Annotated in this window: 143 protein-coding genes and 1 tRNA gene (1 of these 144 cut by a window edge); 44 read left to right on the forward strand and 100 right to left on the reverse strand. The window is 37.2% G+C overall.

Annotation, left to right across the window (positions count from 1 at the left end):
- Positions 1-53 precede the first annotated feature (53 nt).
- The 5 genes from LV704_RS00235 to LV704_RS00255 all read left to right on the forward strand — a co-directional run bounded on the left by LV704_RS00235 (position 54) and on the right by LV704_RS00255 (position 4043).
- Positions 54-506 carry a DNA-binding protein gene (locus LV704_RS00235; protein ID WP_163423773.1) on the forward strand — a complete coding sequence of 151 codons (453 nt, stop codon included), beginning with the start codon at positions 54-56 and terminating at the stop codon, positions 504-506.
- Positions 507-523: 17 nt separating this feature from the next.
- Positions 524-1609 (forward strand): efflux RND transporter periplasmic adaptor subunit, encoded by a 1086-nt coding sequence (locus LV704_RS00240; protein WP_163423774.1) that lies wholly within the window; start codon positions 524-526, stop codon positions 1607-1609.
- Complete coding sequence (locus LV704_RS00245; protein WP_163423775.1) at positions 1606-2868, forward strand: FtsX-like permease family protein; 1263 nt, start codon at positions 1606-1608, stop codon at positions 2866-2868. Before LV704_RS00240 ends, LV704_RS00245 begins: the two co-directional genes overlap by 4 nt.
- A 9-nt stretch (positions 2869-2877) precedes the next feature.
- Positions 2878-3555 (forward strand): ABC transporter ATP-binding protein, encoded by a 678-nt coding sequence (locus tag LV704_RS00250; RefSeq protein ID WP_163423776.1) that lies wholly within the window; start codon positions 2878-2880, stop codon positions 3553-3555.
- A 230-nt stretch (positions 3556-3785) separates the two neighbouring features.
- Positions 3786-4043, forward strand: a complete 258-nt coding sequence (locus tag LV704_RS00255; protein WP_163423777.1) for a hypothetical protein — start codon at positions 3786-3788, stop codon at positions 4041-4043.
- Between the two features lie 17 nt (positions 4044-4060).
- Here the strand turns inward: LV704_RS00255 and LV704_RS00260 are convergent, their stop codons facing one another.
- The 13 genes from LV704_RS00260 to LV704_RS00320 form a co-directional block, all read right to left on the reverse strand.
- Positions 4061-4855 (reverse strand): DUF6544 family protein, encoded by a 795-nt coding sequence (locus tag LV704_RS00260; RefSeq protein ID WP_163423778.1) that lies wholly within the window; start codon positions 4853-4855, stop codon positions 4061-4063.
- Positions 4856-5156: 301 nt separating this feature from the next.
- Positions 5157-7814, reverse strand: a complete 2658-nt coding sequence (locus tag LV704_RS00265) for a hypothetical protein (RefSeq protein WP_163423779.1) — start codon at positions 7812-7814, stop codon at positions 5157-5159.
- 65 nt (positions 7815-7879) lie between these two features.
- Positions 7880-8731, reverse strand: a complete 852-nt coding sequence (locus tag LV704_RS00270) for an ROK family protein (protein WP_163423780.1) — start codon at positions 8729-8731, stop codon at positions 7880-7882.
- A gap of 8 nt (positions 8732-8739) precedes the next feature.
- Positions 8740-10005, reverse strand: a complete 1266-nt coding sequence (locus tag LV704_RS00275) for an MFS transporter (protein ID WP_163423781.1) — start codon at positions 10003-10005, stop codon at positions 8740-8742.
- 28 nt (positions 10006-10033) lie between these two features.
- Positions 10034-10918 carry a PIG-L deacetylase family protein gene (locus LV704_RS00280; RefSeq protein ID WP_205597913.1) on the reverse strand — a complete coding sequence of 295 codons (885 nt, stop codon included), beginning with the start codon at positions 10916-10918 and terminating at the stop codon, positions 10034-10036.
- Between the two features lie 160 nt (positions 10919-11078).
- Complete coding sequence (locus LV704_RS00285; RefSeq protein WP_163423782.1) at positions 11079-12476, reverse strand: RagB/SusD family nutrient uptake outer membrane protein; 1398 nt, start codon at positions 12474-12476, stop codon at positions 11079-11081.
- A 16-nt stretch (positions 12477-12492) separates the two neighbouring features.
- Positions 12493-16002 (reverse strand): TonB-dependent receptor, encoded by a 3510-nt coding sequence (locus LV704_RS00290; protein ID WP_163423783.1) that lies wholly within the window; start codon positions 16000-16002, stop codon positions 12493-12495.
- Between the two features lie 62 nt (positions 16003-16064).
- Positions 16065-17213 (reverse strand): FecR family protein, encoded by a 1149-nt coding sequence (locus LV704_RS00295; RefSeq protein WP_163423784.1) that lies wholly within the window; start codon positions 17211-17213, stop codon positions 16065-16067.
- A 128-nt stretch (positions 17214-17341) separates the two neighbouring features.
- Positions 17342-17884 carry an RNA polymerase sigma factor gene (locus LV704_RS00300; protein WP_163423785.1) on the reverse strand — a complete coding sequence of 181 codons (543 nt, stop codon included), beginning with the start codon at positions 17882-17884 and terminating at the stop codon, positions 17342-17344.
- 18 nt (positions 17885-17902) lie between these two features.
- A complete protein-coding gene (locus LV704_RS00305; RefSeq protein WP_163423786.1) occupies positions 17903-18274 on the reverse strand; it encodes a nuclear transport factor 2 family protein in 372 nt (123 codons plus the stop codon).
- Positions 18275-18279: 5 nt separating this feature from the next.
- Positions 18280-19479, reverse strand: a complete 1200-nt coding sequence (locus LV704_RS00310) for an FAD-binding oxidoreductase (protein WP_163423787.1) — start codon at positions 19477-19479, stop codon at positions 18280-18282.
- Entirely contained in the window at positions 19466-20680 is a 1215-nt protein-coding gene (gene argE / locus LV704_RS00315; RefSeq protein WP_233782105.1) for an acetylornithine deacetylase, read from the reverse strand. Before argE ends, LV704_RS00310 begins: the two co-directional genes overlap by 14 nt.
- 5 nt (positions 20681-20685) lie before the next feature.
- A complete protein-coding gene (locus tag LV704_RS00320) occupies positions 20686-22020 on the reverse strand; it encodes a sodium-dependent transporter (RefSeq protein ID WP_163423788.1) in 1335 nt (444 codons plus the stop codon).
- A 234-nt stretch (positions 22021-22254) separates the two neighbouring features.
- On the opposite strand from LV704_RS00320, the gene LV704_RS00325 reads away from it, so the two are divergent.
- On the forward strand, positions 22255-23106 hold the full coding sequence (locus LV704_RS00325; RefSeq protein ID WP_163423789.1) for a MurR/RpiR family transcriptional regulator: 852 nt from the start codon (positions 22255-22257) through the stop codon (positions 23104-23106).
- A gap of 85 nt (positions 23107-23191) precedes the next feature.
- Here the strand turns inward: LV704_RS00325 and LV704_RS00330 are convergent, their stop codons facing one another.
- Positions 23192-24247 carry a DUF2911 domain-containing protein gene (locus LV704_RS00330; RefSeq protein ID WP_163423790.1) on the reverse strand — a complete coding sequence of 352 codons (1056 nt, stop codon included), beginning with the start codon at positions 24245-24247 and terminating at the stop codon, positions 23192-23194.
- A 273-nt stretch (positions 24248-24520) separates the two neighbouring features.
- On the opposite strand from LV704_RS00330, the gene LV704_RS00335 reads away from it, so the two are divergent.
- Both LV704_RS00335 and LV704_RS00340 read left to right on the forward strand, forming a co-directional pair.
- Entirely contained in the window at positions 24521-24730 is a 210-nt protein-coding gene (locus LV704_RS00335) for a hypothetical protein (RefSeq protein WP_163423791.1), read from the forward strand.
- Positions 24731-25038: 308 nt separating this feature from the next.
- A complete protein-coding gene (locus LV704_RS00340; RefSeq protein WP_163423792.1) occupies positions 25039-25398 on the forward strand; it encodes a hypothetical protein in 360 nt (119 codons plus the stop codon).
- A gap of 142 nt (positions 25399-25540) precedes the next feature.
- On the opposite strand, the gene LV704_RS00345 is transcribed toward LV704_RS00340, so the two are convergent.
- On the reverse strand, positions 25541-25795 hold the full coding sequence (locus LV704_RS00345) for a hypothetical protein (RefSeq protein ID WP_163423793.1): 255 nt from the start codon (positions 25793-25795) through the stop codon (positions 25541-25543).
- 75 nt (positions 25796-25870) lie between these two features.
- Here LV704_RS00345 and LV704_RS00350 point away from each other — a divergent pair, with 75 nt between their 5' ends.
- Positions 25871-26146 (forward strand): hypothetical protein, encoded by a 276-nt coding sequence (locus tag LV704_RS00350; protein ID WP_163423794.1) that lies wholly within the window; start codon positions 25871-25873, stop codon positions 26144-26146.
- Here the strand turns inward: LV704_RS00350 and LV704_RS00355 are convergent.
- The 31 genes from LV704_RS00355 to LV704_RS00505 all read right to left on the reverse strand — a co-directional run bounded on the left by LV704_RS00355 (position 26143) and on the right by LV704_RS00505 (position 49922).
- Positions 26143-26634: a hypothetical protein gene (locus tag LV704_RS00355; protein WP_163423795.1), complete on the reverse strand. Its 492-nt coding sequence runs from the start codon at positions 26632-26634 to the stop codon at positions 26143-26145. The genes LV704_RS00350 and LV704_RS00355 overlap by 4 nt on opposite strands.
- 48 nt (positions 26635-26682) lie before the next feature.
- The gene (locus LV704_RS00360; RefSeq protein WP_163423796.1) at positions 26683-27711 is read right to left on the reverse strand and encodes a metallophosphoesterase; all 1029 of its coding nucleotides are present in this window, start codon (positions 27709-27711) and stop codon (positions 26683-26685) included.
- A 12-nt stretch (positions 27712-27723) separates the two neighbouring features.
- Positions 27724-28086: a D-Ala-D-Ala carboxypeptidase family metallohydrolase gene (locus tag LV704_RS00365; protein ID WP_163423797.1), complete on the reverse strand. Its 363-nt coding sequence runs from the start codon at positions 28084-28086 to the stop codon at positions 27724-27726.
- Positions 28083-28316: a hypothetical protein gene (locus LV704_RS00370; protein ID WP_163423798.1), complete on the reverse strand. Its 234-nt coding sequence runs from the start codon at positions 28314-28316 to the stop codon at positions 28083-28085. Before LV704_RS00370 ends, LV704_RS00365 begins: the two co-directional genes overlap by 4 nt.
- Positions 28313-28552 carry a hypothetical protein gene (locus tag LV704_RS00375; RefSeq protein ID WP_163423799.1) on the reverse strand — a complete coding sequence of 80 codons (240 nt, stop codon included), beginning with the start codon at positions 28550-28552 and terminating at the stop codon, positions 28313-28315. The genes LV704_RS00370 and LV704_RS00375 overlap by 4 nt, the downstream gene beginning before the upstream one ends.
- Positions 28553-28554: 2 nt before the next feature.
- Positions 28555-30438: a hypothetical protein gene (locus LV704_RS00380; protein ID WP_163423800.1), complete on the reverse strand. Its 1884-nt coding sequence runs from the start codon at positions 30436-30438 to the stop codon at positions 28555-28557.
- Positions 30435-30995: a hypothetical protein gene (locus tag LV704_RS00385; RefSeq protein WP_163423801.1), complete on the reverse strand. Its 561-nt coding sequence runs from the start codon at positions 30993-30995 to the stop codon at positions 30435-30437. Before LV704_RS00385 ends, LV704_RS00380 begins: the two co-directional genes overlap by 4 nt.
- Positions 30992-32623 (reverse strand): hypothetical protein, encoded by a 1632-nt coding sequence (locus LV704_RS00390; protein ID WP_163423802.1) that lies wholly within the window; start codon positions 32621-32623, stop codon positions 30992-30994. The genes LV704_RS00385 and LV704_RS00390 overlap by 4 nt, the downstream gene beginning before the upstream one ends.
- 87 nt (positions 32624-32710) lie before the next feature.
- The gene (locus tag LV704_RS00395) at positions 32711-33388 is read right to left on the reverse strand and encodes a hypothetical protein (RefSeq protein ID WP_163423803.1); all 678 of its coding nucleotides are present in this window, start codon (positions 33386-33388) and stop codon (positions 32711-32713) included.
- Positions 33388-34032, reverse strand: coding sequence for a hypothetical protein (locus LV704_RS00400; RefSeq protein WP_163423804.1), 645 nt, complete (start codon positions 34030-34032; stop codon positions 33388-33390). The genes LV704_RS00395 and LV704_RS00400 overlap by 1 nt, the downstream gene beginning before the upstream one ends.
- Positions 34033-34088: 56 nt before the next feature.
- Complete coding sequence (locus LV704_RS00405) at positions 34089-34670, reverse strand: hypothetical protein (RefSeq protein ID WP_205597914.1); 582 nt, start codon at positions 34668-34670, stop codon at positions 34089-34091.
- Positions 34670-36382, reverse strand: coding sequence for a hypothetical protein (locus LV704_RS00410; RefSeq protein ID WP_163423805.1), 1713 nt, complete (start codon positions 36380-36382; stop codon positions 34670-34672). The genes LV704_RS00405 and LV704_RS00410 overlap by 1 nt, the downstream gene beginning before the upstream one ends.
- A 20-nt stretch (positions 36383-36402) precedes the next feature.
- The gene (locus LV704_RS00415; protein WP_163423806.1) at positions 36403-36702 is read right to left on the reverse strand and encodes a hypothetical protein; all 300 of its coding nucleotides are present in this window, start codon (positions 36700-36702) and stop codon (positions 36403-36405) included.
- A 30-nt stretch (positions 36703-36732) separates the two neighbouring features.
- Positions 36733-37269 carry a hypothetical protein gene (locus LV704_RS00420; RefSeq protein ID WP_163423807.1) on the reverse strand — a complete coding sequence of 179 codons (537 nt, stop codon included), beginning with the start codon at positions 37267-37269 and terminating at the stop codon, positions 36733-36735.
- A gap of 69 nt (positions 37270-37338) precedes the next feature.
- Positions 37339-38268, reverse strand: a complete 930-nt coding sequence (locus LV704_RS00425) for a hypothetical protein (RefSeq protein ID WP_163423808.1) — start codon at positions 38266-38268, stop codon at positions 37339-37341.
- Between the two features lie 2 nt (positions 38269-38270).
- Positions 38271-39398, reverse strand: a complete 1128-nt coding sequence (locus tag LV704_RS00430) for an XkdF-like putative serine protease domain-containing protein (RefSeq protein ID WP_163423809.1) — start codon at positions 39396-39398, stop codon at positions 38271-38273.
- Between the two features lie 55 nt (positions 39399-39453).
- On the reverse strand, positions 39454-40902 hold the full coding sequence (locus LV704_RS00435) for a hypothetical protein (RefSeq protein WP_163423810.1): 1449 nt from the start codon (positions 40900-40902) through the stop codon (positions 39454-39456).
- On the reverse strand, positions 40884-41039 hold the full coding sequence (locus LV704_RS00440; RefSeq protein WP_163423811.1) for a hypothetical protein: 156 nt from the start codon (positions 41037-41039) through the stop codon (positions 40884-40886). Before LV704_RS00440 ends, LV704_RS00435 begins: the two co-directional genes overlap by 19 nt.
- Positions 41036-43408, reverse strand: coding sequence for a hypothetical protein (locus LV704_RS00445; RefSeq protein WP_163423812.1), 2373 nt, complete (start codon positions 43406-43408; stop codon positions 41036-41038). The genes LV704_RS00440 and LV704_RS00445 overlap by 4 nt, the downstream gene beginning before the upstream one ends.
- Positions 43401-44444, reverse strand: coding sequence for a hypothetical protein (locus LV704_RS00450; RefSeq protein ID WP_163423813.1), 1044 nt, complete (start codon positions 44442-44444; stop codon positions 43401-43403). The genes LV704_RS00445 and LV704_RS00450 overlap by 8 nt, the downstream gene beginning before the upstream one ends.
- Positions 44441-44938, reverse strand: a complete 498-nt coding sequence (locus tag LV704_RS00455; RefSeq protein WP_163423814.1) for a hypothetical protein — start codon at positions 44936-44938, stop codon at positions 44441-44443. The genes LV704_RS00450 and LV704_RS00455 overlap by 4 nt, the downstream gene beginning before the upstream one ends.
- Positions 44932-45381 carry a hypothetical protein gene (locus LV704_RS00460; RefSeq protein ID WP_163423815.1) on the reverse strand — a complete coding sequence of 150 codons (450 nt, stop codon included), beginning with the start codon at positions 45379-45381 and terminating at the stop codon, positions 44932-44934. Before LV704_RS00460 ends, LV704_RS00455 begins: the two co-directional genes overlap by 7 nt.
- 58 nt (positions 45382-45439) lie before the next feature.
- Positions 45440-46114 carry a hypothetical protein gene (locus tag LV704_RS00465; protein ID WP_163423816.1) on the reverse strand — a complete coding sequence of 225 codons (675 nt, stop codon included), beginning with the start codon at positions 46112-46114 and terminating at the stop codon, positions 45440-45442.
- Positions 46115-46144: 30 nt separating this feature from the next.
- Positions 46145-47311, reverse strand: coding sequence for a PBSX family phage terminase large subunit (locus LV704_RS00470; protein WP_163423817.1), 1167 nt, complete (start codon positions 47309-47311; stop codon positions 46145-46147).
- Positions 47304-47711, reverse strand: a complete 408-nt coding sequence (locus LV704_RS00475) for a terminase small subunit (RefSeq protein ID WP_163423818.1) — start codon at positions 47709-47711, stop codon at positions 47304-47306. The genes LV704_RS00470 and LV704_RS00475 overlap by 8 nt, the downstream gene beginning before the upstream one ends.
- 17 nt (positions 47712-47728) lie before the next feature.
- Positions 47729-48082 (reverse strand): hypothetical protein, encoded by a 354-nt coding sequence (locus LV704_RS00480; protein WP_163423819.1) that lies wholly within the window; start codon positions 48080-48082, stop codon positions 47729-47731.
- The gene (locus LV704_RS00485; protein WP_163423820.1) at positions 48066-48371 is read right to left on the reverse strand and encodes a hypothetical protein; all 306 of its coding nucleotides are present in this window, start codon (positions 48369-48371) and stop codon (positions 48066-48068) included. The genes LV704_RS00480 and LV704_RS00485 overlap by 17 nt, the downstream gene beginning before the upstream one ends.
- Before the next feature lie 26 nt (positions 48372-48397).
- Positions 48398-48694, reverse strand: a complete 297-nt coding sequence (locus tag LV704_RS00490) for a hypothetical protein (RefSeq protein ID WP_163423821.1) — start codon at positions 48692-48694, stop codon at positions 48398-48400.
- The gene (locus LV704_RS00495) at positions 48676-49095 is read right to left on the reverse strand and encodes a hypothetical protein (RefSeq protein ID WP_163423822.1); all 420 of its coding nucleotides are present in this window, start codon (positions 49093-49095) and stop codon (positions 48676-48678) included. Before LV704_RS00495 ends, LV704_RS00490 begins: the two co-directional genes overlap by 19 nt.
- Positions 49067-49486 (reverse strand): hypothetical protein, encoded by a 420-nt coding sequence (locus LV704_RS00500; protein WP_163423823.1) that lies wholly within the window; start codon positions 49484-49486, stop codon positions 49067-49069. The genes LV704_RS00495 and LV704_RS00500 overlap by 29 nt, the downstream gene beginning before the upstream one ends.
- Complete coding sequence (locus LV704_RS00505) at positions 49479-49922, reverse strand: sigma-70 family RNA polymerase sigma factor (protein ID WP_163423824.1); 444 nt, start codon at positions 49920-49922, stop codon at positions 49479-49481. Before LV704_RS00505 ends, LV704_RS00500 begins: the two co-directional genes overlap by 8 nt.
- Before the next feature lie 135 nt (positions 49923-50057).
- Between LV704_RS00505 and LV704_RS00510 the strand changes: the two genes are divergently transcribed.
- Positions 50058-50303 carry a helix-turn-helix domain-containing protein gene (locus tag LV704_RS00510; RefSeq protein ID WP_255695571.1) on the forward strand — a complete coding sequence of 82 codons (246 nt, stop codon included), beginning with the start codon at positions 50058-50060 and terminating at the stop codon, positions 50301-50303.
- 5 nt (positions 50304-50308) lie between these two features.
- Positions 50309-50683, forward strand: a complete 375-nt coding sequence (locus LV704_RS00515) for a hypothetical protein (RefSeq protein WP_163423826.1) — start codon at positions 50309-50311, stop codon at positions 50681-50683.
- A 1-nt stretch (position 50684) separates the two neighbouring features.
- On the opposite strand, the gene LV704_RS00520 is transcribed toward LV704_RS00515, so the two are convergent.
- The 6 genes from LV704_RS00520 to LV704_RS00545 all read right to left on the reverse strand — a co-directional run bounded on the left by LV704_RS00520 (position 50685) and on the right by LV704_RS00545 (position 53910).
- Positions 50685-50927: a helix-turn-helix domain-containing protein gene (locus LV704_RS00520; RefSeq protein ID WP_163423827.1), complete on the reverse strand. Its 243-nt coding sequence runs from the start codon at positions 50925-50927 to the stop codon at positions 50685-50687.
- 70 nt (positions 50928-50997) lie between these two features.
- Complete coding sequence (locus tag LV704_RS00525) at positions 50998-51465, reverse strand: hypothetical protein (protein ID WP_163423828.1); 468 nt, start codon at positions 51463-51465, stop codon at positions 50998-51000.
- A 12-nt stretch (positions 51466-51477) separates the two neighbouring features.
- A complete protein-coding gene (locus LV704_RS00530) occupies positions 51478-51738 on the reverse strand; it encodes a hypothetical protein (RefSeq protein ID WP_163423829.1) in 261 nt (86 codons plus the stop codon).
- Between the two features lie 95 nt (positions 51739-51833).
- Entirely contained in the window at positions 51834-53192 is a 1359-nt protein-coding gene (locus LV704_RS00535) for a DUF4942 domain-containing protein (RefSeq protein ID WP_163423830.1), read from the reverse strand.
- Positions 53192-53578, reverse strand: a complete 387-nt coding sequence (locus tag LV704_RS00540; RefSeq protein WP_233782106.1) for a hypothetical protein — start codon at positions 53576-53578, stop codon at positions 53192-53194. The genes LV704_RS00535 and LV704_RS00540 overlap by 1 nt, the downstream gene beginning before the upstream one ends.
- Positions 53545-53910, reverse strand: a complete 366-nt coding sequence (locus LV704_RS00545; protein ID WP_163423832.1) for an LPD29 domain-containing protein — start codon at positions 53908-53910, stop codon at positions 53545-53547. The genes LV704_RS00540 and LV704_RS00545 overlap by 34 nt, the downstream gene beginning before the upstream one ends.
- Positions 53911-54007: 97 nt before the next feature.
- Between LV704_RS00545 and LV704_RS00550 the strand changes: the two genes are divergently transcribed.
- Positions 54008-54205 (forward strand): hypothetical protein, encoded by a 198-nt coding sequence (locus tag LV704_RS00550; protein ID WP_163423833.1) that lies wholly within the window; start codon positions 54008-54010, stop codon positions 54203-54205.
- 17 nt (positions 54206-54222) lie between these two features.
- On the opposite strand, the gene LV704_RS00555 is transcribed toward LV704_RS00550, so the two are convergent.
- From LV704_RS00555 to LV704_RS00675, 25 genes are all read right to left on the reverse strand, one after another.
- On the reverse strand, positions 54223-54858 hold the full coding sequence (locus LV704_RS00555) for a hypothetical protein (protein ID WP_163423834.1): 636 nt from the start codon (positions 54856-54858) through the stop codon (positions 54223-54225).
- An 83-nt stretch (positions 54859-54941) separates the two neighbouring features.
- The gene (locus LV704_RS00560) at positions 54942-55238 is read right to left on the reverse strand and encodes a hypothetical protein (RefSeq protein WP_163423835.1); all 297 of its coding nucleotides are present in this window, start codon (positions 55236-55238) and stop codon (positions 54942-54944) included.
- 6 nt (positions 55239-55244) lie between these two features.
- Positions 55245-55571: a hypothetical protein gene (locus tag LV704_RS00565; protein WP_163423836.1), complete on the reverse strand. Its 327-nt coding sequence runs from the start codon at positions 55569-55571 to the stop codon at positions 55245-55247.
- Between the two features lie 177 nt (positions 55572-55748).
- Positions 55749-56048, reverse strand: coding sequence for a hypothetical protein (locus LV704_RS00570; RefSeq protein WP_163423837.1), 300 nt, complete (start codon positions 56046-56048; stop codon positions 55749-55751).
- A 17-nt stretch (positions 56049-56065) separates the two neighbouring features.
- The gene (locus LV704_RS00575) at positions 56066-56269 is read right to left on the reverse strand and encodes a hypothetical protein (protein WP_163423838.1); all 204 of its coding nucleotides are present in this window, start codon (positions 56267-56269) and stop codon (positions 56066-56068) included.
- A gap of 30 nt (positions 56270-56299) precedes the next feature.
- Positions 56300-56641 (reverse strand): hypothetical protein, encoded by a 342-nt coding sequence (locus LV704_RS00580; protein WP_205597915.1) that lies wholly within the window; start codon positions 56639-56641, stop codon positions 56300-56302.
- A 439-nt stretch (positions 56642-57080) separates the two neighbouring features.
- Complete coding sequence (locus tag LV704_RS00585) at positions 57081-57512, reverse strand: YopX family protein (RefSeq protein ID WP_163423840.1); 432 nt, start codon at positions 57510-57512, stop codon at positions 57081-57083.
- Between the two features lie 32 nt (positions 57513-57544).
- A complete protein-coding gene (locus LV704_RS00590) occupies positions 57545-58021 on the reverse strand; it encodes a methyltransferase domain-containing protein (protein ID WP_163423841.1) in 477 nt (158 codons plus the stop codon).
- Positions 58021-58356: a hypothetical protein gene (locus LV704_RS00595; protein ID WP_163423842.1), complete on the reverse strand. Its 336-nt coding sequence runs from the start codon at positions 58354-58356 to the stop codon at positions 58021-58023. The genes LV704_RS00590 and LV704_RS00595 overlap by 1 nt, the downstream gene beginning before the upstream one ends.
- Positions 58357-58366: 10 nt before the next feature.
- Entirely contained in the window at positions 58367-58669 is a 303-nt protein-coding gene (locus tag LV704_RS00600; protein ID WP_163423843.1) for a dATP/dGTP pyrophosphohydrolase domain-containing protein, read from the reverse strand.
- Between the two features lie 28 nt (positions 58670-58697).
- Positions 58698-59198: a hypothetical protein gene (locus tag LV704_RS00605; protein WP_163423844.1), complete on the reverse strand. Its 501-nt coding sequence runs from the start codon at positions 59196-59198 to the stop codon at positions 58698-58700.
- A gap of 145 nt (positions 59199-59343) precedes the next feature.
- Complete coding sequence (locus LV704_RS00610) at positions 59344-59634, reverse strand: hypothetical protein (RefSeq protein WP_163423845.1); 291 nt, start codon at positions 59632-59634, stop codon at positions 59344-59346.
- Positions 59635-59782: 148 nt separating this feature from the next.
- Positions 59783-60535, reverse strand: a complete 753-nt coding sequence (locus tag LV704_RS00615) for a hypothetical protein (RefSeq protein WP_233782107.1) — start codon at positions 60533-60535, stop codon at positions 59783-59785.
- The gene (locus LV704_RS00620) at positions 60516-60803 is read right to left on the reverse strand and encodes a hypothetical protein (protein ID WP_163423847.1); all 288 of its coding nucleotides are present in this window, start codon (positions 60801-60803) and stop codon (positions 60516-60518) included. Before LV704_RS00620 ends, LV704_RS00615 begins: the two co-directional genes overlap by 20 nt.
- A complete protein-coding gene (locus tag LV704_RS00625; RefSeq protein ID WP_163423848.1) occupies positions 60800-61306 on the reverse strand; it encodes a helix-turn-helix domain-containing protein in 507 nt (168 codons plus the stop codon). Before LV704_RS00625 ends, LV704_RS00620 begins: the two co-directional genes overlap by 4 nt.
- Positions 61303-61578 carry a hypothetical protein gene (locus tag LV704_RS00630; RefSeq protein ID WP_163423849.1) on the reverse strand — a complete coding sequence of 92 codons (276 nt, stop codon included), beginning with the start codon at positions 61576-61578 and terminating at the stop codon, positions 61303-61305. The genes LV704_RS00625 and LV704_RS00630 overlap by 4 nt, the downstream gene beginning before the upstream one ends.
- The gene (locus tag LV704_RS00635) at positions 61578-62714 is read right to left on the reverse strand and encodes a DNA cytosine methyltransferase (RefSeq protein ID WP_163423850.1); all 1137 of its coding nucleotides are present in this window, start codon (positions 62712-62714) and stop codon (positions 61578-61580) included. Before LV704_RS00635 ends, LV704_RS00630 begins: the two co-directional genes overlap by 1 nt.
- A gap of 48 nt (positions 62715-62762) precedes the next feature.
- Positions 62763-63386 (reverse strand): recombination protein NinG, encoded by a 624-nt coding sequence (locus tag LV704_RS00640; protein WP_163423851.1) that lies wholly within the window; start codon positions 63384-63386, stop codon positions 62763-62765.
- A complete protein-coding gene (locus LV704_RS00645; RefSeq protein ID WP_163423852.1) occupies positions 63387-63698 on the reverse strand; it encodes a single-stranded DNA-binding protein in 312 nt (103 codons plus the stop codon). It lies immediately after the preceding gene.
- Positions 63695-64411, reverse strand: a complete 717-nt coding sequence (locus tag LV704_RS00650) for a hypothetical protein (RefSeq protein WP_163423853.1) — start codon at positions 64409-64411, stop codon at positions 63695-63697. Before LV704_RS00650 ends, LV704_RS00645 begins: the two co-directional genes overlap by 4 nt.
- The gene (locus LV704_RS00655; RefSeq protein ID WP_163423854.1) at positions 64404-65129 is read right to left on the reverse strand and encodes a hypothetical protein; all 726 of its coding nucleotides are present in this window, start codon (positions 65127-65129) and stop codon (positions 64404-64406) included. Before LV704_RS00655 ends, LV704_RS00650 begins: the two co-directional genes overlap by 8 nt.
- A 102-nt stretch (positions 65130-65231) precedes the next feature.
- Positions 65232-66911, reverse strand: coding sequence for a PcfJ domain-containing protein (locus LV704_RS00660; RefSeq protein ID WP_233782108.1), 1680 nt, complete (start codon positions 66909-66911; stop codon positions 65232-65234).
- 31 nt (positions 66912-66942) lie between these two features.
- On the reverse strand, positions 66943-67176 hold the full coding sequence (locus LV704_RS00665; RefSeq protein WP_163423855.1) for a hypothetical protein: 234 nt from the start codon (positions 67174-67176) through the stop codon (positions 66943-66945).
- Positions 67173-67430: a hypothetical protein gene (locus LV704_RS00670; protein ID WP_163423856.1), complete on the reverse strand. Its 258-nt coding sequence runs from the start codon at positions 67428-67430 to the stop codon at positions 67173-67175. Before LV704_RS00670 ends, LV704_RS00665 begins: the two co-directional genes overlap by 4 nt.
- Entirely contained in the window at positions 67427-67780 is a 354-nt protein-coding gene (locus LV704_RS00675) for a hypothetical protein (RefSeq protein ID WP_163423857.1), read from the reverse strand. Before LV704_RS00675 ends, LV704_RS00670 begins: the two co-directional genes overlap by 4 nt.
- Before the next feature lie 98 nt (positions 67781-67878).
- Between LV704_RS00675 and LV704_RS00680 the strand changes: the two genes are divergently transcribed.
- On the forward strand, positions 67879-68316 hold the full coding sequence (locus LV704_RS00680) for a hypothetical protein (RefSeq protein WP_163423858.1): 438 nt from the start codon (positions 67879-67881) through the stop codon (positions 68314-68316).
- Here LV704_RS00680 and LV704_RS00685 read toward each other — a convergent pair.
- The 3 genes from LV704_RS00685 to LV704_RS00695 form a co-directional block, all read right to left on the reverse strand.
- Positions 68293-68505 carry a hypothetical protein gene (locus LV704_RS00685; protein ID WP_163423859.1) on the reverse strand — a complete coding sequence of 71 codons (213 nt, stop codon included), beginning with the start codon at positions 68503-68505 and terminating at the stop codon, positions 68293-68295. The two genes, LV704_RS00680 and LV704_RS00685, sit on opposite strands and share 24 nt — an antisense overlap.
- On the reverse strand, positions 68498-69202 hold the full coding sequence (locus LV704_RS00690) for a hypothetical protein (protein ID WP_163423860.1): 705 nt from the start codon (positions 69200-69202) through the stop codon (positions 68498-68500). The genes LV704_RS00685 and LV704_RS00690 overlap by 8 nt, the downstream gene beginning before the upstream one ends.
- Before the next feature lie 463 nt (positions 69203-69665).
- The gene (locus tag LV704_RS00695; protein ID WP_163423861.1) at positions 69666-70013 is read right to left on the reverse strand and encodes a DNA-binding transcriptional regulator; all 348 of its coding nucleotides are present in this window, start codon (positions 70011-70013) and stop codon (positions 69666-69668) included.
- Between the two features lie 304 nt (positions 70014-70317).
- On the opposite strand from LV704_RS00695, the gene LV704_RS00700 reads away from it, so the two are divergent.
- Together LV704_RS00700 and LV704_RS00705 are read left to right on the forward strand one after the other, a co-directional pair.
- Entirely contained in the window at positions 70318-70455 is a 138-nt protein-coding gene (locus LV704_RS00700; RefSeq protein WP_163423862.1) for a hypothetical protein, read from the forward strand.
- 109 nt (positions 70456-70564) lie between these two features.
- Positions 70565-70930, forward strand: a complete 366-nt coding sequence (locus LV704_RS00705) for a DUF6169 family protein (RefSeq protein ID WP_163423863.1) — start codon at positions 70565-70567, stop codon at positions 70928-70930.
- Positions 70931-70965: 35 nt separating this feature from the next.
- On the opposite strand, the gene LV704_RS00710 is transcribed toward LV704_RS00705, so the two are convergent.
- Positions 70966-71802, reverse strand: coding sequence for a ribonuclease H (locus LV704_RS00710; RefSeq protein WP_163423864.1), 837 nt, complete (start codon positions 71800-71802; stop codon positions 70966-70968).
- Between the two features lie 655 nt (positions 71803-72457).
- Between LV704_RS00710 and LV704_RS00715 the strand changes: the two genes are divergently transcribed.
- From LV704_RS00715 to LV704_RS00765, 11 genes are all read left to right on the forward strand, one after another.
- Positions 72458-72790: a hypothetical protein gene (locus LV704_RS00715; protein WP_163423865.1), complete on the forward strand. Its 333-nt coding sequence runs from the start codon at positions 72458-72460 to the stop codon at positions 72788-72790.
- 1 nt (position 72791) lies between these two features.
- Positions 72792-73163 (forward strand): hypothetical protein, encoded by a 372-nt coding sequence (locus tag LV704_RS00720; RefSeq protein WP_163423866.1) that lies wholly within the window; start codon positions 72792-72794, stop codon positions 73161-73163.
- 11 nt (positions 73164-73174) lie between these two features.
- Entirely contained in the window at positions 73175-73369 is a 195-nt protein-coding gene (locus tag LV704_RS00725) for a hypothetical protein (RefSeq protein ID WP_163423867.1), read from the forward strand.
- Between the two features lie 3 nt (positions 73370-73372).
- Positions 73373-73723 (forward strand): hypothetical protein, encoded by a 351-nt coding sequence (locus tag LV704_RS00730; RefSeq protein ID WP_163423868.1) that lies wholly within the window; start codon positions 73373-73375, stop codon positions 73721-73723.
- Positions 73724-73734: 11 nt separating this feature from the next.
- On the forward strand, positions 73735-74244 hold the full coding sequence (locus tag LV704_RS00735; RefSeq protein ID WP_163423869.1) for a hypothetical protein: 510 nt from the start codon (positions 73735-73737) through the stop codon (positions 74242-74244).
- A gap of 238 nt (positions 74245-74482) precedes the next feature.
- Complete coding sequence (locus LV704_RS00740) at positions 74483-74953, forward strand: hypothetical protein (RefSeq protein WP_163423870.1); 471 nt, start codon at positions 74483-74485, stop codon at positions 74951-74953.
- Complete coding sequence (locus LV704_RS00745; protein WP_163423871.1) at positions 74950-75435, forward strand: hypothetical protein; 486 nt, start codon at positions 74950-74952, stop codon at positions 75433-75435. The genes LV704_RS00740 and LV704_RS00745 overlap by 4 nt, the downstream gene beginning before the upstream one ends.
- Before the next feature lies 1 nt (position 75436).
- Complete coding sequence (locus tag LV704_RS00750) at positions 75437-75784, forward strand: hypothetical protein (protein WP_163423872.1); 348 nt, start codon at positions 75437-75439, stop codon at positions 75782-75784.
- A gap of 7 nt (positions 75785-75791) precedes the next feature.
- Positions 75792-75998, forward strand: coding sequence for a hypothetical protein (locus LV704_RS00755; RefSeq protein WP_163423873.1), 207 nt, complete (start codon positions 75792-75794; stop codon positions 75996-75998).
- A gap of 15 nt (positions 75999-76013) precedes the next feature.
- A complete protein-coding gene (locus LV704_RS00760) occupies positions 76014-76559 on the forward strand; it encodes a GIY-YIG nuclease family protein (RefSeq protein WP_163423874.1) in 546 nt (181 codons plus the stop codon).
- Positions 76556-76765 carry a hypothetical protein gene (locus LV704_RS00765; RefSeq protein ID WP_163423875.1) on the forward strand — a complete coding sequence of 70 codons (210 nt, stop codon included), beginning with the start codon at positions 76556-76558 and terminating at the stop codon, positions 76763-76765. Before LV704_RS00760 ends, LV704_RS00765 begins: the two co-directional genes overlap by 4 nt.
- On the opposite strand, the gene LV704_RS00770 is transcribed toward LV704_RS00765, so the two are convergent.
- Complete coding sequence (locus LV704_RS00770; protein ID WP_163423876.1) at positions 76746-77840, reverse strand: tyrosine-type recombinase/integrase; 1095 nt, start codon at positions 77838-77840, stop codon at positions 76746-76748. The two genes, LV704_RS00765 and LV704_RS00770, sit on opposite strands and share 20 nt — an antisense overlap.
- Before the next feature lie 117 nt (positions 77841-77957).
- Positions 77958-78031: transfer RNA gene (locus LV704_RS00775), tRNA-Arg, on the reverse strand.
- 203 nt (positions 78032-78234) lie between these two features.
- Here LV704_RS00775 and LV704_RS00780 point away from each other — a divergent pair.
- On the forward strand, positions 78235-79224 hold the full coding sequence (locus LV704_RS00780; RefSeq protein WP_163423877.1) for an aldose epimerase family protein: 990 nt from the start codon (positions 78235-78237) through the stop codon (positions 79222-79224).
- Positions 79225-79275: 51 nt separating this feature from the next.
- Here LV704_RS00780 and LV704_RS19960 read toward each other — a convergent pair whose 3' ends face one another.
- Positions 79276-79485, reverse strand: a complete 210-nt coding sequence (locus tag LV704_RS19960; protein ID WP_255695573.1) for an SUMF1/EgtB/PvdO family nonheme iron enzyme — start codon at positions 79483-79485, stop codon at positions 79276-79278.
- Between the two features lie 5 nt (positions 79486-79490).
- Positions 79491-80432 carry a formylglycine-generating enzyme family protein gene (locus tag LV704_RS00785; RefSeq protein ID WP_255695574.1) on the reverse strand — a complete coding sequence of 314 codons (942 nt, stop codon included), beginning with the start codon at positions 80430-80432 and terminating at the stop codon, positions 79491-79493.
- A gap of 440 nt (positions 80433-80872) precedes the next feature.
- On the opposite strand from LV704_RS00785, the gene LV704_RS00790 reads away from it, so the two are divergent.
- The 4 genes from LV704_RS00790 (at position 80873) to LV704_RS00805 (ending at position 83659) form a co-directional block, all read left to right on the forward strand.
- A complete protein-coding gene (locus tag LV704_RS00790; protein WP_163423878.1) occupies positions 80873-81454 on the forward strand; it encodes a Crp/Fnr family transcriptional regulator in 582 nt (193 codons plus the stop codon).
- Between the two features lie 97 nt (positions 81455-81551).
- On the forward strand, positions 81552-82238 hold the full coding sequence (locus LV704_RS00795) for a hypothetical protein (protein ID WP_163423879.1): 687 nt from the start codon (positions 81552-81554) through the stop codon (positions 82236-82238).
- Between the two features lie 18 nt (positions 82239-82256).
- The gene (locus LV704_RS00800) at positions 82257-82676 is read left to right on the forward strand and encodes a DUF6326 family protein (protein ID WP_205597918.1); all 420 of its coding nucleotides are present in this window, start codon (positions 82257-82259) and stop codon (positions 82674-82676) included.
- The gene (locus LV704_RS00805; RefSeq protein WP_163423880.1) at positions 82673-83659 is read left to right on the forward strand and encodes an NAD(P)-dependent alcohol dehydrogenase; all 987 of its coding nucleotides are present in this window, start codon (positions 82673-82675) and stop codon (positions 83657-83659) included. Before LV704_RS00800 ends, LV704_RS00805 begins: the two co-directional genes overlap by 4 nt.
- A gap of 1047 nt (positions 83660-84706) precedes the next feature.
- On the opposite strand, the gene LV704_RS00810 is transcribed toward LV704_RS00805, so the two are convergent.
- Both LV704_RS00810 and LV704_RS00815 read right to left on the reverse strand, forming a co-directional pair.
- Positions 84707-85330, reverse strand: coding sequence for a transposase (locus LV704_RS00810; RefSeq protein ID WP_163423881.1), 624 nt, complete (start codon positions 85328-85330; stop codon positions 84707-84709).
- Between the two features lie 61 nt (positions 85331-85391).
- Positions 85392-85994, reverse strand: coding sequence for a transposase (locus tag LV704_RS00815; RefSeq protein WP_317164659.1), 603 nt, complete (start codon positions 85992-85994; stop codon positions 85392-85394).
- A 556-nt stretch (positions 85995-86550) separates the two neighbouring features.
- Here LV704_RS00815 and LV704_RS00820 point away from each other — a divergent pair.
- The gene (locus LV704_RS00820; RefSeq protein WP_163423894.1) at positions 86551-86781 is read left to right on the forward strand and encodes a (d)CMP kinase; all 231 of its coding nucleotides are present in this window, start codon (positions 86551-86553) and stop codon (positions 86779-86781) included.
- On the opposite strand, the gene LV704_RS00825 is transcribed toward LV704_RS00820, so the two are convergent.
- The 10 genes from LV704_RS00825 to LV704_RS00870 all read right to left on the reverse strand — a co-directional run bounded on the left by LV704_RS00825 (position 86699) and on the right by LV704_RS00870 (position 98830).
- Positions 86699-87952 (reverse strand): erythromycin esterase family protein, encoded by a 1254-nt coding sequence (locus tag LV704_RS00825; protein WP_163423883.1) that lies wholly within the window; start codon positions 87950-87952, stop codon positions 86699-86701. The genes LV704_RS00820 and LV704_RS00825 overlap by 83 nt on opposite strands.
- Positions 87953-88057: 105 nt before the next feature.
- The gene (locus tag LV704_RS00830; RefSeq protein WP_163423884.1) at positions 88058-90160 is read right to left on the reverse strand and encodes a serine hydrolase; all 2103 of its coding nucleotides are present in this window, start codon (positions 90158-90160) and stop codon (positions 88058-88060) included.
- A 79-nt stretch (positions 90161-90239) separates the two neighbouring features.
- On the reverse strand, positions 90240-91064 hold the full coding sequence (locus LV704_RS00835) for a DUF4097 domain-containing protein (RefSeq protein ID WP_163423885.1): 825 nt from the start codon (positions 91062-91064) through the stop codon (positions 90240-90242).
- 4 nt (positions 91065-91068) lie between these two features.
- Positions 91069-91929, reverse strand: coding sequence for a hypothetical protein (locus tag LV704_RS00840; RefSeq protein WP_163423886.1), 861 nt, complete (start codon positions 91927-91929; stop codon positions 91069-91071).
- A 35-nt stretch (positions 91930-91964) separates the two neighbouring features.
- Positions 91965-92771 carry a HEAT repeat domain-containing protein gene (locus LV704_RS00845; protein WP_163423887.1) on the reverse strand — a complete coding sequence of 269 codons (807 nt, stop codon included), beginning with the start codon at positions 92769-92771 and terminating at the stop codon, positions 91965-91967.
- A gap of 3 nt (positions 92772-92774) precedes the next feature.
- Entirely contained in the window at positions 92775-93329 is a 555-nt protein-coding gene (locus LV704_RS00850; RefSeq protein ID WP_163423888.1) for an RNA polymerase sigma factor, read from the reverse strand.
- Positions 93330-93666: 337 nt separating this feature from the next.
- Positions 93667-94428, reverse strand: a complete 762-nt coding sequence (locus LV704_RS00855) for a GIN domain-containing protein (RefSeq protein ID WP_163423889.1) — start codon at positions 94426-94428, stop codon at positions 93667-93669.
- Between the two features lie 33 nt (positions 94429-94461).
- Entirely contained in the window at positions 94462-95457 is a 996-nt protein-coding gene (locus tag LV704_RS00860; protein ID WP_163423890.1) for a prolyl oligopeptidase family serine peptidase, read from the reverse strand.
- Between the two features lie 450 nt (positions 95458-95907).
- Complete coding sequence (locus LV704_RS00865; RefSeq protein WP_163424038.1) at positions 95908-96903, reverse strand: IS110 family transposase; 996 nt, start codon at positions 96901-96903, stop codon at positions 95908-95910.
- Between the two features lie 667 nt (positions 96904-97570).
- Positions 97571-98830 carry a site-specific integrase gene (locus tag LV704_RS00870; protein ID WP_233782110.1) on the reverse strand — a complete coding sequence of 420 codons (1260 nt, stop codon included), beginning with the start codon at positions 98828-98830 and terminating at the stop codon, positions 97571-97573.
- 556 nt (positions 98831-99386) lie between these two features.
- Here LV704_RS00870 and LV704_RS00875 point away from each other — a divergent pair.
- From LV704_RS00875 to LV704_RS00890, 4 genes are all read left to right on the forward strand, one after another.
- The gene (locus LV704_RS00875) at positions 99387-100214 is read left to right on the forward strand and encodes an RteC domain-containing protein (RefSeq protein WP_163423485.1); all 828 of its coding nucleotides are present in this window, start codon (positions 99387-99389) and stop codon (positions 100212-100214) included.
- A gap of 160 nt (positions 100215-100374) precedes the next feature.
- Positions 100375-100677: a helix-turn-helix domain-containing protein gene (locus LV704_RS00880; RefSeq protein WP_163423484.1), complete on the forward strand. Its 303-nt coding sequence runs from the start codon at positions 100375-100377 to the stop codon at positions 100675-100677.
- Positions 100658-101773, forward strand: coding sequence for a hypothetical protein (locus LV704_RS00885; protein ID WP_163423483.1), 1116 nt, complete (start codon positions 100658-100660; stop codon positions 101771-101773). Before LV704_RS00880 ends, LV704_RS00885 begins: the two co-directional genes overlap by 20 nt.
- A gap of 1 nt (position 101774) precedes the next feature.
- Positions 101775-102290 (forward strand): ORF6N domain-containing protein, encoded by a 516-nt coding sequence (locus LV704_RS00890; protein ID WP_163423482.1) that lies wholly within the window; start codon positions 101775-101777, stop codon positions 102288-102290.
- Between the two features lie 25 nt (positions 102291-102315).
- Here the strand turns inward: LV704_RS00890 and LV704_RS00895 are convergent, their stop codons facing one another.
- Positions 102316-103452 carry a hypothetical protein gene (locus LV704_RS00895; protein WP_163423481.1) on the reverse strand — a complete coding sequence of 379 codons (1137 nt, stop codon included), beginning with the start codon at positions 103450-103452 and terminating at the stop codon, positions 102316-102318.
- Positions 103453-103591: 139 nt separating this feature from the next.
- Between LV704_RS00895 and LV704_RS00900 the strand changes: the two genes are divergently transcribed.
- Positions 103592-105247 carry a DUF262 domain-containing protein gene (locus LV704_RS00900; protein ID WP_163423480.1) on the forward strand — a complete coding sequence of 552 codons (1656 nt, stop codon included), beginning with the start codon at positions 103592-103594 and terminating at the stop codon, positions 105245-105247.
- A gap of 26 nt (positions 105248-105273) precedes the next feature.
- On the opposite strand, the gene LV704_RS00905 is transcribed toward LV704_RS00900, so the two are convergent.
- Both LV704_RS00905 and LV704_RS00910 read right to left on the reverse strand, forming a co-directional pair.
- On the reverse strand, positions 105274-105714 hold the full coding sequence (locus LV704_RS00905; protein WP_163423479.1) for a hypothetical protein: 441 nt from the start codon (positions 105712-105714) through the stop codon (positions 105274-105276).
- A 137-nt stretch (positions 105715-105851) separates the two neighbouring features.
- On the reverse strand, positions 105852-106508 hold the full coding sequence (locus LV704_RS00910; RefSeq protein ID WP_233782111.1) for an N-acetylmuramoyl-L-alanine amidase: 657 nt from the start codon (positions 106506-106508) through the stop codon (positions 105852-105854).
- A gap of 176 nt (positions 106509-106684) precedes the next feature.
- Between LV704_RS00910 and LV704_RS00915 the strand changes: the two genes are divergently transcribed.
- The 7 genes in view from LV704_RS00915 to traM are tightly spaced (at most 35 nt apart) and all read left to right on the forward strand, a layout consistent with a single transcriptional unit that may run on beyond the window.
- A complete protein-coding gene (locus LV704_RS00915) occupies positions 106685-106972 on the forward strand; it encodes a hypothetical protein (protein ID WP_163423478.1) in 288 nt (95 codons plus the stop codon).
- A gap of 35 nt (positions 106973-107007) precedes the next feature.
- Positions 107008-107292, forward strand: coding sequence for a hypothetical protein (locus LV704_RS00920; protein ID WP_163423477.1), 285 nt, complete (start codon positions 107008-107010; stop codon positions 107290-107292).
- Positions 107279-109696, forward strand: coding sequence for a TraG family conjugative transposon ATPase (locus LV704_RS00925; protein WP_163423476.1), 2418 nt, complete (start codon positions 107279-107281; stop codon positions 109694-109696). The genes LV704_RS00920 and LV704_RS00925 overlap by 14 nt, the downstream gene beginning before the upstream one ends.
- Positions 109693-110262, forward strand: a complete 570-nt coding sequence (locus LV704_RS00930) for a conjugal transfer protein (RefSeq protein WP_163423475.1) — start codon at positions 109693-109695, stop codon at positions 110260-110262. Before LV704_RS00925 ends, LV704_RS00930 begins: the two co-directional genes overlap by 4 nt.
- 3 nt (positions 110263-110265) lie before the next feature.
- Positions 110266-111108: a hypothetical protein gene (locus tag LV704_RS00935; protein WP_163423474.1), complete on the forward strand. Its 843-nt coding sequence runs from the start codon at positions 110266-110268 to the stop codon at positions 111106-111108.
- Positions 111109-111131: 23 nt separating this feature from the next.
- On the forward strand, positions 111132-111749 hold the full coding sequence (locus tag LV704_RS00940; protein ID WP_163423473.1) for a conjugal transfer protein TraK: 618 nt from the start codon (positions 111132-111134) through the stop codon (positions 111747-111749).
- A 10-nt stretch (positions 111750-111759) separates the two neighbouring features.
- Positions 111760-111936 carry the 5' portion of a conjugative transposon protein TraM gene (traM, locus tag LV704_RS00945; protein WP_163423472.1) on the forward strand. Its footprint extends 765 nt past the window's final position, so the window shows 177 of its 942 coding nt (coding positions 1-177); the start codon lies at positions 111760-111762; its stop codon lies off the right edge, out of view.

A 111936-nucleotide genomic window follows, 5' to 3' on the forward strand; every position in this document is an offset into this window, starting at 1 on the left:
TTTTAGTGGTTCACTTTCGTCCGCCCGGTGTGGCTCACTTTAACCCGCCCGGGGTGGTATACTATGCCCGTTTTTTGCATCTAGGAACCATGACGCTTTATGCTCAGAAAGAGAATGGGAGTTCTGATAAAACTTCCAATTTTGGGAAAATGTTCAACCCAAAGACTATAGAAACTTTTGATGCATCCGTAGCATCAATACTGACAATCTACGAAGCGCAAAAATCAACCTATGGCATACATCTAGAGGTGAAAAGTGACAAGGGAGTCATCCCTGTACACCTTGGTCCGTCTTGGTATATAGATAATCAAAATGTTTTGTTTTCTATCGGAGACACTTTATCTATTACAGGCTCAAGAATTATTTATAAAGGAGCACCTGCCATTATAGCCATGGAGGTACAAAAAAAAGAAAATGTCCTGTTGCTTCGCGATAAAAATGGTTTTCCTCATTGGAGAGGGTGGCAAAAAAAGAACAAAAGAAACAAAAAGTCTAAATCACAATAAAAAATTCATAGAATACCATGCTGAAATATTTCCTTTTTTTCGCTCTTTTTTTTGGACTATTTGGGTGCAACAATAAAACGGATAAAACATATCCAGAAAAAACAACCGTGACAGAATCTGTATATGCATCCGCAACGGTGCAACCAGATAGCTCGTACCAGGCATATTCTTCGGTAGTGGGAATCTTAGATAGAAATCTGGTTGAGGAAGGTGATTTGGTGCGCAAGGGTGAGGGTATTGTACAGATCATCAATACCTCTCCAAAATTAGGTGTTGCAAATGCTAAACTATCCTTTGAATTGGCAAGGGAAAATTATAATGGAAATGCTGCTGTGCTAAAAGGTATTATGGATGAAATAGAGGCATCTGAACTACAATTGAAAAATGATTCTATTAATTACGTCCGCCAAAAAAATCTTTGGAAACAAAACATAGGTTCTAAGTTGGAATATGACAATGGAAAATTAGCTTACGAACTTTCACAAAACAAGGTAAGCCTCTTAAAAAGCAAATACGAGCGCACAAAGAAAGAATTGCAAACCCAAGTAAAACAAGCTGAAAACAATTATAAAACTTCGCAAACGCTTTCAGAAGATTTTACCATAGGCAGCAAAATTGATGGTAAGGTTTATGCACTCTACAAAAACCCTGGTGAAATTGTAAATACCTTGGAGCCTATTGCAGCGGTTGGTCTGAGCGATAAATTTATGGTTGAGCTATTAGTAGATGAAGTGGATATTGTAAAACTGAATTTGGGCCAAAGAATATTGGTAACCCTGGATGCTTACCATGCTGAAGTATTTGAAGCCAAACTACACAAAATATATCCCAGAAAAGATGAACGCTCACAAACTTTTAAGGTTGAAGCTGTTTTTGTTTCTCCTCCCGATAAATTGTACCCTGGCCTCTCTGGTGAAGGGAATATCATCATAGCAGAAAAAAACGATGCTCTCACATTACCTAAGGAGTATCTTATTGAAGGAACCAAAGTACTAACCAAAGATGGAGAAGTAGAGGTCATTATAGGAGTTCAGAGCATGGATAAAGTGGAAATTCTAAGTGGGATTGATGAAAGTATCGCCGTTTTAAAACCTAAACAATGATTAATTGGAAGGTCATATTGAATATTGCCAAAACACATTTGGTCACCAAATTAAAATCTACGGTTACTGCTTCTTTGGGTGTCACTTTTGGTATTGGCGCTTACATAACCTTGGTAAGTTTCATGACAGGTGTCAATACCATGTTAGATGATCTGGTACTCAATCAGACACCTCACATACATCTTTACAATGAGATTGAACCTTCTGAAAATCAACCCATAATACTTTATCCTGAATTTAAAGATGGTTTGAATCAAATACATTCCGTAAGACCTAAACTAAGCCAAAAGAAAATTCATAATGCTTTGCCCATATTAAACTACTTAAAAGAGGATGATAATGTAAGAGGCGCCACTCCTCAAGTTAAAGCTCAAATATTCTACCTCTCAGGATCAATTGATTTAGGGGGCAATCTTACAGGAATTGATGTTATGGAAGAGGTTAGGCTATCAAATTTTCACGATTACATAACGGAAGGTACACCTGAAGCTTTAAAAAATAACACTAATGGTATTTTGCTTGGGGCCGGTATAGCCAAAAAAATGTCACTTTCTATTGGTGACCGTGTTCAGATAAGTACGGTTAAAGGAACTCTTTTTCCATTGAAAATAGTGGTCATTTACCAAAGTGGAATTGCGGAAGTGGATAACATTCAAAGTTTTACCAATATAAACACAGTACAAAAGATTCTTGGCGAGGCGGAAAACTATATTACGGATGTCAATGTAAAACTTTATGATATTGTAGATGCCCCCAATATGGCCAATCGTTTAGGAAAACAGTTCAATGTTAAGGCAATGGATATCAAAGAAGCTAATGCCCAGTTTGAAACTGGAACCCAAATACGAAACTTGATAACATATTCGGTATCCGTGACCTTACTTATTGTTGCAGGCTTCGGAATTTATAATATTTTGAATATGCTCATTTATGAGAAAATGAAAGATATCGCCATTTTAAAGGCAACTGGATTTTCCGGCACCGATGTTCAACTCATTTTTATGAGTCAAGCCATAATAATAGGGACTATTGGGGGAGGTGCGGGCCTTCTTATCGGGTTTGGATTCTCTCAATTGATAGATAATCTACCGTGGGAAACCGAGGCGCTTCCAACAATAACCACTTATCCCATAAACCATGACCCAATGTTTTATGCCATTGGGATATCATTCGCTTTAATTTCCACCTTCATTGCCGGGTATTTGCCATCTAACAAAGCAAAAAAAGTAGATCCAGTAGAAATCATCAGAGGAACCTAAACCATGGCTATGCATAAAGTTTTAGAAGTAAAAAACGTAAACAAATACTTTAAAAAACCTGTCTTGTTCCATGTATTAAAAGATATAAGTTTTGATGTAAAAAGGGGAGAGTTTGCATCTATTATGGGTAAATCAGGTTCAGGAAAGTCTACATTGTTGTATATCCTTTCGACCATGGATACTGACTATGAAGGTGATTTATACGTCAATGAAGAATATGTTACAGGAAGATCAAGAAACGAACTTTCTCAACTTAGAAACAAACATATAGGTTTTGTATTCCAATTTCATTATTTGCTTTTAGAGTTCAGTGTTTTGGAAAATGTAATGCTTCCTGCTAAAAAATTGGCCCAATTAAGCCATGAGGAGATTGAGTATAATGCCATAGAAAAATTGAAAATGTTGCATATTGATCATCTAGCTAAAAAAAAAGCAAATAGAATTTCTGGTGGTGAAAAGCAACGCGTAGCAATTGCACGTGCGTTGATCAATAATCCCTCGATTTTAATGGGGGATGAGCCCACGGGAAATCTTGATAGCTACAATGCAAAGAATGTATTCGATATTTTTAAACAACTAAAGGAAGAAGCAGGTCTGTCCCTTTTGGTAGTTACACATGACAAGGATTTTGCTTCTAAAACAGACAGGATCATACAAATGGAGGATGGTTGTATCATTAACGGTTAGCTAAAATATTTTTATCAATATTTATGAGGTCAAGAAAAGGTCCAACAAAAAGTTTCTTATAATAACTTGAGTTCCAAATTCATCCTTTAAGCGTGAATCTAATCACCCAAAACTGGAGTTAAGATGACCTACGTCATTTAAGGTGTCCATTTACTGTGTTAATTTTAGCAATAGTGGCTCTTAAAAGGAAATTAACGAAGACCTCTTTTTTAATTATGTAATTATAAATCATGTTACAGACCTGTTTACTCATACAAAATCTCCAAGATGAAAAAACGGCAAATCTCTTAAAGCAGAAATTGGAGAAACTAGGATTTGTTGCGAATGTTAGCATCAACCTTGCTGAACGCACTATCAATTTTGAGTATGCAACATTTAGATATATGGATTCGGTGAGAAGGGAGTTGTGTAACATGGGCCACGCTCCGGCACTTCCAAAAAAAGCGCTGACAAGAAAGAGAAAACCAGTTCGTGCCCAAACCAGTTGAAACTATCTAACCTCCATTTATTCTATTCGATAATCCACAATATCGCAGTTGAAATATTCAAAATCTCCACTCTTTAAATTCCAAATAGCTTTTATCTTAGTGGGAATATAGAGCCCACATATTATTTGATAGTTTTCTACTTTGCCAGTGAAATTCTCCAAGGTTTCATCTTTGTATCTTTTTGATTCAAAACGGTCTATTAATCCATTCTCATCAAAATGAAAAAAACCCTCTGTTGTAGTATCTCCAACAATGATTGTAGCCTTTACTAGATTTTCATCTATGTCTTTCCAAACTATGGTATTATTCAAAAATCCCACTGGGTAAAAAGCAAGTTCTCCAAGACACCTTCCCAATGCACTTTCATCTGTCTCTGTAGATTGATTGACTGCTATCGATTTTAGTCCTAAGAAACTGATATTGACCTCCCCTACTCCTTCAATACTTTTATCTTTTACAAAGACGGGGAACGCTTTTGCAGCCCAAACAAATCCTACGGGTTTAGCGGTCATGAACTGTTTTGCGGTAAAATCCGTCCATTTTCCATTTTGCTTTTGTTTTATTTGGCCAGATTGTTTTATGATGGCGTGGCAATCTTTACATTTTCCGATCACACCTACCTTTATTAGATAGTTCTTCATGCTATTGGGCAGATGAGCCAAATCTTCTTTGGTCACCAATTTTTCGGAATTTCCAGTAAGATTAAAAAGCTGTTCTTTATCTTTTTCGACCAGTGTATTAAAACGATAATATCCATAGAAAATATACAACACCAACGTAAAGACGAATAAGACTATTATCAAAGCCATCATTTTCCTAATTAATTAAACGGCATGCCGAGAACTTTCATCAAACCATATGTTTGTTATTACATTACGATAACAACTTCCATATTGAGATAGTTAAGTTCTTACATTCAAATCTAGTTTGAAAAAAAAGGAACAGAAATGACTATAATCATTAATCAACCAGGATTTTATTCATGCCAAGACTTTTAAATCAAACTGAACTAATACGAATAAAAAAGTCCCATAGAAAAAGCGTTCTACGGGACTGGTTCAATTAAAATATATAGGGATTTGATTCTTAGAAAATCCTCAGTGCTCAGCTTTTTTATTTCGCCTTTTTTGTGCTTTCATTATCAAGCCAATAAATTAAGTATGGAATGTTATAAGCATGCGTCCAACCAAATACTCTTAGACCCTGGTTAATCTCCCAATTGGTAAAGCGACCGGCACTCCTTGGAAGATTAGACACCTTTAGCAATGCCTCGTTATATGAATCTACCGTATCATATTCATCACTGTTTTTGGGTAATCTTCCCACCTCAAGTAGTTCTGCACGAATCATTGCTTCTTCAAAAAACGCTTTGTGCCCACTAAATTCATAGCCTATCAACAAAGGGTAAATAGTAGCCAAGTAAGATTCCATTTCATGATTCAATGGAGGTACATCCCTTATCCAATAGGCATGGTTCAAAAGCGCTTTCTTTATCTCTTTTTTACCTGTAATTTGATAGTATTTGTACAAGCCTTGTGCAACATATGTTTGGCTATATCCAAATCTATCCAACAGTAAATTGCCTCCCTGTTCTTCTTGTAGCTGAAGCATTAACCCAACTCTTTCATCCAACTCTTTTTTGTATTTATCAAGTTTGGTAGCATCATATAATTCAACGAGATTTAATACAGATAGATATAATCTTCTACCTCTTAAATCATGCTCTCCCCATATTCGTTTTAAATACGTGTCGCCGGTCATTTTAGCAACTTCCAAAGCACGATGATCACCGCTGATATAATATGAAGCAATCCAGCCTTGAATCCAAACATGGGCACTAAGCAAGGCATACCAATGATCATTTGCATGTCTCCTACCAATACCCAAATAAGGTGTTGATTCTGGTTCATCTTTATAATCCCAAAAGTCTATAGCGTCATTTATCTGACCTAAATAGTTTCTTTTTTTGGGCCAATGTATATTATCCACATCCATGGTATGTCTACTCATGGCTTGTGCCATATGGAAGTATTTGGCATCGCCAGTTCTCATGAAATTGGTCCACAACATAAAATCAATGGTAGGCTCATTATTTGTCCATTGAAACCACTTATCATTATAGAAATATGTCTTTCCATCACCATAATCAAACATCCCATACCAAGGTTCATTGTCTTGGTTGAATGACCACCACTCATATTTGTACTGAAGAGCGTTTTCAAATTGAGGGTACTTATCTGAAAATGGTGCCATATTACCATAGACCTTGGAGTTTGAATACCATTCTGGAGCTGCGTGCGCTATTGGGCTATTGAGCACATAGTCCATTCTTTCATTTATGTCGTTCTCCGATTGATCATCATGAAAATAATAAAGGAATTCCGTTGTTTTGGTAATTCCTTGAGCAAAATTGTCTAACATTCCGCCGTCTAACTCTGTATTGTCACGAGCAAAGTCCATAGGTCCATTTTCCAAAGGCCAAATATTTCCCAAAAGCATTTTGGCACTCGGATCAACTTCAATTCCTTTAGGGTATTCCTTTAAAAAATTTTTGATTCCAATGCTAATTCCTTTTTTACCATCAGAAACATCTATCCAACCTTTTGCTCTCTGCGTTTGGTTTACAACTTGTTTGCCTTTTTTAACAACTGCTTTAAATATAGATTCATCATCAGCGAGCATGTTGTCGCTTTCTCCATTTTTAGATTTCCCCGTAAACAAACTTCTAAGGCTCTGCCCATTATTTCTTTCAGGACCTTTCTGCAAAAGACTTATTTTTTTATTCCCCTCAAAGTCAATTTTCTTAACTTCTTCTTCTAAGGATTTAGCATCCCAATTTCCTGTATAAAGCGGTAAGGAAACCTCCGCCTCATCGCCAAGATGGTATTTAAGTTGAAGTCCACAGGCTGCTATCTGGTCATTTGGTTCTGTCCATCCGGGGTCATTGGCAGTGTCTTCCGAAATTATTTTTTTGTTCTGGGTAGCAATGTTTGCATGTTCCCCTTCTTGTATTTTATGTTTGTCTGGAACTCCCGTGTAGGTCATTGTATGCAAAACCTTCACATAGGTCTTTCCTGCATAAGCGTGCAATCTTATGGTAAATGGCGATAAGTTATTATCTTCTCTACCATACATATAGGTTCCTTCTACACGAAAAATCATATGCATAGGGCCAGAGCCCTTTTCCCTAAAAACTTCGTTTATGATTGCTTTTGAAGCATCAATACCCGAATCATCTAAAATATCCAGAAAGGTTCCCCTTTTGTTTTCTGGAGCAGAAGCTATCAGCTCATTTTCTTCAAATTTTCCATTTTGATCATTATCAAGATAAACTTCATCCAAAAACCCATTTCCCAACTTATTTATGGAGAACGATAATGGTCCGGTATTTACTTTAATACCTCCTCTAGGTCTCATGTTATTGGTAGAAACAATCCTTTCTTTAGACCTCATCGGTTCAACACCTTCACCATATTCAAGGGTGTAATCAGAAGCTGCTTCGGAAAAGAAGAACACCCATATCCATTTGATGCTTTCATCCGCAGGTTCCCATGAAGTCACTTCTGTTGTTTGACATGCTATTTCTTTTCCTTTGGAGTTCAACAACCTAACATTATATACCGAGTATAGTTCTCCTTTTGGAAAGGGAATACCAAGGGTGATGGGGGCTCCTTCCACATTGTTTTCAACGGTAATATTGAGCTTTTTGGTTTCAATGGCAAAGGTTTTGAGTCCCATGCAAATCAATAATACCAATAATGTGTTCTTCATTTTAATTATTTTTTTATTTGGTACTGGATTCCCTGATGGAGTCCAGTGCTTCTGAATAGTTATTCTTATGTTGTTACCTCTAATTTTTGAAAGCATAAACTTGCTGCTCCTAAAATGGCCGATTCTGCCAATTCTGATACTTCTATTTTTAAACTTTTTATCTGCTCAGGATAAGCAAATGAGTTTATTTTTTGATTCATAGATTCTTTAAAAAAGGGATACGCTTTACGTATTGATCCCCCAAGGATAATAGCTTCTGGTGCAAATAGGTACAAAATAGTTTTAATAGCCTCCCCTAAGTGTTTTCCAAATTCTGAAAACGCCGTTAAGGCTAAATCATCTCCTTGTTTGGCCTTGTCATGAATTTCTTTAGCGCTTAACCCATAGTTCCTCATAAAAAAAAAGCTACTGGTATACTCTTCCAAAATACCTTCCTTATACCCTATCATTCCAATCTCACCCGCACCGGATAAAATCCCATTATAAATTTCATTATTGATGATTATCCCCATACCTAATCCCGTGCCTATAGAGAGGCCAACAAAATTTTGATGCTTCCTTCCCTTCCCATATAACTTTTCACCCATTGCAAAGCAATTGGCATCATTATTTATGTGAACAGAAATGTTGTATTTTTTCTCGAGTATATCTATTAAATGAACTTCTTTCCATGCAGGAATGTTCTGCACGTCGTATACAATTCCTTTGGAAACATCCACTATGGCTGGGACGCCTATTCCTATTGCCTGGGTATCATGGGTAATCAATTCATCAATACAATTGAACAAACGTTCCAGGGTTTGCGCTTCTGAATCTTCTGCATTTACAGACACGTAAGATTGATTGGTAATCAATCCATCTTTAACAATACCAGCATTGATGTTGGTGCCCCCTATATCTACTCCAAGAACTTCCATAATCCCACTTACTTATTTGGCCTGTTTTTTAACTGAATTGTTTTGTTGTTTACAAGTGGGTTTGCAAGAAAACCAATGGATAGTATAAAAGCTAAAGGGATAAGTAAAAAGAACATTCCAGTCCTAAGACTAGACGCCTCACCTAATGCTCCAACCAGGAATGGGATGACCGCTCCACCTGCAATTCCAGTACATAATATTCCTGAAAGCGACCCATGGTTATCTTTAACGGAGTTAAGTGCCAAAGAAAAAATAATAGACCACATAACTGAGATAAAGAAACCTATAGCTGGAAAGGCGAAAAGAGCAACTTTTGCACTTCCTGTAAGAGCCAGTACCAAAAATACCATGGTAATAGCTGTAGCTCCGATTAGAAGTTTTCTGCTATCCATAATTTTCAATAATAATAGACCTAACAAACAGCCCACCGTTAACATGGCCCAGAAATAGGCAACCGTATCAGCCCCAACTGTTTGAGCATCTAAACCATGATATTGATATAGAAATTGGGAAATCCAATTGCCTACCCCTTGCTCTGTTCCAACATAACAGAAGATTCCCAGAAAAAATAAAATAGTCCATTTATTCTTTAAAAGACTGAAATATGAACTTGAATCACCGGCCATTTCATCTTCATTCTTTTCATATTTTGGGTATCGGGTAAGAAACACAATAGCCAACAATACTAAAGCAATAACTGAAAAAATCATATACAGCCCAACCCATGGCAGGTTTTCAGGAACCAAATCTCTTATATAACCAGCCAGTCCAAATTCATTTGAATTTGTATCAACTACATATTTGTATAAAAAAGGACTCAGGAACGAAGCCAAACCAAACACCAACTGGGCTAGAACAGAATTGAATGCAAAATGTTCCTCTCCTCCGGCAACCCTAAGCATTGGGTTGATAATAACTTGTAAAACTGCCATACATGATCCTAGGGCAAACAATGTAATACTGAATACAACATAACTAGGAAAGAAAGCAAACCCCATGGAAGCCAAAGCCATAAATAAAAATGACCATGACAATAAGGTCTTATCGCTATACTTTTCGGATAAAAACCCTGCGGGAATAGACATTACGCCATACGCAATAAAGAAAGCAAAAGGCAATAATCCGGTCAATGTTAGACTAAGGTCAAAACTATTCTTTACATCAACAATTATTGAGTTCAGTATGTTGGTAATAAAAGATATTACAAAGAATATCAGCATCACCAAACCTATTATATGGTAATATCTTTTTGAGGTTGTTTTTTCGCTAGCCATTGGTTTTGTTGGTTTATTAGGGTTGGAACTATTTTTTACCAAGCATGGGGAAGAGTTGTTTTATCTCCTCATCAGTTGGTTGTTTTCCATATTCGCATATTTCAAAAAACTCCACATGTTTAGCATTGGCTGTATTCATACTCGGATACCACTTCTTAATGGCTTCAGCTTCAGCAGCACCCCAAGTTTTTTCTCTTGCCCATCTTTGTTTTAGCCAATCAATTCGCTCTGCTTCTCCAGAAGGAACCTGACTCATATCCGCACCACTTACCCATGGTAGCCACTCAAACATTTGAGAATCATGTGCAGCTAATGCCCTCACCTTTGTATCTATTACGTCGTCCACTACTACCGCAATATCTTTTGAAAATGGATATGGTTTTTGAAAATTATCTTTCATATAGATAAAGACAGGGTTCTTTTTTAAAGGAGGAGTATCTGGTGTAACATTAGGTACAATAACCAGATATGCGGCGTCTTGAACTGCAATCCCAGCATTTCTATGATCAGGGTGATAATCATTTGGACGAAGACCCAAAACAATATCCGCATCCCATTCACGAATTTTTCTGATTACCTGATGCCTAACATTTAGTGTTGGGATTAACTCTGCATCATGGTTATCCAACACATCATATTCAATTCCTAAAATTTCCGCAGCTTTTTTGGCCTCGGCGCGTCTTCTTTTTCCAAGAACACCTCCGCCCATACTTTGATGTCCGGCATCCCCGTTGGTCAATGCTACAAATTTCACATTATGACCCATTTTGGCAAACAGGGCGGCTGTGCCACCAAACTTGGAATCACAATCATCTGGGTGAGCCCCAATGGCAATGATGTTCAGTACTTTTTTTTCCTGTGCCTGGACCATAAATCCAACGCACATGCAAATAATTAACAAAATATTTTTCATTATGTAGTTCTGTATTAAAAGGTTTAAAGTTTATGATTAACAATAAAATTTATCTATTTGAGCTCATAGTTTCTATACCATTTCGGTGCCTTTTATAAGCATAAGCAGGTAAAATTTGATAATAGGGGTAACGTAACAAACTCAAATAACAAACTTAAAATTAATTATCATTCTGATTGAAATCGGGATTAATGTCCAATTCTCTTTGTGGAATAAAAAACAGATTTCTGATATCGCTTGCTTCAATAACATCTGGTTCGGCTTCCAACAGTTTTTCAGCAACAACCCCAAATCTTTTTAAATCTGGCCAACGATGGTTTTCAAAAGCCAGCTCAACCCGTCTTTCATCTAAAAGTTTATCCTCAAAAGAACCAGGCGTAGTTCCATCTATATCGGGTAAACCTGCTCTTGTTCGTACTTGATTTATCAAGCTATAACTCTCAGTCGATTCTCCCAATGCTTCTGCAAGCATCAACAATACATCTGCATATCTGAAGACAACAAAGTTTACTCCCGAATCATTTTCCGTTGGTGGATCACTTTCATACTTTCTTACATAATTCTGAACTACAACTTCTGCATCTACATTGATCCATTCAGTTCCCATAGAGGGTTCAAATCTCAAGTCTCCTGCTTCATACGCATTTTCTAAAGTTGCTGTGGGTCTGTTTCTTCCAAAACCTTGACCTGTTTGTAAATCTGAACTTGGCGAAAAATCATTGGTAAAAGCACTTCCTTGACCAATACCTCCGCTTATGAACTGCACTTCAAAAATAGATTCAATGTTATTCTCATTTGCTTCACCCCATAAATCTGCATAATTTGCCACCAATGAATAGTTGTAATCATTGATTATTCGGCGCAAAACGGTTTCTGCATCTGAGTCCTGCCCTATGGTTAACAATACTTTTGCCAACAATGTTGCAGCCGCTCCTTTGGTTGCTCTTCCCACATCACTTGCCGGATAAGAAACCGGAAGGTTCGCTTCCGCAATGGCCAAATCTGTGACCAATTGTCCATAAATTGTATTGGCATCTACCTGAACTAGTTCATCGCCAGGCACAAACGGGGTTAGTTGCAGTGGAATGTTGCCAAAGGCAACGGCCAAGTGATAGTACATTAAAGATCTTAGGAAAATTGCTTCTCCAATAATCCTTTCCTTTAAACCAGCATCTATTTCTATCGGGTCAATTCTATCCAAAATAACATTGCAATTGGCAATTACTCTGTAAGAAGCGCTCCACGCGATATCCACTTGTTCATTTAAAGGATCTTCTGTAAATGCATTGATTTCAGTAAACTGCCGTGCTAAACCAGTAGCATCAGGTCCTTGATCTGTGTTATCGGAACGCATTTCAAACATGGTCCAATAAGCTCTTCCGTAAACCCCTGGCTCTTGCAATCCTGCATAACTTGCATTAAGGGATGCAACAAAGTCATTGGCTGTGTTGAAGAAATCAGCTTCGTTTCGATTTGAAATTGGAGCCAGTTCCGTAAAGTCCTCACTACAAGCTGATGTAATACACAGCGTTATTAGTATTATGATTATTTTTTTCATCTTTTACAGTTTTAAATTAAAAGGTCAGATTCACACCCATTGTAATGGATTTGGTCAACGGATAAGCTCCATAATCTTCCCCTGGAGTTAAACTATTGTTAGAAATATTACTGACCTCTGGGTTATACCCTAAGTAATCTGTAATTGTAAACAAATTGGTTCCGGTAACGTAAAACCTTAGTCTGTTAATGCTATTCCCAAAAAGTTTATCTGTAGGCAATGAATATCCCAAGGTAACATTTCGCAATCGAATAAAAGAGCCATCCTCTACTTGAAATGAAGAAGGTCTATTGTTATTACCATGGTTTCCAGTTTGTCTATCAGCTCTTGGAATACTTCCGTTTCCTGGGTCTGAAGCAGAACGCCATCTATTATTGAAAACAGCATATGAATTAAAGTTTGCTTCTCCATTTTTCAGGTGTCTAGAAGTAAGGTTCAAAATTTCATTCCCCTCTACTCCTTGTATCAGGAAGCTGAAATCCAATCCTTTAAACGTAAACCTGTTGTTAATCCCCCACGTAAAATCAGGAAAATAACTACCAGTAACCGTTCTATCATCTGGCGTGATTTCACCATCTCCATTAACATCCTTGAACCTGAAATCTCCAGGCGCAGCATCGGGTGCTTGTGTGTCAACCGGAGCGGCATCAATTTCCGCTTGAGTTTGATAAATACCATCGACCACATAACCAAAATAACTTCCTATAGGATCTCCTACTCTTGTAACATGCCTTACCCCTGCACTACCTGCAGAGAAGATAGGCTCGTTATTTTCATTTAGTGATATTACTTCATTTTTATTAGTGGAAAGGTTAAAATCAGTATCCCATGTAAAATCTCCAACAAAGTTCTTCGTTCTCAAAGCAATCTCAAAACCACTGTTTTCAACTTCACCCAGATTCTGAAGAGTTGTCTGAAAACCGGATACTCCTGAAATACTAACATTCAACAATAAATCTGAAGTTTTGGTATTGTAGTAATCCGCCAAGAGGAAAACCCTGTTATCAAACAAGCCCAATTCCAGTCCAATGTTTGTTTGTTGTGATTTTTCCCATGTCAGTTCAGGATTGGGAATAGTAGACTGTACCAAACCATTTATTTCATTTCCTCCTAAATTGTAGTTGTCGGGAGAAAGTAAACCTATTGCACCATAATTGGGTATTTCAAAATTCCCCGTTTCTCCCCAGCTAAATCTAAGTTTAAGTTCAGAAATGGCTTCTATGGAATTAAAAATATCCTCTTCATTTAAACGCCATCCCGCAGAAAACGATGGAAAATAACCTGTTTGGTTATTAGAACCAAAACGCGAAGACTTATCTGAACGAATCGTACCTGTGAATAAGTATTTGTCCTTATAGCTGTAATTCATTCTGAACAGTGCGGAAGCAAGCGTCCATTGTTCTTGAATTGAATTACCCGCAAATACCTGACCTCCACTAATCGTTGTGACTAAATCGTCTGGGAAATTATCTGCCAACACTTCCTTTATAGTAATGTTATCTCTCTGAGCGGTATATCCCAACACTGCATTAAAGAAGTGATCACCAAACTCCTTTTCCCAGTTCAAGGTGTTTTCCCAAACCCAGTTTGTCTCGGTAGAAGATGTTGCTTGGGCATACGATTCACCTTCACTCGCATTTCTGTACAAAAGTGTATTTCCCCTATAGAAATCTTGATTGAACAAGTTTATATATGTTCCTCCAAAGGTTCTAAATGTAAGCTCGGGTAAAATGTCATACGACAATGCCAATGAAGCTCTAGTTTGAAATTGGAATATTTCATCATCAATGGCATCTAAAATGGCCAACGGATTACTTGCCGTTGTAGTACCACCACCCAAATATGATTGGTTATTCAACTGGTTGACCGTACCATCTGTATTATAAGGAGCTACGGTAGGGGAATGAACAATTGCAGAATAAACAATACCTGGAGGGCGTGCAAAATATGGCGCCGAAGCAGGAACTCTTTGATTCTCGGTTATCGTTGGAGCAACCCTTAAATCTAAGTTCAGTTTATCAGTCAATTGTGAGTTCAAATTCAACATCATGTTATACCTGTCAAATTCGGATTTATCCAAAATCCCTTCTTGACTGAAATAACTCGCAGAAGCAAAAAAGCTTGTTTTGTTCTGAACGGGAGAGGCATAGGAAAAATTATAACTCTGCGTTATTCCCGTTTGAAAAATTACATCTTGCCAATCGGTATCCGTACCGTCCCAATTAATGAATGATTCCGGTAATTCAAAGTTGGTATCGCCTCTATCCCCATCACCAATGGGATCATTAATGGATGCTCCATCAACTGATGAAAGGTAATTGTTGTTTCTAGCATCCGTCGTAAAATCAATAAGCTCTTGGGCATTCATTAAATCAATCTTGTTTGCTACATTTTCCACCCTAAACCAAGAATCGAAGGAAAATCTTCCTTTGTCAGTTGAAGACCCTTTTTTAGTTGTTATTAAAAGAACACCATTTCCACCACGCGAGCCATAAATTGCTGCTGCAGAGGCATCCTTAAGAACTTGTATGGACTCAATATCATTTGGATTTAATGTGGCCAATGGGTTTACCGGTGGTGGTTGAAAAGCGGCCCGTCTTCTTGATACACCTCCTATAGTTGACGTTGTAAGGTTTCTAGATATTGGAATACCATCTATAACAAATAATGGGTCGTTACCCGCTGAAATAGAACCTGCACCCCTAACTCTAATATTTGGCGCAGCTCCTGGTTCTCCTGATACTTCTTGCACTTGCACACCGGCAACTTGACCAATAATAGCGGCCTCAGGTGATAATGTAGGTACTTCAACAATAGATTCGGCATTGATAGATATAACAGATCCCGTAACCCTCTTTTTTGCCAGTGTACCATACCCAACTACTATTACCTCATCCAATTGTGCAGCATCTGGTTCTAGGTTAATTGTAAAAGTGGTATTAGATCCAATTTCAACTTCTTTTGATCTAAAACCTATGTAGGATACCGTTAAAGTGGTACCTCCTTCTGGTACGGAAAGCTCAAATTTTCCATCAAAATCGGTAATGGTTCCAACGTTAGTGCCTTTTACAGCAATTGTGGCACCCAGTAAGGGAACACCATTGTCATCCAAAACAGTACCGGATATTGTTGCTTGTTGCTTTTCAATGGTTTTGTTTGGAGTTTTTTCTTTTTTGATTAAATCCTTTTTAGGTTTAATTACAATCTGTTTTGCTACAATTTGATGATTCAAATCCATCTCAGAAAACAGTTCTTGTAAAAATTCATCAATACAAGTGTTTGTCACATTTATGGAAACTCTTTTATCAATATTGATTTCAGAAGCCTCATAGAAGAAATTATAGCCATTGGTTTGGGCTATTTTTTCGAAGACTTTTTTTAATTCAATATTTTCAAAATTTGCAGTAACCATATCATTTTGTTCACATGTAGCTGCTTCTACATGAGCAAAACAAAGCATGGCTATACAAAGGAAACATGCCTTGATCAGCCAGTTGGTTTTGGGAGTTATTAAATAATTTTTCATCTAAGTTAAATTTTAGTTAGCATTAATTTTGAATGGTTCTTTTTTTATCCATAGGCCTCGGTTTAGTTTGGTTTATCAATTTTAAGAGTGTTTCCTTTCATTGCGTATGAAAAGTTGGTATGCGCTTGCATAGTCTTAAGTATTTCGTCAATATTTTCATTTTTAAATCTTCCACTATACCTCATTTCATCCAGTATTTCGTAGTTGTTCTTAATGTCAATATTGAATCTTCTTTCCAGTTTCTTGATGATGCTTAGCAGGTTTTCATTTTCAAATACCAGAATACCGTTCATCCAAGCAATATGATTTGTAACATCCACATTTTCAATAATCAAATCGGTGTCAGCATTTTTTCCAACCGCTCTTTGGTTGGGGATCATAAGTTTTGATGCTGAAATACCTTCTGCTTCATAGTTTTGAAACACTTGAACCGAACCTTCTACAAGAATTACTTCTTTAAGAATCTCATCTTGGTAAGCGGAAACATTAAATTCGGTCCCCAGCACCTTGGTAGATAGGCCTTCTACATTCACTTGAAAGGGAACATCCGCCTTGGCTACCTTAAAATAGGCCTCACCAATAAGCGATACTTCTCTTAAATCAAATCCGTCAAAGTTTTTAGGGTATGTCAACTTTGAGCCAGAATTTAAATGCACCAGTGAGCCATCTGCAAAATGGACTTTAAACGTTTTTCCATAGGGTACATTAATTGTATGATATTCAATATTGTCCGATTCTCTTTCTTGTTTGTCATCGGATGAATATTCCAGCAGGCCATTTGTCTTAAGTGCTACGGTTTTATCCTTTAAAGTGAATTCAGAATAGTTTTCAAGAGAAAAGTATTTTGAAGACCCATTGTTAATTTCCAGTGAAATGGCATTCTCGTCCACTACTTGAAGACCTGATTGGTCTTTTGAAAAGTATATAAATGCCGCAGAGGCTAAAACCGCAATAAACAAAGTCGCGTACTTTAATATATTTAAGTGCGCCTTTTTTCTTTTTGACCTCGTAACTATGGACAACATGGAAAGATGCTTTTCAACATCCGACGAGTTAAAACTATACTTAAGCCAAATCTCTGTCTTTATAAAATCTTCAAAATAGAGTCTATTGTCAGGAGTCTTTATCCATTCAATTAAAAAAGCTTTTTCCGCCTCTGAGGTTTCATCATCAAGAAATTTAGAAATGATGATATCTACTTTGTTATTCATTGGTTATTTAGCGTTTTCTTAATAGTAGACTTAAAAAAAGAGGCCTACCCTTACTTTTTATTCTATTTTTTTTAGAAAAACTTGAATAAATCGTAAAACAGCAATGAAATGAAAGAAAAGTATTATAATCAGTTAAGTGTATTCTTCAGTCGAAGCATTGCCTTGGACATATGAACTTCTACCGTTTTTACAGAAATATTGAGTCTTTCAGCAATTTCCTTATATGCTAAACCCTCTTTTTTCGCCAATAGAAAAACGGTTTTACACTTTTTCGGAAGTTTATCAATTTCTTGATTTAAAAGAAACATTTTCCGTTCTGTATCTTCTGGGTCTTTCTCAATTATACCAGCTATTGCGGTATATTGTAATTCTTGTATAAGCGCAAGCTCCTTTACATTCTGCTTTTGTAAATCTTTGTAAAGGTTATATGCCATCCTAAACAGGTATCGTTTGATGTTATCCTTAATGATCAAGTTTTTACGCTTGTCCCAAAACTTGACAAAGGTTTGCTGTACAATCTCTTGAGCCAGTACTTGATTGCCACATATTACAGAAATGTAGCTATTCAATTCATTAAAGTAACAGTTAAAAACATGGGTAAAAGCCGGCATAACACCCTCCCTTAGATCTCCTAACAGAATTTCTTTGTTGCAATACTTATCTTTTTCCATATCCCCGTTTTTAATCTGTTATAACACTGAAATATTTTCAGCAACCAGCAATTCTCTTCTCACAAAAGATGCTCGTTTTACCTTGTTATTTTGTAATTCAAAAATTGCAATGGCATGTATGGTTTTACCTTCGTCAAAGCCTTCAATAAATTGAGATTCAACAACGACATTATCATTAACAATTCTGTTCAACGTAGTCACAAAAAGGTCTTTGTTTTCACTAAACCTTTTTCCATATACTTTTCTGGCATCTACAATACCAGAGCACAGACAATGCTGTGATTCAAACAGGTATGATTTAAATTCTGGATGCATAAAGGATACAAACTTTTCCAGATTTTTTTCATTGTAGGCTGCCATGAATTTGTGTATTACTTTACTTGCTTTCATGTATCCTAAAGTTTCCTGTTAATAACATACCTAGCTTCTTCCACCTGCGATGTATCTGTGGATAAGTGCCTCCATCTATATCGTTCTGAAAACATATGGGACTTTCCTTCAACTACGTCCGCGGCCATCGCTCCTAAAAGGGGTGCCATTTTAAGTCCATGACCGCTTCCGCCTGTACTTACAGACAATCCCTTTATTTCGGGGTGGTTATCGATCCAAAAATGCCCATCTAAAGTGTCTATATAGAGGCATTTCCTTGTAAATACCAATGGAGCCTCTGTCAGTTCTGGAAATGTCATTTTAACAAAAGTCCGCATGTCTGCAACTTCGACATCCGTGATTTGTCTATCGTCATTTTCTGGATGAACTGGAGTACCGTTGGAATGTTTGGCAATCTTCACAATGCCCTGTTTCTGCAAAAATGGAAAGCCATACCAGCCAGAATTTGAAATGTCCGCTGTGAATACTGAGAAACTTGGAGGTATAAAATTGGTCGGATTTTTAGGTTTAAGCCAAAATACCGGATGCCCTGTGGATTTCATATAGGGTTGTAATTCTGGCAATAAAATTGGAGTATGTGCTCCTGCAGCAACTAGTGCATGACCACATTGGAAGGTTTCCCCTTCTTTTGTTTTTACAGCGGTTAGCCTACCATTGTTTACTTCAAAACTAGCAGCAGTTTGCCCTTCATGTATTACAACACCTAATGATCGGGCATAGTCTGCTAATTTTTGAACAGTTAATGCTGAATCGGCATAACCAGCTTTGCTATTGAAGTTTGCATCTACGTACTCAGCCGTATTCACAGCTGGAAAACGCTCCTTTATCCCTTTTGCATCTAATCGATCGGGTGAATAACCGGCCTCTAATAAGTTTTGATAACTATGTTTTTCAAAAGTGTGCTTTTCACTTTCAATTTTATCTTTGCAAAGCATTAAGAAGCCGACCTCATGATAGAGCTTTTCATTAAAAAAATCGTTCCAAGAATGCCACCTTCCTATGGCCGTTTCTACCATTTTAAAATATTCTTTGTCTGAGCCATACTCCATTCTGACCGCTTTTGTAACATCCGTTGATGCCGCCATATGGTGGGGAATGGTATCAGGATTGATCAGGCCAACACTGTATTTTCTCTGAGCTAGCTCTACCGCTGCGGTAATACCATAAATCCCTCCTCCAATAACTAGAATATCATATTTTTTCATAATCCCTATTTGCTTCTTTACTTGTTTCGGCCCAATCTGACAATCGCTCCAAAAAAGAAAGACATTTCTTTAATTCGCTTATCTCAATAAATTCATCTGCTCTATGTCCTTGATCCATGCTTCCGGGTCCACATACCACTGTCTCAAAACCTGCATTTGAAAAAAAGCCAGCTTCGGAGGCAAATGATACCGTCTTAGCAGATTTGTTTCCATTAAAAGAATTTACCATTTCTACTATCTCTGAATTTTCTGAAGTATTTAGACTCGGTACAATTGAAAATTGTTTGCTTGTTTTTATTTTGAAATCGGAGCAAGATTCCTGCTTTTGAATGGTTCGTTTTTCACAGAAAGTTTCAAAAGATTCCAGAATTTCTTGAATGGAATCTGACGGAATATTTCTAACGTCCCAGGCAAAATCGCATTGGTCTGCAATTATGTTGACGGCAGACCCTCCTTTAATGACTCCCACATGAATAGTTGTATACGGAGGGTCAAATCGGTTATCAAAATGTTTTTGTTCAATAAAGTCATCCATTTTTCTGAGCAACCACTGAATTAAATAAGTCGCTTCTTCAATGGCACTTATGCTTTTTCTTACCTCGGAGCTATGCGCTGCTGAGCTATAAACTGTTGTTTTAAAAAATGCAGCTCCTTTTTCCCCATTTACCGTTTGCATTAATGAAGGCTCCCCAATAACGGCAAAGCCGGGCCGCTCTTTATATGTTGATTTAATTGATGAAACCAGTTGTTCACTGGCCAAACAGCCAACCTCTTCATCATAGGAGAAGGCCAAATAGATAGGTTTCTTTAGTTTTGCTTTTTGCCAATGTGGAAGCATAGCAAGGCAGCAGGCCAAAAAACCTTTCATATCCGAAGTACCTCTTGCGTAAAGCTTATCATCCTCTTGTGTTAACCTAAAATCTGGTTTAGACCACAGCTGCCCTTTGGTGGGCACAACATCCATATGTCCAGATAAAATGATACCGCCATCTTCTTCTGGTCCAATACGACAATGGATACTTACCTTATCTTCTGATGCATTAAATACTTGATGGTAGTCAATGTTATTACTTTGCAACCAGTTTGAGATGTACTCGGCTATAGATAAATTACTCTGACCACCCAAAACAGAAAACGCAACCAAATCGCCAAGAATTGAAATGGCACTGTCAAGTGTATTTTGAGTGTTCTTTTCCATCATCTTATTTAGGTGTTTAATAGGCCATTAAGTAAAATTATGATGAGCGATAATGGCAATATCCATAGTAAAACTACCTTCCAAAAACTATGTAGTTTTAGGGTTTTTGTTCCTTCCAATAGATGACCTCTTAGCTTTTTGTACCCAATTATATGTCCCGCAAAAAGGACCGTTAGCAATCCTCCCAAAGGCAATAGTATGGTACTGGTTGTATAGTCCAATATCTCAAAGACCGTTTTTCCGAATATTAGTAAAGGATCATCAGTATAAGAAAAGACCGCTGCAATAGAAACTAATAGGATACTACCAATTACAGATAACAAGGCCGCATTGTTTGATAATTTATACCTGTCCTTAAAACTATCTTTTAAACCTTGTACCGCTGAGATAAGGGAGCTAAATCCTGCTAAAAACAACAGTAGAAAAAACACAGCTCCAACCGCCCACCCATATTCCAGTTTATGGAATACTGTAGCCATGGTTACAAAAATTAGATTAGGTCCTGAATCTGGGCTAAGGTTGAAACTAAAAATAGCAGGGAACAACATCAGCCCTGAAAGAAATGCAAAAAAGGTATCTGCCAATACAATCCAGATTGTACTGCTTACAAGATTATCTTTGGTATTGGTATAACTACCAAAAACAAAGGTAACCGCCATTCCTACTCCGACAGAGAAGAAAAGCTGCCCCATAGCACTCATAATTACTTTAAAATTTATTTTGGAGAAATCAGGTGACAGAAGCCAACGATAACCCTCTAACGCCCCATCTAAGGTGGCAGCCCAAATGGACAATCCCAATATTAAAACCACCAAGCCAAACATCATGCCTTTGGCATAACGTTCTAAACCTGATTTTAGACCTTGTCTTATTACAAAAAAAACAGCAATCATAATCGCAAACGTTACGGCAATGACCACAGATAGGTTGGATGCAACTTGGTCAAAATGTCCAGAAATACTTGAAATTGGTAGTTTTGAGATTTCCCCAGATAAGCACTCCCAAAGGTATATGCCTATCCATGCCATGATCATGATATAGAAACCCATAATTAATATACATGCTATGGCACCCAACCAACCTATACTGTTCCAAAAAGGCTTTTTTCCGAGTTTTCCAAAACCAAGCAGTACCGTAGTTTTGGACATACGTCCCAAAGCAATTTCAATAGTTAATATGGGAATGCCCACAAGAAGAATTAAAACAAGATAAACCAACAGAAAAGCCGCACCTCCACCTTCACCTGCAACATAAGGAAACCTCCAAACATTGCCTAAACCAATTGCGAATGCAGAGGTGGTAATGATAAAGGAAAATTTACTGCTCCATCGATTGTTGGACATACATTGATGATTTTTAAAATTTTAACCCTTTTGATATAATCAAGTTAGTTTGAAAGGTTTTCAAAACTTTTAATCTTTAGAAAATATCTTGCGATAGGAATCAATACAATGAATGTATGAAAAATAATTAAAATTGCAATATTAAAAATGTTATTTGTTAAAAAGCAATACTAATAATGCTTATTTTGTTGTTTTAAGCTACAGTTGTTTTAATTATTTCGTTTCTTGTGACTTATGAAAACAATAAATGACATTGACTTATCAAAACTCTCTAAAAAGAGACGGTTAATAATTCAATATGCTTTGGATTATCCTGATAAAGTAGTTTTAATGAGAATGGAGGAACTTGGAGACAAGTTAAACGTTAACCCAGCTACTGTTGTGAAAGCTTGCAAGGCCATTGGCCTTAATGGTTTTTACGAGTTGAAAGAACTTTTAAAGAATGAGGTTCAACTTACTAGGGTGGATTCCATTTTCAATTCAATGATCAAAGAGGTTCGTGCCCACTCTAATCCACAAAAAGTGGCACAAGATGCCATACTTGGTGACATTATGATGCTTCAAAAAACCTATGATACCATTGATTTTGAAGTAATAGAGAAAATTGCAAATGCAATTATCAATTCAAAACAGACCTATATTATTGGATTGGGACATATAGGATTAGTCGCCAATTATATGGAACGAATTTGCAGGTCTGCCGTACCTCAAATACATGCTAGTACAGAATACCATGGAGAACTTTTCTTGAACATGGCCCATTTTTCAGAAGAAGATGTTGTGATTGGTATATGCTTGGACAAATGCCAAAACCAAACTATCAATGCTCTAAGAATCGCTAAAACGGAAAAGAAAGCAACAACCGTATCCATTGTAGATAGCGACCTTTCTCCCTTAATCGAATGTAGTGATCACCATATCTCAATTAACAGTTCCAATAGTTTTTACTTTGGCAGCATGGTTGGAGCTTTTTGTATTGTAAATGCTATTTTTTATAGTATTGCCAATATCCTAAAACCAGAAACGGTTTCACACTTCAAATTTTTTAGAACCATGTCCGAAAAGGAAAATGTTTATAAAATCTAGCTACTCTGGACAGTAAGTCAATACTTGCTCATGATTGCCCACAAAACCTTCAAAAGAAACTATCAAATTTAACTTACTCCATTATCTACTCAACCGTCTCCAAACTGTTCTGTATTTGGGCTTTTTTGTCCTCTGGACTATATTTAAGTGCAAGTTCAAAAGCCTTTCTGGCCTCTTTTTTTCTTTCAAGTAATTTAAGCGCATTTCCTCTGTTGAAATGTGCCCGCCAATATGTGGAATTTTTCTTTATGGACTGTCCAAATACATATTCCGCCTTATTGTAATTCTTTTCTTTTAAAAGTCTTCGGCCATAGCGCTCCAAATACACATCACTTCCAACCTCAATAGCTCTTTCTATTGCTTTTTCAGCTGCAGCGTCATCTCCCAATTGTTTTAACAATTTAGCCTTAACATCCCAATTAGAAAAGTTCTCTTGAAACTGGATGGATTTATTGACCCATTCAAGTGCTTCCTGGGTGTTAATTTTATGTTCTGCACAATAATCTGCCGCCTGGCACCAACTGAACCATTCCCAATACGCATCTGAACGCAATTGCTTTCTAATATTATCCAATGCTAGTTCATTTATATTGAGCGTCATACTTAATTCAGCGCTTTTATCCGCCCAACTTAAAACAATGGAAGCCGTGCCTCGGTCACGTTTCCTAAAGTCAAAACTTAACCATTCTCTCATTTCAGAACCATTTTGAACCGGTACCGTTACGCGCAATGCATCTTCATCTTCTTGATAAAAGTAGCTCCCCCAAGAAGTATAATTTTCTGAAAAAATAAAAGTCCATTGACTCTCTTCTGGAAGTAAGTGAAGCCCATAACTCCCAGCTGCCAATTTTTGTCCTTCAATTTCAATATCGTCCGTAACCGTGAAGATGGTATTTTCATTGGCTCCTGCTCGCCATACTTTACCATACGGAACCATCTTTCCCCAAACCTCTCTACCTCTTGCACCTGGACTATGATAATTAATTGTGATATCTGTATAACCAATACGTTGCGTAATAATGGACTGTTGACTTTTATCCGGCAGAGTAATGGGGTTATGAATATTAAAATGCTGAGCACCTACATCTACTATTAAAAAGGAAAAAACTAAGGCAGCTAAATAAAATTTAGAATTCTTCATTGCAGAATTTTTGGTTGATTTTGAATTGAATTAGTTGAAATCACTTCTCAAAACTAACAAAAAGCCACTTTGAATGATTATTTAATAAATCTTAATGTTCTAATTTGGTTTGAATGGTAACATTTTTCAAAATCTGGTCTCCTACAAAAAACTGATAAAAAGCAAACCAAATCGATGAAAAACAGTCCTAATGTGAACTTTCCACTGTTTCATTGATTCGCAATTGGATATTCCTATATTGGGAAGTCGAAACAAAAATTCAAGCAATTAAAAATGTTGGATAAAGATTTTACATCTAATCGGTACTCGGCCATTCTAGGGAATTTGAAAGACAATAATTACTTGACCCAAAGTGATGTTGATGTTCTGCTAAAAGATTTGGTTGCAAACAATTCTGTAATGCTTACAAATGTTGGCGACGAAAAAGCAGAAATAGTCAGGAGAGCCCTGTTTGCAAACAACAATCGTAAAAATTATAGATAAACCAAGATTGATATTTTTTTACTTGTGTTTATTAGTTCCAAATTGGTTGGAAACAATTCCACATAAACCAGTGTTCAAGAAAATATTCCCATCAAAATCTAGGAAAAGGTATGAAAATGAAAAACCCCTATTTTTCATAGAGGTTTTATCTTTGTGATCGCAGCAGGATTCGAACCTGCGACCGTCTGCTTAGAAGGCAGTTTTATTATATTGATTATTAGTATTTTATAAAGTAATGTTTCGTAAGAATTTCGAAATATGTTTTAAAACTCCTAGTTTATCCTCTTCTTTTTTCGTAAATTAGGGGTGTGGAAGCCAAGAAGATCTCAAGTGAATATCTTGATAAGATAAAAGATTTACCGACTTATACAGAGCATCTTACTTCTGAGATATGCCAATCCATGAATTCTAAAATTGAAGAGTTGGTTTTGGAAGGATTGAAAAGAAAAGGCTTTGAGTTCGATGATAAATTGTCGCTTGAAAAATTTGTCACGACTAGATGTAGAGTAGAAGATAATAAGGAATTTCAAGAAAAAACTTATTTCGTGGACAACACCCCATTTTTTCTGCATAAGTATAGATTAACATCTAACCAAGGTTTAGGTATAGGATTTAAAGGTCATACTATTACTTTAGAAGCCGATTGGGGTACATACATGTTTTTATAACCATTGGATTATGAAAGAAGAGGAAGAATACACAGGATGAAAGACATTATACACTATACGAAAACAGGTATCTAAACCCAAGGAAGTTCAGCTTTTTCATGGGGAACCATATATCTTACAATTTCTGATTCCGTTAAAGCGTTTATTCCCCTTTCTCCCATCTAGGGATCAATCCCCACATAATAGGCGTCAAAAATTTAGGATTCTCCTGGGGCTGTACCAACATTATCGGATGCTCAGCAACCTTCTTGCCGCCGTTCATGTGATGCTTTGCGAAACCGTTTATATGGTGTCGCTGTAAATCGTCATCATCCAAGAACTCAGGAAGCCTCGCAATAGCGTTCATGGCCTTTTCAAGCTCTGATATAGTTTTGTTCTGTGCGGTAGCGTAACACATGGATTTTTGGTTGGAAAAACAAGGTACAAAAAACTTTAACTTTTCAATATTGGAATCTTTACATATTTTTGGACTATGTCCAAAGAAGTATTTCGCAATTACGATAAAAAAGCCATTAAATCCCTAATAAGGGAAATGGGCAAGGAGAGGTTCGACTGCGCGATAAAGGATAGCGGCATGGAATCCAGACCATTAACAATGGAAGGTTTTTTTATAGAGTTCCAACCGGATAAAGAAGACTTCATATTGTACTATATGTATCCTTCAAGAGTTGTTTTTAAGATTATTTCCGTACTTGGTTTTTGGGCTGTTCCCGATAGTGGATGGGTAAAGGAAAGAATAGGCGATTAGTTATTTTTAAACAACTTGCCCCTAAAGAGATAAATAACGAATCCAAGAATCATTATAACAACAATTCCCCAAACCGACCATTTAAAATCACTTCCTGAAACTCCCTCCACTTCTTTATTCGATTCTTTCTTTTTTGATTCTTTTTTGGATTCTGATTTGTCGTCAATTTTGATAATAGACTTATCATTTGTCGTTGAAGTGGAATCAATCTCCAACTTCTCATAGGTTACTTTTTTGACGTTCTGAAGTGTATCGCCATTAACAATGAGTGGATTGTTTGGGTCATTCGGCTCAATGGTCATCTTATTGGCAACTTTGGTAAATTTTGCAACAGTTGTAATATCGTTTTGTCTTTTTATTACGATATCCTTTTTAATCTCTTCGCTTTTCTTTTCGCTACTTGAAACCTTCTTTTTGCTTCCGCACGATGTCAACAATAATAAACATGACACCCAAAAAAAGCCCTTAATGTGTACTTTAATAAACATTATCTGTGTTTTAACCGATATTTCTTGTTATCGGGTAATTATCCGATATTACCTAACCTTACCTTTAACTATTCTTAGGTTGTCCAGTTGAAAGCCTCCGTCCTTCTCGGTCTCTATAAAGGCAAATCCGTGGTTCCATTTATTGTGTGGCATATAATCCGGTCTTAATCCGCATAAACAACCTTGACTAAAAGTTGATATGATATTGCCACGTATATCTTTTTCTGTATGCTCTGAAGTTCTATGGTGGTGTCCTATCAAAGTAGAGCTAATAGCTCTTGTAAAAATCGTTCTAGCAGGATTCACCTGACCACCAAAACCTGCAAACACTTCATGCCCATGTAGTATTGCAAGTTTACCAGCGAATACGAACTGTTTCGATTTAATCAATTGGTATCCTTTTTCGCCAAACCTCAGTAATATTGATAATTGGAACTCATCTATCCCTAACAATTCGGGCGCTTTTGATTTAAGGTAGCTTTCCCATCTGTCTTCGTGGTTGCCTATTTTGTAATATTTTTTTGCTTTGGGAAACTGCTCATTTATGTAATCCAAAAAGTCCCTGGTTATATCAAGCTCACCAGCTAAGTCCCTCAATCTCCTGTCCTTTGTGAATCTACTTGCTTGGTAAACATCCATAATATCACCATTTAAATATATGACGTTGGGATTAAGATGTTTTTTGGCATATTCTATTGTCAGCTCGATTGCCTTCGGGTCATGATATGGTAAGTGGACATCCGATAAAGAAAGTATCCTATTATTGCCTGAAGGGATTTCGTATGGAGCCAGTTCCTCGTAATCCGTTTCTGGGATATCGTGCCAGTCCTTTTGTTGTCTTGCCTGTTGAATCTGTTTAGGGGTTCTGGTTAAATGCTTGGTTTCTGAAATCTCAGGAACACCTCTTTCATTCCTGACCCTTCTTACAAGGGTTCTAACGCTCTCAAGCTTTTCAAAATCAAGTGGATGGTTTTTAAGTATCATCCTAGCCAATGTTTTACTTGGCATATCACGATATTCTTCACAGTAATCCTTTACAATCTCCGTGGTGTACTTGCGTTCTTTAACTTCCTTCATTCAATAAAATCCTTAGTAATAGTTCCAGACAACCTCTTGTGGCTTATTAGGGTCATTATCCACATGAATAAACCCCTTTCCAATACCTATTCTTGTAAATCCTACATCTACCAACGCCCTTAATATCTTGAATCTCGACATTGAATCAGTGCAGCTTATATCCACGGCAAATCCATATAGATGCGAACTGTCGGACTTCCCTCCTACTTTTTTATTGTGCTTTTTAGTCCTAAATCCCGAATTGATACTAAAAGGAACTTTAGCTAAGTGTCTCGCTGTATCCAACATCTTTAAAGTAGAGGATTTCATTTCCTCCCCACTTCCAGGTAAGTCTGGACTGTCGAATTCGTTTATATGGAAATATCTTAGGTTCATTTTCTTAAATGCTTTTTAATGGACCAGAAGTATTTTTTCCAACTTCCGTTATAATGGATTTTAACAATTTTATGATAGAGCATTGAAGCGAAATAGATGATAAAGACCAAACTCCCTATAATGGTCAGCATTCCATTGAAAAAACTGAAACCACTGAACTTTATCTGGTGAGCTATACCCACCATACCAGTAACCAATACCATTGGATCAATAATCTTGTAGGGCATCATTTCTTGAATTTTTCAATTATGGCATCTAGGACAACATTGTAGACCGCTGCTCCTACTGCTAGGAAAAAACCACCCAACATAATGTATGTGTCAGAGCTATCCCATTTTAGTTCATTGCATAGATCAGCTACGTATTTGTGCCCTGTGCCAATGACGAAATAAAGACCAACAATTGCCAGTACTGTTTTTACTCCAAAATTTCTAATCCCTGTCCAATTCTCAATCCACTTTGTCATACCTAATTTATTTTTATCCTATACTTTCCCAATCTTCCTCCCCTTGCCTTGATTACCTTACCTTGTGACACAACATCATTATCCTCATTTATAACACTGACCGTAATATCTGGCAGTGAATCAAAGGCATTGTCACTGTTGGCATCGTCCACGCTCAGAACAATCCCGTAAGAAATATTTCCGTCAACTTCGTCCACGTCATCGACCCCTGATACGGTCACCGTCTGGGCGGTGTCCCAATTAGCATTTGTGAATGTTAACGATGTAGGGTTTGCATTTCCTTCAAAAACATTGTTGGAAGTGACCGTAATTACCACATCTGTTGTAGGCTGTGAGTTCAATACAACAGTAAATGTGGCCTGTCCTCCTGATTCTGTGGTGTTTCCAGAAATCGCACTTGCTGAATATCCTGCTCCAGATGAAGAGATACCCATTAAATCAGCGCCCCATTCCTCGAAGTTCAGATACCCGTCATTATCCTGATCTCCATAAAAACTTTGACTTAAATTCCCATAGGTAGTATTCTCCCAGCTATCATCTAAACCATCACCATCTGAATCAGTCCAGGCCGTCCCTACGGCGGATGTGGTGAATCCCCCCACTTGTTCCTGTGTGTCTATTATCTGACCACTATCTGCGGCAAAATCATCTATTACTTGTTGTTCTATAGAACCTAAGTGTATTCTTGGGCCTACATTTTTTAATACGGAATCAACGACTACTGTGCTGCTCCAAATAGTAGGATTGCTTGTAAATGATTCTGCTGCCGTACCAACTATTATACCTTGATTTGTATAGTCTGTGTCATAAAAAGAGTTGACACTATGGTTTCTTGTATTATCTTCGAAATAAACCGCCCCTCCAAAACCATGTGTCGCATCACTGGATTGTGCAATTGTTTGCCCGTTGTAAACCTCCTGTCCCGTTCTTTTCTGCCAATGGTTACCGATAAGTGAAAACGTTTGACCACTGCTAAATGTACATTGCCCCCTAAAGCCATAAAAAACATTGTTCACCATTTCATATATACTCTTTGCGCTTCTGTAATTTCTACTGTCACAATGTGCGACATAGCACTTTATCAGAGAATATCTTCCTCCCGAGGGGCTTCCGTCATCTGACCTATCCAAAATACCGCCCATAGAATGACTTCCTCCGTCTCCGTGATTTGAATCATGCAATGAAAGAGCCACAATGTTATGTGAAAATGTTACGTTTGTGGAGTTTGAAGCAGTCATACCCTCATCCACACCAAATTTTGCGCTACAGTGGTCAACTATCACATTATCCCCTAAAAACACACTAATGGCATCCTGTTGGTTTGAATCAGCAACACCTGGATTGATTACGTTGCCGTTCGAATCCTTGTAGCCCCAGTCCCCAGATTCAAAATGAATGTTCTGTAGGATCAATTCGTCCACCCTCCAATCAAGGCTCCCATTGGTTATATAAACACCTCCACTGTTGGCGGGAGCGGTTTGACCTAAGATTGTAACATGACTACCGCTTATAGCGACACTTTGAGTTTCAAGATTTACGGTTACCCCTACTTGAAAGACAATTGTTATATTACTGGCACTTGCCGTTCCACTAACACCATCCCATCCAAATGCATTCATAAAAGAACCAGCACCTATTTTATTACTATTAGTTACAACATAAACAGTGGGTGAGGTTCCATATGCCGAACCTCTTGTATACTTTCCAGCTCCTTCCGCACCATACGGGAATGCGAACAATGCACCGCCATTGTAACATGGTACTCCCGTACTTCCGCCGCAATCAATTCCAGTTTCATCACCATTTTGGATGCCATCCAAATCTTGACCTATCTGTGAAGCAGCAATTAATGGAAACAACAACAATATGTAAATCAGTTTTCTCATTGTGGAACTATGCTTATGTATTTAATCTCAACCGCCTGACCCGCCGCTTCGGTCGATGAAAAGAAATCTATGTTTATGGTGACATTCGCAGTTGTCGCAACCGTCATGGTTACGTTCATCGAAGTCCAGTTCAAATTAGTGGTTGTCAAAGGCTGGCTACTCAATGTCGCGTTGGTTGGGTTGATGAGTCTCATCCGGGCATTTGTCCCCTGTCCCCGCATTTCGGTTGTCAAGGTGTATGTTCCTGCTGGTATTTCACCCAGATCCACTTTTGCCCGAGCTGCATCACTTCCGTCTATTTCGCCCCTTATTGCGAATCCGCCAGAACCATCAGAAACAGATGAATAGGTCAATGTTGTTGCATTTGAAAAAACATTCCCCCAAGCTCCGTCAACAGTATTCGTTTCGTTGTTGGAATCGGCGGCATCACCTAGCGTATAATACTCAGAAGAACCTCCAGTATTAGCTTGTTGAACACTCGATAGATATGCCGCTTCAAACTGTTGGGCATTGGCTGCACTAATAATAAAGAATAATATGTAAAGTAATTTTCTCACTGTACTTGCTGATAGAAATAATGAATAGTAGTACCGTCCGCCTGAACCTCAAAATATGCCTTGAAATAGGTATCATCTGCCCAAGCTGTTGTCCCTGTCAATTGAACAAATGTCAATCCTGTTCCAGAATATGTTGGCGCTCCCGATTGGTCTAGATAGATTATCGCTAGATCTCCAGGGTCAGCATTGGAAAAGGTAAAGGCGTTTGAATCCACTGCCCTATCATCCAACATCTGAAAATATTCAAGGTCTATCGCTGTTCCCGTAACTACCTCTGCTGGGGGTGCATCTGGAATGACAACAAAAGTATTTGCCGGAGCCGTTCCACCGTCCGTGTCAAATCCCGCCTGTGTCTGGAAATAGGTATTTTTAAAAGAAGTTCCCCCTGTTACCCCTGTAATGTCCGATTCTATAAGCTCACCTCCTCCATCTTTCATAAAAGAGTTCGCTGTGAATACCCCATCATAGTCCGCGCCTCCAGCATCCGCTAATATCAGCCAATCGTTTACCCCTGCATTTGAATTCTTAAAGCCAAGTCCAGGAATCGCAAGCCCTTTGGAATAGGTGAATTGTGCATTTGAAGAAGCATCGTCGAAAGTCTTGAAATTCAAAATAGCAATTTCATTTGCTGTATTTGTCCCCCTTACTTCCAATTGGCTCTGGAAGTCGTTTTCAGTTCCCGCGAAATAATATGCCGCAGATTGATCTAGCTCATTTGGCCCTACTGCGTCAGCATCAATGTTCCATGTAGCCCCGCTTCCACTTACTGTAATATCTCCTTTGTCTCCATCAGTTACTCCTGAGCCTCCAATACCTGCAATAGCCGCGTCTACATCTACTTTTCTTGCAACGTCATTATCACTATTATAATTTAAGTCAAATAGATAATCAGTTACTCCTACTGTAGACTCCATGCTTAAAGAAGCAGCATTTGCAGTCAAGTTAAGAGTTGTCCTGCTAGAGCCAGCTACACCCCCAAATAAATCAGCACTTCCATTTTGACTATCTATCTGTATGGCAGCCCCTCCATTTGTGCCAAGCACAAAATCAGATGTAATGGTGTTGTTTCCTTGTTGTATAACTCCAGATAATGAAGTTAATATCTCATTACCATTAAATAAAAGATTTGTGTCTGTTGCAGTTAGGGGTCTATCCGCTCCATTTGGTATAAAAATTATACTTGCTTGTCCGGTAGGGTCGCCTCCAGAAGTTATTTCTGTTCGGGAATTAACCCCAGTCAGGTATCCAGGTAAGGTTACACCCCCATTTTGCAGATTAGTTGACCCTGAACTATTTAATATTCCTGTTGTTGTGAGGTTTCCAATATTGCTTATATTAAATCCTTGACCATCCAGATCACTACCTAATTGAGGAGTAACATCTTCTACAATATTTGAGATACCTCCCCCTCCCCCCGCTCCAAGGTCTACCCATATAGTGCCGTTGTAGTAATAAATTGTATTTGTAGTATTATCACCATAAAGAAAACCCTCAGTAGGGCTTGATGGAGCTCCTTGTGGAGTAAATATCACCCTGTCTACAATTGGTTTTTGGGCTGATATGGTTAATGTAAACAAGACTAATAAAAGACTAATCTTGTACTTTGTATATTGTCTCGCCTTTTTCATTTTTAATTTCATTTCCTTTAATTTTTCCACTTCTATATGTTCTTATCAAAGCCCAAATACTAATAACTAAACTTATTCCTCCTAATATCATACTCCAGAATTTATTGCGTAATCCTTAACCCCTGCCACTTGCTTAAAAGCAACGAAAGAGTCGCCCTCCCATCCAAATCCCTTGTCATCGTTTTCAATTGTATTGTTATCTGAATTAGCAGGGTCTTTATCTACAATAAATCCATCAATTTTAAGTACCGTATATGCAGATAGATCAACAGTTAAATCACTTCCTCCAGTTATGCCTAGTGTTAATATCCCTGTATTAGGATCAAATGAAATTGAAGTGACCGTAACCGCGTCAACAGCTATAGTTATGTTTTGAGGGTCTGTTGCATCTATTGTCACACCACCAGCATCACTTATTGTTTGAATAGCTGAATCCGCTGCAGCCCCTTGTGCAGCCGTTGCAAATGCCGTGGATGCTGATTGTGCTGCTGTACCTAGACCTAAATTTGTTCTAGCAACCGAAGCGTCAAGTAAATCGTTAAGATTATTGGATGACAATAAATCACCACCGCCAGGAGCAGATATTAATTCAAACCCAGTACCATCGCCTTTTACTGCGAGTATTTGACCAGCAACCAAAGCATCGAAAACATATTTGCCATATATCTCAGCAAACATGTTCTTGGCCTTATCAAAGCTTTCCCTAACCTTTTCTGAGGAAGGATCAAAATCAAATGTGCCGTTATTAATTATTTCTAATCCCATTACACGCTACTTGTTAAGTATCCCACACTACTAGGCCTGCCAGAGCTACTTAGAAAGCTTGGTGGGACAACCTCATTAATAATTGTTTTACAGGAACTAACCAGATCACCTATAGATGACGGCTTACCACTAGAGGATAAAAGACATCCTGTCAACACTCCCTCGGTAAAGAATCCAGAATCTGGCAGATAATCCACAAATGGCGCTTGGAATTGCTCTTGTCCTTTTAGAGTGATTTCATATCCATTGAAATCAGACTTCCCGCTTCCAGATTTAGCTTGAATTTCTATATCCAACCCATTCTCCAATCCATAAACCTTGTTTTTAGCCTTCCAATCGACAACAACCGCCCTTAACCTACTTTTCATAAGTAATGAAAGATTTGATATAGTGGATGCGTCTTGCTGCGACATTCTAAAACTTACCGTTTGATCGTAAAAATCACCGTTCAAGCTTTCATATGCATCTTTATTATTCCCTTGGTATTCAAACAACAGTGTTGTAGGGAAGGAAGTCAACTTCATTGTTTTCCTACCAACCATAAGCTTATTGGGGTATTGCACATATTCCGTTAGATATATGCGCTTTAAACCTCCGAGATTATTTTTACAAGGCTCCTTTCTTCCTGTTGTTAAGTCGCTCATTCTCTTTTTTTAAGTAAGCTTCAAGTATCTTTCTTGGCTTACGCTTCATTTTTCGTTTACTTTCCTTCATCGTATCTGATGTCCCGATATATTTCTTGTTCTGCGTTTGTTGTTCCATGACTGATGTTTCCCAGAAACCAGCCTCCAAAAGTGTTTACTTCTTTGTCTGGTTTTTGATCGTATGGATTGTCTTGGCTACTCGTATACTCTGGTATGTCAGAATTTTTATCACATAGGTATCTTTGTAACCTCTCGATATATACATCCGCTTTAGAGCGTTGTTTATTAGCAAGAAAATCAACCTCGCTTTTGTTTATTGCAGAGCCATTTTCAGGTTGGTGTTTGAAAACCCCTCCATTTGCAACATTATAACTTGCTATCATGATATATTCAGCAGCAACAGTATGTATAAGGATTGGTTTGATATAGTCTTCGTGAATTGTCAGATAAAGACCGGCTAATGAATCACCCTCAAAATCAGTGAGTATTTTGTTGTATAATTTTGTACCTAATATTGGCTCAATAACAAAGACCTGGGATTCCTTAATGACACTTACATAAGAATCAATGTCAATATTTCCACCTAAAGGACTTCCTTTTACTAAATCAACAGGTTTTATAAGTAGTATTGTAGCCATTATCTATATCCGTTATTAGGCATATCGATAGGCCTTGTTGATACTTGAGGGGCGTTTACCGTCCTATCCCCTCTTCTTCTAGCTTCTGCAGTGCTAATCACCTCCGCTAACGGTGATTTTACATCTACATCATTTTCTCTTCCCCTCTTAACAAAGGTTTTTCTTAGCCATTTATGCTTACAGTTTGGCCCACCTTTATAAAGCCAAATGGAATACGTTGCAGAACCTCCAACTCCAAACCCTGTATTGACCGGAAAAGCTCCCATTCTAATTATATCCTCTTTACGATATAATTTATTTGCTGACATCATCTTTCTGCAAAACTCCCTTTGTGGCGACTTGCTTCCGTCATATTGATATCTTATCTTGAACTTGTTGGAATCCTGTTCGCTCTTGGCATTTGGCCTTGCAGTTCCTGTGGAGGCCAATTCTAAAATTGAATCCATCTGATCATCTAATAGATAATCAACTTCTTGGGTAAGTACACAAACCCAATCTTCGTCATCTTCCTCACCAATTTCAATTAATTCATCAGCTCTTATTGATAACGTCTCTTCATGTTCACTTTGTTGACTTGCCTCGACTACAAGACTTTTATTTTGCGCTACAGAATTCAAATTGTCATCTAAAACCTCGGCTTTTTTATCTTCCTTTTCCTCATCATCCTCTAATGGTATGAATACCAATGGAGAGCCGATGTTATTTACCATCACTATCTCCTGTAGGACTTCAAGAATCTGGTTTTGTTTTGGTCTTGTAACCGTCTCATGTAACAATGCTGTTGATTCTCTTAGTTCATTTGCATTGTTGCCAAGTCCAGAATTGTCCTTTATCCCAAAAAGCATGGGAGAAGTGACCCTATGAGCGACCATAATCTGCTGTCTGGCAATCTCAGCCCATAATTGCCATTCTTCATGAGATGTATTCTGTGGTATGGTCGTAACTGTTGGTGCTGTTTCTGTTGAATTATTGAATGATATTATAATTTTACCAGCATTATTGCTTCCTGAAAGTTTTCTTTTGACTTTTGATTCCAGTAATTCTTTTTGTTCATCATCAGCAGGAGCACCCTCATTGAAATTGATAATATATCCGGCACTTAGACCGTTCATAATATGGTTGACGCTAAAATTTGCTATTTCCTCTTCTAAAACAGCGTATTGTAGTCCTGCTAAATATGGAGGGTCGGCATAATAATCTTTCCCTGCCTTATATGGTCTGATCTCAAATATTTCAATATCCTCTTTTGATGTTCCAAATGTGGGATGTGGTTCGGGTTTTATTATGTTTGATTTTTTCCAATCAGGACAGAACCAATAAATATCAATTTCCCCTTTATCGTTTGTTTTATTAGGAGCAACACATTTTCTTTCTAAATGTTCAATCTTAGCAATAGTTCTTTTTGAGCCTTTTGAATACCTAACTTGGCCTACAGAAGACCCAAACATTGCAAAATCAGAAACAATCTTTCTTATTTCCTTTGGGTTTAGGATTGAAAGTAATTTCAATAACTCAGGGGCATTGCTTTTAGAGTTAATTATACTTAGCCCTTTACCAAGAATCCTATCAGCGTAAGCATCAATAATTGCAGCATTGGTAGGGCTACCGTTGTATCTATCCAATATGTAGTCCCAGAAATAGTTGTTCTTGCCATTCAATACCCAATCCTTGTTCATTTCCTCGGAAATTACAGGCTTGATGTATTTTGACATCTCTATTACTATAGGGCTGCTCATGCGGTCAAAATATCGTTGTTGGACTTGTATTTTTCAGGGGGTTGACTTGTCACAAAAGCTTTGCCCCTCCATATATCCCCATTGTCATCATTAACCTTTACTTCGTATGATTCACCCTCTTCAAATTGGTGGATGACGTTCAAAATCAAAAAACCGTTGCTATAAACACCTGTAAGGGGATATGTAACAACGGAATCCGTTATTTCTTTTCGCAAAACCAAGTCAACATTGTAACTCTTTCTTCTTGGCCTTACTCTTAACTCTTGCGTAGTTGATACTGGCAAAAACACCTTCATACAACTATAACACTAAAACGTATTTTTTGTTTACGGATTAATATTGGTTGCACTTACCAAAGCTTCTAATGCTGTAACTGTCGCAGAATCAAGAATAGGGGCCATTTCACCCTCCAAGGAAGTAAATGTCAGATCATATCCATTGAAGTCTGCTCTCGCTGCACCGGACTGTATATTTGAAGCTGTTAGATCCATACCCTCGCTAAGACCATATACTTTGTATACATTATTTCTATCCTGTACTGCGATTATCGGTCTTGCATAGGCCATCAACTTTATTTCATTTGAGGTGGCTGCATCTTGTTTTTTCAATCGCACATTCACCGTTTGAGTGTTTACTGAAGTCCCCGCATCCTTATTGGATATCATTGATTCAGTCGCATCATTGTTTGTATCGCTCCTAAGCTCATATTTAAAGACTTCGGTAACTCCAACTGCTATACCTGTGCCTTGGGAATCAGAAACGGTAAAAGCATTTTCTAGGTAATCTAGAAAAAAGGCATTCTTCAATCCTCCAATACTGTCCTTGCAAGGTTCAGTTCTTCCTGTTGTTAAATCACAAGCCATATTATTTCATATTAAAAAAGCCCAACCCTAATCAGGGAAGGGCTTAATGTTGTAATTAAATTGTTTTATTTAAGCAGTGGTCAAGAACCAAACAACATCTTCCGAGTTGTAGTAGTTCACACCAGCATTATATACCATCTTTCCTCTAACCTGTCCAGTTAAAAGACCTATCTCATCCTCATCTACAATGGCGACCTGGTTATGATCTCCTAAAAGACCCGTTCCAAACACTAAGTTTTTAGCTTCGTAGATAACAATTGTATTGTCTGGTAATCCATTAACCACATCAACAGTATATCTACCATAAACAAATTGGGTATTTGCGTTTCCACCCAAGCCATTAGTGATTCCTGATTCAACCAATGTTTTTGAATATGCATCGGCTACATCAGGCGAAATGATGAATTTCAATTCTTTTCTTCTCAAAGCTACTGGTATAGCTGCTGTTGCTATATCAAAGTGTGACAATACATTTGCTTTAGTGGTTGCTGCTGCAACGGAAGTAATCCCATTACCAACTTTAACCACTGCTGCGTCTGCTGCAAACTGGGTAAGAAATCCATCCCATTCATCGGTATTTGTGTCATCCCCGTTCCAAATCAAGCCGTCTGTTCTTTGAGCTGTTTCAGCTAGAACTTCAGCCAATATTGCATCTTGAATGTCGCTAGCCATATTAGGGTTAGCTGCACTATCGCCAATTAGGTCACTTGACCAAGTAGCTCTGAAATCTTCTTTACAGACATCAAAATCATTCTTCAATTTTACAGGCTGCAATACCCTTTCATCCAAAACAATCGCACCTGCAGGAGTGTGTCCACATGAATAAGCGGTTGTCCCATCTGTGTAGCGAATTCTGCGCAAGTTCAATTTATGGTTAACGTTTTGGGCAACTGTCACCAATCCTTTAGAGATTGTATCGGCCTCTTTAAAAGAAGCCCCAATGATCGCCCCTGCTTCCTTACCTTCGTAATTACTTGTTACTGTTGTAGTAGTAGGCATAATTAATTTCTATTTCGGGCTTCTAAAGCCACATTTAACAATCTTTGTTTTGCGTTTTTAGGTTCCGCCACCTTTAATACTGTCTTCACTATTTTATCAGCAGCAGGCTCTTTTTCTAACTTAGCCTCCAACTCTTGATTTTTCTTTTTCTCAGCTTCTAATTGAGTTTTAAATCCTTGCTCCATTTTTGAGAACCTATCCTCAAATGACTTTTCCATTTTGGCCATCTCTGACTTGAAGATTTTAGCCATCTCAATAGCACTTTCCTCAACATCATTCTTAGCTTCCTCTTTTACTTCTACCTTCGGTTCCTCGATAGGAGTTTCAGCTACAAGCCCATTGCTATCAACATGTAACATATCACCGCTTTCCAATTCATGTGAACCTTCTGGCATTGGGAATTTTTCTTCCTTGTCCTCGGATAGACCAAAAACAGGTTTACCAACCTCCGGTGCATCCCCTTCAAATTCAACTATGGATTTACCATCACTTAATTTTAATTGACCCATTTTAACTTCTGCCTTTTTGTCCTCTTCTTTAATGAAGAATTCTTTTAAGGCCGTTAAAATGTTGTCCTTTAGATTACTCTTATCTACCATTTCATTTTTATTTAAGTTGACCTCTTTTAGACTGAACAAACCATCTATTGAGAATCCGTTTAACTCACCTTTTTTTGCTGCTTCCCATGCTTCTTCATTTTCAACTTTCATCATGGTAACCCATGTTCCTTTTTCATAAGTTTTACCCAGTGCAGTAGATTTATCTTTTTCAGGATCTTCTACTATCCAGCTTTGCACAACAGAAACACCTTCAAGTTTTACCTCATGGTTAACACTTGAATTGTTCTGGAATCCGTTTTTAAGGAATGAATGCGCGCAGGCTTCTATAGTGGATTCTGGAAAGGTTATGTAGAACTCCTCACCATCAATATTTCGATAAACTTTCTTGTTTGGGATAAGCGCAGCTCCTAGAAGAAGTCTTTTTTCGTCGTCAACTGCTGAAAATTGGATTTCTTTTGGATGTTCCTCTAAAGCAACCCACATATCCTCCATTGCTGGATTCTCAACACATGATAAGGCGTAGACACCCTTATCATTTTTTTCATCAAACACGACTTCGTATGTCCTCATGTAAAATGAACACAGATGAATTGATTGTGTTTAGTTTTAAAGTGTAACTATTTGATTATCCGAAAGATGAAGAACCAGACCTATTTCTTCTTGCTTCTTGCCGAGATGTAACGTTCTTGTCCACTACGAATGCTTCAATTGGTTCATCATTTCGTCTTAGGAGAGATTGGTTTAATTGATTTTCTCGGCTATTATCTATCACGTTGAAAGCTGGAGCGGTTCCTCCTCCATTGGGAGAGTTGAATCCACCAACTGAACCACCACCACCTAATTGTCCAATTGCTTTTGCTGCTGCAACTGCCCCTGTTGCAATTCCAAGACCAGCGGAAGCACTATTGATTGCCACCCAAGGCTGCCCTCCTGTTAATGGTGATGCTGCAACTGCTTTTGCATTTGCAACCCCAGTAGATGAAATAATTCTTGCTGCTGAAGCTATTTGTTCGGTTACAATTCCAGCTATGGCAAATGTTTTATTTTCCTCCCCTATTGTTGATAGGAAACCTGAAAATTGCTGTAATAACCCTGCTTGTGCTTGCAGTATATCGTCCTTTGCTTCTTTTTCGTAAATACTTGCCCTTATTCTAGCATCTGCCTCATCTATTTCATTTTGTGTTCTGGCTGCTTGTGCTTCAGCTAAAATTCTGTTTTCTTCTGAGGCTAGAGCATTTAACTCTTCTAATGAAGAAATCCCAGTAACGGGCAACTCTATTGTATCGACCTTATCAACATTTTCTCTGGACTCTGTTCTTTTGGTTGACCTTGAAGTGCGTGTTGTTGGATTATTGATGTTATCAAGAATACCCTGTAACTTTAAAGCTTTTAGCTCTGCTTCAAGTATTTTCTTCTCGATATCACTTAACGAGCTTTGTTCGTCTGCAGTGATTTGAGCTTTTCGACCTAATATTGTTTCTAAAAAAGTTGCTCTTCTTGCTTCCGAAGCTTCCTGTGCAAATTGTTCTTCTAATGTTAGTTTTTGAAAATTCAGCTCTTCAAGTTGTAGTTTTATTAGTTCTTTTTTCTTATCTAAAAATACCTGGATATCCGTATTTCTCTCTTTGCCAAGCCTTATCTGTTCGTCTAAAATTGAAACCTCAGTCTCTAATAAAGATAGTTTGGTGTCTATTAAATCAACTTGGCTTTCCAAAGAGTTATTAGCTCCAGTAATCAAATCAACTATGTCATCCCAATATGCTACAATCGCAGCCAAGGCAACAACAAACGCTCCCACTCCAGTCGCTATAAGTGCCGTTCTAGTAGCTTTTAGATTGAAATTAAAAACTTTTGAGGCTTCCGCAGCGTCCCTAATCCTAGTGGCAAGTCCTCCGGTAAAAGCGTCTAGTGTAGATATAGCACCGCCATTATCCCCAACCTTTTTAAGGGCGTTATCCGCTTTTTTGGATTCGCCTTCTACTTTATTTATTTGGGTATTGACTCCTTTAAGCTTCCCCTCTAGCTCTTCAACTTCAGCATCCTTGACATCTATTTTTAATACTTTTGTGACCATTTCGCTTTCCGTTTTGCTTGTTGAACACCTTCTTTGATACTAGTTGGTAATTTATTTTTACCCTTAGCTATTTCGATTTCACTGGATACATTGTACCAATCATCCATTGCTAATAAATCAAGTATGATATCTATCATGCGTTACCACCTCCATTTCCTGCGGTACATATAAATAAATCCATAACCACTCCTGAGCTATTTATTCTTACCGATCTATTGTTGTTGACTTTATAGTAATTGTTATTTCCAGAAAAGACAGACGTTTTATTTATATTGTTATAAACGACATCCCCTAAAGTTGGTGTTGATTCATTTCCGCCCCAATATTTTTTTGTATTTACTGTTAATATGCAAGAGCCTAATCCAGTCGAAGAACTAGAAGAGCTTATATCAAAACTTTTTGCTGTTGAAACTATCGGTGGTGGATCATTTGTAGAAGGGTCTTCTGTTGTTTCTTCTTCTACTATTATGGGAGCAATTTCATTGTTTGTTGAATAGATATCGTTTAAAAGTTCAAAATCAATTTCCTGTGTGGTTAGATTTATTTCTTGGGTATTTATTATAAACCTATCAGTACCAATAATTAATTTATCGTTTAACTTTAGATTATGGAGAATTGAAAGAGGGAGCCTTGCTTTTTTATTGATCTTTCTTCTCTTCTCGCTAAATGAATCAGTTATGTAATCCCTATAGTAAAGTTGGAAATATGAATTTTGAATCAACCCTCCATCATGCTCATCTATTTCACTGCCAAAAACAGTTGAATACTCTTTGCTCGAAGAGTTGGCGTGGCTTGGCATAAAAACATTACTGCTTACCTGTTCTTTCCCACCAGTATCATTTATAAATCCAATATTGTTGGAAGAGACACTTTCTTTTCTTATGTATAAAATATGTGCATTGGGCAGCTCATCAGATAAGGAATCATTTAAACTGAGTCCATAAACAATATTCGTCTCGTCTCCTGAATTTATATCAATGAGTTTCTCATAAACCATTTGCTCAAAATCCACATTGATTTCAAATTCTTCACCATCCAATGTATTCCCAGAAGCATCTTTAAGCTTAGTCTCTAAATCACCGTAAGATGTATTATTTATTTTTTTGAACTGGGATGCAAGAATGGTTCTTGGATCTTCATGTAAGAATTTAATTTCCTTATATATTTTAGGCCTATCAATTGGTGATTCTTCTCCAGTATTTATGTAAGGGGTTATATCATATGTAAATCCTTCATTGTACCAATCATCCAATTGCTGGACTTTAAAGTCAATTGGGCTAGTAGGGATGATAGTAAGGTTGTTCAATTTGAAAAGACTGGAAAGGAAATCAATAACTTTTATTGAAGGGATAAAGTTTGATGTAAACGCTGTAACTGTAGAGATTAGAATATCAGTAGTCCTATCAACAAAACAAACCGTGTCGTCACTTAGTTCCTTAACCCTAAAATTTATAGAATCGATAATCTTTCCTGCGGTAGCAACAAATCGGACATATAACTGTGATCCTTTATCAACCCCTCCTGGGAAACTTACGTCTATGTTGACATTGCCACTACCTGATTTTTCACTAACAACATTAGAATTGTTCATTACTTGTACGGTGAATTCTTTGCTATCAGAACTAACAACCCTTACTTCCATTGCCCTCATAAAGCCAGAACCTCTATCCGTTACGGAATAAGCGCCAGTTGTGTTATTGAAGCTCCCTTTATCTAATTGAAATACACTCACGTTATCAAAATCTGTAGCCCTTACATTATTACTCAATGTTTTTTCTGTGTCTTGATTTGCCAACCATAAATAAAGATTGTTAAAAGAAGTGTTTCCAATAAAATCCCTACTGAAAGTTATCCCATATTTGGATTCAATTAACTCGATAATTCTAATGACCTTCAAGGCTGGCCTTAATGATGTCCATGTGACACCATGAACGCTCCCACTTCCATTCCACGCTATGTTTGACAATCGTTCTTGTTCGGTAATATCCGATACGTTGCTATTGTATAAGTATTGTTTATCTGTGCTTAACAATGGAAAAACAAAATCTTCAGAAGAAAACCCAGTTGTTAATCCTGTTAGAACATTAGCTGAAGAATATGTAAAATCATAATCTGTAAAATCTAATGTATTTAAATAGTCATCTCCTAAAGCTTCCTTTAATTCTATAAGAAGCCCAAAAAAAGTTAATTTATAATTTATTGGCTTATTGTTTATTGTAGTTGCAGAATCCAACCTAAAAGAGCCTTCTTTAAATGTAGTGGTTTGAATCTCTATAAGTGCCTTATGTCTAACCCTGGCATCAAAACCATTATCAATTGAAAAATTATACCAATGCTTGAATATTCTATTGTTGTTTGGTGTCGCCGGAACAATAATTGTTTCACTAAAATCATTGAACACCCTAGAAATATCATTAATATTCTGGACAGATGAATTGATTATGATATTTTCATCGTCATATAAATCTAAGAGTTGTTCATTAATATAAATCTGTCTTCTAAACATTATTTATTAAATCAAAGGCATAATCAAATTCTATTGAGTAACTGATCAGTTTATCAACTATCCCTGTCTTGAATTCTAAAGAGTTGGTTTTTACATTGATTGGAACAAGGCTATTATCTTCCCTTATCCAAACATATTCGCTGGCTAATAGCTCTTGCAGTGTGGCGTTATAGTCTTCGTTTAAATATCCCGTTTCAATCTTGAAAGATTTATTAACCGCCTTATTGTATTGTTTTATTTGATGTCGCTCGGTATTATAGGTCAACCCATCAGTATAGGCGTTGTGAAATTCTTTCCCTTCAATTTTTAAACTATCTTTTTTTGTCTTATAAAAATGTATAATCTCAGGAACTCCAAACCTATTTATGAATTGGATCTCTTGCACTGGATATTTACACTCTTCAATTAGCTCAATATTTATGCTCTCACCTTCAAATTCGACTTGTACGTTATCCGTGTATAGATTAAGCGGAATTACTAGATTGACGACATTGTTGTTATGTTGGTCGGCAGCCACGTGAGGGACTACTACAGAGTTAACCGAAATATTCCCCAATCCCTGCTCCATTCGCAATGGCACTATAAAATATCCATCCGCATCAGCTTTATAATTATCATGGGAAAGAAGTATTCTTTTTGTAGGCTCATAGTTTTGACCTTCTTGAAAATAACCATACCCATCAGTGGCAACTTTATTAAAAACCACATCTGTCAAGTCGCTGCCTAGACTATCATTGATATTGGCATTGACATCAACTAGGAAAATAGAATTAGTGAAATACAACGGAACCGAAACTGCAGGATAATCAGGAGTATAGATTGGTGAATATTCAAATACATCACGTACAAAAGGGGATACATCCAGCCATAATGAATCAAAATCATCCGAAGGACGTTGTTTTGTTACAGTATAGCTTTGTTCTGTTGTCTTTACAGTTGGTGTGCCAGTATTAATGTCGATGGTGTATGTAACCGAAGTGACAAAATCATTTGGAAATGGAACTCTTAAATAGTATGGGCTTCTTGTTAGTATCATTTCAATGTTGTTTCCATTAAGTTTTCTGCATCCAATCCGTAAGCTTCTATCAATTCTTCAGGAAGCTCTTTATAATATTGTTCAAAGGGCCTGGTAAAAAACAATGTGGGCTTCTGTCCATGTTTATATTTATGCACAGCCAAAGCAAACTTTAGACTTTCCCTAGAAATAAACCTCCCTTTGTCATCTCTCTCAGCCAAACCACGAATAACACTCCATTTATCAAATGCACTGGTAGGTGGCATTTTATTTGAATAGGCGAATTTGGTATTGTATTTGGTTTCTGTTCCGCTCACCCCTTTATCCAAAAACTCCCCATACTTCTCCATAAAAAAACTGAATGAAAAAGAGTTCTTAAAAACATCAACCTCGAAATCCAGACTGTTAGCTAATTTCTTAGTTGCATTTTTCCCTATTAAATTTGTGCGTGAAGCCACTTGGACATCTCGTCCAAATCTTGTTAGTGTTCTTTTAACTTCGCCCCTATCTAGCATCCCGTAACTTCTTCTATTGGAATTTCTATTTCAAAACTACACTCCCATCCGTCCAATAAGTTTTTAAATTGATAAAGCTTGGGTATTGGGTTAGGGTCATTGACAACCTCAAAATCATCCCCAAACTTTTTTAGCTGGAGATAGAACCGGACAAGCACATATAGCATTGCATTCATGTTGTCATCCTCGTTATCGTTTTTTTTAAACTTATCCAAAGTCGGTTCGTTATAGGTTTCTCTTTGGTTTAAGGTGGTTATGGCGAAAATTAGTGTAATCGTGTTGGTTGTGAACCTGCCAGGCTCAATTGCAACATGTGCTAATGGGAACATTGTTGTTTTGTAACTATCGATCTCATTAGCATTCCCTTTGGTTACAGTGTTTACATCTGGGTCGGCAAGCAACAACTCCTCTATTTTCTCTGTTATCTTGTAATACCCGTTCATATATTTTTAATATTTTTTATCATCTCATCATTGAATTCCTTATCAAAGGCCAAAAAGGTCAAAGCCTCGCCAATGGGAATCTTAACGACATCTCTAATTTTAAGCACATCTCCTGAAGCGAGCTTATGTAAGTGCTGATACCAACCCCATTTTTCTCCAAATCCGATTGCACTTTCTTGTTCTTCGCTACTTTTCTTTCTAAAAACTTCGGGGTAATTTTCAATAATTGAATCCCTATAGTCCAAAAAAAAAGCGTTGCCCCCCTAGCCACATTCATAGGCATATCCTTTAATATTTCAGAATATTTATCACTGCCCTCGTAGTCCTCTATGAGATACTTATCTTTCTTTTTATTCGTAATGGGCCTGAACAGGACGGCCATAGCCTTGTGAATGTTCTCATTGTCCTGGATGTATTTGTCCAAATCAATATATTCACCAGTAGTTAATGCATCTAAATTGGGAATGAACCCATATTCTTTTCCTTTTAATGTGAATGTTGGTGTTAACTTGGGTTTTTGCTGAAGTGCGCTTATCAAGGAATTTGAAACTTCTTTAAAGTCCTTGCGCTGCATATTGTTTACGGCAAGTAGTGGCACGTTGCAAAAAATCTGCACCATCTTTTGACGGATAAAAACATCTTCCTCCTTGCCCTCGGCAATCTTTATAAATCTCTGGTAGTCCGAAAGCTTTATTTCGGATAGGTCTGTAGGTACGTTGAACGTTACTTCCATGTTAATGTAACACGAAAGATTGTTTTTTGTTTATCGGATGTCGTAGCTACCGATATTCTTTTTAAGTTTCATTATTGCGAAATAACGAATGGAATCAATTGCATGGTTCAGAAAGTCCACGGGCTTGTTCAGTTTTTTTCCTGTTTTATCAGTATCCCAAACATACCCCCTTAATTCTTTGATAAGATTTGTGCTGTTCTTGGTTACTTTAAAGTTTTGTTGTTGTAATAAATCTATCCCGTATAATATTGAGTCTTTACCTTTTTGTGCTGGTAATATACTGATTCCGTACCTTCTTAATTCCGCTATTGATTTTGGTTCTGCAGAATCAGCATAGATAAGCCTGTTTTTACCATCTCTTTTAATAAGCGCAGCAATTTCACTATTGAGAAGCCCTTTCCGATAAATGACTTCATCAAATATCCATTGGTTGTTGTATTGATAAACATCAATCAATGTAGTAGGGTCGTTTGAATATCCAAAGTCCATTCCTGAGCCAATGTATTTAGCTTCTTTTGGTATTCTGTCAACTATTTGCCAGTTATTGAATACAACCCCCTCCAAAGAGCCAAGCTCTCCAAGTCCATAAACCTTCCACCAATTATCCCAGTATGTAGATGTTTTTGCTCTTTCTTTCGCTTTTTCTATTTCTTTGATTATAGAAGGAGACAATGCTTCGTTGTCTTTGTAAGTCAGTCTTAATAGGTCAACATCTTCATCATCTAACTCGGTATCTGCCCAGAATTCATGAGTGGGGTTATAATCCAGCCATACAACATCCCTAGTTCTTATAGCTAATTGCATGTAAGCCTCCCATGTGATATTGTTGCACTCATTGACGTATAATCTATGTCGTCTAGCTCCTCTCAACCTGTCTGGTTGGTCGGTACTAAAAAACTCAATATAAGAACCATTTGAAAAAGTATATTTAAGCAGTGACTTGTTGTAATTGGATTGGACCCACCTTCCAGTATCCCACATTATCTTTTGAAAATCCTTTAGCGCTCCTCTCCGTAAATGGGGTACTGATTCAGAAACAATACTGGTCTCTGTCAATGGATTCTTTATGGCGTAATCTATTTCAATGGGAAGTATTCCAAAGGTTTTTCCGGCAGATGTTCCACCTGGTACTTTGCGAATTCTTTTTTTTAGGGTACGGAGCTTTTTAATTGCAGTGGTGTAGACAAAATCACTCATCTCCGAACAATGGTTGCTCTTGTATCACCGTTTGTTGTGACTTTTCTGTTAAGCCATTTAAGCGCTGGGTTATTGAAGGATTATAGATTCCTACCATACCTCCTTCTATCTGATCAGTCCTTATGATCTCCTTTATTGCGCGACAGATATCTAAATATTCATCGTATTTCCCATCAGCATTAGTGAAATAATGCCATACATTTTTAATGATTTGTTTCTCAAACAACCATGAAGAAAAACCTTCTAAGGTTAAAGGCCGTTGATGTGGTTTAAAAACTTTAGTCGCATCCTTACCAACAAAGTCAACAACCATTATAGGGTCTGATTTCTTTTCATCTCTATACTCTGTGAAAAGATTCCATAGCTCTTCTGGTGTCTCTATGTATTTTTTTTTAGGCATTATCGCTTAATGTATTATTAATCGAATTTAGAGTTAAACTCCCTTAATTCTGTGAGCCCAAAGTTAAACTCATTATCAAATGAGTGTAATAAAGTTAAAACTTCATCTGCATCTCCAGTATTATAGAGTCTTTCTTTAATAGCTTTTTCAACTAATTGTGCGTCTTCTAAATGTCCATAACACACAAGAAAATCCCTAATCCTTAATTTTCTTTTAGTTAACTTATCAAGTTTTTTTCTTTTATCTTGATAAATTTCAGTTAACTTTTCTGACCTTCTTTCTAAGATTTCAAGTCTTGACTCATGATACACTTGTTCAACAGCCAAATCGGTTCGTAATCGGCATATTCTATTTTCAAATTTTTCTTCCATTGATAATTGTATCTCGTTCTTGAATAAAATTCTTGGTAAATTTATCATTAGGCTCAATCCATATCTCAATTGAGGTCATAGTAGGAAGACAATTCCTTACTTCGAATTGTATTTCATCCAGCATTAATGCAAGTATTTTTGGCGAATAATCTTTATCCCATTTAGTTTTTTGAATTAAATTCTGGGTAAAAAAACTTTCATTTAGTAAATCCCCTTCTATTAATCTAAATGGAAGTTGTGTCTCTATTTCTTCCCCAAGAGATTCTATTTTTATTAAATGCTTTATCATTTGATATAATTATTAGTTGTATGATTTTATTTAATCCTCCAAACCCTCACGCCATTCTCCATTTGCCTACAAGTAAATTTCCAATAATTGTAATCTTTATTTCTCTCCGCAAAAGTCTTATGTAAATTATATGCATATGCTTGAAGACTTTGTTTTGACCTTCCGTCTATATGCTCATAAAATACACTATCCCCAACCTTCATTTCAGGAACATGGTTTGAAGTGTACCTGTTTCTTCCAAACGGAATTGGTATGTCCTTTTCAATTTCTTTTGGTGTAGATAATTCTTTTATTTTTCTTTTCATCACTCTTTCCAATTCCATGCAGTACTGAATAAATAATTTAAATCCTTATCGTCATAATTCCTTACTAGGGTGATATATGTACTTTCGCCCCATTGTATAACTTCACTTACTTTGGTGAATTCCGCAAGTTCCTGTTCGATAAACTTTTCGTTCCATTTTTTTGGGTCATATTTTTTATCGTCTGGATAAATGATGCCATAATACGTTTCCCTATGGTTAAATACATTGAATGCCAATTCAGCTCTTATCTCCTCTGGCAATAACCAAGTCTCCCCTACTGATGGCTTTCTTTCGGTGTCATACAAAATACAGTGTTCCATAAAAGATTCCGTATTCCTGATACCTACGTGTTGACCTGGCCTTTTAATGCTTAGATGGGATAGATTCCCCTCAATCGACCCTGTTTTGGCTTTTGACATTCTGGTAAACTTTCTCGATCTTATCTGTGTAAACGTTCATTTGGCAGCTAGTGCATCCTTTTAGGTTTGTACGGAAGATTGCATTGTATAGACTTATTATTCCTTCTGCATCTTCCCCTTTAATATTTACCGATGACCTGTTTTGAGAAAGATAATCATTTTTGATCCTTTCATAAAACTCGATTTGCTCTTCGTTCATGCATTTTTCCTCCGTATTGATATAGGGGAATTTCTTATTGAAAAACTCTTTTAATTTGTTGCATCCACAATCCTTTCCTGTTACTTTTGAAACTGTCTCGACGACTGCTTTTATTCCAGTTGCTTCGGTAACTTTTTCTATCGTGTCACCTAATCCTTTAGGCTTGTTTCTTGCTCCTTTTGTCCTAGCCATATACCTCTTTTAATTTTTCCAATGATTCTTGTTTTTGATAATACACCTGTAGGTAATGTATGCCTGTTTCATTTGCTACTTGCCGGATTGATTTTTCACTGCACTTCAGAAGTACTTCCCTATCTAGGAATGTCAACTTTCCTAAAGCTTCGTTCATTTGCATTCTATCCATTAAATTCTCACTGTCATCAATCGCCTCAAAAGTGTAGTTGTCAAAAATGTACTCCTTATTGTCTCTGATTTGGTTTAGAAATATAGATTTGAGCATCATGTAGATATATCCGTCGGTTATTTCTTTACTGGCATCATTCTCTAGAATAGAATGCAGCTTCAGATACATTTCATTCACTAAATCATGTTTGAGTTCATTACAGCCACATATTTTATAGGCATAAGCTCTATACTTTTTGTCATTGATGACGTATTCCTCTAACACACTAATGAATTATAACCATTCACATCAAAGTAAAAATAAACATTTTTGTTTATATTACGTAATTTAATATCTCTTTTTATTCATTTTCATGAAACAAACGGTTCTTTTCGATATATTTGACACCAACCTTCCATATTGATACGTTTTGAAGAAATCTTAAGGGAAAAGGGCATGTCAAAGAAACAAGTTGCTCAAAAAATCGGATGGTCGGAACAAAAATTGTACTCCAGAACCAAAACTGGTAACCCAACTCTAGATACGTTAAAAAACCTAGCATTTGGTCTTAATGTGGAGATACATGAATTGTTTGAGACATCAGAAAAATACGCACACTGGTATGATAAAGGTGAATGGTTGGGAATAAATAAAAAATACAAATAAAAATTATGACTAAATACATTTTACTGTTTTCGGCTCTTAGCCTTTCTTTGATATCACACTCTCAATACAAAAAGATAGATTCTTATACTATTAACGAAGAATTTATTGTGAATGTCGGGGATGAACTGACAATTGGAGAGCCTAGCTCTAATTCTTCTGAATATCTTTATATATATATTAAACCAAGTGCTGTTGTTTCACAGAAAATTCCATTAGGTGTTGGTGTTCAAGGAGGGGTATTTGAAATAAATGAATTGAAAGAATTGAAAAAGCCTGTCGGTGGGCTTAGAGGTGGTGCAGCAATTTTTAAGATAAGAAAGGCCAAATTTATGGTAGATTTGGAGAATGCAATTAAATCTGGCGAAATAATTCTTAATTAGTCTAGAAAGGTAATAGTTCACTTGATTTTATACCCAAGGCTTTGCAAAGTTTTTGAAGCTTGTTAATACTGATGCCACGACTTCCATCTTCCAATTGACCAATGTTATTTGCTGTAACTTCAAGTCTTTTAGCTAAATCAGCCCTTGAAAGTTCCTTTGATTTCCTTATGTATTTTAGCTTATAAGCTATGTAATTTGATAAAGGCATTTGAACACTAAAATTATACTCTTTTTCTTGAATCATTATAAATACAATATTACATTAATTGTTACAAATATAACATTATTTGATTTATACAACGTTTTGTGATTAATTATTTTTCAATTTCAAGCATATACTTTTCAACTTTGTAATATGTTTCATCCCTCAACATTCTTTTTCCTTTTATTATGCCGGACAACTTTTGGAATGGTATTTCCAATCCTTTACTTATATCCGCTATTGATTTGTCCTGGGAAATGTATATGAACCATAGGGGCTTTGTGTTGTTATGGTAATCTGGGTTTGATGTTTTGTTATAGATGGGCTTCCATTTGGCGATGTACTCTGTTTCCATATTATACAGTTGCAAAGCTTTTTCTTTCGTCTCTAGAATGAAATATTTACTAAACCTCTTTACCCTAGTCTGTTTGTGAGCAGCTATTCTTTTATAAACATCATTTCCAGAACCTATGTAGACTATCACCTTTGATGATATAAGAAAGTAAAGTCCATTTATTTTAGGCTTCTTGTAAAGCTCTAATGCATTATTGATTATATGTTCTTGTGTTATTTCTTCCATAATTAAATTTAATCATTCATCTCTTTTGTTCTGCGGTCGGTCGCTTGCATTCTCAAAGTCTAATTTGAGTTCGTTGATGTACTTTTGTTTTTTGGATATTTTTTCCTCTGTTTTTTCTTTGCGAAATTTCAGATGTTCAAGTCTCTTGGGCATTGAATCTATTTCATGTTGGAATTTAGATGCTTTCCGGTTCAGATGGGCTATGCTCTCGGTTACGCTTCCTATCTGTATCAGGATTTCATCACGGTTGGTTCTGTCCAAAGGTTTTTCCATACTCTACCCTTTACTTGTTTTCTCTATTGCTGATCCCTTTTCTTAGTAGTTTTTCGAGTTCTATACCATTTTTTAGGTGTTTACTCGAATTTTTACTATACCATTTCAGGGAGTGGATACCCTTTGATTTCTGCCACCCGTCGATTAAACAGCTCCCAAACCTTATCATCCTTGAACTTACAATGTACCGTACCCTTCTTGAATCCCTTTATTTCAAAAAACATATAATCAAACCATTTGCCCCATTCCAAAGGTTTTTTATGCGACCAGACGTATAAGGATTGGTCATACTTTTCACCTGTTAAATAACAGATTGCTTTTATCATATCATCCAATTGCTCAGCGCCCCAATTATACCTGATTTTCATCTCACCATTCCAGCCCACTTCAGTAGTGGAGTTCAATATGAATTTTTTGTTCACTAGGTAATGGCTATTGGTCTTCCATCCTTCTAAATTGTACCTGTTCTCATGGTAGTGGTGTGTCAACTTATCAAAGATTTCTATGATGGCCCTATCCATTCGCTGCCCGTGTGTCTGGAACACTAGATCGATCATTTTATAAATGTTCTTCATGGTAAAAGGGACATTTTGCTGGGTCTCCACAAAATTGTTCAGTTCCTCTTTAAGGTTCTTGGTCATGAACTTGCCCATGTTCATTTTATGGAAGACCCATTTCCAAGATGATTTTTGCAAACCTTTTATAAACTCTTCTTTTATTAATGGTTTATCTTTTTGGGTGCAAGCAAATGCAATTGAATTGACACCTAGAACACCTGACAACTGGTTCATTTTTACAGCGTTCTCCAAAACATCATCGTAGAGCTTGATTGACCCTACATATCGCTCGACGACATCTCTTACCGCATTATAGGACATCAGTCCCTCACCGTCCTGAAATTCATCCTCCTCCATATCAAAGTAATCACCAAAGCTATGTTTACTACCAACTTTGTAAAGGGTTATCAATCCAATTTCCACTCCTGTCTTTCTTTCGGATTGTGAGAAAACATCTCCAAGGTTTTCTTTTTGACCGCTCTCCTTTATTCTGTGCTTTAAACTTCTTCTGTAAGAACTATAGCTATTACCTATAGTATCCCAATTGCATAATGAAATAATGGTGCATCCCTTTGGGGCAATATCCCAAGCATGTATTATGTGTTTTTCATCTGCTGAAAAAGGAGGGTTCATGATGATGTAATCCAAATGGCTTACTTCTTCTGGCTGAACATTTAAAAAATCATCTTTTAGGAACCTGGCCTTTGAGGCTGATATTTTGGCCAATTCCGGTTCCTTTTCACAACACATTGTATTGGCTCCTTGTTCATTGAGAAAATCCAATATGTTTCCCTTGCCTGCCGATGGTTCCAATATGTGCTTACCCTTCAGGTCATGCCCTAAGACCATTCTTTCAATGACCTCCCTTGGAGTGGGGTAAAAATCTTTATTGAACATTATTCTTCTTTTTGATATCCAGTTCCCATACAGGCCATGCCCAGTATCTGGGTTATTGGGTTGAAATTACATGGCAGCCCCATTCCATTGCACCAAATTTTACTTTCGCTTCTATGGATACAGCCTAAACAAGTCTCATTACTGGTTATTGGGTCGTTCCAATATTTGACCATTTCTGGATTGAACTTCTTTAATTCTTCGCACACCAATGTCCACCTTTCAAATCTTTCTTCATGTGAATAATCACTCCCTTTTGTACCAAAAATCTGTTCCCATGAACTATAATAGGTTAGCTCCCCTTTTTCAAGGGGAAGCTTTAATCTATGTTCTTCAATAATCTCAGTAACTTTCATTACGCTTGAATTTGTTTGAATGGTCTGTTCCATTGCCCTATATTGATGCTTACATAGTAATTTGGGACTGACCCGTAATCACCGTCATACACCAATTCACGTTGTTCGCTACTTGCAATTTGGTATACGGTCTGAAGTACTTTTGCAATTTCCGGTCTATCTGCATAATGGTCTTTAATATAGAATTGATTCACCTGGACATAAGATCTATGCTCAGATCCATCCATTAAATTAATTGGGCCTTCCAATATGCTAATGTCTATTGAAGTTCCATGTTCACGTCTAATAGAGAATTTATACTCTGGCAATGCTTTTTTAATTAAAATTCTTTTTTCTTTTACTTGTTCTGTAGTGATGTAAGGCATGATTGTTTGTTTTTGTATTACAATGTAAATATACTTATGTTATTTTACATATACAAGTATTTTTGTAAATATTCTTATGTTTGTTTACATTTGTAGTATGAATAAGAACATTACATCCTTCTTTGTCGCCAACAAGGACAACGTTACGGTCGCTTTTGAGAGCAATATGGCCGATTTTATCAAAGTCTTTCAGAACGTTGAACCAGAGGCCCGCAACTACCAGTACTACTATAGACAGTTCCAGAAAGGTGATTCCTTTGATTGGAACGGTTACCATTTTCAACAGCTTGTTTAGTCTTTCTTGTAAAGGGTTCATTTTATAAGTTTTAATTCATATCCAGTTAAGCTGTAAAAAAGATTTTGTAGCTGGTGGACATATTTACATTGTCTCAAATAGATGTAGGTATAATCTTTTCCAGGTATTCCTTTATCTGTTCGGCCCTTCGTCAATAAAGCATTCAAAAACACTCCTTCTTTAATACAATCCATATGTAGCTCTACTCCGTCACCAGTTGGCATAACAATCCACATATCCATGTCATTTCCTTGAAATCCAAACATTTTTAATAACTCTTCAGTCAACTCTATAGGCTCTATATTGTCGTACGTTTCATAATTAACATGCCTATCCAATTCCTTTGAATCCAGTTCAAGCTCATTTTTTTTTAAACTCCAAATCTGGAAAATACATCCACTCCTTTTTACTAGATTTCCGATCCTTAGTTCTTTTACCTCCATTCCCTTAGTTTTGTTTAAATGCCCTGTTTTTATTTTCCCAATTTTCTTGGGCAATTTTTTTCTTTTCTGGATTTCTTTCGGCCCAATCTCTTTGATGTTTGTTGACCCTTTCCCTATTCTCAGAATTGTATCTTTTTTTATAAGCTCTGCTACAGTCTTTGCAATAGATGTTTTTCCCATCTTTGGCAGCTCTGTTTTTATAAAATTCATCAAGAGGCTTTTCATCTTCACAAACTTTACATTTTTTAACCTCCACTTTCATCTCTCTTTATTTATGATACTTTGAAGCGTTTTTAGTGTGAATTTTTATTCTTTCTAACTCTGTGATAATAATCCTTGTGGTAGTTAGGGTTCTTTTCAAAATATTTTTTGTTCTTCTCGGATAGTTTTTCAGGGTTGTTCTTATAATACTCCCTCATTCTGTTATTTTCTTTTTCCCTATTATTTTTGGCCCAATCTCTTCTCAACTGGTTCGCACATTTCTTGCAATTATTTTGCCTTCCGTCCTTTGATGCTTTTTGATTATGGAAATCCTCAACCGATTTATCTTGTCTGCAAGTCTTACAATTTTTCGTTTTAGGCTTTTCCATCTTGTATTATTTGGTAGGGGTTAGTTTTCTTTCACAGACATAATCAAGTCTTTCCAAGAAGGTTCTTTTAGTCATATCATCTTCATTGACCAAAATGTAATATTCTTCATTGATATGCTCTTGGAAGTCTTGGTCACCCACTCCGTAATCATAATCGAACATGTCAAGTTCATGAGCAATGGCCATGCATCTTTTGTGGTTCTTCCATACGTAAACATCACCGTCCTTATTAAAGGAATAATCATAATCCTCCTCTTTTTCAATATCCCCACCGCACCAATCACACTTATGGGTTTTCCTAGCTTTTCGGGTATTTTGAAAAATCGTTTCCATCTCTTTATTACTTAGTTAAAAGGTTCTTTAAACCCCTTATTACTACAGAAAATGCGGTGTAAGCTCCTGTTTCCAGATTATTTTCACATTTTAGGTTGCTAAGAATGTCCTCGTATTCATTTATCAGGTTTTCTATTTCGTAATTGGGTATCATTTGGTTATCTCCCTATTGTTGCTTTAAATAGTTATCGTTTTTTCAGATGGTTCATAGAACTTGGTTGAATAGTGCCTACAGCATCCAGACCTTCCGTTTCGAGGGTTGTACTCAACACATTCACTTCCGCATCCCTCGCCTTTCTCACTTATCGATTGGAATTCCTTGCACCAAAATATTCCAGCTATCTTCTCCGGTTTGGCAACGTGTAGTACAAGACTGTCCAAGAAATTCTTCTCCATGTACTGTTTCCAATGAAGAATTGAGTAGCACCTTTCCTCATCATGTTCCAAGGCAAAATATAATTCTGTTTTTCTTCCCATTTCTTATTGTCTTTGGGTTAGCACTCCTTCTTAGGAAAATGGACATTCTCAAATTCCTTAAAATCTTCGATAACCTTTTTATAGGCAGATATCATTCCCTTAATCTCCCAATAGTTGCCCAAGTGGCCCTTACTGAGATAATACTGCATTTGTCTCTCCAATTGTGGAATAGCATCCTTATACTTTTCGATTTTGCATAAAATGTTAAATGGTGTCTCCATCTCTATATTGTTTTTATTGGTTCAATTTTTTTATCTAATTCTCCAGATTCTGATTTTATTTCCGTCCACCTTCCTTGTGGAAAATTTCCAATCCTTGCAATCCTTCGACCCCTTACAAAAATTCCGCCCTGCATTACTAGCCTTGTTCATTTCCATTCTTGTGTAATTCTTGGGCCAAATAAAACTGTCGCCAACTTTCATTCCTCTCCAAGGATATTTGCAAAGGGGTTTTAGTTTTTCCGCAGGTCGAAGTTCAATTCCTTTTTCAATGACCATCTTGCTATTCAATTGCTCTTCCATACTATCCTTTGTTTGATTTTTTACAGCCTCTACCCTCTTTACATTTGAACCCTGCGCCATCGTAAGATTCATAGTGATATACTTGATTGAGGCTTCTTTTTTTGCCACAACAATCCGGTCTTACACTTTGATGTTGCTTTTTCATCTATCCTTTGTTTTGGTGTTCAACTGATTTTGTTTTGTGTTTGATTAACCTTAAATCCACCTTGTAATTTTCATCACCTTGTCTAAACCATTGTACTCCTTCTAATATCTGGTTACGTGTCTGTGGAATTGGCATCATAATTGGACTTTGTGGCATATCTCTTATTTACTTTGGTTATTGAATAGCTCTTTGGCTTTTTCACATTGTTTGGGAAGCACCGTTCCATTCGCTTTCTGTTATTAGGTATTTACACCTTTTACATTCATGAACATAGATCCAAAACGGTACTGTCATAATAACCTCTGCTTGTTGTACTTGTTCACATTCTGGGCAGCTAATAGTTTCCTCAAACTTCCTTTCCATTGTTCAATAATTCTGGGGTTCAAATAATTCTGGAGAATCATAAATATTACCAATCAATTCCATTGTTTGAGTGTCCAAATCATCTATTATAGAAGGGCGAGAATCTGGTTTCCATGTATTGTATATCAAGCCATAATAACCCTTGTGAAAAACAACCTTGGCAATACTTGGGTCATCTGGGCCATATCCAACAATATCCCCTTCGTATACATCCTTTCCTTTCTTGTCCTTTAAGCCTGTAAATTGACCTACTGTATCAATATCCACTGGATAACAACTTGTCAAATCTTCTATTGGATTTCCTGATAGCTCTGGATGTTCTTCATAATCTGGTTCAACTATCCAACCCTCAGAATTGTTTCCTGTTTCAAAATAGAATCCATAAACCCACTGGTTATTTGATAAATCTTTTGCTCTAAATTTCGTATTACCCATCTTTATTTGGTTTTTGGTCTGTTCCCTTGTTGTTAAATTCTTTTCATAAAGCAAAGCCAGATTGTTTTTCCTGATTTTGCTGTTCTGTGTCCGAATAATGGTTTGTTGTCGGTTAGCTTTAACAATTCAGTTACTCTAACTTGTGCTTCGTTCCATTTAAATATTAAGATTCCATCTTCTTTTAAAACCCTAAAACATTCAGAAAAACCCTGCCTTATATCAGTTCTCCAATCCAACCCCAACACTCCATATTTCTTGGCCATCCAACTTGATTCTCCTAACTTTTCCATATGTGGTGGGTCAAATACAACTAGTTTGAAAGATTCATTTTCAAATGGAAGGTTTCTAAAATCAGCTACCACGTCTGGACTTACCTTTAATTTTCTGCCATCACATAAAGTATCTTCTAATTCTCTTATATCTGAAAAAAGAACATCAGGATTATCCTTCTCAAACCAGAACATTCTACTACCACAGCACGGATCTAATATTTTCTTTTCAATCTTCATTACTGTTCCTTTGTTGGTTCTAAGTCTTTTAAAAGTTGTTCAGCCTTCTTCAATGATTTATCAATAAATTCAAATGTTATAGGCATATCTTCCTTTAATTGATATGATATAGCAATACCTAACATTTCTTCAATTTTTCGCACTCCTTCTCTCAACCTTTGATTCTGCTCTTTGAGTTGTTTGGTTTCTTGGTTGGCGAAATTATCTTTGTATTCCAAAACCATTGATTTAATGGTCTTTCTTAGATTTGATTTCCCTTCTCTTGTAAGATTAAGAGGTTGATTAGTGGCAAAATTTGCTATTTGATCTGCTGATATTATTTGTTTAGAGTCCATTGCTTTTAACTTAAACGTGTTCTACAACCCCGTCTTTATCAGGTTTTCCCCAATCACGGCTTTTATTTATTTCAAACTTTTCTTGTATGGCCGAACAAATATCTTCGTAGGTCATCCCATCCGCATGTGCTGCCCCAAAAAGAAGAAAAAAGCAATCAGCAAATTCAAGTCTCCTGTCTGTATTATCACTTTTTAAATCATCTTCAAGTTCATCGATTTCTTTTTTTAAGTGTGCTATTTTACTTAAAGGCGTTGCATGGCTGAAAGTCTGTTTTTGCCATTCTGAAATTTCATTAAATTGTCTTTTATCCATTGCTTTTGTTTTGGGTTAATCAATTATTTTACTCTATCCATCCCATTTTGCAAGTAGTGCAACTTGACCTTACATGCCCATTTATTTCTGCCATGGAATATTCCAACCTTCCCTCTCGTTCAGAACATGGGCATTCGATTGAACCTATTTTCTCCCCTGTTTTCGCGATATGCTCCTTTACCATGACCATAGCATTGACAGTTTTTTTTTGATTTTCGATTATTTCATCTACTTCCCTTTTTAAGTCTTCCTTGGTGGGAAACTGCGCATTCGAGCAATCCCCTCCATGATGTCTTTTAAGGCATGGAAACTTATACGGGCGCTGGGTCTCATCCCTGACATCTTTATAACTGATGCCTAACTCGCAGGTATTATTCGCTATACCTGTAAAGTGTATGCACCTACCGGATATTTGCTCGGTCAATTGTTCCTCTACTGTTTTCATATCGTTGTTCTTTTTAAAATCGCCCATCTGTTTTCCTTGCCCTGCAATGTCTATTGCTAGTGGAACTATCCACAACTCTTTCAAGGATTTTGAATCCCATATACAGGTTTCTTACGGCATCTGTTTTCCAAGGCGATTGTTTTAATTATTGTTCTTTAAAAATTCTTCCCCGTTTGCAAAATCTACATTACAGCTCTCAGTATATTCAGGTGGTAACTCTTCTCTCATCCTACTGTTCTTTTAGTTTGTTTTTGAGGTGATTAATGCAATCCCCCCATCCTTGTTGATAAGAGTATCGTTCATCAATTTTCCTTACATGCATCCCTGCCCATTTAAACCCTATCTCGTCGATTGTCTCTTCATCCAGTCCCTCCAACAACTCCCTCTTCTCCTTGGTTGCGAACTCCTCCAATATTTCATTTAAAACCACTGTTCCAAAATCACCTTTTATGATAAATTCATTGAAACCTTCCTTTATCATGTTTTTAGATTTCAAATACTCTTTTGCTCTCTCGCTCATGGGCTTTGTTTTATTTTTTGTTCCTGTAGTCTCTTACCACCATTATCACAATTGCTATGGCACAGATTACAAACAGCGTAATTGCCAAATCCGTAAACCATTCCCCGTTCTTTATTATCATCTTTCTTTACTTTTTGTGTTCTTTGTTTTATATCAGTTCTTTCAAATGTTTTCCATCTTTTTTTAACTTTTTGAAATATCCCTCCAGAACAAGTAATTTGAATAATGGAAGTATTTCAGGATGGGAATAGTTCTTTACCGTTTCGATTTTTTCAATCACCTCTTTGTGACCAGGCACCCCCTTAAGTCCTTCTTTTTCAAACCATCTTTTCTTGTCAATCAATGGGGCTATGATGTAACCACATGCAGCTATTTTTCTTTTGTGATATGCATCAGTAACTTCTTTGCTCTTTTTCTTGTCCGGCAATAATCCAATTTCATACAAATGATCGAATGTTTCTGATACCCCGTTTATTGGTTTCTGCGACTCGTCCCTTAAAGAACCTTTTTCGTTGTAACGTTCGTTTACACTTATTACTATGGCCTTTAAATCCATCTTTGGAGCTTTTGCATTCTTGTAAGCCCTGATTACCTTTTTGAAATGAATAGTGTCTATGAATCCCGAAATAGGTTCTAGATACTTACCGTTCTCGCTAAGTTTTCCATCCACATAAAGCTTAAATGCATCCATTATCTGGGTTATGGAAAGACCCCATGCAGTTTCTTTTATCTGGCCTACCAGAAACTTGATTCTCTTTTCGTTCTCTGGGGTGTCCTTTACCCCTAAAAGTTTTTCAAGCCAAACCAGTAAATAGCCCACCTGAGTGTTTAGAGCTTCTTCCGGTAATGTCCTTGCTGGCATTGATAGCCCTTTTGGTCTTTCAATCGTTACTAAGTCCATTTAATAGCCTTTCTGTTATTGTTGTTGCTCCCCTTACTTGTGTATTCAAGATTTTGGGGGCGTTCCATTTTTTGTCGTTCCTTGCCCAAGTGGACAATCTTCTTCCCATACTGAAGAATTTTTGAGACTCAAACCGCATCTTCTTTTTCCTCCTGTCCGTCTCTGTCCAATATTCTATGAAATCCAATATCATTTCATCCTGATACTTGTTCAATGCGCTGGTATGGACTTCAGCTATGAATTCAAGTTTTTTCTCTTGGAGGTTCATGCTGCACTCATTTTTTGTTGGACTTTTAAAGTTGTTCTGGCTTTGAACATTAACTCTTCTCTTTTCTTCTTGGTCAGCCCTCTGAATATCCTTACAAGATTTTCCTCTTCTGGGCTTTTTGTTGAATTCATTAAGTACCTTATCTTGGATTCTAGATTGAATATCTTTTCATTAAGCTCATCCCTCTGGTACATTAGTTTTTGTACGTCCACTTCTTCTAAGTTCTCCGGCACATATTCCTTGGATCTAAATGCTTCCAGAATATCGAAATATGAAGATTTGAACCTTTGGCTCGGTACAAAGTTGTCGCGGTAATGAATCAAGGTTGCATGGTCAAAACCTATCTTGCTAGCTATCCTGTGAAGTGATGTTTTGGTCAATTTCATAGCTAACATATAATAGATGTACCTCGCATTGGTGAATTGACTTTTACGTGATTTGGTTTGAAGATCCAAACCGAATTCCGCCTCGACACATTCTATTATGGTTTCCAGTTTACTCACGCCAACTTGTATAAAGTTCTTTTGTACTTCCCTACCTCTTGTATTCCCACCGCCTTGATTTGCTTTCTCCTCTCTAGGATCGCCATTCTTTTTTGAACCACATAGTAGTCTAGATCTGATAGGTCAGCTACATGGTATGCCGTAAATTCTTGCTCTGGAAACGCTTGAAAAGTCTCTAACATCTTTTCTGTCTCGCTCTTGATGAGCTGTTGCGTTTTTGGGTCGTGATAACTTAAAACGCTTGTTTGTTTTTGTCCTGTTGTTGCTTCCATTATTGTATATTTTTTAAATGTTCTATTGCTTCAAAAAATTGATATGCTACTTGTGGAACTATTGCATTACCATATCCTTTGATACTTTCGTTTCTCCATTTTGAAAAGGTAATTCCGTCCAGTTCGGCGGGAAGCCCATCATCTCGCCCACAAATCGGGGGTTGAGTTGGGAACTCTTTCCAATTTGACTGAATGCATCTGGCAAACTGTTGGTTTCCGTTCTTCCGGCATCCTTCAAAGATTCCTTTGTCCTTGCACCTTTGTAATCCCTTTTTGTTGGAGTTGGTAGAAGTTTCACAAGTCTCCCTAGTCCTACACTTCCGTCCTTTCCGTTTTGATTCACTTTTCTTGGTAGACCCTTGGTTTCCTTGAAAACATCGTTCTTTCCTATTATCGCGCCCGTGGTGGCATCGCTTGCCACAGGTGTAGGCAATATCCCCATCCATTTCGGGTCGTACATCAACTGGCTCTTCAATCCGTTGTATTTTGTGCCGTTCTGGTAACCGTGCTTCTCCGCTCTTGCCCTCATGTTCTCCGGAGAATCCACTATCTCTACCGTCGATGGCGTTTGCAACAAACCAGACCCTGTCCCTTCTATGGGGAGCGCCGACACCCGCAGCCGGAACAACAAACGTTTGTACTGCATATCCTTCTTTTTCAAGGTCTTCGCAGATGTCGTTGACGAGCAAAGTAGCTTGTCGTGTGTATACAGCTTCGTACTCGTCGTAGTTCTCAAAGCGTACAATGCGTCTACTGTCCACTCTAGCGAACATCTCGTGTTGTTCCATTGAGAGGATACCAGTAACATTTTCACCAATGACGATAGGGGGCTGAGCTTCCCGTATTGCTCGTAAATATTCAGGCCAGAGGTAGCGATTATCGTTTGTTCCCTCCCTTGTTCCTGCTGTACTGAACGGTTGACATGGGAACCCTCCTGTAAGGACGTCGATTTTTCCTCTGTAAACTCTAAAGTCTGTTGTCTTAATGTCTCCATAACTTTTTGCGTTAGGCCAATAATATTTTAGTACCCTTTGTCCGAATTCATTCCATTCACAATGAAATATATTCTCCCATCCCATCCATTCAGCAGCTAAATCAAAACCTCCAAATCCTGAGAACACACTTCCCTGTGTCATATAGTTTCAGGTGTTACTTCCATTCCCTTAACTTTTTTTGGTACTTTTTTATAACTGTTTTATTTCCAGTTCTTTAATCTTAATTTTAAGCTCGTTTCTTATTTCTTCAAGCTCATGTAAAGTCCATTTTTTGATTCTCCGTTTTGACCTTTCACCTCTTTTTAGGAGTTCTGCGAAACGTTCGTCACCTATCCTTAATGGCAGATTGGCAGCGTATCCATGAAAGTTGCCCTCATTGCCCCTGTTATCCATAATGCTCTGTCCGTGGCAATTGTCATAATCAAATCTGAGTTCGTTGTATTGCTTTACCGGAAAGAAATGTCCGGCATCAAAATCCCTTTTCCATAGTATCCCAGATGATATACAGGGCTTAAAAGTGTCCCTTAACCGGATGTACCGATTGAATAGTTTCTGGGTCTTTTCTATAGCTTCTGGGAGTCTCATTCTTTCCTTGTGTTCTTTTTCTGCCTTCTTTAGATCCAATCTTGGTTTTGCTGCTTTCAAGGTTGCTTTCTTAAGTTTCAGTTTACCCGCTTCCGAGTTCAACAACCAATTGGAATAGCACCCGCACATTTTACCTAAACCATAAACCCTGTGTACTGTCATTTTTCCACATCCATAGCCTTTTGTTTCGGGTCTAGTTCCTTTACAGGGTTTAAGGTTCACCTTCATTTATAAAAACTCAAAATTGTTCATCACGATTTTAGTGGAGTATTTCTTTTCCCCGTTCTTTTCGTATGTTTCTGTTTTGATCTCCCCTTCAACCAAATACTTTTTTCCCTTTTCGAAATGCTGTTCCACAACATCCGCAAGTTTCCCCCAGACGACTACATTGTGCCATTCCGTATCCGTTACTTTTTCACCTGAATTGTTCAGATAATTTTTGTTCGTTGCCATTGTGAAATTCACAACCTTCTTTCCTGAAGTGGTATGGTTTGCCTCAGGTATGTTTCCAAGGTTTCCAACTAGTGTTACTCTGTTCATATTGCTAATGGTATTTTTTCTAATAGTTCAATTGAAAGGTCATTCAAATAATCCCTGCACAATTCCACCCTTTCATATATGGAATCAATTACCGCGTCATCTCTCTTTACCTCAAAGACCTTAACCCTCATTTGTTCTGGAATATCCTCGAACCTCATGTTGTTTTCGATCTCCATTGCTAAATCAACTGGCAATTCCAGAAAACCAAGTTTCCAACTGGAACGTCTTTTTTCATCTTCAATGAGTAGGTCTGGAGTGTTCACCAAACAATAGATAAGTTCAGCTTCTTTGATGTCGGTCAAAGCCATATATCCCTGCAATTGGTAGTAATAATCCTTGTTTGGAATGTCGTTTGCATGAAGAGGGAACGTCTCAAACGACCATGAAGATTTAATGTCCCTGATCTTTCCGTCTATGTTGTCAGGCTCTCCAGTGATAAATTCATTGGTATATCTTTCAGTGTTCTTAATGAACAGTTCATTTTTCACCTTACTATAAAGAGTAATTGATTCTTCCTCTACCATGATTCCCTTATCCAGGTACTTTGATTTGATTTCAAATCTTCTATTAAAGACTTCCTCGGTATGTAGTTGCTTTAAATAGGTCTGTGTGGTCTTTGATAACACTTCCGTTTTACTTCTAGAAGTTGTCATAAGCTTTCCTAGGCTCGAACACCTAAACTTGTAATCCGTGAAATCCGTTCTTCTATCCATCTTGGTTTAGTATTAAATTGTTTTCTGCATCTTCAATAATGATTGCATATTCTTCCAAAAGCTCTTTACTTAGTTTCTTCTTTACCTCTTCCAGTTCTTCTAAAGTGGTAGCCCCTTCGATAAATCCCATTATCCTTTTTGCTTCCTCCGAATTGTCAGGTTTAATGGGTTCTGGGATTATGTCCTTGACTTCATCTGATGAATGCATGCCTTTAAGAAGGTCTGGAGCGTAAATTCTGCCAAAGAATGAAGCTGCCCGATATTGAAACATTTGGTCCGGCATGGTTTTCCATTTACTCCCACCCTTACTTAGCCAACCTTCAGCTTTGACCATTCGCATAGTTATTTTGGTTCCTTCCAGTTTGTTGCCTTCAGTATCTTTGGTAACTGCCCTACATCCATAATCTTCTCCTTCGCCATCGAACACAAACCTTATGGGAGCGAACCGCCCGCACGAATTGAGAATAGCAATTATAAATGTGCTGTTCCAACTTGGTTTACCTTGTATAACATCAAGATTCTGCATCACCATAAAAGGGCTTATGCCAATTCTATTTGCCATTTCAAGTGCTATCATTGCATTTGGTATGTTGTTCTTATACGCTGTTGGCACAAGGCTTGATTGAACCAATACCTTTGCCATTCTTTGAGCGTTCTCGAACGACTCTATACTAGAGAAAGCTGAGTCCTCCGTTTTTTTAATTGTCAGTGTATTCATGATTTTTTTTGATTAGTCCCTATTGTTACCACCATAGTATATCTTGAAGAATAGCATCAACACTAAATACATTCCAAGTACTATGATGTAGTTTTCCATGATTTATATTTTTACTTCAGTGAATTCTCCATTTATTAATTGATACCAGACATTTTCTTTTAGTTCTTCACCGTCTATCTGTGCTGACCTTACCAATTTGATTTCATAACTTCCATCATATTCAGCCAAGGTTATCCATGTGCCTTTAGAGGCTTTTATTTTGCTGTTTCTACCGATTGCAACGACTACACATTTTTCACCTTTTACGTCATGTGTGGTGTAGTCTCCTGAGCTTGCGTTCTTGGTGTAGTCTCCTGAGCTTGCGTTCTTGGTGTAGTCTCCTGAGCTTGCGTTCTTGGTGTAGTCTCCTGAGCTTGCGTTCTTGGTGTAGTCTCCTGAGCTTGCGTTCTTGGTGTAGTCTCCTGAGCTTGCGTTCTTGGTGTAGTCTCCTGAGCTTGCGTTCTTGGTGTAGTCTCCTGAGCTTGCGTTCTGGGTGTAGTCTCCTGAGCTTGCGTTCTGGGTGTTGTATCCTGAGCTTGCGTTCTGGGTGTTGTATCCTGAGCTTGCGTTCTTGGTGTTGTATCCTGAGCTTGCGTTCTGGGTGTAGTCTCCTGAGCTTGCGTTCTGGGTGTAGTCTCCTGAGCTTGCGTTCTGGGTGTTGTATCCTGAGCTTGCGTTCTGGGTGTTGTATCCTGAGCTTGCGTTCTGGGTGTAGTCTCCTGAGCTTGCGTTCTTGGTGTAGTCTCCTGAGCTTGCGTTCTGGGTGTAGTCTCCTGAGCTTGCGTTCTGGGTGTAGTCTCCTGAGCTTGCGTTCTGGGTGTTGTATCCTGAGCTTGCGTTCTTGGTGTTGTATCCTGAGCTTGCGTTCTGGGTGTAGTCTCCTGAATCTTTTTTGACCGCCTTAAATATCTTGTTCAATAAGTAAGAACATCCTTTTCCTATTAACTCCAAAGGAATTGCGATATCAAGGTTTAAATCCAATAGTGGAACCTTATCCATTATGTCCAATGACCAGAAATCACTTCCCTCTTTATCCTTGAATTTGAAATCTTTTGGTAAATAGACTTCCTTATAACTTTGTTTGATGCATTCTTCAGAAAGATCTTCCTTGAAGTCGGATATGTTAATGTAGCCTAGGTTCAACATTTCATTGTCGGACACTTCCATTCCCGTCCATTCGAGAAATGAAACTACATAGGAGATATACTTAGGATGGATATTCCCGTTGCCCTTGCCTTTTATCTGTTGGTCTTTTTCAACTGTACAATGGGGTTCGTTCTTTTTGTCCCTAAGAGAATATATATCAACATCTTTTCCATAGTAGGATGATACACAATGTCTCATTAATGCCCCCTCCCTCTTAAAGGCGTTCTCACCTACAAGCTTGACCCATTTAAACCCGTTATCCAGTTCTAGGACAATCTCAATATCTTTTTCACTTTCATTGATCTTAGCGCCTTTTTTGATAAGAGCTTTGTTCCATTTATCGGTATTGGATTTAGCTTGGGCATAACTCATTTTTTTAAGTCTCTTTGGGGCTTTGTCCGAAACCAGGTAATCAATGATGTGTTCTATTTCATTTTGGTTTTCTTCACTTTTCTTCAAGTGGTTGTAAAGGTTTGTGGATACCCAAGTTTGTACCTCTTGGTTTGCGTCCATGCCTTTTGCGTAATTGTTGTATTTTTCGATGGTCATCTCTTTAGTTTTTTCTTGTCCCTCGTTACTTTTATCTGTAGTGTCCATACAATCAGTAATAATATTGTTGAGTACACTATCATGCTTCTTGGTTTTGTAGCTCTGTAGAAGTTTTTAGATAAAAATTCTGGCAGATATTCAAGGTTTCCCGTAGCCGGTACTCAGGGATTATTCCCCTCGATATCCAGTTTGATTCTACTGAATGGGTGGACATGCCGAATGCCTCGGCTATTATTGCCACCAGTTCTTTTTTCTTATCAATCCCGAATTCATCCTGAACCCTGGCGATTATTTTAAGTATGTTCTTAGTCATGCTACCTGTAAATCTGATTTTGTTAATTTCAATCCCCATTTATCTTCAGCTTTGTTCAAAGCTTTTTTAAGGCCTTCACTACTTGATTCGACTTCTGAATTGTACAACCCTATTGCATTGTCAATAAAAACATAGTTCTCATTGAAAGGGGTGTAAACGTACATGTTGAGCGATACAATATTTGGTTTCATTTCTGGACGTATTTGGTACTTGAACACGCCACTTCCTGAAAAGTTCTTTAATATTGGTTTCATAAGAATGATTTTTTGATTTTGTTTCTAAGGACTTGTTTATATGACTCAGGGATATGTATAATATCTTCTTCTCCCCAAAGCTCCAGTTCACCGACCCAAACAATGTTTTTACCGTAATTGATGGAAGAGACTTTCAAGCGACATCTTATAAGGTGTTCTCCCAGATCAATGTCCTCTTCCTTGTTTTCGTAATAAGTAATGGTGTCTCCCGATTCTGTGAAGTCATGTTCCCACTTTAAGTCAAAAGTTGGGATCTCAATGTTCTCAGCATTAAATGCTTCCCCAACCAAAAGGCTTGTTCTTGAGTCAATTTGTTGTGGTTTTGTATGGGTGATTAATACTGATTCCATTATATTTGATTGCTTTTGTATTATTATTACAATACGAATATAGAACTTTTTCTATTATAAATAAAGTTTTTTCTAATTATTTTATATATTTTTCTACCGTGAAAAAAGACACGATACATAGACTGGATGAAATTAGAGAGCATAACAAATTGAAATCCAATGACTTTGAGAGAAAACTTGGATATTCTAATGGAGCTTACGCAAAAGCATTTAAAGCTAATGCCTCAGTAAAAGATGATATTATTAGAAAAACGTTAGAAGTTTTTCCTAAAGTTAGTCTTAGATGGTTGGTGCTTGGTGAAGGGGAAATGGAAGGATCGGATTCTAATATATTAGTGGACCCTAAAAATCTTAGTGAAGAAGAATTAATTGATATAATAAATGTTATTGATCTTAATCTTGATAGGTTTTCTGAAAACAAATATTTTAAGAGAATAGTTACTGAACTGCAATCAAAAGACTTTGAATTAAAAATACAGGAACAGATAAAAGGATTGCAAGAACAGATTAAGCTAATCGGTAAGAAGAGTCTTTAAATGAATCTTTAGTATTTCTCTTTCTAATAGAAGTCCGGTAATTTTATCCTCACCTTCTTTTTTCCTTTCTTCTTGACGTTCTTCTATTTCACGCTCAACCTTATCAATATATATTGATTTAAGCTCAGGACTGAGATACTGAGATTTCTTTAATTTTTTGAGATATTTTTTATCCCCGTTCTTACTCATTTTCTATTGCTTCTTTTACTAGTTCCTGAGTCTTACTATCGTATTGTCTTTCTTTGATTGAGTTAATAAATCCAAGTTTCTTTACATCAAAATGCATGAAATCAAATAACTTAACGATGGTCAACGTTTGTCTTTCCATCTTAAATTTATGCCACATTAAAAAAGTCACTATTGCAATTGATATTAAAGTGGTGGAGAGTAATATACCCCACCAATAAGTCTGAATAGGATAGTCTTGAGCATTCCAGAATACCCACACTATTTCATATAGTGAAATTGAGTAACAAAATATTTGGAACACCACCAATGAATTTTTTAGCAGTCCTTTATCAGGCTTTACTAATAAAACAACTATAATAGAAATCGCAATCGACAAAAAGAGATACACTATCCTTATCCCAAAGGCCACTAAGAACACTCTTAATGTTTTGAACCCAAAAATCCTTGATGCATCAACTTTCTTATCGTAAAGAGCTTCATTGATTTCAAGTTGTTTTTCTCTTGCTAGTAGTATTTCATCACTGCTTGCAATATATTCTTCTGCTTCAATTTCGTAATTATTGTATTGTGTGCGCAGATTCGTTAATTGAGTATTATATTTCTCAATATCCTTATCTAGTTGCTTTGAGTAAGCAACCACTTCTGCATTTTTCTTAGGAAGATAGATATGTATTAAAGGGGCAGCAGCTATTGCCACCCCTAAAAATAAGATGATAATAGAAAAGATTCTATTTGTCCGGCTCTTCGTCCTTGTCGCTTGCGAGTACATCTATTAATTCGTCTTCTTCTGCTGTGTCATTTGTACATGAAACAAATCCTAATGTAAATACTGACATCAATGCAATTAAAAATACCTTTTTCATTCTGAAATAATTTAAAGTTATACGTACTTTAAATTACCTCATATCCAAATACTTATAAGTTCGGGGGGAATAAACTTATCAATGTTTTATCTACATAAAGTGCCGTACAATGTATATGAAAATATTAAAATTGTAATGCACGAAAACCTTAATTTTTTTGTGTTTTTCCCTTGTTAAAACTGGGAATTTTCTACAATTACTTCGATTCTTATTTAATTTATGCCTTTTATCACAAAAAACAGCGCAAACTAACCATTAATAGCTGTCCGTTCTATGATATGTCTCATATTGATAATACTAGTATTTCTGCATAATCCTTTTAACGTCACTTTCAATTATATTGATACACAATCTATAAACAGATGACACTTCATCGGTTATCATTGAATTACTTTCATTTTTCTTTTGCTTAAAAAGCTCTAACAATTCACTTTTTAAACCTTCAATTGGATTGACCATCCGATTATCATTGAACCCATGTTTTTTAGCTAATTCTTTTATTCTTTGAATTGTCTCAATGGTAGGTGACGTTTTGTCCTTTTCATAATTTAATAGTGTCCGTCCAGTAATATTCAACTCTTTAGCGAATTCAGGTTGAGACATATTTAAAAATAATCTTACTTCTTTAATATCGCCTGGTTTCATCAAGTTAGTTTTTTGGTACTTCAATATAGTGTTTGTTCCTGTATTTGTAATTACATTCTTTCATCTTTATAATAGCGTTCTTACGTCTTTTCGTTGTATTGTTCGTTATTGTCGTTTATCGAAATTGTGGGTTAAAATTGTAATATTTTATGGTTTTCTTCGTCTTATTATGTACATATGCGTCTATACATATAGCTACTTTGGTATGTATTTTGTGTTAGTTTGTATGTGTTTATAGTTGTTTATAGCTATTTTTTACTAATTTTGTATTGCAATACAATTGTGTTGCACAATTAAAACTAAAATGAAAAAAGCCACCGAAATAAAAGCCTCTAACAAGGTCGTTCAGTACTTCTACAGAATGATGGAGGAGAAGCGTGAGCAAAACAAAGAAGTCAATCGCAAAATAAAAAGCGGGGAAATCACCGTTGCCGAGCAATAAGATATACCAATATCAATTAGCGGAGGGGGTAGATTACCCTCTTTTTTTATTCATTAGCTCTACTCAAATCACCTATACGGTTCGCTTGAATAGTTTTCCATATAAATTTATGGGGATACCTATTATCAGAAAAATTAGCGTTTCTGTAAACTGCAAACAACTACCTCCTCTTGACCCAAAAGTAGGGCCAACAATTTGTCAAATTCTAGAAGAATACACAGCTAATCATCCGGATGAACTATTGACATATGTTTGCGATGACCTAGATGGCAAAGGGCATCAAAGACGAATTAAATTCTTACGTTGGTACGAACATCATAGCAACGGTTCGCTTTTGGCACTGCCACAAGAGATAAAGAGTGAAGACCAAACCATTTATACTTGCCTGATTTTTGATCCTAAAGTTTACAACGAACAACATATCCAAACAGCCTACGAAGAAGAAATAAGCCTTCTGGAGACTGTGAAAGAATAATTACAATTTCAAAGAACGTTTTCGTTTATAGTATGTTATTTTCCTTTTCCACCTCTTTTTGGGTCACGGATCAATAGATTATATTTTTCCTTATCGATAGGGTTTCCGATTACGCGTTCTTTCCATCCTTTTTCTGGAGGCCAAGACACACCTATAAGTTCCAGACCTTTTTTTGAAAAACCTCCCGCTTGGGTCTTTAATGTCTCTATCAGCCCGTATGTTATTAATACTTCGTTATCTCCAACTAGAGTCGTTTGTGTTTCGGGTACAATCTCTTTTGATTTTTTAATTTCTATAGGCACTGCAACTGATGTAATTGAATATTTAGATTGTATCCGTCTAAGTAGGGAATCCCTGTCTTCGTTCTTATAACCGCCCCGTGTCCATCCTGAAAACTCCTTAAACACCTGTTCCCACAAAGGGTTGATTTTTTCAACCGATCCAATTTCAATATTGGACGGGTCGCCACCTGAAGCAAGTACGTCAACAAACTCGTTCATATCATTACCGGAGTGTCCCTTCACCCACACCAACTCTACATCTTGGTGGTTTTCATAAAGAATCTTCCAGATATCCAAGTTTTTTATCTCACCCCCTTTTTTCGTCCACCCCTTTTTTTTCCATCCGTGCATCCATGAATTGAATCCATTAACAACGTATTGACTGTCACAATGTATTTTAATCGGTAGTGATGGGAATTCGTATTTTGCGTATGCTATAGCCTCTGAAACAGCCGTCATCTCCATTCTGTTGTTTGTGGAATGTTCAACTTGTCCTGCTTTATATTCTTTTTTATTCAGAGCAAATGCCCAACCTCCCTTTCCAGGGTTCGGGTCACAGCTTCCATCTGTCCAAATTTCAATTTCATTCATTTTTAGTTGATTTTTGAAAAGAGCCATCCCCTTTGGTAATACTCCCTTTCCTTCATTTGATTGTAAGACAAATATTAAGAAAAAACAGTAAAAACCATTCAAAACCTATAAAAAGGTTGTTTTAGCGTTCGTGAAGTACCCCATTCTTCAACGGAGCGAGACTTAAGTATTGAACCAATGTCGCTGGTTACAGGCTCGGGCATTGCCAGCATTGCTCATCACGTCAACTGTATTTTATAGGCCTTTCCATACTTTCCTTTTTCAAGAGTGCCTATAAATGTTGTTTGAGTTTGGGTCTAACCATTGTAAACACCCGGGCATTAAAAAACCCCTTGCGAGATGATGGCTCGAAGGGGCTTCAAAAGGTTTCCCGTCTAGGATTTACCTTGATTTTTTCCTATCGCCCCATCATAACGACAATACAAATATATACTTTTTTCTAATTTAAATAGATTTTTATTTCTTTTTGATAGATTTTTTTCTATCTTAGCTTCATGCAATCATGCTAGGGGCATGGAAAGATGAAAAGTTTTTTGGTTGGTTATTTAGTTCAAGCCCCTTTCTCCCCTAGAGTCAGGGGCTAACTTTTTCTCTCCCTGAAGCAATGTGAGAGCCGATGGGAGGGAAAATTTAAAAGGGTAATAAAAAACATTATATGTATCAAACGGATAGAAGTCAAAGAAGTTTTTTAAGAGAACTAGGGAAGAGGCAAAGGGGTCAAGGGAAAATCTCCAGATTCAGTAAAAGACAAATGGTGGTCAATAAAAAGACCGGAGATACCAAAGAGATAAGACATACGGGAATCCCATTTGCAACTTCTGGCTCAGCTTTAAAATTCATGGCTAGGCACGGCATACGTCCTGGAACTATCATTACAAATGGATGGAATCCGCCTAAAGGACTAGCTCTAAAAGTTGAGAAGAACAAAATCAAGACCAAAACAAGTTCCCTTTCCAAAAAGCAGAGGGATATAGTAATGTCACTTTAAAATGAAAAAACTGATCCTAATATTGATCATTATGTCAAGCTGCTCAAAAGAGGAAACCTATACAGCTAATTTCTGTGGTGGATATGCATTGCCCGAATACAAATTTTTGGGAACAATGGTAGAGATAGATGTAAACGGGGAAACAATAAGAAGAGGGGTATATCCGGTAAGGGGTGGCATCTACAGTGAGCCTTTTGAACTTCCCTTGGGAAAGAACGAGGTGACACGTATAGAGATTTTCGATGACGAGGGGCATATCGTGTACCATGTAAAGGATTCGTCACAGCAGAACGCATTGAACGGATTGGTGTTGACAACGGTTCCCTTTACACAATTATCGGGGAATATAGTAGCGCAGATATTTAGAAACTAAAAACCGAAAAGATGAAAATAGATTTTAACCAAGTACAAGATATTGAGATTGATGGAGTAGATACAAAGGACTATCCCGATTTCTGTGATGCTTTTATAGCAAGATGTGACTATAAGGGTAAAGAAGCAACTGAAGAGGAACTGGACGCAATCAACGAACAGTGTGATAACATACATGAACTGGCATACGAAAGCCTAATTGATTAAATCATGGAAACAACTATAAAAGAGTTTAAGGGGACAAAGGGAGAATGGACGAAAGTTATAAAAAAACTTAAGGAGCCTCTTGATTATGCCTCTAAAACAAAAATTTTATCTGGTATAACATTCGATAAAGTTGTTTGTACAATTAATGCAACACACTTAAAAGAAGGGAAAGCAAACGCACAATTAATAGCGTCATCTCCAATAATACTTAAAGAATTAAGTAAAACTAATGATCTTCTTATTGAACTATTAAGCAAACCCAAAATAAGGCAAAATGATGAGTACTATAGGTTATCCATCAAAACACGATTAAAAATAAATGAATCAGCAATATCCTCCGCTTTAGGAGAGTAAAGAAAAGAACTATGGGATGTGATATACATATGTATGTTGAGTACAAGAAAAAAGAGACTGCCCGAGATTATTGGTGCGGATTCGGTAAAAGAATTAATCCAGGTCGGAATTATTGGATGTTTGGTATCCTGTCAAATGGGGTTCGAAGCGAACAAGAATATTCATTTGAAGCTAAAGGACTTCCAGAAGATATGTCATATGCTTCTAAGTGGGATAGTAGGTGCTACATAAGTGAAGATGGTGAAGGAGAAGGAGAATGCACTTTGGAAAGCGCATTAAAATGGAGAGAGTCATATGGTTGTAAAATCTATTTCAGAAATGAAGAAGCATATGCATGTGATGATCCAGATTGGCATTCACATTCTTGGCTAACACTGAATGAATATAAAAACGCCTTGGAAATCTATAACAACAAAGAAAATGCAGTAGAAGAACCAGAGTACGAGGCTTTGTTATCAGCTATGGAAAAATTAGCGGAATTCAACAATAGGGTCAGAATAGTGTTCTGGTTTGATAACTAACCCACCACAACAAAAGAGTAAAGAACAGTAATATGGAAACAATCATTTTTAATCTAATCCTAATAATAATATCAATTCAGATACTGGCATTATTAATTTGTTTTTATCTGCTTTACCGCAATGAAAAAGTTGAAAAGTTTTGCTTTAAAATGATTGTAAAAGGGAAGTATGAAGAATTACCTCCTTATTCCACGATGCTCTACAGTTTAAAACCATTAAAGGAAAAATATTGGATAAAATGAAAAAGACAAACACCATACTAACAATACTTGCTATACTGATTTGGGGATTGTTCTTATCATTGACGGCAAGGGCGCAACTAATAGAATTCGGAACTACTTATAACGAAACAATAATTACAGGTGATTTCGTATCAACATTAGGGGGTAGTTTTCCTCAAAACACAGGTCATTGCGAATCAAAGACACAATACGGAAAGTGGGAGGATTCAGAAACACAATATGTAGCTAATGAAGGTTACGATGTTCACGAATGGGCATACGATGAAAGAAAGTCGCATCACTCGAATACAGTACTAGCTTGCTTGAATTGCTGCTCAATACCAGAATATTCAATTACACAGAATAGAGTATGCAAAACTTGCGGTTGGCATCAAGATAAAACCGATTGGGTGTTACATGGATGGATTTTCCCTCCACCACCACCAAAAACATCTTATGAAATAGTAATGGAAAGGATAAAGCAATGAAAAAACAACCATACATATATGCACCACTATCAATGCGAAATGCATACGTATTGTTCATCTTTTTATTCTGTTCATTATTCGCAAGCGCACAACTACATATTGCAGGGGGAACGGCAGACCTAGAGGAAGATGGCCCTATACTCGCTTGGAACGTTGGCTATACCCATTTCGTAAAGAAAGTTGGTTTCGGGATAAACTACAGATTGACACATTCGTCCGTTGTGAACCACTACACTTTAGAAGCACTTACAAAGTACCGGATAGGAAACAAAAAGTACAGATTGAATCTTGGCGGTGGTTATGGATGGAAACATGAAACAGGGGAATTCAACCCACTTGTACATATCAGGAACACTTTCAATATAAACGGTGTATGGATGGGAATGGACGTGGACAAGGTATTAGGTGGAAGGGAAACCTACTATTTGTTCGTAGTGAACATTCCTTTTTTAAAGAACGATAACAAACCTAGATTTTTTTGATATGCAAATACTTAGAAAATTAGAAGTAAAAATTAGATATGTTTTATGGGCAATTTCACAATTGAAGCATCCCACTTCTTACGATAAGGTCAAACACCAAACAGGAGAATTCATCATCAAGTATGGTAATCCTAATTGGATTTTCGTAGCATCACATCACGGTAAGAAACAATTTAAATCAACAGAATTTAAAGTAATAAGAAGTAGGTCAAGGGATTGGAGAGTATTTAAAGAGAAAATGAAATTTCAGTTAGGCTATTGGTATAATATTGATTATCAAAACCCATTGTTTTCAAGAATATCCTATAAGAATAGTGACAACATTTATTTTCAAAGAAAGTATGAGTAATTCTGTAATGAGATACTTCATAATCCTTTATGAAGGAAAATTGGGCAAGGACACTTTTAAGGGAAACATAAGCTTGGAACACAAAACCTATCCCAACCGTGATTTAATAATAAAAGAAATAGAAGAACTCTACGGATACAATTCAGTATTTATAAACGATATAAAGGAATTGGTACTGGAGGATTATGAAAACTGGAATGCTAAAATAGTTTAAAGCACTTACAAAGGAATGACTAGAGAGGAATTCATAAAGGCACAATTAGAGGCATTGACCATTTACGATGCCATGAATAAAATGATGAATGTTCACGAATGTGCAAAGTTCTTGAATTGTCATCCAGATACCGTTAAAAATTGCATTAAGTCTAAAAATAAGCACAATAAGATAATAGCTTTCCATACTGTTGAAGAGGGAATACAAATACCAAAATATCAGTTTTATAAAGAGCTATTAAATTCATGGGGTTATTATGAAGAACCAAACTATCCAAATGGGGTTAAGCCCTATAAACCTATAAAAAAGAAAACCTATTTAATGCTAGAGGCATCAACAGGGTTTTGTAAGATAGGTATCTCAAAAGACCCAAAAAGACGCGAAACTACCCTTCAGTCTCAAAAACCAGATATCACCTTATACGCTACTTCTGATAATAAAGTAGAAAAAACTTTACATATTAAATACGATTCAAAAAGGGTTAGAGGTGAATGGTTTAATCTTAGTGGACAGGATATTGAAGATATTATTAAGGAACATTCGTTTAAAAAAGTTAATTGAAATTTTCAACTGACATACCGCCATTACATAGATTGAGGAATGAACAAATGTTTGTTTCCAGTGCAAGAGCTGCCCGTATTATTGGTAAGTCTGATAGGTGGGTAAGAGATAATAGACATCTATTTTTAATAGATGAACAAGGGCGTAATTTTAAGTACGAACTATCCTCCGTTCTGGAATATCATTTTAAAGAGCTATTATCTTAGCATGTGCTTCATCCTGGACAACTTTAGGAAATTGATTCGTATAAAGACTTGTGGTAGTCTTGAACTTATGACCCACAATCTGCCCAACAATCCTTTCATCAATCAATAGATTTTGTGCCCTATCAATAAAAGTATGCCTAACGTTCTTAGGTGTAAGCTCCACAGTTAAACCAAGCTTTTTACATACAGGCCTGAACCTTCTGGAGAAATTGCTTCTAAACTCACGATAAATGTATTTATGTATTGGAACGAAGTAATCCTCTTTATACTTATCAATGATAGCTTTTGCCTCCGGCAGTATGATATTTGAACAAAAAGCTTCTGAATTCCCCTTACCTCTGTTAAAGTTCACCCTATCCCCTACTATGTTTTCACTTTTCAATCTTACCAATACTTCCAGATCAATACCTCCTAGATAGAACATCAACAACCAGCAATCACGGTAAAAAGCGGACATACCTTCCAATTCAGCATTCACAAGTATTTTAATATCCTCTGTAGTGGCAACCCTGTTTTCTTTGTCCGGTATCTTTATGGTTACATTAAAAGGGTTTGGCTCATTGCTGATGCTGTTCCATATCGCTTTTAAGGAACGTTTATAAGAATCAACCCCTCTTGGACTCCTGTTCTTTAATTCGTTCTTAAAATACTTCTCCACTACTTTTGAAGTTACCTCGTGCATTTTAATATCAGGGTTCTTTTTGCAGAATGATTTCAAGGCGCTGGCCTTTGTACTGTATTTATCAATGCCTTCAATTCCCATTTCAAAGAATGAATCGGAGCTTTTCCGAAACAACATTGAAACAGCATCTTCTATTGTAAGGTTGGTTCTGGTGGATTCAAACCCGATTTTACTTATCTTAGACTTAAGTTCTTCAATGTACCGGAACAGATTGTAGTAATCGGGATGTTTTTTATTTGGTTCAGAAAGTTTTTCGTTCCAGTGATTTTTTTCTGTCCTGTACCCCGTTCTCACCTTTTTTTCACCATAATTTGAGGTAATATAGATGATAATCGGGTGTCCATAAGGGTTCAACGCCCTTTGGGACTTGTCTAGTTTAATGGATAGCTTCATTTTGGTTTCGAAATAGTTTCGGAAATATTTCCCAAAAGGTAGGGATTCTAGGAAATCTATTCAAACCAATTAAATACATAAAATGCAAAAGCCCCGAAATACAGGGCTTTTAAGGTGTGATCGCAGCAGGATTCGAACCTGCGACCGTCTGCTTAGAAGGCAGATGCTCTATCCAGCTGAGCTATGCGACCTATTTTGCGGGTGCAAATATACAATTAACATTAATTAATGTCCAATTAAATAAAACCAATTATTAAAATACATCCAAAAAAAAATTCTACGACTTATTTGAACTATCATTTTTAAAAACCAAATGCCTAAATATGGTTATCTTGAAAATTTTATAACTCTTCTCCTTTAATAAAATCTTGTTCTATTAAAATTTAAATCTACTATGTTAGAAGTTGTATCAATAAGCAATTCAAACGGAGCGCAATTGGAAATTTCCAACTATGGAGCCACCATACTATCTTTAAAAACACTAGATAAAAACGGGAACCTTGTAAACGTTGCTGTTGGACTTGAATCACCAGAAGAGTATACCAAGCAAAGTCATTTGGACAGTCAACTATTCTTGGGTGCTATTATTGGACGATATGCAGGTAGAATCTCTGGAGGGGCAATTACAATAGAAAACCAAGAATATCCAATTCATAACCAAAATGGCGTGCACCTGCATGGAGGAAAGCAGGGTTTTGATAAAAAGTTCTGGAATATTGATCAGGTGACTAAGCATATAAACCCATCAGTTAAACTGTCATATTTAAGCGAGCATTTAGAAGAAAATTACCCCGGAAATCTCAATGTTTCAGTAGTCTATGAATTAATGGAATCCAATTCCGTAAAAATAACTTATCAAGCTACTACGGATAAAACCACACTGGTCAACTTAACAAACCATTCATACTTTAACTTAGATGGTGGAGGAAGCATTCTAAAACATTGTTTACAGGTTCATAGCGATTCCCATATAGAAGTAGACCAAAAATTACGTCCTACGGGCAATATAATACCCTCGGAGAATACCCGATTTGATTTTAATCGCCAATCACAAATTGAGAATTCAAACTTTGTTGGTCTTGACGATACGTTTGTCCTAAAACAAACTCCATCCAAAGTGGCGACACTTCTATCCAAATCTAACGGTATTTATATGAATGTTTACACAAATCAGCCCGCTATGGTGATTTATACGCCAAAATCTTTCCCAGCTCTTAATTATTATTCCCGTAGTGGTTATGATAAGTTTCCTGCTATTTGTTTTGAAGCTCAAAATTTTCCAGATGCTCCAAACCACCCTCATTTTCCCTCAAGTGTATTGAAACCAGATCAAACTTATTTGCAAGAGACCATTTTTGAATTTAAAGTTGAAAGTGATTTGTAAAACCTACTTAAAAACCTCTTGTATTTTTCAAAAATAATCATATTAAGGTAATCACTCTCCCTTGGTTTGCCCCTGTAACATTTGAGCGGTGACTACAGTTCTAAATCCCAAGTGTTCTAGTGATGAATCAATACTAGTAGCCATTCGCGCCGAAACCCTATAACTTGCACAATAAGACTCACTACATAAAAATGAACCTCCTTTCATTACTTTTTCTTTGGCATAGGGATTCTGTTGGTTATAGGGAGAAATTGCTCCCATTGGGTTTAAGGGCACTTTTTTAGCGTTGGCCTGTTCTGGTAGTGATGAGTGTTGTACCAATCGCTAGTCCATTCCCATACGTTTCCTGCCATATCATATAAACCTAGACTATTGGGAGCATATGATTTTATTGGTGCACTTCCTTCAAATCCATCTTTTTGAGTATTTTCTACAGGAAACTCTCCTTCCCAAGTATTTGCATTTTCACCTAAAAGCGAGATATCATCGCCCCAGAAAAAAATGGAATTTCTTTTATCTCCCTTCGCTGCCAATTCCCATTCCGCTTCGGTGGGCAGCCTTCTCCCTGCCCAATCGCAATAGGCAATAGCATCCTCAAAAGAAATGTGTACTACAGGATGATGGTCTTTTCCCTTAATGGAACTTTCGGGACCATATGGGTGTTTCCAATTTGCTCCAATGGTCCACCTCCACCATTGCGAAAAATCATAAAGATTGGGTACTGAATTCTTAGTTTTTTTGAAGGTTAGTGACCCAGGCTTTAGAATGCTATCATGTGGCTTGGGCGTTCCATCTGGTAGCTGTTTTCTCATCTCTTCCCAATCAATTTCCCTTTCTGCCACAGTGATATAATCTGTTTCTTCCACAAATCTTCTGAACTCTTTGTTGGTCACTTCGGATACATCCATAAAAAAACCATCCACGGCAACTTTATGTGCTGGCCCTTCATGATTCATAGCCATTTTGTCTTGGATAACTGCGCCTTTCGTAAATTTAGCTCCAGGAACCCAAACCATACCTGTAGGAGTTTCCATTCCTTCAGGAATCTCCGTGTATGGGTCTCTTTCAATATTATTAGAATCTGATTTCTCTATTAATTTTGAATTTTCACCCTTGCTTTCTTTTACACCTTGCTCTTTGCAACTCATTTGAAAAGTGACCAAAACGAAAATTGCTAACCATGATGTATACGTAATAAACTGTTTCATTTAAGGTTGGAATTTGGAGACTCTGCAGGTTGTTTTGAGTTTTTTTTAAATATAAATAGAACTATTATAACGAAGGTCTTAAAAACAAAAAACCTGCCAATGAAAAGATTGGTCACAATAGAAATTTACCTAAACATCAAATGATTTAGTTATTAATATTTCAAGGGGAGCTGTGTTGGGGCAGGCACTAAAATAAGGATATTATCACCTTGATTTTCAATATTTTAAATTGCTAATTTATGGCTTTACACCTCTTTACAATTTCTTTGCTAAATAAACACAAATGATGTAGTCAAATATGAGTAAGATTTATTTGGTCCTTCATTATACTTAAATTTGTTTTATTCCATAATTAACCTCAATCTGGCAATAAACATTTACACTCAAGAAGTTCGTTACTAATTGCAAATCGAAATCGGTGCCAATTAAAAGATAAATCAATGGTCTTAAAAGAAAAAATAAGAGCTCTTATCAGCAAATTTCAAATATTGAACAAAGAGGAAGTGGAAATTCTTGTTGAAAAAACTGTTGTGGATTCATTTAAAAAAGATACACTCTTGCTGAAAGAGGGGCAAATTCCAACAAAGTGCTATATGGTGGTCGAAGGCTGTGTTAGAGAGTATTTGATAAAAGATGGAGAAGAAAAATCTACAGCTTTCTTTATGGAAGGCGATACATTCACACCTCATTCGCATGATAGCAAACCCTCAAAACATTATTGGGAATGTGTTGAAGATTGTATTTTAACCATCAGCAACAAGAGTTTTGAAGAAGAGATACGTGCTGCACTTCCAAGACTGGAAGCTGTTTTTCAAGAAATAGCTATCCAAAAAATAAACAAAGCCAAAGAGGAATGGAGCGAATTTATTACTTCTTCACCAGAAGAAAGATATCTTAATTTGCTCGAAACAAAGCCCCTTCTCCTAAACAGAATTCCCCAGCATCAGATAGCAAGTTATCTTGGTATGAAGCCACAGTCATTAAGCAGAATTCGAAAAAGGTTAGCAAACAAAAAAGTCTAAACCATCCTACTTTCTACTGCCAAGACGATTTTAACTTAAGTGAATGACAAGGTTGTTGTAATGACATAATTTTGTCCCAGATAAAACTTCCGTTAATATGAATGATAAGAATATATCTATTCCTGGCTTTAGTTTAATTTTCGCAGTAGTACTTATAGGTTTCAGTTTGAAAAGCTGTATATCGTCTAGAGATTTAAGCATCAAGGAATGGGAAAAACGTCAATGGCAGCTAATCAAAGTGGACAAAAATGACGAACCAACCTGGAAAGTTCATAAAAGAGAACTTGTTGGTACTAATCTCATGGAATATAAAATTGAAGGAGATATAAAATCATCTCCAAGAGAATCTATTTCTGCTTTTAAACGGGATATCCGTAATCAAGCTAATGATTTAAAAAACAAAAAGTACCCTGTCTATGAAATAGTCGATGAGTCTAAAGATAGTCTTCTCACCTATGTAATTCACAAAGAGCCTTTTCCATTTAAAAACACGGAAATGAGTGTTCGTTACTATTTCGTTCATGATTCCGAAAGTAATTTTGAAGAAGTTAGATGGAAAGAAACTTGGGAAGAAAGTTCTGTTCCCCCTCCTTCCAAAAAACTTTCTCGAGTTCAAATTTTTAGGGGTTCATGGCGTTTTTTGCCAATTCTTAACAACCAAAGTAGAGCAGTAAATATTGTCCAGTTTAACCCAAAAAAAATGCCTCAATGGCTTGTCACTCCAATGGTAACAAAATTTTTAAGAAAAGGACTGGATTACATAAGAGAGACAACTTCTAAGTAACCTTACAATTGTATACTTGTGATAAAAACTAAAATTCAACCTCAAATCTTGCTTTCAACCTTGTGGATATTTGTATTGCTAAATATGGTTTTTAGAGATTTACATCAATTCGGCAAAAAGAGTTTTATAGAAGAAATAATGACAGGAAAAGTCAATGGCATAGAGATTACAGACGAATTAATGTTGATTGGAGGATTTTTAGTTGAACTACCAATTTTGATGGTTCTTCTCTCGAGAATATTAGTTGCCAAAGTTAACAAGTGGGCTAACATCCTGGCGAGTATAATCACAATGCTGGTTTTGGCGAGTGCTTTACCCTCTGCAGATTTGGATGATCTATTTTTCTTGATCATTGAATTCCCTGCATTTTTTGCAATAATCCTTATTGCATGGGAATTACCTTCCCTTATTAAAACTAATTCCCAGTTTTCAATATGAAAGCAATAGTGTGCACAAAATATGGAACACCTGATGTACTACAGTTTCAAGAGGTAGAAAAACCTGTTGCAAAAGAAGATGAAATACTAATAAAGATCCACGCCGCAGCAGTGACCACAGCAGGTCTTATAGGTCGAAAAGGGGAGCCGTTTTTTACCAGATTATTCAGTGGTCTTTTTAAACCAAAAAAAAATATTCTGGGAATGGAGCTGGCCGGTGAAATTGAAGCCATCGGTGAAAACGTAAAATTATTTGAAGAAGGAGAACAGGTTTTTGGACTCACGGGAATGTCCCTTGGCTCAAATGCTGAATATAAATCCCTATCAGAGAATGCCGCTGTAATCAGAAAATCGTCCAATACCGACTATGTGGAATCTGTAGCTGTTATTGAAGGGGGGTTAACGGCATTGAACTTTCTAAATAACAAAGGGAAAATCCAACGCGGACAAAAGGTCCTTATTTATGGTGCTTCCGGATCGGTAGGAACCGCTTCCATACAGCTGGCCAAATACTTTGGTGCGGAAGTTACTGGGGTCTGTAGTACAGCAAATATTAAAATGGTTAAACTTTTGGGAGCAAATACTGCCATAGATTATACTAAGGAGGACTTTACCAAAAACGGCCAGACCTACGACATTATTTTTGACACGGTAGGTAAACAATCATTTTTTCGCTGTAGAGATTCGCTCAAACCACAAGGAGTATATCTTGATGCCGCAGGGATATCTACTATTTTTCACATGTGTTGGACTTCATTGTTCAGCCGCAAAAAAGCCATTTTAACAGCAACCTATATGAGACCAACGAGTGTGATCAAACGGGATCTAGCTATCTTAAAAGAGTTGGTTGAAGCAGGGGAAATAAAGCCGGTAATAGACCGATGCTACACACTGGAGCAAACTGCAGAGGCCCATCAATATGTTGAAACAGGGCGTAAAAAGGGAAATGTAGTTATCAAAACAAATCAAGATGTCGGTAACTAAAATATCTCGACTTACACTGAAATTGGTCGCTATCAAAAAAGCAACTTATTGGAATAAATTGGCTAGTCGGACTTCATATAGCGCGGCGTTAGCCAACATTAGAATAAAAAATAATCTATACCACATTTTGTAATTGAATGATCTGAAAATATCATAAAAACAAAATCACCGAAAGAAATTATTCGGAAAGTATATGATATAGTAGAATCAACTTAGCCTTTTGATAAAGGAGGGATTAAATAACGAAAAGAACTGATAATCAATAAACAATAGGGGTTTGATATTCTCTGTATGGAGGTTCGGGGGGATGATTTTTCCGTTTTTTTGCCATTGACCAGCATCATTACTTGAGCGTCCTAAATCAGGTTTAATAGCTTTTAATCGAATAGTTCCAATGGGTTCGTTAAAAGACGTTGGGCGGTGGAATATTCAATAACATTGAAAGCGTGTGGGTAATTTGGTCAATGGTATGTTTTAGTTACGCTTTCACCGTAAGAAATTTGAACATTAAAAACCACAAAAATGCAATAGGACATCATTAAATATGGTCTCAAAAGGACATAAAAAAACCAGTAAATATTTAATTTACTGGTTTTCATGCAATTAGAGTAATTTTTTTTGTTTGTTACCCTATTGGTCGGGGTGGCAGGCTTAAAATAAGTGACATACCACATTGATTTTCAATATTTTACCGTACTAATTTAAAGCTGTACACCGTTTTGCGATTTTTAAGCCAAATAAACACAAATGATGTAACTCTTTATTGTATAAAAATAAGAAAACAAAGTTTTAAAATCAAAACCAGTTAAATCAGTGCATTTCTTTTTTCCAGTCCTATAAAACGTATGTGGCTGTTGCATAAGTCATCCGTGTGCAGGATATTGATTCGAATAGGCGGTTTTTATAGAATCTTCAGAAGAACCGGTTTTGGTTGGATTTGGGGATAAAAAGCGGTCAGGTTGACTTGTAGGGTGTCCACAGAGGTCCTTAAAATGCCAATGGAGGGTTTCCTTCCCCCTTTCTTAAGGTACTTTTTCAAGTTGAAGGCTATCGCGGCCATGAGCATGACTTGTGGGCACCGGCCTTGCCCAATACGCCTATTTTCCTCAGGCCATAGAACTGTGTCAGGCTGCCGAACACTGGCTCGACCGTACTTTGCCTGAGTTTTTTCATTTGCCTCCCCCTTTCGCTGTGCTGCCGGGCATAGGCCCTCAGGTACGGTTCGTCATATATCGTTCTGGTGATACTTTTGCATTTCTTTTTTGGCGCACATTGGGGTTTCATGGGGCAGGCCTTGCAGTCCCTCGGTGCCGCCCAGTAGTTTTTCAGTACGGTGCCGTCCTTGTTGGTACTGAACCCCTTGAAGGGCAGCGGTCTGTCCATCGGGCAACGGTACTCGTCCCTTTTTCTGTCGTAGGGAAAACCCTCTATCTCAGGTTTGTACTTTCCGAAGACGGGTATCCATCCGGTGACCTTCCTTTGCTCGAGAAAATCGTAGTTGGAGCCGTTGGAACAACCCGCGTCCGCCAGTAAATTTGTCATTATAAGCTCGCTCTTCCCCAAACGCTCCTGCACCCTCAGGCCGATGTTCTTCAGGTATTGGCTGTCCCTGCCATCGGCAAAGTCCGCCTGGATGTGCGAGATGACCCCTTCCGCCGTATCCACAGACATGCTGCAACGGTAGTTGAGCTTTCTGGCCTTGCCCGGTTTTACCGATATGCGGGCATCCGGGTCATGGGGGTTGTAGTGTGTCTTGTTGCTGAGCAGTCGTGCTCTCTTGTGTGATGCGCCAGAGGGGCGTACCGGACTTTCCCGAAGGTTTCGGTGGTGCTTTTCCATGCGCTTCAGCTCGTGTTCGGGTGCGGTGATGTGCGGGGGAAACAGTCTTCCCATCTTTTTTCGTGGCTTCCCCGTTTTCTTCCGATACTTTTTTCAAGTGGTCGTCCATGGGTGTGGCCGGCATTTTCGGCACCACGCTTTCCATGGATGCGTTGGCCTTTATCGGGGCCGAATCCACCGCCTGGGTATGGCCGGACACCATCCCGCTCTCGACGCAAAGTGCAAATACCTTGTTGAAGAGTTTCTCGAAAAGGGATTCCGGGTAAAGTTGCCTTGTCCTGCTGACCGTTGAGTGCCATGGCAGTTCCTCGTCAAGGTCATAGCCTAAAAAATAGAGCACGTCCATCCGCATGCTACAGTGTTCCAACAGTTTTCGGTCGGAGGTGATGTTCTCTAGGTATCCCGTGATCAAAAGCTTGAAGAAGACCACGGGGTCAATGGACCGGTTGCCCGTACTGCCATAAAGTTCCTTCGTGTCCCTATAAAGAAAACTCAGATCAAGTGTCTCGCGGAGCCTTCTTTAAAGGTTGTCCTTGGGAACACGGTCCGACAGCCTGAAGCTGAGGAACAGTTTTTCGGTGTAGCTTTTTCTGCCTTGCATACCATAAGTTACCGATTTCCCGACGCTTATGAGAGCAAGAATCGATGAATATCAGAGTTGTGCAACAGCCACGTTCGTTTTATGAAACATCGATCTCTGATTATTTCTTTGATTCGGACAAGCGAAACCCAAAGGGTTTCCAAGCGGAATTTTGAATATATTGTATTTCTATCATTTGTCCTTACCAAAGGTGCCACACCAAATTCTGGAATCAAGTATACTTCTTATATGGTCCTAGGGATTTGGTCCATTGGCATTGCTTCACAACTTCAAAAATGCTCCTTCTCATATCATAAATCCCCTATTCAGTGAGCTTCAGTAATCCGACCTATGTGAGATGTTCTAATGATAATAAGTAGCAACTTAAATAGCTTTAAGTAGGCAATGATATAAGTGATGAAATAACTAAAGATAAAATTTGGAATGATCACGCTTACTTTTAGAAGAAGTACTGGAAAGCATTAAGAAAAGGGATTTTATAGATTCCATCAGAGAAGTTTCTCCATTACGCACGGTGGAAGAGGCCATGGATTTTGACAATAGTGATATAGGTCTGGAAGAGCAGTTTGAGCGCACGCATAATCATGCACATAGGGTACTTACTCCTGTACCGCAGGAGTTGTCGTCTCTATGTAGAAGAGTCCATCAAAAATATTGGGTAGTACTAAAGCTTGCTCACTGAAATTAACTAAGCGGCCCTTTTGCTTTAGCCTTAGTAAAGAACTTTCTTCAAGATTTGTCAGGTCAATAAAGGCATAAGGCCAATCCAAACTTTTTATGGACTGTTCTATACTTACCTTGGATGGTTTTTTTATGGTTACTTTTTTATCATTCGCAAAATTGATAAACTCTCCGTCAAAACCAGTGAAACCAACAGCATACATTTCATCTTTGAACTCGTTTTTAAGAAAATGACCCATGGGCAGTACAGGGTTCAAACCTCTTGCGATATGAAAGTTATGGGCCCAGATAATAACCTTTTTGTCTTTATAAGTGTTATTCAACAACCAACTCATATTGCTTCCCATTTGTCGGTCCCTATCCATATCCGGAATATCTTTCCAGTATCTTTTGGCTTGGGATTCAAGGCTGTTTAAAATTTGCCTCCAAAAACCAGGATTGTCAAAAATAGCTTCGGTTTTAGGCTGATATTCATCAATTTCAGCTTTAATATCACTTAGTACTCCATAAAATGAAGTTTTGTCCTCAGTGGTTACTTTTCTATTCATCCCTATGATATCCGCAACCTTACTTTCAAAAACTTCCCATGATTCTTGATTTGGAATATCGGACCTGTTTTGTTCCAAGAAAATTTGTAGGTTGGAAACCAAGTTGTTTTTCGACTTTTCACCGGTATGTTGACTATCCATTCCGCAGAATAACAGGGGAGTGGAACCTTGTAATTGTTCATCCATATAACGAAAAAGAGGTTTGACCTCTGTGCTTGTGGCATACATATAGAACATACTACCCAAGACTTCGTCTTCCATTTTTTTTCCGGTAGAGATGTTCATCCCTATTTCAGCACAATCATACATCCCACTTTCAAATGCCATGACCTCAAAACCCATTTCCTGGTTAAGAAATTTAATCAACCTGACTTTAGCTGAATAAGTAGACCCGCCCCCATGCGATTGTTCTCCCAACAACACAATTCTTGCATTTCCAATTATATCTTTTAGCGCTTTTAGGTCTGAAAAATCGGTATCCTCAGGTGAAATGGATTTTACTTCGACGGCATTATCAGCAATAATGGCATTTAGGGCCTGCGAATTGATTTTGTCTTGACAAGATGAAAATAGGAGCAAATAAACAATGCTTAGATAAGATGAGGTTAGACGTAATTTTCCCATGAAGTTGATTTTAAATATTTGATGATGACAAGATTAATTCAATGTTTGTAATATCTTATTTATTAGTGTTTTAATATTTTTGATTCGATTCACTTACTATTTAAATCAATATTCTCCCAATATCAAAAATTTTCCAAGGGCCTCGTATGCTAAATTACCTCCAGTATTGCTATTGGTAAAAATAACATATCCCATTTCCAAATCTTCGTACATCATAAACTGACACTGAAAATCCCCATTGTTCCCATCATGCCCAAAAGCTCTGCCATTGGAAGATAGCTCATGGTATATTCCAAGCCCGAAATATTCCTTTAGGTCATTTTCATCGTCAGAGATTACGGTCTGTATCTTAAAAAAATCAGAATAGGTTTTTGGTTGCAGGCCTTTTCTTTTGGAGAGGGCCAATATAAAATTGGTAAAATCCAAGGCCTCAGTGTACATGCCGCCAGCCATGCTAGGTTCCTCTGAAACTTCAACCTTTTTGGGCAATCCATCTAAATGACCATGTGAGACCGACTCCAACAGATGTTTGCTTTTTTCAAAATGAGTGTTGTCCATTTTAAGTGGAATCAAGACTTCTTCTTTTAATATCTCATGGATTTTCTTTCCAGTAATATGGACAACCACTCGCTTTAGGTATTCAAAGCCTTCTCCGGAATAACCGTATGATGTTCCCGGGGTAAATTTCAAATCAAACGTTCCATCCTTTTGGCGAGTAGGCCAATTGGGAAAGCCCGTTTGGTGGGAGAGTACATACCTGGCAGTTATCAATTTATGCCGTTCATCATGCTCGATATCTGGAAACCTCAAGTACTGGTATAAAGGCTTGTCAAGGTCAATTATTCCTTTTTCGGCCAATCTACATACAGTGAACCCAAATACTGGCTTGGTAAGCGAGGCAGCCTCGAAGAGTGTATTTTTACTAACCGCTTCGTTTGTGTAGCTATTCATTTGGCCATAGGTATTATGATAAACGACCTTTCCTTTTTTTATCAAAGCAAGGGATACTCCCGGGATTTTATAGTAGTGACGGTAATCCTCAATAAACTGGTCCACTTGAGCTTTTTTATCGCTATCAAAATTATATAGGAGTCCTTTTTCTGGAAACGACATAGGGGGTGGAGCCTTTGATAATTGTAAGGGCTGCGATTGGGTCACCCGATTTTCCTTAACCTTACATGTGATTCCCGACTTTTCCCTATTAAGCATGTACACTGATTCTCCTTCGCGGAAAAGACTGTTGGTCAATGATACTTTGTATCTATCCGCAGGTAGTTTTACAGAATACATTCCTAGCGAATCCACAGGTACATCCATCCAAAGAGAGGTTTCCAATAATGAAGTGATTCTAACTTTTTCAGGAAAATGGGATATTGTAGAATCTTGCCACTCCAACTGTCCTTGCAATGTTCCGAGAGCTTTATCTGCCAATACGAGGGTTCCCAACCTTCCCGCCGTCCGTTGCTTCCACATTGTTTCCCCCCACATTTTTAAAGAGAAATTTTTATGGCCATCACCGTCCTGGTCAAAAATCAGGTAATCCAACCCAAATGATTTCTGATTTTTGGTTTCTTCGTCCAATTTGATTTGGTACTCGTACACTGTCTCGGAATCATATCGTTTCATGGCCATTTTTAATTTAGCTGGATCAACTTTGTCAAGATTGGGATCCCAGCTTCCTAAAGATATAATAGGGTTTATGCCTTGTTCGGCTATTTGATAGATAATAGCTCCGGAACCATTTTCTGCATGATTTTCATCCAAGAGTAGTTGGTGGCCGTCCTGTTCTGTCAGTGGTGAGGGCCATTTATCATTTATAATATGGGACTCATCAGCCACCATTACTGCAAAGTAAAGGGAATGTTGTTGTTTGTTATACCCAACCTTAAAACTTGGAGTAAAATCTTTTTCGTCTCTTGGTTTGTCTCCATGACTATGTTCAATAGCATATTCCATTGTCTTTTCCGGCCAATCGGAAATATCACCATCCAAAACAATATTATCAATTGGATAAGCATAAGCAACCTGGGAGGATTGGACGGATTCCATTTCGTTATTGATATTTTCCGAACAGGAGAAGATGAGAACCATCATTCCCGAAATGAACAAAAAATTCAGCGTTTTGGCTTTTGTATATGAAAACCCTTTATAAAACCCCAGAGATATGGGCTTTACCAAGTGTATCAATAAATGAGAAAAAGAAAACATAAGCCTAATTTTATTTTAGTTTGAAATTCGATTAGCTCTAGATTTTTAAAGAGCCCTTATCAGCAGTAGCAACGTGGACCTATTGAGATTTGATAAGAATGTTGCCGTTCAAGGTTCTGAACAGTATTTGTGGTCCGCCCTTATTGATTGTTCCAGTAATCCATTTTTCTTGCTTCCGTTTTCTTTTGGAACGCCCTGAAGATTTTTTTTTAGTTTTAGCGGGAAGTGAAGGGTTCTTTTTGAATCTGCCGTCAAAACCGATAAATACCTCACGGGTTTCAGACCATGCTTTGATATTGGCATCAAGACTCTTAGGAAAGGTAATGTCCAAAGTTCCGTTCAAGCTGGTAAAGGCCATATCTACGCCTTTGGTCACCTTTAAAAAATTAACCGTGATATTCTTATTACGGGCGTCCACTATTGCAGAACCGCTTACATCCTTCAAAACAATGGCCCCATTGCGATTGCTTACTACCAATTCCCCGTTCACCCTTTCAACCAAGATATCACCATCATTAATAGCCTTCAGGTCCAATGAGAAGTTCTCGGGCACTTTGATTGTATAATCCAATTCCGGATTCCCCTCTTCAGATGTGATATGGACATTATTATTATATTCTCTCACTATAAATTCCATAGGGTTTGAACTGATTCGGCTCAAGCCCATAGTCGTTGAATCTCGGGATTTCACCCCTTTCCCAGTTGTTTCGATGATGACATCCTTTCCCTTATAACCGATTACCTTTATCGATCCATACAGTATGCTCATCACCAGTCTTCCAGGTTTATCACTGTTGCTCAACGCAATGGATTGTATTTCTTTCTGTCCATTTTGGGCCAAAGCCCCTATGGACATCAACAGAATTCCGATTAATGTTCCTATTTTCAACCTATTTTGCTTCATAAATCTAGTCTCTTAATAATACATCTCCATTGAGGACATGAAAGTCGAGTTTTACACCTCCCTTGCCAATCTTAAAAGATTCATTGTGGTGCTTGCGACCTCGTTTCTTTATATTTTTCCGTTTCGTATAATCTGATTTTGAAGTTTTAAAGTTCGTATAAATGGTCCCTTTCAATCCCTTAAAAAGAACATCTGCATTTAAGTTTTCTTTAAAGGTGATATCGATATTACCATTCAAAGTATGGTAAGATGATCTTCCATCCGGATTTGTGTAATAGTTTATGGTAATATCCTCATTATGCGCATTCACTTTGGTCTTCCCAGAAACATTGTCCAGGGTTATCGCCCCTTTTATATTGTTGGCAATAATTTCATCTCCAAATATATCCTTGACAATAATATCTCCATTAGTAATAGTAGTAGCTTTTAAATTGATGTTGTGTGGCACCTTGACCTTAAAGTTCAGCATGTAATCATATCTATTTAGGCCACTGTTTCCATTCTCATTATAATTGATTCGTCCACTACTTAGTTTAAAATCGGTCCACGGAGAATCCAGATAGACATATATGTATTTCCCCTTTTCTTCAATACCGAGGTTTATTTCGTCAATTCCCAGTTCCAGGGCATCTTGGTTTTTAGCCGTGATGATTTTTTTTATCTCCATTTTAATGTTCCCCCCATCATAACCTTCTATGTGCACCTGTCCTTTCACATTCTGTAATACAAAGAAATTCACTTTCGATTTATTTTCAATAGTCAACTCCTTGAATATGGTTTCCTCAAATTTTTGGGCCTCGGTTATGTTATGGAGCAGGATTACCACCAATAAGAAAGGCAATTTTATACAACTTATTTTTTTCATCTTTATCTTTGTTTATACCTTATCATACTTCCGATTCACATAATGGCGGAAATCGATTCCTGAAGTTTTTGTTTTACAGATTTATCAGTAGTGCTTTTTTTCATTAGTTGTTTCATAGGGTCAATAGCGCCTCTTTCCTGCAATTCTACCATAAGGTCAGCTAGCGCTATCTGAATCAATGGTGATTCTTGCCCGGTAATCGACTTCACCAAACCTAATCTCACTTCTGGGTCTTCGGCATATCCTTCTAGGGATTCGACTGCGGCTAAACGGACATTCGTGTTCGGGTCATTGTTCAGTGTCATAAAAAGGGCATCCACTACCGAGGCACTTACCTCGACCATTTTGGCAGACTCGTTAACGGCCTGCAACCTTTTATGAACTGAAGGTTGGTCCAATAAGGTCAAAACAAATTTTTCTCGTATAGTCTCAACTTCTGTTTGTTCCACCATAAAATCACCTGCCTCCTTATTCGTATTCAAATAATGTCCACATAATAGTCCTATAGATAATAGCCCTATACTATACGCCAATTGCGGTTTCCATTGCTCCAAAAAAAATGATCTAACCCAATCTTCCAGATTTTTGAAAAAGTTCTTGTCCTTGCTGTTATTGTTTCCGATTTCCGTTTGGAGCATTTCATAAAATCGCTCATGCATCTCTGTTGAAGGATTTGGCAGATTCATATTGGCAACATCAGTCCATGTGCCGTGGAGTGCATCAAACCTTTTCTGATATTCGGGACTCACTTTTAAAACGTTTTCGAACTCCTTTACTTCATCAGCATCCAATTCTTTTGATAGATACTTCATCATTGTTCTTTCAAATGTGTTCTCCTCCATAGTTTACTTTTTTTCGAGTTTTAAAAAAACCTCTCTTAAGTCATTCAAAGCACGATGTGCCCTTACCCGTGCGGCCCCTTCGCTACAATCCATGATTTTTGATATTTCCGGAAATTTTATTCCTTGATATATGTTCAATGTCAATATTTCACGTTTTTCGGGACTTATTTTTTGCATGGCCAGTCTTAATAGTTCGGCATTGTCCCGGTTTTGAAATTCCACCTCGATATTACCTGAATCTCTAAGCTCGTAATCGTTTGTCAAATGCAATTCCGAATGTTCTTTTTTTAAATTTTTATTGTAATAATCGTAGTACAGGTTCCTTGATAGTTTAAATATCCAAGCATCAAAAGAGCCTTCACCCCTATAACTGTGCCTGTATTTCAAGACCTTTATGAATACGTTCTGCACCAGATCCTCACTAAGCTGGCTGTTTCCACTCATGTGGTAGTAAAAGCCGAACAATTGCTTCCAATGACGCTCATAGAGCAGACCAAGCTTCTCCAAGTCTCCAGATTTTACTTTTAACATTAATTCGTGGTCCTCCTGTGAATGCAATTGACTTTGGTTTAGGTATCTATTGGTAATAACAGCTTTTTTTTAAAAGTGTTACAGGATTTTTTTGAAAATGGTTTTCCCGAAATAAAAAAACTGGCACATAGAATACGGAAATAGCATGAGGGAAACCTTTCATCATGACAAAATATTAAAGGTAGTTGAGAAGATCTATCACATCAATGGTAAGAACAAGATGCAGAGTAACGATCGTCCATACGAAATTCGTCAAATAAACAGCAAGATACTAGTCCCTTATAGCTATCATTTTCTGTGGCAGAAAGAATTTCTTTTATTTTTTACAATCTTATTGCTAAGCCGATTTGATTGGAAGAATTTTTTAATGGGAATCCTTAATTTTTCGGATTTTGGCCTTGCCTATGATGATGCCCCTATTTACATTAGGACTACCGTCGTACTCAACTAAGGCTTCGCCGTAAGCCGTAACTTTTAGTTTTTTCCTGACATTGAACTTAAAAGTACCTTCTCCAAAGGCCGTGACCTTGCTTTTGCGATTGTCCGTAGCCACTGTATTTACGCTGCTTTTGCCAAATGCTATATATCTTTGTCGTCCGATAACGCCCGATTTGACCGTCAAATCTCCTTCCCCGTATATGGAAGCTCTTAAAGTTCCAAGGTCGACCGAATCAAGAACCACCTTGGATTCCCCATAAACCCATAATCTAAATCTATCCTGTTTTAATGGACTTTGACATATCATGGTCTGTTCGCCCCTTACAGAAATTTTTTTTAACCGTTTATAGTTTATGGTGGCTATGACTTCGGTTCCTGAGTACCGAGGGATTTTATTCTTTTTGTATTTCGAGTATACCTTTTCTTTTCTGGTCAGGAATTTAGCACCGTCCAGGTATATGCGTAAAGTTCTACCAATGACCTTGATCCTGATTTTTTCAGGGTCGACACTCATGTCATCAATATTAACAGTTTCATGGTCTCCTTCTACAAATCTTACCTTGATGTGTGGACTGATAATCACTTTTTCGAAGGGATCTACATTTGCAGATATAGATTGCGAAACGCCTTTCCCAGAAAAAAACAAAAATGTGCTTAGTAATATACCATATCTGATGTAATCTATCATAATACAAATATTTTAAGTATCTAATACCTTGATTTACTTAATCTTTTTGGCAGGCCAAGCCCTTTCTTCAAGAACATTGAAGCTCAATACTTCATCATCTTCTATAATAAACTCTACTCCTATAATCGGGTCTTCTTCTAGATAGAATAAAGATTTAGATTCGGCGTGTATCGGTAGAGGTCCCTCTCCCTCATACTTTATGTATAATTGGTCCCGATCATATAGTATTCTCAGGGTATCTTCTTTTCGATCCTGCAAGATATACTCCCCTACATAGCTTTCATAAGTCTCTTTTTTTAACCGCAAAGGTTCGGGAACGTTTTTATCCCTGCTCTGATCTAACATCCAGGTGTACCAGGCATCATTTTTCAAAGTCTTTCCCCAAACATCGACAAGCTTATGGCCGATCCCTGGATAAATCGTAAATTCTGCGTCTGAGCCGTATACTTTTAGTTGTTTCATCGTTTCATAGTTGCATGCCTTGTCTACAACTGCATCCTTTTCGCCGTGGATTATCCATGTAGGGATGTTTCGTACCCGCCATATTCTCTTTAGATCCGATTGGTCTGCGCAGCCTGCTATTGGCGATATAGCAGCAAATTTTTCTGGGTTTTGAAATACCCATTCCCAGGTACCATAGCCTCCCATACTATATCCGGTAAGATATATCCTGTCCTCATCCACAGCATATTCCTTTACAATATCGTCAAGCAAATTATTCAATATCTCCACATTCCATCTTCCTTTATTGCACATGGGATTTACTATCAACATTGGAAAATCTTTGCCTGAAGAGATTAGATGTGGTAGAAATGCATATGGCAGGGTTTCTATGGTAACATTACGGTCGGTACCATGCAAGTTGATCATCAATGGCCATTTTTTCTCTGATTCCTCATCATATCCGGGAGGAGTATAAATCAAATAGTCTGTTTTTATGACCAACTGTTTGGCTACCTGTTGGGAATTTACGTAGTTCATTGTCAGCAGGATACATAATGCCAAGAATCCAAGATTGTGTTTTGTCATTTTGAAAGCTTTAGTTTTTTTGGTTGAACCCTTTATAAGATACAACATGGTTTTTTGAAAAGTGTTACAGAAATTTGAATGTTATTTACACTGAACAAATGGAGTCTTTTAAATTGGCCATTTTAAAAGACACTTTTGCTATTGGCAGGAACCTTTGATTATGAAGTCCCATTTCTGGTCTTTTGTAGTATTCTCGTTAATACACCTTTTATGAGACAGTTGGATACCCATATTCAGTTTCTTATAGCATTTTGATTTCAATTAATACTAAACAGATTTATATTTTATTTCTAATAATCTGATTTTCTTTAGATTTTATGAATCAGTGAAATTTGGAGTGTTTTGCCTAAATATGATTGAGACGAAAGGCACTTAGTGTTTACATTTTTTGTCCTGCCAGCAGGACGAGGAATGATTTCCATGTTAAAACCAAGGAAAAAATAAAAAATGTCAACTAATAGTTTTTACATAAGGTTTTTGTCTTTTGACCACGGCACAGATTCGATGAACGAGTTTGTTCCTGACGTTGTTGACGATGAGCATTTTGTTTTTCCCTTCTTCGACTTTTCGCAAAAAGTAGGTTCTGATGTCAGGGTCATGATTAATCGCAGCCAGGGCGGACATATGCAGGTGTTTTTTAAGCGTCCTGTTTGCCATAGGATGGACTCTGGACTTCCGGTGTATAGATTCTCCAGAGGTATATTCAAAAGGCACTACACCGCTATAACAGGCAAGTTGTTTAGGATTGTCATATCGGGTAAAGAAGTTGGTAAATATGGTAAAGTGAAGTGCAGTGATTTGTCCGATTCCAGTAACGGAAGTCACCAATCCAACGGTCTTATTGAGCTTATCATCAGAAAGCACCAGTTTTTTAATTTCAGCTTCAATACGGTTAATTTCGTCATTAAGGTTTTTGTTAATTTTTTTAAGGTTGCGTTTGGCAAGCTTTCCAAGCTCAGGAGAGAACAGTTCCAGTTCATTGGGGTACTTGTTCACGTCCGCTCTGGTATTGACGAGCTTTCTTCTGATCTTGAGCAATATCTTCACCTTTTCGAGTATTTCCGGCATTGGCCTGTAAAGCTCAAGCTCTTTATGGTTTTTAGAGGCGTATATGGCGATACGTTTGGCATCTACCCTATCGCTCTTACCTCTGACAACACCTATGCTCTTGGTAATCTGTATGGGCATTTCCACACAAAAGCTGGCTTGTTTTTCGACAAGTTTGGTAATAAGGATTTTTCCATAGACACCCGTATGTTCCATGCATATAAGCGTGTTGGACAGAGGAATCTTTTGGTTTTTAAGAAGTCTGATAAAGGCATTGGCACCTTTTCTGGTGTTTTCGAATACATACGAGGTAGTCCTGTCATTATCAATGATGGCCACGTCGAAGAACCTTTTCGACAGGTCGATACCGATAAAGAATTTAAAGTCTTGTTTGTTCATAATGAATAAGTTTTAAGATAGCATGGCCAGTACCCAGATACTCATCGAACCCCTGATAATAGGCCTATAAGCCTGAATTTCCATCTGATGCCTGTCCGGAGTAAACCAATAAGGGCTTTTATCAAATAAAGTATAAGTCTTGAAACTTTGAAAAGCGTATAATTCGCCCTAATCAGTTTGGCCACAGCCAATAATTATTGAGAGTTTTCCCCCGATAGAAAGTTACTTATTACAAGAACCAACTATCATAAAAAAATCTCTATATCAGCGTGATTGTAAAACTAAGGGGGGGTAAAGCAAGAGGGTAACACGCTAACGCGATGTTACGTTTCTTAGTTAGTTGATTTTCAGTAAATTATGCGGGATTTAGTTTGGGCCAAAAAAAGTTTTTGCTGTAAAAACCTTGGTAGGCTCAGTAAACATTGGAATTTTTTACAGTAAAAAATATTGTTTACCTCGGTTTGCAACCGTTTGGGAGACTGTTTTTCTCAAATCAATTTTGACATTGTTTAGAGCAGTTTGAAGTTTCAATCTTTAGATTGGGAAAAAGGATATTAAAGATATGGTAGGTGCGCCCTATTTCAATTTTACTAGACGCTTATCTTTCGGAACGCTATAAAATCGAAACAGGATCCAAGCGCAAAGTTTAAGGGTAAGATTTGGGGAGTTAGCTTCCCAGGTTCTTTTTGGCTTTATAAAGGTTCATTAGGTTTTGCATGTCCTCCCCTACCTTCTTCTGTAAAACTCTAGCATAAATCTGTGTAGTGGATAATTTGGTGTGCCCCAAAAGCTTTGATACGGTTTCAATTGGAACCCCATTGGATAATGTCACTGTCGTGGCGAAGGTATGCCTAGCTACGTGAAAAGTAATATTCTTATAGATATGGGAAGCCATTGCAATCTCCTTCAAGTATTTATTGGTCTTTTGGTTACTATATACCGGTAGAAGTTTCCCGGTACGCTTTGATCCTTCTTCATACTTGTTTATTATTTCCCAAGCTCTTGGTAAAAGTGGAATCTTGAGTGGTTCGTCCGTTTTTGCCCTTTTGGTATGTATCCATCGGTTCCCGTCCAACCCAATAAGTATTTGATCGGGTCTTAAATCCTTAATATCGATGTAGGATAACCCCGTATAGCAACTGAAAAGGAAAATATCCTTGACCCTTTTCAGACCAATGATCATAAAATTGGTTTCTTCCAAAAGATTTAGTTCCCTTTCCGTAAGATAGTCCCGCTCGTTTTTAATGAAACGTAACTTATAGTTTTTGAATGGATTTTTATCCAACCACTCCATTCGAATTGCCATGTTGGTTATTTTCATAAGTCGGGACATATGTTTCATCACACCGTTATTTGAACATATCTTTCTTTCTTTTTTGGGCTTGTATGTCCGTATGAAATTCTCAAAATCAACGATAAACCTATAGTTGAGTTGCACCAAATAGATGTCATCGGTCTTTAGTCTTTCCTGAAGAAACTCTTTCAAGTACCTTTCCGTCGAAAAGTAGTTCTTTAAGGTACCTGCCTTTAGTTCGTTGTTGATGTTCCTGTTATGAAAGGCTACGGCTTGCATCAAAGTTATACGTTGTTCATCCTCTCCGAGGTACCTCAGCTTGATCGCTTTTGCCGTGATCAGTTTCCTTTCGGAATGTAGTTGTTTGTGTGCATTGAGGACTTCCGCATATACATCATCCAAATATGCATTGAGCAAAATCAGGTTTTCAGAGGTTTCTTTGGCCCGACATCTGAAAATATCCCAATTGCTCATTGCGATGTCCCGTTTAATACTGAGTTCTGCTCGTTCCTTATTGACGGTAATTCGGACGTAAATGTCCAACCATTCTGGATTGTTACGCTTTTTCCTGGTGAAGAAAATCACTCCTAAAGTGCTGTCTGTACGCATACTGCAAGTCTTTCTGTTAAACATTGTTTTGTTTAAAGACTACATCTAAATTGCTCTAAATGTCACTTAAAGTTAGCACAAAATGCATACCGCTTTGCACACCGAATTGCACACCAAAAGGGTGGTTTCAGATGATATCATATGAATGCAAGGAAAATGAAAAACCCTGCTAATCAATAAATTAGCAGGGTTTGATTCCACTTGAAAAGTGGTTCGTCGGGGTGGCAGAAGGCCAACCCATTTCTTATATCCCTTTAAAATCGGGCACTTTCTCTGTTTTTGATTTTTTTGTTCCCGATTTGTTCCCTTTTTATATGATTTAACTTGTGTTAATTTATATTCCAAGATACAAAAACTATGAACCAGAAACAACTTAAACCACCGGCAAACTCATTGAAAAACACCATTTACTCAATGCTCCTTTGAACTCTTCCACAATTGTTATAGCTTTTATAATTAACAAGAATTAAGGCACAATAATTGATATTAATTTTTAATATGGTCTGACCTTTAATTAAGCATAGCCCCAATTTAAGAATGCCTTGACCTGCTATGGTTACTAACGCTCAAAGGTCAGCTTATGGAATTACAACTACTATCCCAAGAACTTTCGGAAGAATTGGCAAGAATCGAATCGATTACCAAAGATGTAGTCAAAAAAAGTGATTTGTCCATCGTTTTATGTCGAAATCTATTAATTAAGTTCAAAAGAAGTATTTCAAAAATCAAATTCCACTCCCCCACTGAAGAGATCCATTTTTTTAAGCAGATCAAACAGATACCTCTTAGCAACTTGGTGTACTTTTTTGAACTTAAGTCCTTTGAAATACACTATCCAAAAGGCAGTGATTCTTCCAAGAAAAAATATATCAACAGAAAGCTTAAGAAGTTGAATGTGTTTTTCTCCCATAATCTTGACTTTATACAATACATCGACCAAGAGAAAACCTATTTGGATACCCATTACTTTACAAGAGCGTTTTTCGATGAATTCAACATTACTCATGCCCGTTATTATTTTAGGGATCCCGATTTTAGCACCTCCCATGATTTATTGCTAGCCAAATTGAGTGCCAATCGAAGATTAATAGTTTATATGGACCAAAGACTATCCAACATTGGAAGATTGAATGGCCATGTAATTACTCCCTCAAACCGTTTAAACTGGACTGGAAGTAAAACAGATATGACCGAATTGGTATATGCACTAAAAAGTTCCGGAGCAATTAACCAAGGTAGGGCCAGTATTCGTGAGATTACCAAAGCATTGGAGCAACTATTTCATTTTAGAAGTGGTGACCCATATCAAAACTACAGGGAGATTCGAATCAGGAAAAAGAGCCGTACCAAATTCTTGGATAATTTAACCATCAGTTTACAATCTGATTTGGACAAAGCTGACGAATAACAAATACTCCATAGCCACACCTTCAAGATGTTAAAATTTTACCCTACCTGGGGAGAACTGGTGATTTTTTTCCTTTAAATCCATTCAAGTTTGTACAAAGAATGTCAAACGATATGGATTGGGTACAAATCAAAATCCAATCCTTAAAAAAAGAATAGTTATGCCAGCGAATATCATTACCGCAGATGATTTAAAGGAGTTCAAAGAAAAACTTGTCTCCGAAATCAAGGAACTCTTGAATAATTACAATCGTATCACAATTGACAAATGGATCAAATCGAACATTGTGATGAAAAAATTGGGCATTAGCCCGGGCACTTTGCAGAACTTCCGAATCAATGAAACCATACCTTTTTCCAAACTGGGAGGTATCATTTATTACGATGAGGAAGAAATCGACGAGATTTTAAAAAACAATAAGAACTTCTTTTTAAAAAATCGAAATGATAGTCGCTACATATAACATCCAGAACATTTTTTACCGCGACAGGGTCTTGATAAAAAAGTACCGAGAAGAAAATCGTGAATTATGGATTAAGGAGTTTGAAACACTAATGCTTAAGAGAATGCGTACCAACGAAGAATTCAATCGAATGCGCGCTTTATCGCAGCTCCTGGGTTTTGAGGATTCTCAGCACAGTCCGTACTTCACGATGATACACAAAATGGGGCAATTGTTTTTAAAGAAGGAGGTAGCGGTAAACACCCACAGGGCAACACATTTAACGGATTGGAACGGTTGGGTAAAACTAAACTCTAATCCCATAAATGATATCGCTATTGAGAATAAGGGTAAAATTATCAAAGAAGCATCAGCGGATATACTCATTTTATTGGAAGTTGAGGACAGGACTTCGTTGTTGGAATTTAATAAGTATTTCTTATCTCATGCCTATACTCATATGTTGTATTTGGAAACCAATGATATTTACGGCAGGGGAATTGGTGTGTTGACCAAAGAGGGTTATGAGGTAAAATCGATGAAATCCCACGTCAACGATTTTGATGATGACGGTAATCCCATTTTTGATATGGATTTGCAGGAATATAAAATCAGCACACCCAATGGGACACTTGTAACCGTATTATCCACCTGTTTTTTAGAGGACACCCAAAACCCTGCACAATCCAATACTAAGATTGAAATTCAATCCAAAAGGATTGCAGAAGTATATCAAACATTAAATGTTTCGAATAGTTTGATTGCCGTTGTGGGCACTTTAAATGTACCGTCATATAGTAAACTGCTTTCGTCCATAATTGGGGAAACCGATTTACGAGATGTTTCAAAGCATCACACGTTCGAGGTGGATTTAGACAAGGGAAAGGACTCCAGATATTTCCGTTTGGGAGCCTATAAAATGGGCGTGAACATAAAGCAACGTGATTATTTGATGCTCTCAACCAGATTATTCAAAGCCGTAAAAAATAGCGGATTGATTCGAAAAGGGATTTGGTTTAAAAAACGACCACAATGGGAAATGCTCAAAAGCATTAAGAATGAAACGCATATGGCAAGTGAACACCCTTTGGTATGGTCGCAACTAAAAATTGGATAAGATGGAACTACAGGCGATACAAAATAGAATTTATGAGGTGCGGGGGCAAAAAGTACTTTTAGATTTTGACCTTGCAGCAATGTATGGAACGGAAACCAAAAGGTTAAAAGAAGCTGTGAGAAGAAATATAGAGCGTTTCCCATCCGACTTTATGTTTGAATTGACCAATGAAGAACATAAATCTTTAAGGACGCAATCTGCGACCTTAGAAAAAAACGGGCGTGGCAAGTTTAGCAAATACAATCCTTTTGCTTTTACCGAACAAGGTATTGCAATGTTGGCAAGCGTATTGCGCAGCTCCAAGGCCATTGAGGTCAACATACAGATTGTACGTGCTTTTGTTTTCCTTAGAAAGTATGCCTTATCCCATTCGGAATTGACCCTTAAACTCCAAGAATTGGAAGCCAAGTATAATAAACAATTTAAGGACGTTTTTGAGGCGATTAATTTTCTACTTCAAAAGGATAAAATTGAAACGGACCAAAAAAAACGGAATAGGGTAGGATTTAAAAAGTAAAATATAAATACCGTATGAATCTCAGTTATTCTACAATATCTTTTACTACCCTTTCATCATTATATGGATGAAAATCTTTCAAACTTCCAGTTGACTCAATTTCAATCCTATAATAATGTCCATCAAAATAAACACTCCTTTTTCCCATTCGTCTAAATGATGCTTCAGGGGTATCTTTAAAATGCGCTTGAATCTCTTTGTTTATGCTTTCTATGACCAACTTAATAACTCGAATTATATCTTCAAATTTATATTGAAATACAGATTTGATGGCAAACCTTTCTCCAACTTGAGTTTCTGCAACGTGTCGAGCATATATATGTACAAATCTTTCAAATTCTAAAAAGACGATTTTTTCTCCAAATGCAATAACTCTTTCATCATATTCTTTGCAAATCTTTTTAAGTGATTCTATCTCCTCACCATAATTCTCCGCAACCGTATTTATTCTTTCTGTGGAACGATTGATTTCAACATCTATAATCTGATTTTTGTATTGAATTTCATCAATCACAAGTTTGACAAATTCCTTAATTTCTTCTTCGTTGATTGTCAACTCTTGATACTTTAATCTAAGTTCTTCTAGCCTTACTTGTTGTTTTAGTTCATCATTGGCAAACTCTAGATAGTTCTTATAATCTTGCTCTTCCAGAGAGTGATTATAATGAATTCTGAATGCCCAATATTGTATTGTTTCTCTTGGAGAAAAAGCTTGTCCTTTAGAATGCCTTGAATGTAGAAAACCAAACCTAAATTGGTTCAACCCCTTCCAGCCATCGAAACTTGGTGCTTTTATATTTACGGTGTTCTGGATTTCTTTAGTCCCAGATTCTAGGAACCTGTTATATTTTGGAGTGTTGAGAGTAGAAATTGTTTCAATACTGCTAGCCTGTATTCCATCTTTATCTAAGTTAGTTTTTTGGTCGTTGGTTAGTTCTGCTATTCTTGATGGTTTAAATTTTATTTTTCTATCGGTTCTGGGGATATCTTTGTTTTGTAATAACTTTTCTAATTCAACCCTTTCCTCCAAGGTAAAAAGAAAAGTTCCCATTAAACGAAACCCAAATTTTTGATACTCCTCACTGTTATAGGCGAACTCGATTGACACAAACTTGTCAAACTGCCCATACATTGAGAATATTTCTTCGTGCGAAAAATTCATATTTTAAAAAGATTATCTTATTTCTAAATGGTTTGCTTACTCTTTAATATAGAGTATTTTATAAATAAATACGTTTTTCCTTATAATTATTTTCCTATTAAATTGTATGTTGTCTGCATCAAATCAATCGAACCTTTAAATGAAATTAGAAGCAGAAATAAAAAACATAAAGAAGATTTTAGTAGATGATGAAAACTTCTTTCAAATACCAGATTATCAAAGACCTTATTCGTGGGACAAGGAGAACATTTCAGACTTAATAGACGATATAATAACAGCCTTTTTACGAAATGATGGTGAGCATTATTTTTGTGGTTCCCTCGTTTTGGTAAATAATCAAACAGACCAGCGTTATGACATTATTGATGGACAGCAGCGTATAACAACCTTTACTATTATTGCTTGTGTTTTTCGAGAACTATACGGGAACGTTATAGGAAAAAAGCCGCATAAGTATATTGCCAATTCAATTCAAGATGAATACGAGGAAAGTAAAAGAAAATTAAAATTTCTCACGAACGAAAAGTATCAAATTGATTTTGAAGAAACTGTTCTGAAAAAGATAGATTTCATTGATACAAAAAACATTGAGAAATCTTTTCCCGACAATAGATATTTGCAAAATGCACACTTCGTAAAAGAATTTTTAGAAGAACGAATTGAGTCAAATAAAGTCAATATTGAAGATTTTATAATCTGGTTTTATGAAAACATTGTATTGACCACAATAATTTGCCCTTCACAAGATAGTGCTATTCAAATATTTAATGTGCTCAATGACAGGGGAATGCCTTTAAGTTCCATAGATATTTTAAAATCTACATTGATGTCTAAATTACCCTCCAAAGAAGATAGAAAGGCATTCAAGGTCAAATGGGAATCAATAAATTCCAATCTAAGCTTTTCTAATTTGGAGATTGACAGTATGTTAAATACCTATTTATATTATAAAATAACCTCCAATCCTAAAAATCGGTTGGATAAAGAGCTGATTGAAGTCTTTGCTAAAGAGGGTAAATCCTCACTTCAGATTATTAAGGAAGTAAGTGATTTTTCGGATTCTTTTATTGAAATGTCCAATCAAGAGGATAAATACGTTTATTGCCTAAGATATTTAAGACATAAAATTTATTGGAATAGTATTTTAACTACGGCACTCTTTGAAAAGTATTCTGAAATACAGAAACTACGAGAATTAATGGTAGCCTACTACTATCAAAATTGGATTGCTGGCGCTACGGTAGCTAGAATAAAGCAGACCTCTTTTAATGTTTTGAAATTGGTGAAAAACAATGCAGGTATTGAACAAATTGAAAATGAGTTTAAATCTAACCTTGATAAGTATTCCACTACAAAAACATTTAAAGAGTCAATTGAGAGTAATACGGTTTATGGAAGAAAATGGGATAGAGCAGTATTGCTTTTAATTGAATATTTTTCCACGGATGAAGATAAAAACTCATTTATTCCTTTAGGGCCAAAATTACATTTGGAACATATTCTGCCAAAAACATTGACACCTTCTTGGAAAGAAACTTTTACTTCCGATGAAATACAACGGTGGACAGATTCCATAGGAAATTTGACACTGCTTTCTCTTCGTAAAAATGTCCAGGCCAAAAACAATAATTTTGAAGAAAAGAAAAATGCTTATCGGGATAAGGACAATGTTAGTACTTCATACGTCATAACCCAACAAGTTCTAGAAGAAAGTCAATGGAATGTAGCATCTCTACAAAGAAGAAAAGAAAGACTGTTGAATAAAGTGTACAATAAGACCTTTATCTTTAGCTAGTTAGAATAGTTCTGATTATGTAAGAGCTAACTAACCACCTCATAAACAAACTTACTCTTGGCATCTCCTATCCTTTGTGTCAATTCCAATTTAATGGGTATGATAATACTAGGTATACGTTCCAACTTCTGTAGGTATTCGCCCAACTCTTTTTTGTTTTCGAACATTACACCGTGCTCATTTTTTTGGTATTCGTGCAACCAAGCGTTAGAGCCATTGCTCACTTGGGCAGAAGAAACCAAAGGAATATTAAAGTAAACATCACAGCTAATATCTATATGAGTATGGTCAGATAAGCTAAAATCCTTGCCTATTGCTCGATTGAGTGTCATACAATGCTCTAATAGACTTTCTAAGAACTTACCGTTTTCATCTGCCTTAATGGGTTTTAGGACAGTCTTTAATTGCTTGAAGTTGTCCAACTGTCTTAATGGGCTTGGCTTTGATTCAATTTTAAATTTCATCATCTTTTATTTTACGTTAATAATTTCGAATAAGGTTCTATGAAAACCGCTGCTTTATAAATATCCATAATTCCTTTCCTACGGTTACTGTAATTTCTTTGAGCACTCCATATAGGCTAACAAATACATCCTTCATCATCTTAAATTTTAATGGCCATCAGCAAGGCCAATGCCAATGCGTTGATATTCTTTTCCAATTCTAAATAGGAGGCTTCATCCGTATTGGACAAAAAACCAAGCTCCACCAAAATAGCAGGACTTATTGCTATAGATTCACGTAATACCTGAAAATTGGCTCTTTTGATTCCCCTGCTTCTATAGCCCAATCGCTCTGTAAGTACCTCAATCATAGAAAGGGCAACAACTTTTGATTCCATTTGGTTTTCATTTTTCAAACTCGTTTTATTGTGCAGATACACTTCAATACCTGTGGCTTTTTCATTCTTGGCGTGGTTGCAATGCAACGAAATAAAAAGGTCAGGTCGTAAGACGTGAACCAATTGGGTTCGATGACTTAATGAAATTAGGGTATCCTTATACCTGGTGAGATATAGCTCGTAAGGATTATCAAGTAGTGTTCTGTTATACATCAACATTGCTTTTGCAATCGCCAAGGTGATATCCTTTTCTCTGCTATGATTGGCTCCTAAGGCACCAGAGTCTATTCCCCCGTGTCCAGCATCAATCATAATTACCTTTTTCTCCTGTGAAAACAGCATGTTGACAGGAACTAAAAAGAGAACAATAAGTAGTATTTTGAACTGTTTCATCGTAGCTGTGTTTTTTCGATTTCTCATTACACAATTTTTAAAGATTTCGGCCAATACCTCATTTTCCTTCAAAATTTAACGCCCGTACCCGTTAATATTTTTCGTTTTTCTCCCTTAACGGGCATTCACTTATAGATTTCGCAAAAAGTAAGTTCTAACAAGGTCGCTCTAAACCATTTAGGAGGCCATAAAACGTAAGCGTTATGAAAAAAGCGATGTATCTAACGTGGGCAATGCTCCCGATGAGCCTACCCACATTTGCACAAATTGGGGGTATTGAAGATTCCGTAAATGATGTTTCCGATACCATTAGGGCAATTTTCCCTTTGCTGCTCGGTGTCATTTTCCTTATCGGGTTCCTATTTAATGCGGGACATTTTTTTGGGGAGAATGCAGACCTTAAAAAAGGGATTACCCGTGTACTTGTCTTTGTACTTATTGCAGGTGCCGTGGTGGGCATCTTTACCTATCTCATTGGAATCGTAGTGTAAGCCTCATAGAGGCCTTTGTTATAAAACCTTATCCAGTGAAAAAGTACGAGGTATATAAGAACATTCGCAAAGGGGCTATGATATGGGGGCTTCCCATATCACTCTTTGCTATGATGATGCTCTCCATATTGGCATCGCTACTTGTCATCATTTTTTCATTCAGTTTGGTGGTAATCATTGTGGCTATGCTTTGGAACACCACCTTATATGTGGTGTTGACCAAAACTGCCCTTAAAGGAATTTCAGTGAATTTCAATACGGTGTTCCCAAAAATCATTAGCAACAAAAAAGAAAACCTGACACACTATGTCGATTATTAATATCGCTACATACAATCCCATCATTGAGATACAGGACAATGTCATCTTTGCCAATAATGGCAATATCATAACCTGTTATCAAGTGGAACTGCCTGAAATCTATTCTTTGTCCGAGAAGGATTTTGAGGATTTACACGGTATTTGGCTCCAGGCCTTAAAATCATTGCCCGTAGGCTGTGTTATTCATAAACAAGATGTATACCTCAAAAAAGCATTCAATTCTGAATACCTGACCAACGATACCTTTTTGGCAAAGGCGACTCTCCAACATTTTAAAGGAAGGGAATATATTGAGCATAAATGCTACCTGTTTTTCACTTTAGCGCGGAACAAAACGCTGAACAACCCCAAATATGTCAACCCTTTTAAAAAGGTTGGCAAAGGGATCTATCAAGGATTAAATCAGAATGTACATAGTTTCATTGGTTCGGTAAGTGATTCCATTACCTATATAAACAACAGCCGTAAGGTGTCGTTGCAACCTCTTGATAAGAAGCAAATTCTTGAACTGAACCGTAATTTTTTCAATGGCTTCAACATTGGATATGATACCGATATGCTTTTGGAAAAGTCCAAAGTGACCATTGGCAACAACCATTTTGATGTATTTGCGGTCAATAGCGAAGCCTGCTTTGGGGAGAGCGTCCAGACCAGTAAAATCAATGAGCGGTTCACTTCGGATGATTTTGTGTTTCACCAAGGCTATATCGATGGTCTGGGGCTTTCCTTAAATGAAAACCATATCGTCAACCAAATCATCTATCTGGATGATAAACACAAATGGCGCAAACTGCTAGATAAGAAAATTGAAGAACTCAAAAAGAGTTCAAATTTTGGAACGCAGAACAAGGTCATCCTTAAAAAGATTGAGCACATCGTCGCCCAAATCAACAATGATGATAATGCACGGATCGTAAGAGGGCACTTGAACATTGTTTTTTGGAGTGGGGAAACACAGGAGTTAAAACGCATTGGCTCCCGTATCAAGGCAGAGTACAAGGAATTGGATATTACCCCATATTATCCGAGAGGCGAGGAACGTAAAAACTATATCCTTAACAGTTGTCCTTGCTTTGCTTCCAACTTTTCCAATGAAGATGTATATGTGACCGACCTAAAGCACGCGCTATGTCTTTATATCAACAATACCAATTACAGAACGGACAAACAGGGTATCATCTTTAACGATCGGGAGCATAATATCCCTGTACTGAAAGATGTTTGGGACGAGCAAAAGAAACGCATCAAGGCACGCAACTTTGCCATTTTTGCACCTACGGGAGAGGGCAAATCGTTTTTAGCCAATAACATACTTAGGCAATATTTCGAGGCCGGCGTCCGGTTGGTCATTATCGATCTGGGCGGTTCGTATACCAAGTTTGCCAGCCTATATCCAAAACAGTCTGCCGTATTGCGCTATGAAAGCGGAAAGAGCTTGGGCATCAACCCTTTTTATATATCAAATCCCCAAGATGTGAGGCCTGAACGATTGGAGGACTTGTCCGTATTTCTATTTGAACTCATTGGAGAGGGAACAAAGCCAAAAAAGGAACAGTCCGTTGCTTTAAAGAAGATACTCCACATTTATTATAAAGAAAGGGGCAATGCCCCACATTCTCTCGATAGTTTTTACACCTATATCGAATCTCAACGGGAAGATTTATTGACGAAGCTCCATATTCATTCAGATTACTTTAATGTAGAAGGGTTTTTACACATTTTGTCGGAGTATGTACGGGAAGGACTTTACAGTTTCTTATTTGAAACAAATGAAGACCAATCTTATAAAATTGAGGACAAACGCCTGATTGTTTTTGAGCTGGATGAGGTAAAGGACAACAAGGAAATTCTTTCCGTGATGCTCAAATTGATTAAAACAGCCATACAGCGTACCATTTGGCAGAACAAAGAAGAAAAAGGGATTATCCTGTTCGATGAGTTTGCGAAACAATTGAAGTTTGAGAACGTATTGGAATCCGTGGAGTTCTACTATCAAGCTATCCGAAAACAAGAAGGTGCCATAGGTATCATTTTACAGTCCATCAACCAATTGCCAGACAACTCCACATCAGCAAGTATTCTGGAAAATACACAGGTCATTTACAGCCTGAACAATGAAAAGGGCTATGGTGAATTGGTCAAGAGATTGAACCTTTCTAGCCACGACCTAAATCAACTGAAATCCATAAAGAACAACCTGTCGGGAGAACGCAACTACACGGAGATTTTTATCAAAATTGGAAAAGAGAGCAACATCTTCAGATTGGAAGTCCCTAAAGAAGTATTTGCCGCCTATCTCACGGACGGCACAGACAACGAGGCCATAATGGCCCTTTACAAAGAAAATGGTTGTATGGAGACAGCTATAAGAGAATTCATTCATTTAAAATCAAAAGAGTTATGAGAAAATTCATTTTTATGTGCCTTTTGGTACTTGGGACGATAGGGCAAGTAAGTGCCCAAGGGATGCCAGTGTATGACAACACCAATTTTATCACGCTGGGCAAGCAAATTTTGGAAGCTGCAAAACAAACAGAAAACTTGATCAAAACGGTGGAGTTTATGCGGCAACAAAAAGAACGCATTGAAAAGGTGAGCAATGTGGTAAAACAATTGAAAGCGGTACGTGAACTTGCCCGTAACAATGAACGCCTCTTCGATGTGGTCAGGAATGATGTACGGCATATTTTAAACTCACCCTATATCAAGCCCGAGGAAATCACAAGAATATCCAAATCCTTTGAAAGTATCATTGAAAATTCATTGGAGGATTTGGATTTTGTACAGCAGATACTTTCCAGTGACTACCTAAAAATGACCGATGCCGAAAGGGCTGAGGTATTAAAGGAAAGGGAAACACGCTCTAAGGAAATGGTCGCCGAAATAGAGCGTAAGACCAAACGATACAATGACATCATTTCCTTTCGGGAAATGCAGGACAAAATCAATAACAGGGCTACAAATTATTAAACGATGCAACTGGCTATCCCATTATTAGGAGGATTGGAGTATGTAGACGCTGTCTTTCAGACGATAAAGGACAGCGACTTTCTACAGTATACCATAGTGGGGATGAAAGCCCTGGCCATCCTATTCTTTTTAATTAACATCCTCAAAAAATACAATGAGGGTGTTGCCAATAGGGATGGGTATACCTGGGGATTGACTCCAACAGAATTGATAAAGAATTTCATCGTTGTCATCCTGGTCATCTTTTCCAGTCAGGTATTGGAGGTGTTTGACAACATTTTGGTGGCCATTGAAGGACAGTATCGAAATACGGCTCCAGCATTATTGCCCTTGCAATTGCAAGATGTGGAAATTGAGGAAGACACAGGTGGACTCGAAGCTGCTGGCAAAGGGCTGGCCTTGTTGTTCGAGGCATTAAGTTCCCCTTTGTTTGGCTTGAAATTACTGGCCTTTATTCTGAGCGTATTCCTTTGGTTGCTCGACCTGTTCATTTATCCCTTGTTTCTGGCCGAACGGTTTTTCCTATTGGGGATAATGCAGGCTTTTTTTCCATTGGTGATAAGCCTTGCCGTATTTGAGAAATTTAGGTCGATGGCGTATACCTTTTTCAAATTGTATGCGGCAGTATATATGCTGGTTCCTGCCTTTTTTCTAGTGAATGTGTTTGTCAATGCGCTGTACACGGAGTTTACCACCAATTTTTGGACAAACCTCTTTGGCTTTGATTTCGGGAGCTCATTTTTTGCTCCCATCATAGAATTGGGTACGATTGGCTTTATCGTCTTTTTGAAGTTCAAACTTTACAAGCGCGCCACCTCGTTCACTTTCAAACTATTCAGTGCCTAAGGCACATCTATAAAAAATGAACTATGAAGACACCATATAAAAACATATACGAGGTATTGAAGATGAATCGGTTTATAGTGCTGGCTGTTATTGCAATGGCTTTTCTATCCACCACCATTTCAAGTCTCATATCTTACAAAATGTACAACAAAGCTCTGAACGGTTCTTTTGCCATTGGTAAAAATGGAGAAGTAATTCCCTTGCAATGGGTACAGGAAAAAGAAAATTTAGAGGTGGAAGCTTTAGAGCATTTGCGACTCTTCCATAATTACTTTTATGGGTTGGATGCCACAAATTTTGAAAACCATATTGAAAAAGCACTATGGTTGGGCGATAGCTCCGTCGATAATGTATATCGACAGAAAAAAGCAGATGGGGTTTACAATCGTTTGATGCAGTATTCCTTGGTACAAAAGGTCATCAGCATTGAATCCGAACTAGACCTTACCGCAGAGCCATACCCTTTTAGAACAGTTACCATATTCCAAATTAATAGAGGGTCGGCAATCGACACCTACGAACTGGTCTCCATAGGTAAAGTTTTGCATTTGGAAAAACGAAACTTTCCCAAGAACACCCACGCACTATTGATAACGGATTATTACGAGAACACTTTAAAGAAAGTCGATAATCGACAGTAAAATTAAGATTATGAAATTGGATAAGAAAAAAATAACGTTCATTGCAGTCATCGGAGCAGTGGTCATTTTCATCATCACTTACTCTCTTTTGGCATTTGGTGAAGATGATTCCCAAAAGGAGGAACTACAACAGACACAGGTCCCTGTATTGGAAAACCCTATTGACGATTATACCTCCAGACTGGAT

It is taken from the genome of Flagellimonas sp. CMM7 (genome assembly GCF_021390195.1).
In the GTDB taxonomy this organism is placed as follows: Bacteria; Bacteroidota; Bacteroidia; order Flavobacteriales; family Flavobacteriaceae; genus Flagellimonas.

Bases quoted from the DNA above. Each gene is read 5' to 3' on its own strand.
- LV704_RS00240 (WP_163423774.1), top strand. From the start codon at position 524: ATGCTGAAATATTTCCTTTTTTTCGCTCTTTTTTTTGGACTATTTGGG.
- LV704_RS00245 (WP_163423775.1), top strand. From the start codon at position 1,606: ATGATTAATTGGAAGGTCATATTGAATATTGCCAAAACACATTTGGTC.
- LV704_RS00250 (WP_163423776.1), top strand. From the start codon at position 2,878: ATGCATAAAGTTTTAGAAGTAAAAAACGTAAACAAATACTTTAAAAAA.
- LV704_RS00255 (WP_163423777.1), top strand. From the start codon at position 3,786: ATGTTACAGACCTGTTTACTCATACAAAATCTCCAAGATGAAAAAACG.
- LV704_RS00260 (WP_163423778.1), bottom strand. From the start codon at position 4,855: ATGATGGCTTTGATAATAGTCTTATTCGTCTTTACGTTGGTGTTGTAT.
- LV704_RS00265 (WP_163423779.1), bottom strand. From the start codon at position 7,814: ATGAAGAACACATTATTGGTATTATTGATTTGCATGGGACTCAAAACC.
- LV704_RS00270 (WP_163423780.1), bottom strand. From the start codon at position 8,731: ATGGAAGTTCTTGGAGTAGATATAGGGGGCACCAACATCAATGCTGGT.
- LV704_RS00275 (WP_163423781.1), bottom strand. From the start codon at position 10,005: ATGGCTAGCGAAAAAACAACCTCAAAAAGATATTACCATATAATAGGT.
- LV704_RS00280 (WP_205597913.1), bottom strand. From the start codon at position 10,918: ATGAAAAATATTTTGTTAATTATTTGCATGTGCGTTGGATTTATGGTC.
- LV704_RS00285 (WP_163423782.1), bottom strand. From the start codon at position 12,476: ATGAAAAAAATAATCATAATACTAATAACGCTGTGTATTACATCAGCT.
- LV704_RS00290 (WP_163423783.1), bottom strand. From the start codon at position 16,002: ATGAAAAATTATTTAATAACTCCCAAAACCAACTGGCTGATCAAGGCA.
- LV704_RS00295 (WP_163423784.1), bottom strand. From the start codon at position 17,213: ATGAATAACAAAGTAGATATCATCATTTCTAAATTTCTTGATGATGAA.
- LV704_RS00300 (WP_163423785.1), bottom strand. From the start codon at position 17,884: ATGGAAAAAGATAAGTATTGCAACAAAGAAATTCTGTTAGGAGATCTA.
- LV704_RS00305 (WP_163423786.1), bottom strand. From the start codon at position 18,274: ATGAAAGCAAGTAAAGTAATACACAAATTCATGGCAGCCTACAATGAA.
- LV704_RS00310 (WP_163423787.1), bottom strand. From the start codon at position 19,479: ATGAAAAAATATGATATTCTAGTTATTGGAGGAGGGATTTATGGTATT.
- argE (WP_233782105.1), bottom strand. From the start codon at position 20,680: ATGATGGAAAAGAACACTCAAAATACACTTGACAGTGCCATTTCAATT.
- LV704_RS00320 (WP_163423788.1), bottom strand. From the start codon at position 22,020: ATGTCCAACAATCGATGGAGCAGTAAATTTTCCTTTATCATTACCACC.
- LV704_RS00325 (WP_163423789.1), top strand. From the start codon at position 22,255: ATGAAAACAATAAATGACATTGACTTATCAAAACTCTCTAAAAAGAGA.
- LV704_RS00330 (WP_163423790.1), bottom strand. From the start codon at position 24,247: ATGAAGAATTCTAAATTTTATTTAGCTGCCTTAGTTTTTTCCTTTTTA.
- LV704_RS00335 (WP_163423791.1), top strand. From the start codon at position 24,521: ATGTTGGATAAAGATTTTACATCTAATCGGTACTCGGCCATTCTAGGG.
- LV704_RS00345 (WP_163423793.1), bottom strand. From the start codon at position 25,795: ATGTGTTACGCTACCGCACAGAACAAAACTATATCAGAGCTTGAAAAG.
- LV704_RS00350 (WP_163423794.1), top strand. From the start codon at position 25,871: ATGTCCAAAGAAGTATTTCGCAATTACGATAAAAAAGCCATTAAATCC.
- LV704_RS00355 (WP_163423795.1), bottom strand. From the start codon at position 26,634: ATGTTTATTAAAGTACACATTAAGGGCTTTTTTTGGGTGTCATGTTTA.
- LV704_RS00360 (WP_163423796.1), bottom strand. From the start codon at position 27,711: ATGAAGGAAGTTAAAGAACGCAAGTACACCACGGAGATTGTAAAGGAT.
- LV704_RS00365 (WP_163423797.1), bottom strand. From the start codon at position 28,086: ATGAACCTAAGATATTTCCATATAAACGAATTCGACAGTCCAGACTTA.
- LV704_RS00370 (WP_163423798.1), bottom strand. From the start codon at position 28,316: ATGATGCCCTACAAGATTATTGATCCAATGGTATTGGTTACTGGTATG.
- LV704_RS00375 (WP_163423799.1), bottom strand. From the start codon at position 28,552: ATGACAAAGTGGATTGAGAATTGGACAGGGATTAGAAATTTTGGAGTA.
- LV704_RS00380 (WP_163423800.1), bottom strand. From the start codon at position 30,438: ATGAGAAAACTGATTTACATATTGTTGTTGTTTCCATTAATTGCTGCT.
- LV704_RS00390 (WP_163423802.1), bottom strand. From the start codon at position 32,623: ATGAAAAAGGCGAGACAATATACAAAGTACAAGATTAGTCTTTTATTA.
- LV704_RS00395 (WP_163423803.1), bottom strand. From the start codon at position 33,388: ATGGGATTAGAAATAATTAATAACGGCACATTTGATTTTGATCCTTCC.
- LV704_RS00400 (WP_163423804.1), bottom strand. From the start codon at position 34,032: ATGAGCGACTTAACAACAGGAAGAAAGGAGCCTTGTAAAAATAATCTC.
- LV704_RS00405 (WP_205597914.1), bottom strand. From the start codon at position 34,670: ATGGCTACAATACTACTTATAAAACCTGTTGATTTAGTAAAAGGAAGT.
- LV704_RS00410 (WP_163423805.1), bottom strand. From the start codon at position 36,382: ATGTCAAAATACATCAAGCCTGTAATTTCCGAGGAAATGAACAAGGAT.
- LV704_RS00415 (WP_163423806.1), bottom strand. From the start codon at position 36,702: ATGAAGGTGTTTTTGCCAGTATCAACTACGCAAGAGTTAAGAGTAAGG.
- LV704_RS00420 (WP_163423807.1), bottom strand. From the start codon at position 37,269: ATGGCTTGTGATTTAACAACAGGAAGAACTGAACCTTGCAAGGACAGT.
- LV704_RS00425 (WP_163423808.1), bottom strand. From the start codon at position 38,268: ATGCCTACTACTACAACAGTAACAAGTAATTACGAAGGTAAGGAAGCA.
- LV704_RS00430 (WP_163423809.1), bottom strand. From the start codon at position 39,398: ATGAGGACATACGAAGTCGTGTTTGATGAAAAAAATGATAAGGGTGTC.
- LV704_RS00435 (WP_163423810.1), bottom strand. From the start codon at position 40,902: ATGGTCACAAAAGTATTAAAAATAGATGTCAAGGATGCTGAAGTTGAA.
- LV704_RS00440 (WP_163423811.1), bottom strand. From the start codon at position 41,039: ATGATAGATATCATACTTGATTTATTAGCAATGGATGATTGGTACAAT.
- LV704_RS00445 (WP_163423812.1), bottom strand. From the start codon at position 43,408: ATGTTTAGAAGACAGATTTATATTAATGAACAACTCTTAGATTTATAT.
- LV704_RS00450 (WP_163423813.1), bottom strand. From the start codon at position 44,444: ATGATACTAACAAGAAGCCCATACTATTTAAGAGTTCCATTTCCAAAT.
- LV704_RS00455 (WP_163423814.1), bottom strand. From the start codon at position 44,938: ATGCTAGATAGGGGCGAAGTTAAAAGAACACTAACAAGATTTGGACGA.
- LV704_RS00460 (WP_163423815.1), bottom strand. From the start codon at position 45,381: ATGAACGGGTATTACAAGATAACAGAGAAAATAGAGGAGTTGTTGCTT.
- LV704_RS00465 (WP_163423816.1), bottom strand. From the start codon at position 46,114: ATGGAAGTAACGTTCAACGTACCTACAGACCTATCCGAAATAAAGCTT.
- LV704_RS00470 (WP_163423817.1), bottom strand. From the start codon at position 47,311: ATGAGTGATTTTGTCTACACCACTGCAATTAAAAAGCTCCGTACCCTA.
- LV704_RS00475 (WP_163423818.1), bottom strand. From the start codon at position 47,711: ATGCCTAAAAAAAAATACATAGAGACACCAGAAGAGCTATGGAATCTT.
- LV704_RS00480 (WP_163423819.1), bottom strand. From the start codon at position 48,082: ATGGAAGAAAAATTTGAAAATAGAATATGCCGATTACGAACCGATTTG.
- LV704_RS00485 (WP_163423820.1), bottom strand. From the start codon at position 48,371: ATGATAAAGCATTTAATAAAAATAGAATCTCTTGGGGAAGAAATAGAG.
- LV704_RS00490 (WP_163423821.1), bottom strand. From the start codon at position 48,694: ATGGAATTGGAAAGAGTGATGAAAAGAAAAATAAAAGAATTATCTACA.
- LV704_RS00495 (WP_163423822.1), bottom strand. From the start codon at position 49,095: ATGTCAAAAGCCAAAACAGGGTCGATTGAGGGGAATCTATCCCATCTA.
- LV704_RS00500 (WP_163423823.1), bottom strand. From the start codon at position 49,486: ATGGCTAGGACAAAAGGAGCAAGAAACAAGCCTAAAGGATTAGGTGAC.
- LV704_RS00515 (WP_163423826.1), top strand. From the start codon at position 50,309: ATGACTAAATACATTTTACTGTTTTCGGCTCTTAGCCTTTCTTTGATA.
- LV704_RS00520 (WP_163423827.1), bottom strand. From the start codon at position 50,927: ATGATTCAAGAAAAAGAGTATAATTTTAGTGTTCAAATGCCTTTATCA.
- LV704_RS00525 (WP_163423828.1), bottom strand. From the start codon at position 51,465: ATGGAAGAAATAACACAAGAACATATAATCAATAATGCATTAGAGCTT.
- LV704_RS00530 (WP_163423829.1), bottom strand. From the start codon at position 51,738: ATGGAAAAACCTTTGGACAGAACCAACCGTGATGAAATCCTGATACAG.
- LV704_RS00535 (WP_163423830.1), bottom strand. From the start codon at position 53,192: ATGTTCAATAAAGATTTTTACCCCACTCCAAGGGAGGTCATTGAAAGA.
- LV704_RS00540 (WP_233782106.1), bottom strand. From the start codon at position 53,578: ATGGAACAGACCATTCAAACAAATTCAAGCGTAATGAAAGTTACTGAG.
- LV704_RS00545 (WP_163423832.1), bottom strand. From the start codon at position 53,910: ATGCCTTACATCACTACAGAACAAGTAAAAGAAAAAAGAATTTTAATT.
- LV704_RS00550 (WP_163423833.1), top strand. From the start codon at position 54,008: ATGAATAAGAACATTACATCCTTCTTTGTCGCCAACAAGGACAACGTT.
- LV704_RS00555 (WP_163423834.1), bottom strand. From the start codon at position 54,858: ATGAATTTTATAAAAACAGAGCTGCCAAAGATGGGAAAAACATCTATT.
- LV704_RS00560 (WP_163423835.1), bottom strand. From the start codon at position 55,238: ATGGAAAAGCCTAAAACGAAAAATTGTAAGACTTGCAGACAAGATAAA.
- LV704_RS00565 (WP_163423836.1), bottom strand. From the start codon at position 55,571: ATGGAAACGATTTTTCAAAATACCCGAAAAGCTAGGAAAACCCATAAG.
- LV704_RS00570 (WP_163423837.1), bottom strand. From the start codon at position 56,048: ATGGGAAGAAAAACAGAATTATATTTTGCCTTGGAACATGATGAGGAA.
- LV704_RS00575 (WP_163423838.1), bottom strand. From the start codon at position 56,269: ATGGAGACACCATTTAACATTTTATGCAAAATCGAAAAGTATAAGGAT.
- LV704_RS00580 (WP_205597915.1), bottom strand. From the start codon at position 56,641: ATGAATCTTACGATGGCGCAGGGTTCAAATGTAAAGAGGGTAGAGGCT.
- LV704_RS00585 (WP_163423840.1), bottom strand. From the start codon at position 57,512: ATGGGTAATACGAAATTTAGAGCAAAAGATTTATCAAATAACCAGTGG.
- LV704_RS00590 (WP_163423841.1), bottom strand. From the start codon at position 58,021: ATGAAGATTGAAAAGAAAATATTAGATCCGTGCTGTGGTAGTAGAATG.
- LV704_RS00595 (WP_163423842.1), bottom strand. From the start codon at position 58,356: ATGGACTCTAAACAAATAATATCAGCAGATCAAATAGCAAATTTTGCC.
- LV704_RS00600 (WP_163423843.1), bottom strand. From the start codon at position 58,669: ATGGATAAAAGACAATTTAATGAAATTTCAGAATGGCAAAAACAGACT.
- LV704_RS00610 (WP_163423845.1), bottom strand. From the start codon at position 59,634: ATGAGCGAGAGAGCAAAAGAGTATTTGAAATCTAAAAACATGATAAAG.
- LV704_RS00615 (WP_233782107.1), bottom strand. From the start codon at position 60,535: ATGGACTTAGTAACGATTGAAAGACCAAAAGGGCTATCAATGCCAGCA.
- LV704_RS00620 (WP_163423847.1), bottom strand. From the start codon at position 60,803: ATGAACCTCCAAGAGAAAAAACTTGAATTCATAGCTGAAGTCCATACC.
- LV704_RS00630 (WP_163423849.1), bottom strand. From the start codon at position 61,578: ATGGAAGCAACAACAGGACAAAAACAAACAAGCGTTTTAAGTTATCAC.
- LV704_RS00635 (WP_163423850.1), bottom strand. From the start codon at position 62,714: ATGACACAGGGAAGTGTGTTCTCAGGATTTGGAGGTTTTGATTTAGCT.
- LV704_RS00640 (WP_163423851.1), bottom strand. From the start codon at position 63,386: ATGAAGGTGAACCTTAAACCCTGTAAAGGAACTAGACCCGAAACAAAA.
- LV704_RS00645 (WP_163423852.1), bottom strand. From the start codon at position 63,698: ATGAACAGAGTAACACTAGTTGGAAACCTTGGAAACATACCTGAGGCA.
- LV704_RS00650 (WP_163423853.1), bottom strand. From the start codon at position 64,411: ATGGATAGAAGAACGGATTTCACGGATTACAAGTTTAGGTGTTCGAGC.
- LV704_RS00655 (WP_163423854.1), bottom strand. From the start codon at position 65,129: ATGAATACACTGACAATTAAAAAAACGGAGGACTCAGCTTTCTCTAGT.
- LV704_RS00660 (WP_233782108.1), bottom strand. From the start codon at position 66,911: ATGGACACTACAGATAAAAGTAACGAGGGACAAGAAAAAACTAAAGAG.
- LV704_RS00665 (WP_163423855.1), bottom strand. From the start codon at position 67,176: ATGACTAAGAACATACTTAAAATAATCGCCAGGGTTCAGGATGAATTC.
- LV704_RS00670 (WP_163423856.1), bottom strand. From the start codon at position 67,430: ATGAAACCAATATTAAAGAACTTTTCAGGAAGTGGCGTGTTCAAGTAC.
- LV704_RS00675 (WP_163423857.1), bottom strand. From the start codon at position 67,780: ATGGAATCAGTATTAATCACCCATACAAAACCACAACAAATTGACTCA.
- LV704_RS00685 (WP_163423859.1), bottom strand. From the start codon at position 68,505: ATGAGTAAGAACGGGGATAAAAAATATCTCAAAAAATTAAAGAAATCT.
- LV704_RS00695 (WP_163423861.1), bottom strand. From the start codon at position 70,013: ATGAAACCAGGCGATATTAAAGAAGTAAGATTATTTTTAAATATGTCT.
- LV704_RS00700 (WP_163423862.1), top strand. From the start codon at position 70,318: ATGAAAAAAGCCACCGAAATAAAAGCCTCTAACAAGGTCGTTCAGTAC.
- LV704_RS00705 (WP_163423863.1), top strand. From the start codon at position 70,565: ATGGGGATACCTATTATCAGAAAAATTAGCGTTTCTGTAAACTGCAAA.
- LV704_RS00710 (WP_163423864.1), bottom strand. From the start codon at position 71,802: ATGAATGAAATTGAAATTTGGACAGATGGAAGCTGTGACCCGAACCCT.
- LV704_RS00715 (WP_163423865.1), top strand. From the start codon at position 72,458: ATGTATCAAACGGATAGAAGTCAAAGAAGTTTTTTAAGAGAACTAGGG.
- LV704_RS00720 (WP_163423866.1), top strand. From the start codon at position 72,792: ATGAAAAAACTGATCCTAATATTGATCATTATGTCAAGCTGCTCAAAA.
- LV704_RS00725 (WP_163423867.1), top strand. From the start codon at position 73,175: ATGAAAATAGATTTTAACCAAGTACAAGATATTGAGATTGATGGAGTA.
- LV704_RS00730 (WP_163423868.1), top strand. From the start codon at position 73,373: ATGGAAACAACTATAAAAGAGTTTAAGGGGACAAAGGGAGAATGGACG.
- LV704_RS00735 (WP_163423869.1), top strand. From the start codon at position 73,735: ATGGGATGTGATATACATATGTATGTTGAGTACAAGAAAAAAGAGACT.
- LV704_RS00740 (WP_163423870.1), top strand. From the start codon at position 74,483: ATGAAAAAGACAAACACCATACTAACAATACTTGCTATACTGATTTGG.
- LV704_RS00745 (WP_163423871.1), top strand. From the start codon at position 74,950: ATGAAAAAACAACCATACATATATGCACCACTATCAATGCGAAATGCA.
- LV704_RS00750 (WP_163423872.1), top strand. From the start codon at position 75,437: ATGCAAATACTTAGAAAATTAGAAGTAAAAATTAGATATGTTTTATGG.
- LV704_RS00755 (WP_163423873.1), top strand. From the start codon at position 75,792: ATGAGATACTTCATAATCCTTTATGAAGGAAAATTGGGCAAGGACACT.
- LV704_RS00760 (WP_163423874.1), top strand. From the start codon at position 76,014: ATGACTAGAGAGGAATTCATAAAGGCACAATTAGAGGCATTGACCATT.
- LV704_RS00770 (WP_163423876.1), bottom strand. From the start codon at position 77,840: ATGAAGCTATCCATTAAACTAGACAAGTCCCAAAGGGCGTTGAACCCT.
- LV704_RS00780 (WP_163423877.1), top strand. From the start codon at position 78,235: ATGTTAGAAGTTGTATCAATAAGCAATTCAAACGGAGCGCAATTGGAA.
- LV704_RS19960 (WP_255695573.1), bottom strand. From the start codon at position 79,485: ATGGGAGCAATTTCTCCCTATAACCAACAGAATCCCTATGCCAAAGAA.
- LV704_RS00785 (WP_255695574.1), bottom strand. From the start codon at position 80,432: ATGAAACAGTTTATTACGTATACATCATGGTTAGCAATTTTCGTTTTG.
- LV704_RS00790 (WP_163423878.1), top strand. From the start codon at position 80,873: ATGGTCTTAAAAGAAAAAATAAGAGCTCTTATCAGCAAATTTCAAATA.
- LV704_RS00795 (WP_163423879.1), top strand. From the start codon at position 81,552: ATGAATGATAAGAATATATCTATTCCTGGCTTTAGTTTAATTTTCGCA.
- LV704_RS00805 (WP_163423880.1), top strand. From the start codon at position 82,673: ATGAAAGCAATAGTGTGCACAAAATATGGAACACCTGATGTACTACAG.
- LV704_RS00810 (WP_163423881.1), bottom strand. From the start codon at position 85,330: ATGTCTGTGGATACGGCGGAAGGGGTCATCTCGCACATCCAGGCGGAC.
- LV704_RS00825 (WP_163423883.1), bottom strand. From the start codon at position 87,952: ATGGGAAAATTACGTCTAACCTCATCTTATCTAAGCATTGTTTATTTG.
- LV704_RS00830 (WP_163423884.1), bottom strand. From the start codon at position 90,160: ATGTTTTCTTTTTCTCATTTATTGATACACTTGGTAAAGCCCATATCT.
- LV704_RS00835 (WP_163423885.1), bottom strand. From the start codon at position 91,064: ATGAAGCAAAATAGGTTGAAAATAGGAACATTAATCGGAATTCTGTTG.
- LV704_RS00840 (WP_163423886.1), bottom strand. From the start codon at position 91,929: ATGAAAAAAATAAGTTGTATAAAATTGCCTTTCTTATTGGTGGTAATC.
- LV704_RS00845 (WP_163423887.1), bottom strand. From the start codon at position 92,771: ATGGAGGAGAACACATTTGAAAGAACAATGATGAAGTATCTATCAAAA.
- LV704_RS00855 (WP_163423889.1), bottom strand. From the start codon at position 94,428: ATGATAGATTACATCAGATATGGTATATTACTAAGCACATTTTTGTTT.
- LV704_RS00860 (WP_163423890.1), bottom strand. From the start codon at position 95,457: ATGACAAAACACAATCTTGGATTCTTGGCATTATGTATCCTGCTGACA.
- LV704_RS00865 (WP_163424038.1), bottom strand. From the start codon at position 96,903: ATGAACAAACAAGACTTTAAATTCTTTATCGGTATCGACCTGTCGAAA.
- LV704_RS00870 (WP_233782110.1), bottom strand. From the start codon at position 98,830: ATGTTTAACAGAAAGACTTGCAGTATGCGTACAGACAGCACTTTAGGA.
- LV704_RS00875 (WP_163423485.1), top strand. From the start codon at position 99,387: ATGGAATTACAACTACTATCCCAAGAACTTTCGGAAGAATTGGCAAGA.
- LV704_RS00880 (WP_163423484.1), top strand. From the start codon at position 100,375: ATGCCAGCGAATATCATTACCGCAGATGATTTAAAGGAGTTCAAAGAA.
- LV704_RS00885 (WP_163423483.1), top strand. From the start codon at position 100,658: ATGATAGTCGCTACATATAACATCCAGAACATTTTTTACCGCGACAGG.
- LV704_RS00890 (WP_163423482.1), top strand. From the start codon at position 101,775: ATGGAACTACAGGCGATACAAAATAGAATTTATGAGGTGCGGGGGCAA.
- LV704_RS00895 (WP_163423481.1), bottom strand. From the start codon at position 103,452: ATGAATTTTTCGCACGAAGAAATATTCTCAATGTATGGGCAGTTTGAC.
- LV704_RS00900 (WP_163423480.1), top strand. From the start codon at position 103,592: ATGAAATTAGAAGCAGAAATAAAAAACATAAAGAAGATTTTAGTAGAT.
- LV704_RS00905 (WP_163423479.1), bottom strand. From the start codon at position 105,714: ATGATGAAATTTAAAATTGAATCAAAGCCAAGCCCATTAAGACAGTTG.
- LV704_RS00910 (WP_233782111.1), bottom strand. From the start codon at position 106,508: ATGAGAAATCGAAAAAACACAGCTACGATGAAACAGTTCAAAATACTA.
- LV704_RS00915 (WP_163423478.1), top strand. From the start codon at position 106,685: ATGAAAAAAGCGATGTATCTAACGTGGGCAATGCTCCCGATGAGCCTA.
- LV704_RS00925 (WP_163423476.1), top strand. From the start codon at position 107,279: ATGTCGATTATTAATATCGCTACATACAATCCCATCATTGAGATACAG.
- LV704_RS00930 (WP_163423475.1), top strand. From the start codon at position 109,693: ATGAGAAAATTCATTTTTATGTGCCTTTTGGTACTTGGGACGATAGGG.
- LV704_RS00935 (WP_163423474.1), top strand. From the start codon at position 110,266: ATGCAACTGGCTATCCCATTATTAGGAGGATTGGAGTATGTAGACGCT.
- LV704_RS00940 (WP_163423473.1), top strand. From the start codon at position 111,132: ATGAAGACACCATATAAAAACATATACGAGGTATTGAAGATGAATCGG.